The organism is Actinocrinis puniceicyclus, assembly GCF_018283645.1.
Lineage (GTDB): Bacteria > Actinomycetota > Actinomycetes > Streptomycetales > Catenulisporaceae > Actinocrinis > Actinocrinis puniceicyclus.
In genome coordinates, this window is sequence record NZ_JAGSXH010000016.1 from 1 (window position 1) to 85,904 (window position 85,904).

73 protein-coding genes are annotated in these 85,904 nt (G+C 70.6%); 56 read left to right on the forward strand and 17 right to left on the reverse strand.

What is annotated here, in order from left to right; all coding sequences use genetic code 11:
- Nucleotides 1-519 precede the first annotated feature (519 nt).
- The 4 genes from tig (at nt 520) to clpX (ending at nt 4,834) form a co-directional block, all read left to right on the forward strand.
- Entirely contained in the window at nt 520-1,908 is a 1,389-nt protein-coding gene (gene tig, locus KGA66_RS07080) for a trigger factor (RefSeq protein WP_211465880.1), read from the forward strand.
- A 184-nt stretch (nt 1,909-2,092) separates the two neighbouring features.
- Nucleotides 2,093-2,692 (forward strand): ATP-dependent Clp protease proteolytic subunit, encoded by a 600-nt coding sequence (locus tag KGA66_RS07085; RefSeq protein ID WP_211466000.1) that lies wholly within the window; start codon nt 2,093-2,095, stop codon nt 2,690-2,692.
- A gap of 34 nt (nt 2,693-2,726) precedes the next feature.
- The gene (locus KGA66_RS07090) at nt 2,727-3,377 is read left to right on the forward strand and encodes an ATP-dependent Clp protease proteolytic subunit (RefSeq protein ID WP_211465882.1); all 651 of its coding nucleotides are present in this window, start codon (nt 2,727-2,729) and stop codon (nt 3,375-3,377) included.
- Nucleotides 3,378-3,541: 164 nt separating this feature from the next.
- Entirely contained in the window at nt 3,542-4,834 is a 1,293-nt protein-coding gene (clpX, locus tag KGA66_RS07095) for an ATP-dependent Clp protease ATP-binding subunit ClpX (RefSeq protein WP_211465884.1), read from the forward strand.
- A gap of 37 nt (nt 4,835-4,871) precedes the next feature.
- On the opposite strand, the gene KGA66_RS07100 is transcribed toward clpX, so the two are convergent.
- The gene (locus tag KGA66_RS07100) at nt 4,872-5,540 is read right to left on the reverse strand and encodes a hypothetical protein (RefSeq protein ID WP_211465886.1); all 669 of its coding nucleotides are present in this window, start codon (nt 5,538-5,540) and stop codon (nt 4,872-4,874) included.
- A 449-nt stretch (nt 5,541-5,989) separates the two neighbouring features.
- On the opposite strand from KGA66_RS07100, the gene KGA66_RS07105 reads away from it, so the two are divergent.
- Nucleotides 5,990-8,686, forward strand: coding sequence for a valine--tRNA ligase (locus tag KGA66_RS07105; protein ID WP_312886797.1), 2,697 nt, complete (start codon nt 5,990-5,992; stop codon nt 8,684-8,686).
- Nucleotides 8,687-8,846: 160 nt separating this feature from the next.
- Here KGA66_RS07105 and KGA66_RS07110 read toward each other — a convergent pair whose 3' ends face one another.
- Nucleotides 8,847-9,584, reverse strand: a complete 738-nt coding sequence (locus KGA66_RS07110; RefSeq protein WP_211465890.1) for a transposase — start codon at nt 9,582-9,584, stop codon at nt 8,847-8,849.
- Nucleotides 9,585-9,800: 216 nt separating this feature from the next.
- A complete protein-coding gene (locus KGA66_RS07115) occupies nt 9,801-10,682 on the reverse strand; it encodes an SDR family oxidoreductase (protein WP_211465892.1) in 882 nt (293 codons plus the stop codon).
- 168 nt (nt 10,683-10,850) lie between these two features.
- Between KGA66_RS07115 and KGA66_RS07120 the strand changes: the two genes are divergently transcribed.
- The 4 genes from KGA66_RS07120 to ftsY all read left to right on the forward strand — a co-directional run bounded on the left by KGA66_RS07120 (nt 10,851) and on the right by ftsY (nt 17,684).
- Nucleotides 10,851-11,444, forward strand: a complete 594-nt coding sequence (locus tag KGA66_RS07120) for a TetR/AcrR family transcriptional regulator (RefSeq protein ID WP_211465893.1) — start codon at nt 10,851-10,853, stop codon at nt 11,442-11,444.
- An 880-nt stretch (nt 11,445-12,324) separates the two neighbouring features.
- On the forward strand, nt 12,325-12,537 hold the full coding sequence (locus KGA66_RS07125) for a hypothetical protein (RefSeq protein WP_211465894.1): 213 nt from the start codon (nt 12,325-12,327) through the stop codon (nt 12,535-12,537).
- A 232-nt stretch (nt 12,538-12,769) separates the two neighbouring features.
- Entirely contained in the window at nt 12,770-16,381 is a 3,612-nt protein-coding gene (smc, locus tag KGA66_RS07130; RefSeq protein ID WP_211465895.1) for a chromosome segregation protein SMC, read from the forward strand.
- Between the two features lie 94 nt (nt 16,382-16,475).
- The gene (ftsY, locus tag KGA66_RS07135) at nt 16,476-17,684 is read left to right on the forward strand and encodes a signal recognition particle-docking protein FtsY (RefSeq protein ID WP_211465897.1); all 1,209 of its coding nucleotides are present in this window, start codon (nt 16,476-16,478) and stop codon (nt 17,682-17,684) included.
- Nucleotides 17,685-18,026: 342 nt separating this feature from the next.
- Here the strand turns inward: ftsY and KGA66_RS07140 are convergent, their stop codons facing one another.
- Nucleotides 18,027-18,821 carry a bifunctional DNA primase/polymerase gene (locus KGA66_RS07140; protein ID WP_211465899.1) on the reverse strand — a complete coding sequence of 265 codons (795 nt, stop codon included), beginning with the start codon at nt 18,819-18,821 and terminating at the stop codon, nt 18,027-18,029.
- Between the two features lie 402 nt (nt 18,822-19,223).
- Between KGA66_RS07140 and KGA66_RS07145 the strand changes: the two genes are divergently transcribed.
- The 5 genes from KGA66_RS07145 to KGA66_RS07165 all read left to right on the forward strand — a co-directional run bounded on the left by KGA66_RS07145 (nt 19,224) and on the right by KGA66_RS07165 (nt 27,064).
- Nucleotides 19,224-20,705, forward strand: coding sequence for an NsdA family TPR-like regulatory protein (locus KGA66_RS07145; RefSeq protein ID WP_211465901.1), 1,482 nt, complete (start codon nt 19,224-19,226; stop codon nt 20,703-20,705).
- 220 nt (nt 20,706-20,925) lie between these two features.
- The gene (locus KGA66_RS07150; protein WP_211465903.1) at nt 20,926-22,305 is read left to right on the forward strand and encodes an ammonium transporter; all 1,380 of its coding nucleotides are present in this window, start codon (nt 20,926-20,928) and stop codon (nt 22,303-22,305) included.
- 2 nt (nt 22,306-22,307) lie between these two features.
- Entirely contained in the window at nt 22,308-22,646 is a 339-nt protein-coding gene (locus KGA66_RS07155; protein WP_211465905.1) for a P-II family nitrogen regulator, read from the forward strand.
- 149 nt (nt 22,647-22,795) lie between these two features.
- Nucleotides 22,796-25,249: a [protein-PII] uridylyltransferase gene (locus tag KGA66_RS07160; RefSeq protein ID WP_211465906.1), complete on the forward strand. Its 2,454-nt coding sequence runs from the start codon at nt 22,796-22,798 to the stop codon at nt 25,247-25,249.
- A gap of 201 nt (nt 25,250-25,450) precedes the next feature.
- On the forward strand, nt 25,451-27,064 hold the full coding sequence (locus tag KGA66_RS07165) for a purple acid phosphatase family protein (RefSeq protein WP_211466002.1): 1,614 nt from the start codon (nt 25,451-25,453) through the stop codon (nt 27,062-27,064).
- Nucleotides 27,065-27,086: 22 nt separating this feature from the next.
- On the opposite strand, the gene KGA66_RS07170 is transcribed toward KGA66_RS07165, so the two are convergent.
- Nucleotides 27,087-27,944, reverse strand: a complete 858-nt coding sequence (locus tag KGA66_RS07170) for an exonuclease domain-containing protein (RefSeq protein ID WP_211465907.1) — start codon at nt 27,942-27,944, stop codon at nt 27,087-27,089.
- A 284-nt stretch (nt 27,945-28,228) separates the two neighbouring features.
- On the opposite strand from KGA66_RS07170, the gene ffh reads away from it, so the two are divergent.
- The 23 genes from ffh (at nt 28,229) to KGA66_RS07285 (ending at nt 48,701) form a co-directional block, all read left to right on the forward strand.
- The gene (gene ffh / locus KGA66_RS07175) at nt 28,229-29,797 is read left to right on the forward strand and encodes a signal recognition particle protein (protein WP_211465909.1); all 1,569 of its coding nucleotides are present in this window, start codon (nt 28,229-28,231) and stop codon (nt 29,795-29,797) included.
- A 196-nt stretch (nt 29,798-29,993) separates the two neighbouring features.
- Nucleotides 29,994-30,458, forward strand: a complete 465-nt coding sequence (gene rpsP / locus KGA66_RS07180) for a 30S ribosomal protein S16 (protein ID WP_211465911.1) — start codon at nt 29,994-29,996, stop codon at nt 30,456-30,458.
- A 4-nt stretch (nt 30,459-30,462) separates the two neighbouring features.
- A complete protein-coding gene (locus tag KGA66_RS07185; protein ID WP_211465912.1) occupies nt 30,463-30,702 on the forward strand; it encodes an RNA-binding protein in 240 nt (79 codons plus the stop codon).
- A gap of 70 nt (nt 30,703-30,772) precedes the next feature.
- A complete protein-coding gene (rimM, locus tag KGA66_RS07190) occupies nt 30,773-31,315 on the forward strand; it encodes a ribosome maturation factor RimM (RefSeq protein WP_369015829.1) in 543 nt (180 codons plus the stop codon).
- Between the two features lie 24 nt (nt 31,316-31,339).
- A complete protein-coding gene (gene trmD / locus KGA66_RS07195; RefSeq protein ID WP_211465914.1) occupies nt 31,340-32,194 on the forward strand; it encodes a tRNA (guanosine(37)-N1)-methyltransferase TrmD in 855 nt (284 codons plus the stop codon).
- A 152-nt stretch (nt 32,195-32,346) separates the two neighbouring features.
- A complete protein-coding gene (gene rplS / locus KGA66_RS07200; protein WP_211465915.1) occupies nt 32,347-32,700 on the forward strand; it encodes a 50S ribosomal protein L19 in 354 nt (117 codons plus the stop codon).
- A 154-nt stretch (nt 32,701-32,854) separates the two neighbouring features.
- The gene (lepB, locus tag KGA66_RS07205) at nt 32,855-33,850 is read left to right on the forward strand and encodes a signal peptidase I (RefSeq protein ID WP_211465916.1); all 996 of its coding nucleotides are present in this window, start codon (nt 32,855-32,857) and stop codon (nt 33,848-33,850) included.
- Nucleotides 33,732-34,811, forward strand: coding sequence for a signal peptidase I (gene lepB, locus KGA66_RS07210; RefSeq protein ID WP_211465919.1), 1,080 nt, complete (start codon nt 33,732-33,734; stop codon nt 34,809-34,811). The genes lepB (KGA66_RS07205) and lepB (KGA66_RS07210) overlap by 119 nt, the downstream gene beginning before the upstream one ends.
- A gap of 52 nt (nt 34,812-34,863) precedes the next feature.
- A complete protein-coding gene (gene rnhB, locus KGA66_RS07215) occupies nt 34,864-35,640 on the forward strand; it encodes a ribonuclease HII (RefSeq protein ID WP_438822019.1) in 777 nt (258 codons plus the stop codon).
- Nucleotides 35,641-35,652: 12 nt separating this feature from the next.
- Entirely contained in the window at nt 35,653-35,961 is a 309-nt protein-coding gene (locus KGA66_RS07220; RefSeq protein WP_211465921.1) for a DUF2469 domain-containing protein, read from the forward strand.
- Nucleotides 35,962-36,259: 298 nt separating this feature from the next.
- A complete protein-coding gene (locus tag KGA66_RS07225) occupies nt 36,260-36,742 on the forward strand; it encodes a YraN family protein (RefSeq protein ID WP_211465923.1) in 483 nt (160 codons plus the stop codon).
- A gap of 46 nt (nt 36,743-36,788) precedes the next feature.
- On the forward strand, nt 36,789-38,372 hold the full coding sequence (locus KGA66_RS07230; protein WP_211465925.1) for a YifB family Mg chelatase-like AAA ATPase: 1,584 nt from the start codon (nt 36,789-36,791) through the stop codon (nt 38,370-38,372).
- A gap of 18 nt (nt 38,373-38,390) precedes the next feature.
- Complete coding sequence (gene dprA, locus KGA66_RS07235; RefSeq protein ID WP_211465927.1) at nt 38,391-39,665, forward strand: DNA-processing protein DprA; 1,275 nt, start codon at nt 38,391-38,393, stop codon at nt 39,663-39,665.
- 179 nt (nt 39,666-39,844) lie between these two features.
- Nucleotides 39,845-40,666 (forward strand): RNA polymerase sigma factor WhiG, encoded by an 822-nt coding sequence (gene whiG / locus KGA66_RS07240; protein ID WP_211465929.1) that lies wholly within the window; start codon nt 39,845-39,847, stop codon nt 40,664-40,666.
- 79 nt (nt 40,667-40,745) lie between these two features.
- Nucleotides 40,746-41,336 (forward strand): TetR/AcrR family transcriptional regulator, encoded by a 591-nt coding sequence (locus tag KGA66_RS07245; RefSeq protein ID WP_312886800.1) that lies wholly within the window; start codon nt 40,746-40,748, stop codon nt 41,334-41,336.
- A 76-nt stretch (nt 41,337-41,412) separates the two neighbouring features.
- The gene (locus KGA66_RS07250) at nt 41,413-41,958 is read left to right on the forward strand and encodes a murein hydrolase activator EnvC family protein (protein WP_211465931.1); all 546 of its coding nucleotides are present in this window, start codon (nt 41,413-41,415) and stop codon (nt 41,956-41,958) included.
- Between the two features lie 250 nt (nt 41,959-42,208).
- A complete protein-coding gene (gene rpsB, locus KGA66_RS07255) occupies nt 42,209-43,168 on the forward strand; it encodes a 30S ribosomal protein S2 (protein ID WP_211465933.1) in 960 nt (319 codons plus the stop codon).
- Between the two features lie 156 nt (nt 43,169-43,324).
- Nucleotides 43,325-44,164, forward strand: coding sequence for a translation elongation factor Ts (gene tsf, locus KGA66_RS07260; protein WP_211465935.1), 840 nt, complete (start codon nt 43,325-43,327; stop codon nt 44,162-44,164).
- Nucleotides 44,165-44,297: 133 nt separating this feature from the next.
- Nucleotides 44,298-45,080 carry a UMP kinase gene (pyrH, locus tag KGA66_RS07265; RefSeq protein ID WP_211466010.1) on the forward strand — a complete coding sequence of 261 codons (783 nt, stop codon included), beginning with the start codon at nt 44,298-44,300 and terminating at the stop codon, nt 45,078-45,080.
- A 48-nt stretch (nt 45,081-45,128) separates the two neighbouring features.
- Complete coding sequence (gene frr, locus KGA66_RS07270; RefSeq protein ID WP_211465937.1) at nt 45,129-45,686, forward strand: ribosome recycling factor; 558 nt, start codon at nt 45,129-45,131, stop codon at nt 45,684-45,686.
- 233 nt (nt 45,687-45,919) lie between these two features.
- Entirely contained in the window at nt 45,920-46,750 is an 831-nt protein-coding gene (locus KGA66_RS07275; protein ID WP_211465940.1) for a phosphatidate cytidylyltransferase, read from the forward strand.
- Nucleotides 46,751-46,789: 39 nt separating this feature from the next.
- The gene (gene rlmN, locus KGA66_RS07280; RefSeq protein ID WP_211465941.1) at nt 46,790-47,938 is read left to right on the forward strand and encodes a dual-specificity RNA methyltransferase RlmN; all 1,149 of its coding nucleotides are present in this window, start codon (nt 46,790-46,792) and stop codon (nt 47,936-47,938) included.
- A 97-nt stretch (nt 47,939-48,035) separates the two neighbouring features.
- Nucleotides 48,036-48,701, forward strand: coding sequence for an HAD family hydrolase (locus KGA66_RS07285; RefSeq protein WP_211465943.1), 666 nt, complete (start codon nt 48,036-48,038; stop codon nt 48,699-48,701).
- Here the strand turns inward: KGA66_RS07285 and KGA66_RS07290 are convergent.
- The 6 genes from KGA66_RS07290 to KGA66_RS07315 form a co-directional block, all read right to left on the reverse strand.
- The gene (locus tag KGA66_RS07290) at nt 48,667-49,329 is read right to left on the reverse strand and encodes a hypothetical protein (protein ID WP_211465945.1); all 663 of its coding nucleotides are present in this window, start codon (nt 49,327-49,329) and stop codon (nt 48,667-48,669) included. The two genes, KGA66_RS07285 and KGA66_RS07290, sit on opposite strands and share 35 nt — an antisense overlap.
- Nucleotides 49,326-50,075, reverse strand: coding sequence for an ATP-binding cassette domain-containing protein (locus KGA66_RS07295; RefSeq protein WP_211465947.1), 750 nt, complete (start codon nt 50,073-50,075; stop codon nt 49,326-49,328). Before KGA66_RS07295 ends, KGA66_RS07290 begins: the two co-directional genes overlap by 4 nt.
- Before the next feature lie 137 nt (nt 50,076-50,212).
- Nucleotides 50,213-51,592 (reverse strand): NAD(P)/FAD-dependent oxidoreductase, encoded by a 1,380-nt coding sequence (locus KGA66_RS07300; protein WP_211465949.1) that lies wholly within the window; start codon nt 51,590-51,592, stop codon nt 50,213-50,215.
- A gap of 39 nt (nt 51,593-51,631) precedes the next feature.
- A complete protein-coding gene (locus KGA66_RS07305; RefSeq protein WP_246507159.1) occupies nt 51,632-52,312 on the reverse strand; it encodes a pyridoxamine 5'-phosphate oxidase family protein in 681 nt (226 codons plus the stop codon).
- Between the two features lie 24 nt (nt 52,313-52,336).
- Entirely contained in the window at nt 52,337-53,713 is a 1,377-nt protein-coding gene (locus tag KGA66_RS07310) for an aspartate aminotransferase family protein (protein WP_211465951.1), read from the reverse strand.
- Nucleotides 53,710-54,180 carry an Lrp/AsnC family transcriptional regulator gene (locus KGA66_RS07315; RefSeq protein ID WP_246507174.1) on the reverse strand — a complete coding sequence of 157 codons (471 nt, stop codon included), beginning with the start codon at nt 54,178-54,180 and terminating at the stop codon, nt 53,710-53,712. Before KGA66_RS07315 ends, KGA66_RS07310 begins: the two co-directional genes overlap by 4 nt.
- A 247-nt stretch (nt 54,181-54,427) precedes the next feature.
- Between KGA66_RS07315 and KGA66_RS07320 the strand changes: the two genes are divergently transcribed.
- Complete coding sequence (locus tag KGA66_RS07320; protein WP_211465953.1) at nt 54,428-55,858, forward strand: gamma-aminobutyraldehyde dehydrogenase; 1,431 nt, start codon at nt 54,428-54,430, stop codon at nt 55,856-55,858.
- Between the two features lie 284 nt (nt 55,859-56,142).
- Here the strand turns inward: KGA66_RS07320 and KGA66_RS07325 are convergent, their stop codons facing one another.
- Nucleotides 56,143-57,822 carry a PucR family transcriptional regulator gene (locus KGA66_RS07325; protein WP_211465955.1) on the reverse strand — a complete coding sequence of 560 codons (1,680 nt, stop codon included), beginning with the start codon at nt 57,820-57,822 and terminating at the stop codon, nt 56,143-56,145.
- Nucleotides 57,823-58,189: 367 nt separating this feature from the next.
- Between KGA66_RS07325 and KGA66_RS07330 the strand changes: the two genes are divergently transcribed.
- The 7 genes from KGA66_RS07330 to KGA66_RS07360 all read left to right on the forward strand — a co-directional run bounded on the left by KGA66_RS07330 (nt 58,190) and on the right by KGA66_RS07360 (nt 67,261).
- On the forward strand, nt 58,190-59,677 hold the full coding sequence (locus KGA66_RS07330) for a gamma-aminobutyraldehyde dehydrogenase (RefSeq protein ID WP_211465957.1): 1,488 nt from the start codon (nt 58,190-58,192) through the stop codon (nt 59,675-59,677).
- 108 nt (nt 59,678-59,785) lie between these two features.
- On the forward strand, nt 59,786-61,096 hold the full coding sequence (locus KGA66_RS07335) for a polyamine ABC transporter substrate-binding protein (RefSeq protein ID WP_211465959.1): 1,311 nt from the start codon (nt 59,786-59,788) through the stop codon (nt 61,094-61,096).
- On the forward strand, nt 61,096-62,274 hold the full coding sequence (locus tag KGA66_RS07340; RefSeq protein WP_211465961.1) for an ABC transporter ATP-binding protein: 1,179 nt from the start codon (nt 61,096-61,098) through the stop codon (nt 62,272-62,274). The genes KGA66_RS07335 and KGA66_RS07340 overlap by 1 nt, the downstream gene beginning before the upstream one ends.
- Nucleotides 62,271-63,212, forward strand: coding sequence for an ABC transporter permease (locus KGA66_RS07345; protein WP_211465963.1), 942 nt, complete (start codon nt 62,271-62,273; stop codon nt 63,210-63,212). The genes KGA66_RS07340 and KGA66_RS07345 overlap by 4 nt, the downstream gene beginning before the upstream one ends.
- Nucleotides 63,212-64,105, forward strand: a complete 894-nt coding sequence (locus KGA66_RS07350) for an ABC transporter permease (RefSeq protein ID WP_312886801.1) — start codon at nt 63,212-63,214, stop codon at nt 64,103-64,105. Before KGA66_RS07345 ends, KGA66_RS07350 begins: the two co-directional genes overlap by 1 nt.
- Entirely contained in the window at nt 64,102-65,538 is a 1,437-nt protein-coding gene (locus KGA66_RS07355; protein WP_211465965.1) for an NAD(P)/FAD-dependent oxidoreductase, read from the forward strand. The genes KGA66_RS07350 and KGA66_RS07355 overlap by 4 nt, the downstream gene beginning before the upstream one ends.
- Nucleotides 65,539-65,743: 205 nt before the next feature.
- On the forward strand, nt 65,744-67,261 hold the full coding sequence (locus KGA66_RS07360; RefSeq protein ID WP_211465967.1) for a CoA-acylating methylmalonate-semialdehyde dehydrogenase: 1,518 nt from the start codon (nt 65,744-65,746) through the stop codon (nt 67,259-67,261).
- On the opposite strand, the gene KGA66_RS07365 is transcribed toward KGA66_RS07360, so the two are convergent.
- A complete protein-coding gene (locus KGA66_RS07365) occupies nt 67,233-68,108 on the reverse strand; it encodes a phosphatase PAP2 family protein (RefSeq protein WP_211465969.1) in 876 nt (291 codons plus the stop codon). The two genes, KGA66_RS07360 and KGA66_RS07365, sit on opposite strands and share 29 nt — an antisense overlap.
- 175 nt (nt 68,109-68,283) lie before the next feature.
- Nucleotides 68,284-69,645 carry a 4-aminobutyrate--2-oxoglutarate transaminase gene (gene gabT / locus KGA66_RS07370; protein ID WP_211465971.1) on the reverse strand — a complete coding sequence of 454 codons (1,362 nt, stop codon included), beginning with the start codon at nt 69,643-69,645 and terminating at the stop codon, nt 68,284-68,286.
- Nucleotides 69,646-70,030: 385 nt separating this feature from the next.
- On the opposite strand from gabT, the gene KGA66_RS07375 reads away from it, so the two are divergent.
- Both KGA66_RS07375 and KGA66_RS07380 read left to right on the forward strand, forming a co-directional pair.
- Nucleotides 70,031-72,139, forward strand: coding sequence for a DUF2510 domain-containing protein (locus tag KGA66_RS07375; protein WP_211465973.1), 2,109 nt, complete (start codon nt 70,031-70,033; stop codon nt 72,137-72,139).
- Between the two features lie 239 nt (nt 72,140-72,378).
- Nucleotides 72,379-73,830, forward strand: coding sequence for an aldehyde dehydrogenase family protein (locus KGA66_RS07380; protein WP_211465975.1), 1,452 nt, complete (start codon nt 72,379-72,381; stop codon nt 73,828-73,830).
- A gap of 131 nt (nt 73,831-73,961) precedes the next feature.
- On the opposite strand, the gene KGA66_RS07385 is transcribed toward KGA66_RS07380, so the two are convergent.
- Nucleotides 73,962-74,537 (reverse strand): DUF4190 domain-containing protein, encoded by a 576-nt coding sequence (locus KGA66_RS07385; RefSeq protein ID WP_211465977.1) that lies wholly within the window; start codon nt 74,535-74,537, stop codon nt 73,962-73,964.
- 117 nt (nt 74,538-74,654) lie between these two features.
- Here KGA66_RS07385 and dxr point away from each other — a divergent pair, with 117 nt between their 5' ends.
- The 4 genes from dxr (at nt 74,655) to KGA66_RS07405 (ending at nt 79,599) form a co-directional block, all read left to right on the forward strand.
- On the forward strand, nt 74,655-75,890 hold the full coding sequence (gene dxr, locus KGA66_RS07390) for a 1-deoxy-D-xylulose-5-phosphate reductoisomerase (RefSeq protein WP_369015827.1): 1,236 nt from the start codon (nt 74,655-74,657) through the stop codon (nt 75,888-75,890).
- A gap of 105 nt (nt 75,891-75,995) precedes the next feature.
- The gene (locus KGA66_RS07395) at nt 75,996-77,204 is read left to right on the forward strand and encodes a M50 family metallopeptidase (RefSeq protein WP_211465981.1); all 1,209 of its coding nucleotides are present in this window, start codon (nt 75,996-75,998) and stop codon (nt 77,202-77,204) included.
- A gap of 215 nt (nt 77,205-77,419) precedes the next feature.
- A complete protein-coding gene (ispG, locus tag KGA66_RS07400) occupies nt 77,420-78,574 on the forward strand; it encodes a flavodoxin-dependent (E)-4-hydroxy-3-methylbut-2-enyl-diphosphate synthase (protein ID WP_211465983.1) in 1,155 nt (384 codons plus the stop codon).
- A 158-nt stretch (nt 78,575-78,732) separates the two neighbouring features.
- Nucleotides 78,733-79,599 (forward strand): GNAT family N-acetyltransferase, encoded by an 867-nt coding sequence (locus KGA66_RS07405; protein WP_211465985.1) that lies wholly within the window; start codon nt 78,733-78,735, stop codon nt 79,597-79,599.
- A gap of 124 nt (nt 79,600-79,723) precedes the next feature.
- On the opposite strand, the gene KGA66_RS07410 is transcribed toward KGA66_RS07405, so the two are convergent.
- Both KGA66_RS07410 and KGA66_RS07415 read right to left on the reverse strand, forming a co-directional pair.
- On the reverse strand, nt 79,724-80,227 hold the full coding sequence (locus KGA66_RS07410) for a methylated-DNA--[protein]-cysteine S-methyltransferase (protein ID WP_211465987.1): 504 nt from the start codon (nt 80,225-80,227) through the stop codon (nt 79,724-79,726).
- Nucleotides 80,228-80,346: 119 nt separating this feature from the next.
- Nucleotides 80,347-81,285 (reverse strand): hypothetical protein, encoded by a 939-nt coding sequence (locus tag KGA66_RS07415; protein ID WP_211465988.1) that lies wholly within the window; start codon nt 81,283-81,285, stop codon nt 80,347-80,349.
- A 138-nt stretch (nt 81,286-81,423) separates the two neighbouring features.
- On the opposite strand from KGA66_RS07415, the gene KGA66_RS07420 reads away from it, so the two are divergent.
- The 5 genes from KGA66_RS07420 to KGA66_RS07440 all read left to right on the forward strand — a co-directional run.
- The gene (locus KGA66_RS07420) at nt 81,424-83,172 is read left to right on the forward strand and encodes a proline--tRNA ligase (RefSeq protein ID WP_211465990.1); all 1,749 of its coding nucleotides are present in this window, start codon (nt 81,424-81,426) and stop codon (nt 83,170-83,172) included.
- A gap of 199 nt (nt 83,173-83,371) precedes the next feature.
- Nucleotides 83,372-83,926: a ribosome maturation factor RimP gene (gene rimP / locus KGA66_RS07425; protein WP_211465992.1), complete on the forward strand. Its 555-nt coding sequence runs from the start codon at nt 83,372-83,374 to the stop codon at nt 83,924-83,926.
- Nucleotides 83,927-83,937: 11 nt separating this feature from the next.
- The gene (nusA, locus tag KGA66_RS07430; RefSeq protein WP_211465994.1) at nt 83,938-84,936 is read left to right on the forward strand and encodes a transcription termination factor NusA; all 999 of its coding nucleotides are present in this window, start codon (nt 83,938-83,940) and stop codon (nt 84,934-84,936) included.
- Nucleotides 84,937-85,076: 140 nt separating this feature from the next.
- Nucleotides 85,077-85,355 (forward strand): YlxR family protein, encoded by a 279-nt coding sequence (locus KGA66_RS07435; protein WP_312886803.1) that lies wholly within the window; start codon nt 85,077-85,079, stop codon nt 85,353-85,355.
- A gap of 214 nt (nt 85,356-85,569) precedes the next feature.
- On the forward strand, nt 85,570-85,904 hold a 335-nt coding region (locus KGA66_RS07440; protein WP_211465998.1), incomplete at its 3' end, for a translation initiation factor IF-2 N-terminal domain-containing protein.

Genomic DNA, 85,904 nt, shown 5'->3' on the forward strand with positions numbered 1-85,904 from the left:
CCCACGGCCACCCGACCTTTCTTCGATTCCTTAGAACAGATCCGAAGAATGCCAGGTGGCCGTGCCCGTTGTCAGGCGATCACACCACCACGCCACAAAAGATCTTGTAGACCTCAAATCTCAAGCTCAGTTCGGGCCGGTTCACAGCGTTGCGTGAGCTGCATGAGCGGCGGCTAGGATGCTCCGGTCGTATGTGGTGCAGCTCCAGCCGAGGGCCGGGGCCGTACGATGCGGGCGCGAGTTTGGGAGCGGAAGGCCGTCGGTTCGAATCCGGCCACCCCGACGACGCCGGCTACGGACGGTTGGCGCGACGCCGGCCCGCGGCGCCATGTCGTGACCGGCCGCGATCTGCGCTTTTATCACCCCGTAGGGGTGCGCAAGGTACGATACCCAGCGCAAGCGCGATGCGGCGTGCGTCCCGGTGCACCTACCGCCGCCGCAACGCTTCCGACACGGCGTGACCACACCCCGAGCGAGCGCTTGTTACCGATAAGTAGTCCCAGCGAGGAGATCACAGCTGTGAAGAGCGCCGTCGAGACCCTCGACCCCACGCGGGTCCGGCTCACCGTCGAGGTTCCCTTCGCCGAGCTCAAGCCCAGCCTCGACACGGCGTACAAGAGGATCGCCGAGCAGGTGACCGTTCCGGGCTTCCGCAAGGGCAAGGTGCCGCCGCGCATCATCGACCAGCGCCTCGGGCGCGGCGCGGTGCTGGAGGAGGCGATCAACTCCGCGCTGCCGGACCTGTACGGCCAGGCGGTGCAGGAGAACAGGCTGGAGGTCGTCGGCCGCCCCGAGGTCGAGGTGACCGAGTTCGTCGACGGCGACCAGCTGAAGTTCACCGCCGAGGTGGACGTGCGCCCCGAGTTCGAGCTGCCCGACTACAAGGGCGTCGAGGTCCAGGTGGACGACGTGGAGGTCTCCGACGCCGACGTGGACGAGCAGGTGCAGGCCCTGCGCAAGCGTTTCGGCACGCTCACCGGGGTCGAGCGCGCCGTGCAGGACGGCGACTACGTGACCATCGACCTGCTCGCCACCATCGACGGCGAGGAGCTTGAGGACGGCACCGCCAGCGCGGTCTCCTACGAGGTCGGCTCCGAGAGCATGGTCGACGGCCTGGACGAGGCGATCATCGGCAAGAGCGCCGGGGAGAGCGCCGAGTTCGTCTCCACGCTGGTCGGCGGCGCGCACGCGGGCGAGCAGGCCGACATCAAGGTCACCGTCGGCGCGGTCAAGGCGCGCGAGCTGCCTGAACTGGACGACGAGTTCGCCCAGATGGCCAGCGAATTCGACACCCTGGAGGAGCTGCGCTCCGACGTGCGCTCGCGGCTGGAACGGGCCAGGAAGTTCGAGCAGGGCGCGCAGGCCCGTGACAAGGTGCTCGAGTCGGTGCTCACCCAGGTCGAGGTGCCGCTGCCGGCCAAGACCGTCGAGGCGGAGATCGCCTGGCGCAACGAGCAGCTCGACGAGCAGATCCAGCGGGCCGGGATGACCCGCGAGGGCTTCTTCAAGCTGCAGGACCAGGAACCCGAGGCGTTCGCCGCCGACCTGGACAAGCAGGTGCGCGACGGCATGAAGGCGCAGTTCGTCCTCGACCGGCTGGCCGACAAGGAGGAGCTGAGCGTCAACCAGGCCGAGCTGACCCAGCACCTGATCGAGCGCGCTTCCGGCTCGGGCCTGAGCCCGGACCAGTTCGCCAAGCAGGTGGTCGACTCCGGCCAGGTGCCGGCGCTGGTCGGCGAGGTGCGCCGCGGCAAGGCGCTGCGGCTGATCCTGGAGAACGCGCAGGTCAAGGACGCCTCCGGCAACACCGTCGACCTCTCCGAGCTGGACACCCCGACGTTGGGTGAGGGCCCGGACGCGTTCGGCCGCGAGCTCGGCGACGAGCACTACGGCCATGACCACGCGTAACCGTCGGTTCCGGGTGCAGTGACCATTGCGCGTACCGCGCGGCATAGAACGCCTAGAGCGAACAAGCGGCCCTGATCCGTCCCCACCTCGGTGGCACGGGTTAGGGTCGCTTTCAGTGGAACGGGTTTTCCGAAGCAGACAGGTGGATGACGTGACGAATCCGTACTCGGACAGGGCTCCGCGGATGGCGGGTCTCGACGGCCCTGGCGGGCTCAACGACCAGATCTTCAACCGGCTGCTGCGCAACCGGATCGTCTTCCTCGGCGCGCCCGTGGACGACGACATCGCCAACACACTGTGCGCTCAGCTGCTGCTGCTCAATGCGGAGGACCCGGAAAAGGACATCTGGTTCTACATCAACTCCCCGGGCGGCTCCGTCACCGCCGGCCTGGCGATCTACGACACGATGCAGCTGATCTCGAACGACGTGGCCACGGTCGCGCTGGGCATGGCCGCTTCGATGGGCCAGTTCCTGCTGACCGCGGGCGCCCAGGGCAAGCGCTTCGCGCTGCCGAACGCCGAGATCCTGCTACACCAGGGCTCGGCCGGACTCGGCGGCTCCGCCTCGGACATCAAGATCCAGGCCGAGCGGCTGCTGCGCAGCAAGCGCCGGATGATCGAGCTGACCGCGCTGCACACCGGCCAGAGCGAGCAGAAGATCGAGAAGGACTCGGACCGCGACCACTGGTTCTCCGCGCAGGAGGCCAAGGAGTACGGCCTGATCGACGACATCTTCACCGCGGCCGCGCACGGCCCGACCAACAATCCCGTGACCACTGCCTGAGCGCCGCCGACGAAACGAGTGAGGAACCGAAGCCATGTCTGAAAGCCCGTCGGCCGCGTTGAGGCACGAGGCCCGATATGTCCTGCCGCACTTCATCGAGCGCACCAGCCAAGGCGTACGCGAATACGACCCGTACGCCAAGCTTTTCGAGGAGCGCATCATCTTCCTCGGCGTGCAGGTCGACGACGCGTCCGCCAACGACGTGATGGCGCAACTGCTGACCCTGGAGTCGATGGACCCGGACCGGGACATCACCATCTACATCAACTCCCCGGGCGGCTCGTTCACCGCGCTGACCGCGATCTACGACACGATGCAGTTCGTCAAACCGGACATCGTGACCGTCTGCATCGGTCAGGCCGCTTCCGCCGCGGCGGTGATCCTCGCCGCCGGCACGAAGGGCAAGCGGCTCGCACTGCCCAATGCACGGATCCTGATTCACCAGCCCTACACCGAGACCGGCCGCGCGGACCTCAACGACCTGGAGATCCAGGCCAACGAGATCCTGCGGATGCGCGCGCTGCTGGAGCAGTTGCTGTCCAAGCACAGTGGCCGCACCGAGGAACAGGTACGCGAGGACATCGAGCGGGACAAGATCCTGACGGCGCCTCAGGCCGTGGAGTACGGCCTGGTCGACCAGGTCGTCACGAGCCGGGTCGAGGGCATGGCACGCCCGTCCCTGTGAGGCGCTCGGCGACGCGCCGGAGCGGAGCGGCAGGGGGCGCCCGGAAGCTTCCCGGCGTTTACCTGCCCCCGTTCCGGCCGTGAACGCGGTAACGTCTTCCATTGAGGGCTTTTTCGGCCCCGCCGGGCCGGGCGTCCGGCGTCGAGGCGAAGGAGATCCACCCCGTGGCACGCATCGGTGAGGGCGACCTGCTCAAGTGCTCCTTCTGCGGAAAGAGCCAGAAGCAGGTCAAGAAGCTGATCGCCGGACCCGGCGTGTACATCTGCGACGAGTGCATCGACCTGTGCAACGAGATCATCGAGGAGGAGCTGGCCGGCTCCGCCGAGCACCGCTGGTCGGAGCTGCCCAAGCCGCGGGAGATCTACGACTTCCTGGACCAGTACGTGATCGGCCAGGACGCCGCCAAGAAGGCGCTGTCCGTGGCCGTGTACAACCACTACAAGCGGGTGCAGGCGGGCGACACCGGCCGCAGCGCCCGGGACGAGGCCGTCGAGCTGGCCAAGTCGAACATCCTGCTGCTCGGCCCGACCGGCTCCGGCAAGACCTTCCTCGCGCAGACCCTGGCGCGGATGCTCGACGTGCCCTTCGCGATCGCGGACGCGACCGCGCTGACGGAGGCCGGCTACGTCGGCGAAGACGTGGAGAACATCCTGCTGCGGCTGATCCAGTCCGCCGACTTCGACGTGAAGAAGGCCGAGACCGGGATCATCTACATCGACGAGGTCGACAAGATCGCGCGCAAGAGCGAGAACCCGTCGATCACCCGGGACGTCTCCGGCGAGGGCGTGCAACAGGCGCTGCTCAAGATACTGGAAGGCACGATCGCCGCGGTGCCTCCGCAGGGCGGGCGCAAGCACCCGCACCAGGAGTTCATCCAGATCGACACGACGAACGTGCTGTTCATCGTCGGCGGGGCCTTCGCGGGCCTGGAGAAGATAATCCAGAGCCGGATCGGCAAGCAGGGCATCGGTTTCGGCGCGCAACTGCGCAGCCGCGCCGAACTCGAGTCGCAGGACGTCTTCAACGAGGTCATGCCGGACGATCTGATCAAGTTCGGGATGATCCCGGAGTTCATCGGCCGGCTGCCGGTGATCACCAGCGTGCGCAGCCCGGACCGCCATGCGCTGCGCCGCATCCTGATCGAGCCGAAGAACGCGCTGCTGCGCCAGTACCAGCACCTGATGTCGCTGGACGGGGTCGAGCTGGAGTTCTCCGACGACGCCATCGAGGCGATCGCGGATCTGGCCGTCCTGCGCGGCACCGGGGCGCGCGGACTGCGCGCGATCATGGAGGAAGTGCTGCTCTCGGTGATGTACGAGGTGCCTTCCCGCCGCGACGTGGCCCAGGTGCTGATCACCGCGGAGTCGGTGAAGGAGCACGCGAACCCGACGCTGGTGCCGCGTGACTCGCCGCACCGCTCCGCGCAGAACCGGGCTCCGCGCGAGAAGTCCGCGTAGCGCGCCGCGCCGGGTGGCGCGACCTCGCGCGCTTGTGTCAGTGTTCTGCGGCTGAGCGCAGATCGAGCGTGTAGGACAGGATCTTGCTGTCCTTCACGCTGGACAGGAAGTACACCCAGCCGAAGGAGCTGCGGTCCACCCAGGTGCACGAACGTATCCGGGTTCCGCCGACGCTCAGCTTGCCGCAGTCCAGCGCGCCGCCGAGCGGCCCGGGATCCTCTGTGGTCACGTCGGTCATCGAGGCGCCCGCGATGATCTGCTTCATCACACCCGTCACACCCGAGTAGCCCAGCGCTTTCTGGAAGTCGGCGTTGCCGCTCATGTTCTGCGCCAGCAGCCACACGCTGTACGACCCTGTCGGGCCGACGCGGTAGAAGCCGACCTGCGGGTCCGGGTAGGCCACGTTCCCGGCGAGGTTCTTCTTCAGATCACTGATGCGTTCAGCGGTGTCCGCGTCGGCCACCAGATGGAGCGGACCGGCGGCCAGCGGGATGCCGAGCGAGCGTGACGGCGTGTTCGCGGATGCGGTCGGCGGCGGCGAGGCGCCGTTCGCGCCGTCGCCGAGCACGCCCCCGCCCGAAGCGGCGGTCGCCGAGGCAGTGCCGGTGCCCTGTGCCACGGATGTACCGCTCCCGCCGGACGTGGTCGTCGCGACGACCACGGCGATCACGCCGGCCACGACCGCCGCGGCGGCACCGACCCCCACGTAAAGACGCACACGTTTCCGCGTGGATTGAGGCGGCGCCTCGAACAAGGGCTGCGCAGGCCCATACGGCGACTGCGCCCACTGCTGCGTTACGTCCGGTTGCGTGAAGTACCCACCCGGTTGGCCGGTCGGCGGGGCCATCGGCTGCCCATACTGGTCATAGGCGATTGGCATAGTCGGCTGAGCGCCGAATGGCTGCTGTGGCTGTGGCTCTGGCTCTGGCTGTGAGGGGCTGGGCGCCGGCGAGTCGGGTGGCGGCTGCGCGTCCCATGACATCTCGTCACTTCCCTCCTTTGCCGCGCCACGGCGGCGAAGCGGGGCACACACTATCCGCACGGTCAGCTCAAAGACGGACCGGCGTTGCGCGCCGCCTCCGCTCATACACGCCGCAGCTACTCGCGCGCCGGAATTCGGACCGGGGCGCCGCGCGCGATCCGTACAATCAGAGCGTGACCGGTAGAACATCCCCTCAGAGCCAGGGCGCCCCCGCCGACGCCGCCGCCAGCTTGCCGACGCACTACGCGCCCGCGCAGGTAGAGGGGAAGCTCTATGAGCGCTGGGTACGGGCCGGCTACTTCGAGGCCGACGCGAAGAGCGACCGCCCCGCGCACACGATCGTGATCCCGCCGCCCAATGTGAACGGCTCGCTGCACATCGGGCACGCCCTCGACATGACGCTCCAGGACGCGATCACGCGCCGCAAGCGGATGCAGGGCTTCGAGACGCTGTGGTTGCCCGGCATGGACCACGCCGGCATCGCCACCCAGAACGCGGTGGAGCGGGAACTGGCCAAGGAAGGCCTCTCGCGACACGACCTCGGCCGCGAGGCGTTCGTGCAGAAGGTATGGGAGTGGAAGGCCGAGTACGGCGGGCGCATCCTCAACCAGATGCGCCGGCTGGGCGCGTCGGTGGACTGGAGCCGCGAGCGCTTCACCTTCGACGCCGGTCTCTCGCGCGCGGTGCAGACCATCTTCAAGCGCCTCTATGACGACGGCCTGATCTACCGCGCCGAGCGGATCATCAACTGGTGCCCGCGCTGCATGACCGCGCTGTCGGACATCGAGGTGGAGCACCAGGAGGACGAGGGCGAGCTGGTGTCGATCCGCTACGGCGACGGCACACACTCGATCGTGGTGGCCACCACCCGGGCGGAGACCATGCTCGGCGACACCGCGGTGGCCGTGCACCCCGACGACGAGCGCTACCGGCACCTGGTGGGGGTGGAGATCGAGCTGCCGCTCACCGGGCGCCGGGTGCCGATCGTGGCGGACCGGCACGTCGACCCGGAGTTCGGCACCGGCGCGGTGAAGGTGACTCCCGCGCACGACCCGAACGACTTCGAGATCGGCCAGCGGCACTCGCTGCCCTCGCTGCTGATCATGGACGAGCGTGGCGCGATCACCGTGCACGGCCCGTTCCAGGGCCTCGACCGCTTCGAGGCGCGCCCCGCGGTGGTGGCCGCGCTGCGGGCCGAGGGCCGGATCGTGGCGGAGAAACGGCCGTACGTCCACGCGGTCGGCCACTGCTCTCGCTGCGACACCGTGGTGGAGCCGCGGCTTTCGCTCCAGTGGTGGGTGAAGGTGGGCCCGCTGGCCGCCGAAGCCTCCGCGGCGGTGCGCGAGGGCCGGGTGAAGATCCACCCGAAGGAACTGGAGCCGCGGTACTTCTCCTGGACCGACAACCTGCTGGACTGGTGCATCTCCCGGCAGCTGTGGTGGGGCCACCGCATCCCGGTGTGGTACGGCCCGGACGGCCAGACGGTGTGCGTGGGACCGGACGAGGAGCCGCCCGGCGCGGGCTGGACGCAGGACCCGGACGTGCTCGACACCTGGTTCTCCTCGGGGCTGTGGCCCTTCTCCACCTTGGGCTGGCCGGACGACACCGAGGACCTGCGTAAGTTCTATCCGACCAGCGTGCTGGTGACCGGGTACGACATCCTGTTCTTCTGGGTCGTGCGGATGATGCTCTTCGGCCTTTACGCGATGAAGGACCGCGGTCCGGTCGAGTCGGTGCCGTTCCGGACGGTCTCGCTGCACGGCCTGGTCCGGGACAAGTTCGGCCGCAAGATGTCCAAGTCCCGGGGCAACGGCGTGGACCCGTTGGAGTGGATGGACGCCTACGGCTCCGACGCGGTGCGCTTCACGCTGGCCCGCGGCGCGAACCCGGGCGCCGACCTGGCCACCAGCGAGGAGTGGGCACAGGGCTCGCGCAACTTCTGCAACAAGGTCTGGAACGCGACCCGCTTCGCGTTGATGAACGGTGTGACGCCGGCCGCTCTGCCCGTCCGCGAGCGGCTGGGCGCGCCCGACCGGTGGATCCTCTCCAGGTTGTCCGCCGTCACCGCCGAGGTGGATGCGTACATGGAGGACTACCAGCACGCCAAGGCATGTGAGGCGCTCTATCACTTCGCCTGGGACGAGGTGTTCGACTGGTACGTGGAGCTCGCGAAGGCCCCGCTCGCACGCGGCGGTGAGGAGGCCGACACCACGCGGGCCGTGCTCGGACACGTGTTGGACGTGACGCTGCGGCTGCTGCACCCGTACATCCCGTACGTGACGGAGGAGCTGTGGCTCGCGCTGCACGACATCTCGCCGGACGCCGGGGACGAGACCGGCGCCCTGGGTGCAGGCGAGCAGCCGCGCTCGATCGTCGTGGCCGCCTGGCCGACCGCCGACGGCTCACTGCGTGATCCCGCGGCCGAGGCGGAGATCGCCGCGCTGCAGCAGGCGGTGACCGAGGTGCGTCGTTTCCGCGCCGACCAGGGGCTGAAGGAGGGACAGAAGGTGGCCGCGCGGCTGAGCCTGTCCGGACCGCTGGCCGCGCACGAGGCCGAGATCCGCAAGCTGGCCCGGCTGACCGATCCGGAGCCGGGCTTCTCGGCCACCGCCACGCTCCAGACCCCGCAGGCGACGGTGCAACTCGATCTGTCCGGCGCGATCGACGTGGCGGCGGAGCGGGCCCGCCTGTCCAAGGACCTGGCCGCCGCGCAGAAGGAGATCGCCGGGGCGGAGGCGAAACTGGGCAACCCGGGATTCCTGAGCAAGGCCCCGGAGGCGGTGGTGACGAAGATTCGCACCCGTTTGGCCGATGCGCAGGCCGACGTCGCGCGGATCACGTCCCAGCTCGGTGCGCTGCCGCTGAGCTGAACCGTGCCGTGCCGAGTGCGCCGGGCGGGACGAGTCTCCCTCTGCGTGAGCCGTCCGCCCGGCCGTGATTCGGCGCGGTAGTCGAGTCCACGTCGGAATGGTCCCGGCCGCCTTGAATCTCGGCTTTCGCGGTTTTCACAGGCCTGATGTGGTTACGTGGTTATGCGGCGTGGTCGAGTCCTGCTTGGGCCCAGGCCTGTTGGACGGCGCGGATTTCGGCGTCGGTGGGCTTGAGCGGGGCGTTGGCTGTAAATCGGGCCGCGATGGTCGTGCGGCGGAGTTCGGCGGCCATGTCGGCGAACGCGGGCTCGGCCTTGGACGTGTACCAGGGCTGGCGCTCGCGCCGTTCGGCGGCATCGGCCGGGTGGTGTCCGTGCAGTGTGTACCAGATGACGACGATCGTGTGGCAGTACAGGGCGAACGGGGTGGTGCGCTCGACGGCGAGCTGGATGCGGTTGCGGGCCTGGCCGGCTCCGAGTTCTTGGCGTGCCTCGGCGAACGTCACCTCGGTGGACCATCTCCAGGCGTATCTCGACACCAGCGTTGCCGGGGTGCTGTGCAGGTCGGTGGTGCCAGGGCCAGGTAGCGTGTCGTCCACCGCCACGGTCAGAGCCGCTCCGGCTGGCAGCAGGGTTCTGACGATCAGCCGCGACAGGTACAGGCCCAGGGTGTCGCTGCTCCAGGCCGCGCGGGCGAAGAACGCGTGCGCCCGGTCGTGCGGCCAGGTGCGGGCCAGCCCCGCGCCGGTCAGCATCCCGGTCACCGTCCCGGCCCCCGTGTTCGCGATCAGCCCGGTCGCCAGCGCGGCGAACGTGGCGAAGCCCGGCGCGGTGAACACGTAACGAAGGTTCCCCAGCAAGGCCAGCAGCGAGGCGGGTAAGGTCGCATCCGGAAGCATCGGCGGGCTCCTCTTCGGAGATGGCATCTCACCGTCGATGCTTCTGTGGCGCTCCAGGCGATCAGCCCGCAACCACTGCAAACCCCCCGATCAGGCGCATCAGGTCGCCTCTGCCAAGACAGCGACAGCCGACTCTCTGACAACGAGGGGATCGTCGACGTCCGGCTCGCGTACTCGTACGGTCGGGTGGTTGTCTCGCCCGCGGTCCCTGGGTGGTCACGTGAAGTAGTGGCCCTGTTCGATGTCTTCGATGAGGCCGGGGTGGGTGGGCTTCCAGCTCAGGAGATCCTGGGTGATGGTGCTGGAGGCGGGCATGTCGGTGCTGAGCAGGCGCACCAACATTCCCTCGAATTCTTCGGCGGGCATCGACCGGGCGGGTAGGTTCAGGTGTCGGCCGATGGTCTCGACGATATCCCGGGTGGGCACCCCCTCGTCGCCGACGGCGTTGAGGACTGCGCCGGCGGGAGCGTGCTCGATGGCCAGCCGGTAAAGACGCGCGGCATCCTTCACGTGGACGGCAGGCCAGCGGCTGGCCCCGTCGCCGATGTAGCCGCAGACGCCTTTGGCCCGGGCTGCGGTGATGAGCTGGGGAATGAAACCGTGGCGTTCTCCCTGGCCGTGCACCGAGCGGGGCAGCATGACCAGGCAGGTGCGCACGCCGGAGTCTGCGGCCGCGAGCGCTGCCCGCATGTTGGTGATGCGGGCAGCGATAGGCCCGGCAGGGACGAGTTCGTCGCGTTCGGTCGCGGGTCGGCCGGGTGTGACGAGCGTCGCACCGGAGATGACCAGGGGCTTGCCGGAGCCGGCGAGGCTGGTGGCGAACGTCTGGATGGCCGTGGCGTCGGTCCGCGTCGCGGCCTCGGTCACGCTGGGCACGACGAAGGCAAGATGGATGACGCCGTCACTGTCCAGAGCGCCGGCGCGCAGCACGTCGGTGTCGTCCAAATCGCCGCGGAGCACCTCGGCGCCCAGGTCGGCGACTGCTTGGGCGGAGGCGTCCGAGCGGGCCAGTCCGAGGACCTGGTGGCCAGCACTGATGAGTTCGGGCACGACGGCCGAGCCGATCCAGCCGGAAGCGCCGGTGACGAAGATACGCATGGAGATTCTCCTTGGTCGTGCTTCGGGTGATGAAGTTGCGCGGCGTGGAGGCCGCGGCCGGAGTGCCGATGCGATCCGGTCGCATCAACTCTAACACCAGCATGCGACGCCGTCGCATCATTGCCTGCCCGGGTGATGCGATCCGGTCGCCTCGCTTATGCTGTGAGGGTGAGCAGATGGGCGCCGGACGCGCGGGAGCGCCTGGAGACCGCCGCACTGGACCTGTTCGCGGAGAACGGGTACGAGGAAACGACCGTCGCGCAGATCGCGGACCGCGCTGGCTTGAACCGGGCCACGTTCTTCCGGCACTTCGCCGATAAGCGGGAGGTCCTGTTCAGCGGTGAAGACCGGCTGGCCGGGCTATTCGCCGACGGCATCCGCGCCGCCGCACCGGATGCCACGCTCACCGAGTGCCTACAGGCAGCGTTCACGGCCGCCGAGGCCGCGATGACCCCGCAACAGCGGGCCAAGGCTGCCCAGCGCGTCCTGGTGGTCGCGGCGAACAGCGAAGTGCAGGAGCGGGGACTGCTCAAGCACGCCCGGATCGCCCGGACGATCAGCGCCGCCCTGCGCGAACGGGGCACAGAGGAGCTGACGGCCCGGCTGGCGGCGGAGGTGGGGATGCTCGCGTTCTCCATCGCCGTCGAGCGCTGGATGCGGTCGGACAATGACGAACCGTTCCCGGTCCATGCCGCAGCGGCCTTGAGCGACCTGCAGGTGCGCGCGGCTGAGCTTGACTCCCAGCCCCGCCTGTCAGCCTGACCTGAGTTCAGCCGAACGCACCCACGCGTGCCCGGAGGACCTCGTCGACGGCGACCTTCCGGGAATTGGCATACGACCGACGTCGATCGGCACGGCAGGCCGCAGTCACCAGCTTGTGTTCACCCGAACCCAACGCCCCGCTCAAGCCCACCGACGCCGATATCCGCGCGGTCCAGCTCGCCTGGGCCCAAGCCGGACTGGACCTGACAGCCTGACTGCATCACCTCTGCGAAAACAGCGAAAGCCGAGCTTGAATGAACAGCAGCGAATATTCCGGCTATGTCCCGGAGAATTCCTCCACCCGTTCACGGCCTCTTGCCCGCAGTGGCCCCCGGTGACGTTCTGCGCCACCGGTACGGCGTATCCGGCGTTTCGCGTCCGGGTTCGGGCGGGGCTTGCGCGCGCAGCGGATTCTGGTGAAATGCAAGGGGAGCGGAAGCATCAGCGCCCGCGCCGGCCGCCGGTCCGGCGCCCGTCGCAAGCCGCGCTCGGCACCATCGCCCGGCGCCGAATGACTTTCGTCGATCATCAGGCGACGCTAATCCGCCCGAACGGCGCAACATGGTGCCCACGCCGAACCAGACCCAAACCTCCGAACGGGTGGCAACTGCTCTGTCGGATTTGACCCACGGCGGGGTTGGTGAGACGCTAGAAGCCCGCGCACCTGTCGTTTTGCGTCGTAGAACGCCAGTGGGCTGTCGCGCCTGTGGGGTGCACTTGAGTCGGCGAATGCAGGTTCTTCAGGCCGATTCAGCGCCGCCTTGGGCCGCTCCCACAGCCCGCCGGGCACCGACCCCGCACGACGGCACGGCGCGATATGACCTCACGTGACGCGGCAGAAAAGACGCCGCGTCGGTCACTCAGCGTGGAGGACCCTGGAATGGCTAAGGCGCTACTCGGACACATCGGGGGGACGGACCCGCGAATGGCCGCCGAGATGCGGAGGCTTCAGCAGCGCGTGCGTGACCTCGAAGACCAGCTGGTACGAGTACAGGCTGAGAACGATTCACTCGCCGCGGCAGTGCAGACCGCCTCTCTGGACCACGAGCTGTTCGCCACCACGGTCGCCGAGCGGGAGCCCGCGCTGACCTGACCGGTATCTCCGGTCGACCGGAGGCGCCGGCCGACAGCCGACGGCGGCACCCGAAAAACTGCGAAGGGACGCGCTAAGCGTCCCTTCTCTGCTTCCACCGGCGATCAGGGGCCCACACCCGGTACTACTTTCCCCGCATTCCGGACGCCTGGAGCTGCCGCGTCACCCCGGGCCGGTACGCTCAAGGGATACGTTCCCGCTCGCCCGGCCCGCCGCTAGGACTGTCACCGACGTGTACCTGAAGAGCATGACCCTCCGGGGCTTCAAGTCGTTCGCCTCGGCGACGACCCTGCGCTTCGAGCCGGGGATCACCTGCGTCGTCGGCCCGAACGGCTCCGGCAAGTCCAACGTCGTCGACGCGCTGGCCTGGGTCATGGGTGAGCAGGGCGCCAAGTCGCTGCGCGGCGGCAAGATGGAGGACGTGATCTTCGCGGGCACCGCGGGACGCCCGCCGCTCGGCCGCGCCGAGGTCACCCTCACCATCGACAACACCGACGGCGCCCTGCCGATCGACTACACCGAGGTCACCATCTCGCGGATCATGTTCCGCAACGGCGGCTCGGAGTACGCGATCAACGGCTCGGCCTGCCGACTGCTCGACATCCAGGAACTGCTCTCCGACTCCGGCATCGGCCGCGAGATGCACGTGATCGTCGGACAGGGCCAGCTCGACGCGGTACTGCAGGCCGGACCCGAAGAGCGGCGCGCGTTCATCGAGGAGGCCGCCGGCGTCCTCAAGCACCGCAAGCGCAAGGAGAAGGCGCTGCGCAAGCTGGACGCGATGCAGGCCAACCTCACCCGGATCACCGACCTGACCACCGAGCTGCGCCGCCAGCTCAAGCCGCTGGGCCGGCAGGCCGAGGTCGCCCGCCGGGCCGCCGTGATCCAGGCCGATCTGCGCGACGCCCGGCTGCGTCTGCTCGCGGACGATCTGACCGAACTGCGTACCGCGTACGAGAAGGAGACCGCGGACGACACCGCGATCCGCCAGTTGCGCGCCGAGCTGGAACGTGAGTACGCCGAAAGCCAGGCGCGGGAGACCGAACTGGAGCACGAGGTCCAGGAGCTGGTACCGCACCTGGCCGCGGTGCAGGAGGCGTGGTACCGGCTCTCCTCACTCCGTGAGCGGCTGCGCGGTACGGCGTCGCTGGCGGGGGAGCGCGTGCGCAACCTCAACCAGTTGGCGCAGGGCGCCGATGCGAACGAGCGTCGCGGCCGCGACCCGGAGGACATGGAGCGCGAGGCCCGGCGCATCCGGGAACAGGAAGAGGCCATCGCCGAGGAGATCGCCGAGGCTCAGCGGGTGCTGGCAGACGCGGTACGGCGTCGCGGCGAGTCCGAGACCGCGTTGGCCGCCGAGGAGAAGCGTTTGGCCGCCGCGGTGCGGTCGGCCGCGGACCGCCGCGAGAATCTGGCGAAGCTGGCCGGCCGGGTCGACGCGGTGCGCTCCCGCTCCGGCGCCGCGCAGGCCGAGATCGACCGGCTGCACGCCGCGCACGACGAGGCCCGGGGCCGGGCCGCCGCGGTGCAGCGCGAGTACGACCTGCTCAAGGCCGAGGTGGAGGGCATCGACGGCGCGGACGGCCTCGACGCCGAGGTAGAAGCCGCCACCGAGGCCCTGGCCACCGCCGAGGACGCCCTGACCGCGCTGCGCGCCGCCGAACGCGACGCCGAGCGGCAGCGCGCCGCGATGGCAGCGCGCAAGGAAGCGCTCGAACTGGGCCTCAACCGCAAGGACGGTGCGGGCGCGCTGCTGGCCGCCACCGACCGGCTCTCCGGGCTGCTGGGCTCCGTGGCCGCGATACTGACCGTCGAGCAGGGCGCCGAGGCCGCCGTCGCCGCGGCGCTGGGCCTGGCCGCCGACGCCGTCGCGGTCTCTTCCGCCGACGCCGCGGTCAACGCCATCAGGCTGCTCAAGACCGAGGACAAGGGCCGGGCGGCCGTCATCGTCGGCGGCGCCCCGGCCGACGACCGCTTCGGCCAATGGCCCGTGCTGCCGCACTACGCGAAGTACATCGTCGATCTGGTGACCGTCCCGGACGAGATGCGCGCCTCGCTGCGCCGCCTGTTGCGCGGCATGGCCATAGTGGACGATCTCTCCGAAGCCTCTTCGCTGATCGCCGCACAGCCCGACCTGGTCGCGGTGACCCGGGACGGCGACGTGCTCGGCCGTCACATCGCCTATGGCGGTTCGTCCTGCGCGCCCTCGCTGCTCGAAGTGCAGGCCGCGGTGGACGAGGCCGCGGAGAAGCTGCTCGAAGCGCGTGAGCGTGCCCGCCGGCTGCGCACGGAACTGGAACAGGCCACCGACGGCCAGCGCGGCGCGAAGCAGGCGCTCGACGCGCTGCTCGCCCAGCGCCGGGCCGCCGACGCGCAGAAGGCCTCGGTCGCCCAGCAGCTGGGCCGGCTGGGCGGCCAGGCCCGCGGCGCGCTCGGCGAGGTGGAGCGGTTCGCCAAGGCCATCGAGACCGCCGAGGCCGCCCGGGAGAAGGAACGGCAGACCCTGGCGGATCTGGAACTTCAGCACGAGGAGGCGGTCGCGGCCGCCGAGGCGCTGGAGGAGGGCTACGACCTGGCCCCCGACGCTCGCGACGAGCTGGCCGCCGAGGCCACCGCCGCCCGGGCCGCCGAGATGGAGGCGCGGCTCGCGGTGCGCACCGGAGAGGAGCGCGCCCGGTCGCTGGCCGGACGCGCCGACGTCCTGGACCGCGGCGCCCGCCAGGAACGCGAGGCCCGGGCCCGCGCCGCAGCCCGGCAGCAGCACGCCTCCCGGCAGGCCGCCGTGGCGCAGGCCGTGGTCTCCGCGGCCCGCCAGACCCTCGCCTGCCTGGAGGTCTCGCTGGGCAGGGCCGGCGCCGAGCGCGAGGCCGCCGAGCGCGACCGTGCCGAGCGCGAGGCAGCGCTGCAGATCCTGCGCGGGCGGGTGCGCGAGCTGGCCGGCGAGCTGGAGAAGCTGACCGACTCGGTGCACCGCGACGAGGTGGCGCGCGCCGAGAAACGGATGCGGATCGAACAGCTGGAGGCCCGGGCGCTGGAGGAGTTCGGCGTCACGGTCGAGGCGCTGCTCGACGAGTACGGTCCCGACAAGCCGGTACCGCCGCCGGCGGCCGCGATCGCGGTGTCCCACCTGGGCGCGGGCGACGACCCGAGCGATCCGCGCAACGCCCCGGTGCCGTTCGTGCGCGCCGAGCAGGAGAAGCGGCTGCGCCAGGCCGAGAAGGACTACGCCGCGCTCGGCAAGGTCAACCCGCTCGCGCTGGAGGAGTTCGCGGCGCTGGAGGAGCGTTACAAGTTCCTCAACGAGCAGCTGGAGGACCTGAAGAAGACCCGTATCGACCTGCTCCAGGTGGTCAAGGAGGTCGACGAGCGGGTCCAGCAGGTCTTCGCCGAGGCGTACGCGGACACCGCGCGCGAGTTCGAGGGCGTATTCTCGCGGCTTTTCCCCGGGGGCGAGGGCAGGCTGTATCTGACCGACCCGGAGGACATGCTCACCACCGGCATCGAGGTCGAGGCGCGGCCGCCCGGCAAGAAGGTCAAGCGGCTCTCGCTGCTCTCCGGCGGCGAGCGCTCGCTGACCGCCGTGGCCCTGCTCGTGGCCATCTTCAAAGCCCGTCCGTCGCCGTTCTACGTCATGGACGAGGTCGAGGCGGCGCTCGACGACACCAACCTGCAGCGGCTCATCCGCATCTTCGAGGAACTGCGCGAATCCTCGCAGCTGATCGTGATCACGCACCAGAAGCGCACGATGGAGGTAGCCGACGCGCTATACGGCGTCTCGATGCGTGGTGACGGCATCACGACCGTGATCTCGCAGAAGCTTCGTGACACCGCCGCCGCGGCATGACCGACGCGACGACGACCCGCCTGACGATCCGACAACTGACTGCAAGCGCAACAAACCGGGCCGCGCCGCCCTGGCGTCTTGAGAGAATGGCACCATGGAGATTTTGATCATCGTCATCGCCGTCGTGTTCGCCGTGGCGGTGATCGGAGTGGCTGCCACCTTCCTCGTCCGTGGTTCGGCGACCCGCCGCCGCGTGCCGCCCGCGTCCGAGCGTACCGCCGCGCCCGGTGGCTCCACGGCCACGATCGCGCCCGAGGCACCACCGCGCGCGCAGGCGCCGCCGGTCGCTTCCGCCCCGGTCGTCGTCGAGGCACCCGCTCCCGCTGAGGCACCCGCTCCGCCCGTCGTGGCGGTGCCGGTTCCACTGGAGGTCCCCGAGCCCACCGCCGGGCGCCTGGTCCGGTTGCGCGGCCGGCTGGCGCGCTCCAACAGTGCGGTCGGCAAGGGCCTGCTCAGCCTGCTGTCCCGGGACAAGCTCGACGAGGCCACCTGGGAGGAGGTCGAGGACCTGCTGCTGACCAGCGACATCGGCGTCGCGCCGACGCAAGAGCTGGTCGAGCGGCTGCGCACCCGGGTGCGGATCCTGGGCTCGCGCACCCCTGAGGATCTGCGCGACCTGCTGCGCGAGGAACTGCTCACGCTGATCGGCCCGGACACCGACCGGACTGTCCACTCGCTGCGTGCGGACGGCGCGGGCCCGGCCGTCGTCATGGTCGTCGGCGTCAACGGCGTCGGCAAGACCACGACCACCGGCAAGCTCGCCCGAGTGCTGGTCGCCGACGGGCGCTCGGTCGTGCTCGGCGCGGCCGACACCTTCCGCGCCGCCGCCGCCGACCAGTTGCAGACCTGGGGTGAGCGGGTGGGTGCGAGCACGGTGCGCGGCCCGGAGGGCGCGGACCCGGCGTCGGTCGCGTTCGACGCGGTCAAGCAGGCAAAGGACCAGGGTGTGGACACGGCGCTGATCGACACGGCCGGGCGGCTGCACACCAAGGTGGGTCTGATGGACGAGCTGGGCAAGGTCAAGCGGGTGGTGGAGAAGCACGGTCCGGTGGACGAGGTGCTGCTCGTCCTCGACGCGACCACCGGCCAGAACGGCATGGTTCAGGCGCGTGTCTTCCGGGAGGTGGTCGACATCACCGGCATCGTGTTGACCAAGCTCGACGGTACCGCGAAGGGCGGCATCGTCGTGGCGGTTCAGCGTGAGCTGGGCGTTCCGGTCAAGCTCGTCGGCCTCGGCGAGGGCGCGGACGACCTGGCCCCCTTCGAACCGGCAGCCTTCGTCGACGCGCTCGTCGGCCAGTGAGCGGCCGGCTGCTGAAACCGGTCAACCGATCCTGCCGGCGAGCGTCGCGGGCGCAACCGCGTTCGACCGTCGCAGCGGCCCGAAGGCCCGCCTAGGCCTTTGGCCTAGTGTCCCGCGCCGGAAATCCGTCGCATGACTCTGCTCGACCTGGCTGCGCACGTCCGGTCATCCGCGCCCTGCTGGCAAGGCGCCGGAACACCCTCGCGGTGCTCAATCAACGCAGTGGGTCGTCTGTGGGCGTTTCGGCAACGCGGCCAGGCGGGATGCGGGGGCCCGCACCGGCAAGCTGACCAGGCCAGAAAAACTTGCCTCAAAATCAAAGAACTCGGACGACAGAGTGGCCTAGATCGTGGCGAAGGCGCGGTGAGGCGCGAGGGCGAGGGCGCCGAGGACCACGTGGGCGGCGGGGAAGGCGGGTCGTTCGGGCCCCGGAGCGCGCAGCCAGCGGGGACCGGACGGGATGCCGGCGCGATGAAACCGCTGCTGGTCGAGGACCGCGGGAAGTTCGACGCGGTCGCCGCTTCCCAGCAGGACAGGGCCCGTACCCGGGTCGATCAGCGCACGGAGAGCGGCCGCGGTGCCCACGCGGACCAGAAAGCCGATCCTCGCGCGCGGATCGCTGTCACCGAGGCCGGCCGAAGCGGTCGGCGCGCAGCCGAACGCAGTCCACAGCACCGGGCCGAGTTCGACGCCGAGCCGGTCCAGCCGGATCAGCGCCGTGCGGCCGAGCGCGGCGTCCGCCTCGACGACGTCGAATGCGATGCCGCACGCCGCCATGATCGGGGCGTCCGGCGTGCGCGACCATGCCGCGAAGATCCGCTCCAGGTCGGTCGACGGCGCGCTCGCCCGGTTCGGGGCGATCGGCCAGCCCCAGGCGGCATACCGCAGGGCGGTCGCCCGGATGCTTCCGTTCGAGGGCGTCGCGCGGTGGGCAATCACGTGCGGGTGCGTGACGAACGCCGCGCCGAGACCCGGGCGCGGGAAACCCGCGCGGTGCCGAGCATCCAGTACACCCGTATGCGGCGTCGGCTCCAACGCTGACCCGCCGGCCGGCTCGCCTTCCGTGGCCCGGCGCCTGGCGGGCTGGTGTGTCAGCAGAGCGTCCAAGCCCAGTCGGCCGCGCATTGTCGTCGCCACGCCTTTCTCAACTGTGACGCCCTGATCCGGGTTACCGCCCCGCGCGAGGAACACGACCCGGTATGAGGGTGCTCCGCCGCCTTGCGATCGCACGCGCCAGACGCCGCGGACATATCCGGCGCGCTTCTCAAACACGGCTCAGCGGCGCTGCATCTCAAACACGGCTCAGCGGCGCTGCATCTCGCCGGAAGGAGTGATGCCGACAGGTCTTCCCCGAATAGACCATAGCCGGGCCCAGGTAGCGACGCGCCGATGAATGGGTGGCGAATCCTGGCGCATTTGCGGATTGCCTGCGGACGCCGTGGCCGAACGGTTACGTTCGGCTCACCGATGGTCACAAATGGCGACTCTCGCCGGCTCGCCGGCTCGCGAGGCGGCGCATTCATGGAGGGGGCGCGGCGGGTGCCTGATCGGCTGCCGAACGAACTGTTCGCCTCCTGGTTCCTGCGCAGCGGCTGGTCGAAAGGCGAGGTGGCCCGGCTGGTCAACCGGCGAGCGCGGGACCTGGGCGCCGCACACGTCGCGACGGACACCTCGCGGGTGCGCCGCTGGCTGGACGGCGAGCAGCCGCGCGATCCGATCCCGCGGATCCTGACCGAACTGTTCAGCGAGCGCTTCGGCTGCGTGGTCACGCTCAGCGACCTGGGGCTGCGCGAACCGCCCAGCCCGATCGCCGGGACGCTGACGGACCTGCCCTGGTCGCCGGAGCGCACCGCGGAACTGCTCGCCGATTTCTGCCGCAGCGACCTGATCCTCGGGCGGCGCGGCGCGGGCGGCGCGCCGCCGCTGGCTGCCGGAGCGGCGCTGGTGGAGCCGGTGAAACGATGGCTTCTGCCCGCAACGGCGACGCGTTCCGCGCACCCGCTCGGCGCATCCGGTGCGGCGCCAAGGCCGCGTGCGGGCCGCGCGGCGCCCCTCGTCGAGCAGTTGGAGGAGGCGGCGCGCACCTTCCGCGCCTGGGACGCGGCTGCGGGCGGTGGAATCCGCCGTGCCGCCGTGGTCGGCCAGCTCTACGAGGTCGCCGAGGTGCTGCGGCAGGCGCCCGAGTCGGCGGCGCCGCGGCTGTTCCACATCGCCGCGCAACTGGCCCTGCTCGCCGGCGAGATGGCTCTGGACTCGGGGCTGCAAGCGACGGCGCAGCGTTACCAGATTCTCGCCCTGCACTGCGCCAAGGAATCCGCGGACCGTTCGCTGGCGGTCGCGATCCTGGCCGTGATGAGCCGTCAGCTGGTCGAACTGAACCGGGCGCAGGACGCGCTGGACCTGCTCGCCGTCGGACGGACCGCCGGCCGCGGCGAGCTCGAACCGCTCGTGTGCTCGCTGGTCGACGCGGTCGAGGCGCGGGCCCACGGCGCGCTGGGCCGGGCGGAGCGGTGCCGGCAGGCCGTCGGGCGTGCCCTGTCCGCCCACCGGGACGCCCAAGCCCACGACGGGACACCCGCGCCGCCGTGGCTCGCCGGATACACGGCCGCCACGCTGCACACGGAGTTGGGCCAGGCGCAGCGCGATCTGGCCGACCGCGTGCCCGCGGCCGCCGCCGATGCCGTGGCAAGGTTCGAAACCGCCGTGCTTATGTACGAACGCGAGGGCGCGGCCGCGCTACGTGGCCGGGTGTCCGCGCTGATCGGCGTCGCGGATTGCCGCACGCTGCTCGGGGACGCTCCCGCGGTCGTCGAGGCGTTGCGCGTTGCCTGTTCGCTCGCCGTGCGGTTGCGGTCACGCCGCTGTGAGGAGCGCCTGCGCGCGGTGCTCAGCCGCGCCCTGGAGCGTTTCCCCGAGGAAACCGCGCTGGTCGATCTGGCCGAACGGCCGCGGAACGCGACGGCCGGATGCGCCCGGGTTCCGATGCCGGCGCTGCCTCTCCAGGCGTTCACACGCTCGTAACCAGCTTGAGCAATCCGTCACGTCAGTGAAACATCACGCGCAGTGAGCGGTAACGGCCCGCGGCGAAGGTTCTGCGCAGGACAACGGCGTCACCCTCCTGTGAACGGTCGGCCACGTGGTCGGCACCCCTGAGCGCAACCTTTCCACTGACACGACCCTGTTAACCGGTCCGGGCTGCTGCGTCGGACCGCCGGGCGGCCTCGCGAAGGATACGTGAACGATGCCAACTCTTGACTCCGGTAACACCGCATGGGTGCTGGCCAGCTCAGCACTCGTGCTGCTGATGACGCCAGGGCTCGCGTTCTTCTACGGCGGCATGGTGCGCGCCAAGAGCGTGCTGAACATGCTGATGATGAACTTCATCTGTATCGCGGTCGTCACCGTCGCGTGGGTTTTGTACGGATGGTCGGTCTCATTCGGTAACGCGAACGACGCGAACGGAAGCGGCTTCTGGGGGGGTCTGACCCAGTGGGGGATGCACAGCATCGCCACCGGCGCCAGCTCCGGACACCCGGGCATCTACGGCTCGACCGGGGTGCCGCTGTTCGCGGTCGCGTGCTTCCAGCTGATGTTCGCCATCATCACGCCCGCGCTGATCTCCGGCGCGATCGCCGACCGCACCAAGTTCGTCGGCTGGACGGTGTACGTGATCGGCTGGGTGACCGTGATCTACTTCCCGGTCGCGCACTGGGTCTTCTCGCCCAACGGCTTCATCAACGCCAAGCTGCACGTGATGGACTTCGCCGGTGGTACCGCGGTCCACATCAACGCCGGTGCCGGAGCGCTCGCCTGCGCCCTGGTGGTCGGCAAGCGGGTCGGCTACAAGAAGGACCCGATGCGGCCGCACAACGTGCCGTTCGTGATGCTCGGCGCGGCGCTGCTGTGGTTCGGCTGGTTCGGCTTCAACGCCGGTTCCGCGCTGACCGCCAGCGGCCAGGCCTCGGTGGTCTTCCTCAACACCCAGGTCGCCACCTGCACCGCGGTCATCGGCTGGCTGGCCGCGGAGAAGATCCAGCACGGGAAGTTCACCACGGTCGGCGCGGCCTCCGGCGCCGTCGCGGGCCTGGTCGCGATCACCCCCGCCTGCGCCTCGGTCTCCCCGATGGGAGCGATCTTCGTCGGCCTGATCCCCGGCTTCGTGTGCTGCTACGCCGTCAACCTCAAGAACCGGTTCAACTTCGACGACTCGCTCGACGTCGTGGGCGTGCACCTGGTCGGCGGTATCCTCGGAACTCTGCTGATCGGCCTGTTCGCGGACCCGATCGAGGTCGGGGCCTACACCAACGGCGCCCGCGAGGGCCTGTTCTACGGCGGCGGGCTGGACCAGCTGTGGGCACAGACGGAAGGGGCGGCGATCGTGTTCGCCTACTCGTTCGTGGTCTCCTTCCTCCTGGCGCTGCTCGTGCACAAGACCATCGGCCTGCGGGTGACCGAAGAGGCCGAGATCACCGGCGTGGACCAGACCGAGCACGCCGAGACCGCGTACGACTGGGGCGGCCTGAGCGGCTCCCTGCACCGCGCGGCGGTGAGCCTGGCGGCCGCCACCGCATCGGCGGCTGAGACACTGCCCGCCACCTCCGAGGAGAAGGTCGAAGCCTGACCATGAAGCTGATCACAGCGATCATCAAGCCGTACAAGCTCGACGAGGTCAAGAGCGCGCTGCAGGCCTTCGGCGTGCACGGGCTGACCGTCACCGAGGCCTCCGGCTACGGCCGCCAGCGCGGCCACACCGAGGTCTACCGCGGCGCCGAGTACACCATCGACCTGGTGCCGAAGATCAAGCTGGACCTGCTGGCCGAGGACCACGACGTGGAGACCCTGATCGACGTCATCACCAAGGCGGCGCAGACCGGCAAGATCGGTGACGGCAAGGTATGGGTCACCCCGGTCGAATCCGTGGTGCGGGTGCGCACCGGCGAGCAGGGAGCCGAGGCGCTGTGAGACGGCGCGAAGAGAGACGGCGCGTCCTCTGAAGCAGTTGCACGACCGCGGGCGGAGACCTGGCCGGGTCTCCGCCCGCGCATGCGTGCGCTGTGGCCGGCCCGGGACGACGGCCCGGCCGAATCGACGAACCGAGCGGGAGAGCTTCGATGGGATACGCCGAGCAGCGCACCGAGCTGATCGACTCCGGTTTGCGCGGCCAGAAGTTGCGCGCGGCTCTCGCGCAGGCGGCCGACGAATGGCTCACCGCACTGCTGCGCGGCGCCCTCGCGGAGGCCGGCCTGACGGGGACAGTCCAGGGCACGTCCGAGGCACACGTCCCCGGCCTCGCCCTGGTCGCGGTCGGCGGCTACGGACGCGCGGAACTGTGCCCCGGCAGCGACCTCGACGTCCTGCTCCTGCACGACGGCTCACACCCGGCGGCCCTTATCGCCGCACTCGCTGACGCGGTCTGGTACCCGGTCTGGGACGCGAAGGTAAAGCTGGACCACTCGGTGCGCACCGTCAACGAGGCGCGCGCGGTCGCCCGCGACGACCTGCCGGTCGCGCTCGGCCTGCTGACGGCACGTCACGTCGTCGGCGACCCGACCCTGACCGCACAGCTGCGTGCCACGACGCTGGCCGACTGGCGTTCTCGGGCGGACAAGAGGCTGCCCGAGGTCAGGGCGGCGCGCGCCGAGCGCCTTGAGCTGCACGGTGAGCTTGCCTACCGCCTCGAAGGCGACCTCAAGGAGGCGATCGGTGGACTGCGCGACGCGTACGCCCTGACCGCGATCTCGGCTTCCTGGCTCGCCGACATCCCGCACGGCGAACCCGAAGCGGCGCGCGCGCGGCTGCTCGACGTGCGCGCCGCGCTGCACATCAGTACCGGCCGCGCCGCCGACCGGCTGCTTCTGCAGGAGCAGGACGAGGTGGCGGCGCAACTCGGCCTGGCCGGCGGCGCGGACGGCCTGCTCGCGGAGGTGGCCGACGCCGCGCGCACGATCGCCTACGCCTGCGACGTGGCGTGGCGGCGCATCGACCAGGTTCTGGCCCAGCGCTCCCGGTCCGGCCGGCGCGCCGCGGCGCAGCGAACTCCGCTCGCGGACGGTGTAGTCGCCGCGGACGGAGAGGCGACGCTCGCACTGGCCGCCGACCCGGCGCGCGATCCGGTGCTGCTGCTGCGGGCCGCGGCCGCCGCCGCGGCGGCGGGACTGCCGCTCGCCCCCGCAGCGCTTCGCCGTCTCACCGAGGACGCCGCACCACTGCCGACGCCTTGGCCGCGTGCCGCACGTGAGGAGTTCGTGCGCCTGCTCGGCGCGGGTCCGGGGCTCGTCCCCGTGTGGGAGGCGCTGGACCGTACCGGGCTGCTCAGCCGTTTGCTGCCCGAGTGGGAACGCACGCGGTCCCTTCCCCAACGCAACGCTCTGCACATACATACGGTCGATCGGCACTCGGTGCAGACGGCGGTGCAGGCGGCCAGGCGCACCCGACGCGTCGCCCGACCGGACCTGCTGCTCGTCGCAGCGGTCTGCCACGACCTTGGCAAGGGGCTGCATGACGAACACGGTGCGGCGCTGGACCACAGCGAGGCCGGAGCCGGACTGGTCGCGCAGCTCGCGCCACGCCTCGGGTTCAACGCGTCCGACAGCGCGGTGCTCGTCGCGCTGGTCCGCCATCATCTTCTGCTCGCGCAACTCGCGGTCAACCGCGACCCGGACGACCCGGCGACGCTGGACGCACTGCTGGCGGCGGCCGACGTGCCCGGCGGTTCGGTGGACGCGGCCGAGTTCGTCGCGCTGCTGCACGCGCTGACCGAGGCCGATTCCGAGGCGACCGGACCCGCCGTGTGGAGCCGCTGGCGCGAGGCGCTGCTGTCCGGTCTGGCCGAGCGGGCGCGTGCGCACCTCGCCGGCCAGGCGCCCGCGACAGCCCCGGGCTTCGACGGCTCCGCGCTCGCCCAGCGCGCGGCCGCGGCGCCGGACCGGCTCGCGGTGCTGGCCCTGGCCCCGGGCGCGACCGGAGTGGCCCGGCTCGATGTCGCGCTGCCGGACCAGATCGGTGTGCTCGCGACCGTGGCCGGTGTGCTGAGCCTGCGTCACGTGCGCATCCTCGCGGCTGAGGTCGAGACCGTCGGGTTGAGCGCGGCGGCGGGCCAGGACGGCGGCGCCGCACTCGGACCGGAGCCGCGGCCCTGGGCGGTGCAGCGCTGGACGGTCGCGGCCGAATACGGCGAGTTGCCCGACATCGCGCGGCTGCGCACCGATCTGCGGGCGGCGCTCGGCGGGCGGCTCGATCTGGCCGCGCGGATGGCCTCGCGCGAGGCGGACCATCGGCCCACCGGCCGGGCCCGGCTCGCGCCCCCGCCTTCTGTCGCGGTGCTCGAAGACGCCTCCGCGGTGGCCACCGTGATCGAGGTCCGCGCGGGCGACACCCCGGGACTGCTGTACCGCGTCGCGGCCGCGATCGCCCAGTCAGGGGCCGACATCTACACGGCTCGCGTCGCCACCCTCGGCGCGGAGGCGATCGATGTCTTCTACCTCACCGGTCCGGACGGTGCGCGGTTGAGCCCCGAAGAGGATCAGAAGGTGGCGCGGGAGATCCGGGCGGCATTGGCGTCGTAGCGCAGTTTGGCGGCGCTTCACGCCGCGTTCACGCCGAGAGCCAGAGCGCGGGATAGCGTCGCGGCGAGTCGAATCGAGCCGGGCACGAACCGGCCCTGTCGTCCCGCCAGGAGGCGTCCCGTGGAACGCACGAGTCCTGCTACCGCCGCCGCACGGACTTCAGTCGCGGAGATCAACGCGCCCGAAAGCGACGCGTCCGGGATCGACGCGTCCGAGCCCGGCACCGGTTTCAGTCGCCGCTCGGCGTTGCGCGCGGCCGTGGTCGGCGGCGCCCTGGCCGGCACGTCGACGGGACCGGCCGTGTCCGCGAACGCAGCCTCCGAGCCGCCCACGTCCGCAGCCTCCGAGCCGGTCACCTCCGCGCTGCTGTGGCGCCAGCCCGAGCGGCTCGGCGCGCCGCCGGTCGACGGGCTGCACCTGACCTTCGGGGCGGACCCGTGCCGTGAGATGTACGTGTCCTGGTCTACAGTCACGCCGGTTGCCAAGGCCCGGGTGCGGTACGGCACAGCGGACGGCGGCTTCGGTCACGAAGTCAGGGCCGAGACGCGCACCTACATCGACGCCGCCAGCACCCGCGAAGTGTATGTGCACCATGCACAGCTGACCGACCTGCGCCCTGACACGACCTACATCTACGCGGCGCTTGCTGACGGGGCGCTGCCAGACGCGGGCACCTTCCGTACCGCGCCGACCGGCCGTGCACCGTTTACCTTCACCAGCTTCGGTGACCAGTCGGTGCCTTCCGTCGCCTGGCTGCCGGGAGCCGGATCGGGCACATACAGCGCCGGCATCAGCGGCCTGGCATCACCCGCCGCGGCCGACATCGTGTACGGCATCGAACAGGTACGGCCGCTCTTCCACCTGCTCAACGGAGACCTCTGCTACGCCAACCTCTCCGACGACCGTGTACGCACCTGGAACTCGTTCTTCGCGAACAACACCCGCTCGACCCGCTACCGGCCCTGGATGCCGGCCGCCGGCAACCACGAGAACGAGCGAGGCAACGGCCTGATCGGCTACCAGGCGTATCTCACCCGGTTCGCCCTGCCCGGCAACGGCTCCGCCGACTGGAACGGCCTGTGGTACGCGTTCACCGTCTGCGGTGTGCGAGTGATCGTGCTACAGAACGACGACGTCGCGCTGCAGGACGCCGGCGACGCGTATGTCAGCGGCTATAGCGGCGGCGAGCAGCGGGCCTGGCTGGAGCGGCAGTTGAAGGCGGCGCGCTCCTCGCGGCAGATCGACTGGATCGTGGTCTGCATGCACCAGGTGATGGTCAGCTCCTCGGACGCGAACGGCGCTGACCTGGGCATCCGGCTCAACTGGGGACCGCTGTTCGACCGCTACGAGGTGGATCTGGTGTTGTGCGGGCACGAGCACGACTACGAGCGCTCGCTCGCGGTGCGCGGCGTGATACCCGGTTCCGAGACGTTGACTCCGGAACCGGTGTCCGCGAACACCGGCCACATCGACACCGGACAGGGCACCGTGCACATGGTGCTGGGCGGCGGCGGCACGAACTCGCCGTCCAACTCCAAGTTCTTCACGGACGGCACCGGCAAGGTCATCACGGCGGTGGGCGCACCAGGCGCCAACGGCAAGAAGACGCCCACCTACGTCTTCGAACAGGCCGTCTGGTCGGCCTTCCGCGACCTGACCCACCCCTACGGCTTCGCCGCCTTCGAGGTCGACCCCGGCAACCGGCCCGGCGGGCAGACCTCGATCCGCGTGACCTACTACACGGTCGCGCAGCCGGACGGCGCAATCGCACCGCTGGAATCCTTCACGCTGCACCGCAGGCGCTCGGACGGCTGAGCGCTTTCGCCCCGTGACGCGCTCACCCGGCGGCGGAGATCTCCGGACGCAGCATCTGCGGCGCGTGACGGATCCGGATCGGCCAGCCGGGCTCGGGCGTGTGGGGCTCGCCGCGCCGCGCCTTGTACTCGGCGAAATCTGCCTCCGCCGCGGCCTTCCACGCCACCTGACGGGCGTGCAGGTCGGACAGCGCGGCCTCGGCCACCTCCGGGTAGCGCACCGCCTGCGCCCGCGCGACACCCAGAGCGGCGACCGCGTCCGCGCAGGCGTCGTGGGCGTTCTCGATCACCACCCCGTAGTGCGCGCACTGCGACTCCAGCGTGCGGCTGCCCTTGCGGTACCGGTCCATCGCCCTGTCGATGATCAGCGGGTCCACGATCGGCGCCACCGCCGGGACGCGATCCCGCAGCGCCCGCAGCCCGTGCCGCGCCAACTCGGCCTCGAGCAGCGTCAGGTCGTAGGGCGCGTTGAACACCACGAGCGGCGCCCCGGCGGCCAGGTGCCCGGCCAGCAGCGTGGCGATCCGCTCCAGCGCCGCCGCCGGCGCGGACCCGTGCGCGCGGGCGTGTTCGGTGCTGATGCCGTGTACCGCGGCCGCTTCCGCCGGGATCTCCACCCCCGGGTCCACCAGGAACTCGTACCGCTCCCCGGTCGAAGTGATGAAGGCCGCTGAGACCAGTCGCGCGGTGAACGGATCGGTGCCGGTCGTCTCGCAGTCATAAGAACCGAGCAGTCCGGTATGCCAGACGGCAGCGGGAGCCGGCAGGCACGCGGTGTGGTAAACGACCCACGCGCCCGCGTCCTTGCGCAGCTCGCCGCCCTGCTCGGGCACCGTCTCCCCGCAGGTCTTGCATGCACCGGCGTACCGGTTCGGCGCCATGGCCGCCACCGACCTCTCTGCTTGACTGACCATCACCATAGGCGAAGGTACCGACAACTCCGCGCTCACCCGGATCTCGAAAGCCTCGCGGCTTCGTGGTGCCGCGGGCTCGTCTGGCACGCTGCGCCGGCGCCGATCCGGCGGGCGGTGGCGTTCGCCTGACCACGGGTATCGGCACGTTGGTCGACTTCGCGCCGCCGACCCGGCGCTTTCGAGAGGCGCCAGCGGATACGCTTGACACACCAGACCCAGTCCCTTCAACGCAGCGAGGATCTGACTGCGCCGTGTTCGACACGCTTTCCGACCGCTTGGCAGCGACGTTCAAGTCCCTGCGTGGCAAGGGCCGCCTGTCCGAACAGGACATCGACGCCACCTGCCGCGAGATCCGCATCGCGCTGCTGGAGGCGGACGTCGCGCTGCCCGCGGTGCGCCAGTTCGTCGCCGCGGTCAAGCAGCGCTCGCTAGGGGCCGAGGTCTCCCAGGCGCTCAACCCGGCCCAGCAGGTCGTCAAGATCGTCAACGAGGAGCTGATCTCGATCCTCGGCGGGCAGACCCGCCGGATCAGATTCGCCAAGCGGCCGCCTACTGTGATCATGCTCGCGGGCCTGCAGGGCTCCGGCAAGACGACGCTCGCGGGCAAGCTCGGCCACTGGCTCAAGGGCCAGGGACACAGCCCGCTGCTGGTCGCGGCCGACCTCCAGCGCCCCAACGCGGTCACACAGCTGCAGGTGGTCGGCGAACGGGCCGGGGTCGCGGTCTTCGCCCCCGAACCGGGCAATGCCACGGGCAGGACGCCCACAGACGGCCACAGTGGGGACCCGATCAAGGTCGCGCGGGACTCGCTCCAGCACGCCCGCGACAAAATGTACGACGTGGTGGTCGTCGACACGGCCGGCCGCCTCGGCATCGACGCCGAGCTGATGCGGCAGGCGGCCGACATCCGCGACGCGGTCGGCCCGGACGAGATCCTCTTCGTCGTCGACGCGATGATCGGCCAGGACGCGGTGGCCACCGCACAGGCGTTCCTCGACGGCGTCGGCTTCGACGGCGTGGTGCTCACCAAGCTGGACGGAGACGCGCGCGGCGGCGCGGCGCTCTCCGTGGCGCAGATGACCGGCCGCCAGGTGATGTTCGCCTCCAACGGCGAGAAGCTCGACGACTTCGACGTCTTCCACCCGGACCGGATGGCCTCGCGGATCCTGGGCATGGGCGACGTGCTTTCGCTCATCGAGCAGGCCGAGCGCACCTTCGACGCGCAGCAGGCCGAGCAGATGGCCCGCAAGATCATGGGCGGGGACCAGTTCACCCTGGACGACTTCCTCTCCCAGATGGAGCAGCTGCGCAAGCTCGGCTCCATGCAGAAGATCCTGGGCATGCTGCCCGGCATGGCGGAGATGCGCCAGCAGCTCAACCAGATCGACGAGAAGGAGATCGACCGGGTCAGCGCGATCATCCGCTCGATGACCCCGGCCGAGCGGCAGGACCCGAAGATCCTCAACGGCTCGCGCCGCGCCCGCATCGCCCGCGGCTCCGGGGTGTCGGTCTCCGCGGTCAACAACCTGGTCGAGCGGTTCTTCGAGGCGCAGAAGGCGATGCGCACGATGACCCGAGGCGGCATTCCGGGGATCCCCGGCTTCGGTCCCGGCGGCGGCCGCCGGATGTCGGCGAAGCAGAAGGCCACCGCACAGGCCGCGCGCAAGAAGGCGCGCAGCCGCTCGGGCAACCCGGTCAAGCGGGCCGCGGAGGAGCAGGCCAAGGCGCAGCGCGCGGCCGCCGGACCGGTGCTGCCGCAGCTGCCGGAGCCCGGCGGCGACTTCGAACTGCCGGACGAGTTCAAGAAACTGCTCGGCTGAGCGGCGTGTCGGGCGGCCGTCGCGCGGTTTGGTCAAACGCACCCCTCGCGGTCTGGCAGAATGGCAGGTCGAGTACTCGGACCGCGCGGCCCCTCTCTCCGCCGGCTCCGCGTCCGCCGGGAGGCCGGAAAGCCGCAATCCCCACGCGGCGGCTCGGCCACCCACCCGAATTGAGAATCCAGGAGATCCCGCTCCCGTGGCAGTCAAGATCAAGCTGAAGCGTCTGGGCAAGATCCGCACGCCTCAGTACCGCATCGTCGTCGCCGACGCCCGCACCAAGCGGGACGGCCGTGCGATCGAGGAGATCGGCAAGTACCACCCGAAGGAGGACCCGTCCTTCATCGCGGTGGATTCGGACCGTGTGCAGTACTGGCTCAGCGTCGGCGCGCAGCCGACCGAGTCCGTGGCCGCGATCCTGCGCGTGACCGGCGACTGGCAGAAGTTCAAGGGCCTGCCCGCCCCGCCGCCCATGAAGACCGCGAAGCCGAAGGCGGACCGCAAGGCGCTGTTCGAGGCGGCCGCCAAGGAGGCCGAGAACGAGCCGAAGGCGGCCACCACCGCCTCGCGCAAGCGCTCGGAGAAGCCTGCCGACAAGCCGGCCGACAAGCCGGCCGAGGAGCCCGCCAAGTCCGCCGAGGCCCCCGCGGGCGACGAGGCCTGAGCCGATGCTGGAAGAGGCGCTGGAGCACCTGGTCAAGGGCATCGTCGAGCACCCGGACGAGGTCGTCGTCCGGGATCGCGCGCTGCGCCGCGGCCGGATCCTCGAGGTCCGGGTGCATCCCGACGACCTGGGCAAGGTCATCGGGCGCCAGGGCCGCACCGCCAGGGCGCTGCGAACCGTGATCGGCGCGATCGAGGGCCGAGCGGTCCGCATCGACCTGGTCGAAGCGCCCGGCTACCGTTGAGCGCGCGGACCGCATGCCTGCCGAGCACATGACGGCGAACGAACAACCCGGCGACGGGCCGCGCGAGACGCTGCGGCTCGTCGTCGGGCGTATCGGGAAGGCGCACGGCCTTCGCGGCGAGGTCACCGTCGAGGTGCGCACCGACGACCCCGAGGAGCGCTTCGCCCCGGGCGCCGTGCTGGATACCGATCCGGCCCGGCGCGGCCCGCTGACGGTCGCCACCGCACGGGTGCAGGGCGGCCGCCTCGTGCTGCGGTTCGAGGGCGTCGAGGACCGCACCGCCGCCGAGGGCCTGCGCAACACCATGCTCTCCATCGAGGCCGACCCGGACGAGCTGCCGGACGACCCCGACGAGTTCTACGACCATCAGCTCGTCGGCCTGCGCGTGGTCACCGTGGACGCCCGCGAGGTCGGCATCGTGGCCGAGATGCTGCATCTGCCCACCCAGGACGTGTTCGCGGTCACCCGGCCGGACGGGCGCGAGGTGCTGATCCCCTTCGTCGAGGAGATCGTGCCCGAGGTCGATCTGGATGAGGGCACCGTGCTGGTCGACCCGCCGGCCGGCCTGCTCGAACTGGCCGACCCGCCGCGCTCCGCCGCGGCGGACGCCTGAGCCGGCGCGGGACCGGACGGGCGTATGCGCGTCGACGTCATCACGATCTTCCCGGAGTATCTGGCACCGCTGGGCGTCTCGCTCATCGGCAAGGCGGCCGACCGCGGGCTGCTCGACATCCGCGCGCACGACCTGCGCGACTGGACTCACGACGTGCACCGCACGGTGGACGACACGCCGTACGGCGGCGGGCCCGGCATGGTGATGAAGCCCGAACCGTGGGGCGAGGCGCTCGACGCGGTCCTCGCCGACGTCCCCCCGGAATCGCCCGAGCTGCCGCCCACCCTGGTCGTGCCGACGCCCAGCGGCCGCCCGTTCACCCAGGCCAAAGCGGCGCAGCTTGCCGAGTCGCCGTGGTTGATCTTCGCCTGCGGGCGTTACGAAGGCATCGACCGGCGCGTCATCGACGCGGCCGCCGAGCGTATGGCGGTGGAGGAGCTCTCCATCGGCGACTACGTGCTGGCAGGCGGAGAGGTGGCGGTCCTGGTGATGGTCGAGGCGATCGGGCGGCTGCTGCCCGGCGTCCTGGGCAACGCGGAGTCGGCCCGCGACGACTCCTTCGCCGCCGGTGCGATGGAGAGCCTGCTGGAGGGCCCGGCCTACACCAAGCCGGCCGAGTGGCGCGGGCGCACCGTGCCCGAGATCCTGACCTCCGGCAACCACGGCGCGATCGCGCGCTGGCGGCGCGAGCAGGCTTTCGCCCGCACCGCGGCGCACCGTCCCGAGTTGCTCGCCCGGCTCGACCCGGCGGCGCTCGACAAGCGGGACCGTCTCGCGCTCGCGGCGCTCGGCTGGCGGGTCGAAGCGGACCGCGTCGTACCCGACGGCACCGTCCCGGCGGCGGCCGGCGGCGATTTCACCGATCAGCCCCCCGCGTGAGACACTGACCCGTCGGCTCGACCTGCCGCGCCATGCCGCGGTCCGCGCCACTCCTGCCATGGGGGGAGCGAAGCGCGCACACGGTCGTGACCCGACGATCACGCCGACCGACGAAGCCGTGGGTGACCTGTGGCACCCGCGAGGAGACCACGATGCAGAAGCTAGACGCGCTCGACTTGCAGTCGCTGCGCTCCGACCTGCCGGCCTTCGGGCCCGGCGACACGCTCAACGTGCACGTCCGGGTCGTGGAGGGCAACCGCTCCCGGATCCAGGTGTTCAAGGGCGCGGTGATCCGCCGCCAGGGTGCCGGCGTGCGTGAGACCTTCACGGTGCGCAAGATCAGCTTCGGCGTCGGCGTGGAGCGGACCTTCCCCGTGCACACCCCGGTGATCGAGAAGATCGAGGTCGTCACCCGCGGCGATGTGCGCCGGGCCAAGCTGTACTACCTGCGCGACCTGCGCGGCAAGAAGGCGAAGATCAAGGAGAAGGTCGACTACGCCCGGTAGTGCGGGCCCGCCGGAACCGGCGGCCTACTTTTCCCGTGTCACCCTCGGTACCCTCGGGAACCGGGGGTGTTCGCCTTTCTTCAGGCGGAATCGGTAGTCTGCGAAACCGGCGACACCTGCGCGCGGCGCGGTGCGAGGCGACTGGAGGACCGGCGTGGCGAAGGGGCGGCGACGCCGGCTCAAGCCGATCCGGCTGTGGCGGGAGATTCCCATCCTGCTCGGTATCGCGCTCCTACTCGCCTTAGGTATCAAGACCTTCATGGTGCAGGCGTTCTTCATCCCGTCCCAGTCGATGCAGAACACCATCCTGCCGGGCGACCGGGTGCTGGTGAACAAGTTCTCCCCGTGGTTCGGCGCCCAGCCGCAGCGCGGGCAGATCGTGGTCTTCCACGACCCCGGCGGCTGGCTGGACGGCACTGCCACGCCGACCAGCGGCAACGCGGTCGTACGCGGTGTGAAGGACGTGTTCACCTTCGTCGGGCTGCTGCCGGCCGGCAACGAGCACGACCTGATCAAACGGGTGATCGGCGTGCCCGGAGACCGGGTGGTGTGCTGCGACGCCCAGGGGCGCATCACCGTCAACAGCGTACCGTTGGAAGAGACCGGCTATCTGTTCCCGAGGGCGCAGCCCTCGACGATCCGCTTCGACGTGACCGTGAAACCCGGCCGGATCTGGGTCATGGGCGACAACCGCGGGGACTCGGCCGACTCGAGGTACCACATGACCGGCGGATCGGACGGTACTGTGCCAATCAGCGACGTGGTGGGTCACGCGTTCGTGTTGATCTGGCCGCCGAGCCGGGCCGGAGGGCTGGGTGTTCCGGCTACTTTTCACCAGAAGGCGTTGGCCGGGATTCCGTCGGCTCCGGCGCTGCCTGCCGCCGCGGCGCTCCTCGGGGCGTTCCCGGTGCGGCTGCTGGGCCGGCGCTGGATGCGGCGGGCGCGGTCGATACTGCTCCTAACAGACACGAGGTTGCGAAGTGGCATTGGACAGACCGGACGCACTGGGCGCGCAGGGGCAGCCCGGGACGGTGACCGGTGGGCGCGGAGCCGAGGGGAACGGCTCGGGCGGAAGCGGCGGCGAGGCAGGCTACCCGGCTCAGGACGGCTACGCCGCCGAGGCGCCGGACCGGGATCTCTCGGCCGCTGAACAGCAGCCCACACCTGGAGCCGGCGCCCACCCCGAGGCCGAGGGTGCCGCGGCCGGGGCCGGGGAACCGGATCAGGCGCGGCCGGACTCCGACCAGCAGTCCGCCGCTTGGAAGCCGAGCTCCGCGCTCGGATGGGTGTTCCTGCCGTTCGTCGTGGTCTGGCGCTTCCTGTTCCCGAAGAAGCCGCGGCCGTTCATCGTGGAACTGCCGTTCCTGGTCGTCTTCGCGCTTTTCCTGGCCTTCCTGATCAAGACCTTCCTCGTGCAGGCGTTCTTCATTCCGAGCGGTTCGATGCAGAACACCCTCGCGATCGGCGACCGGGTGCTGGTCAACCGGGCCTCGGTCTGGCTCGGCGGGCAACCCCAGCGCGGCCAGGTGGTCGTCTTCCAGGACCCGGGCGGCTGGCTCCTCCCGGACGAGACCAGCACCAGCGGCAACTGGCTGACCAAGACGCTCACTTTCGTCGGCGTGCTGCCGCAGGACAACGGCGACCTGATCAAGCGGGTGATCGGGGTCGGCGGGGACCACGTGGTGTGCTGCAACGCGCAAGGCCAGATCACGGTCAACGGCGCACCTCTGGACGAGACCTACCTGTTCCCGGGCGACCAGGCGCAATCAGGCCCGGACGGCACCTTTGACATCACGGTGCCGCAGGGGCGGCTGTGGGTCATGGGCGACCACCGTGGCGTCTCCGAGGACTCGCGCGCTCACCAGGGGCTCAACGGCGGCACCATCCCGGTCAGCGCGGTGGTGGGGCGGGCCGATGTGATCATCTGGCCGATCAGCCATTGGGGCACGCTGCCGGTGCCTAACACGTTCAAGCAGACGGGTCTGTCCGCGTTGTCCGCGCCCGGTGGCATTCCGGCCGCGGCGACGGTCGGCGCGCTGCCTGTGGCGCTGCTGCGGAGGCGCCGCAAGCTTCGCAAGCTGGCCCGAAAGGTCGACCCGGCGCACCAGTAGGTAACCTGATTACGTGTCAGCGCTCCAGCAGCCTCTCGATCTGGGCATCCCGCTGCCTCCGATACTCGGCGGCGGGCAGGACCTGTACGCGTACGAGCAGGCATTGCGCGTCCACGGCATCGCCGCGGTCGCCGGAGCGGACGAGGCCGGGCGCGGCGCCTGCGCGGGCCCGCTGGTCGCCGGAGCGGTCATCCTTCCGCCGGATCTGCGCCCGGCGGGCCTGAACGACTCGAAGCTGATGACCCCGGCCGCCCGCGATCGCGTCTACGAGCAGCTAGTCGCGGGCGCGGTGTGGGCCGTGTCGGTCGTTCCGGCCGCGCAGGTGGATCGTGTCGGCGTGCAACAGGCCAACTACGCGGCCTTGCGCGACGCCGTCGCCGGTCTCTCGGCTCGGCCCGGCTTGGTGCTGTTCGACGGATTCGCGGTGCCCGGCGTCGCTGTGCCCAGCCGGGCGGTGGTCAAGGGCGACCGGCTCGCCGCCTGTATCGCAGCGGCCTCCGTCATCGCGAAGGTCACCCGGGACCGGATCATGGTGCAACTGCACCAGTGCCACCCGGTCTACGGCTTCGCAGCTCACAAGGGCTATTCGACGGCGGCCCACCAGGCCGCGCTCGACGAGCACGGGCCGTGCCCCGAGCATCGGCGCAGTTACGTGAACGTGGCTGCGGCGAGTGTGCGAAAGGCACCTGAGGGGACGGTCTTGCGGCAGGGCACCGTCGCGGCGATTGTGGGTCAGAATGAGGAGGGGAGCGCCCAGGCCGCCCAGGGCGATCTCCTGGACTTCGGCGTCGTCGCCGAAGACCGTTCACGGGCTCGACTGGACCTTTAGGGGAGCGCGGCAATGAGCGCCGAGGATCTCGAGAAGTACGAGACCGAGATGGAGCTTCAGCTCTACCGGGAGTACCGGGACGTAGTCGGGCTCTTCCGTTACGTCGTGGAGACGGAGCGGCGGTTCTACCTCACCAACCACGTCGACCTGGACGTCCGCTCGGCCGACGGCGAGGTCTATTTCGAGGTCACCATGTCCGACGCGTGGGTCTGGGACATGTACCGCCCGGCCCGCTTCGTGAAGAACGTGAAGGTCGTGACGTTCAAGGACGTCAACGTGGAGGAGTTGGCCAAGACGGACCTTGAGGTCCCGACGGACTGACCGGCGGCCGCGCCCGCGCGGGCGGCAGCGAAGCCAGAGTTCTCCAGCAGCTGCCCGGAGTCGAGTCGGCGCTCGGAGCCGGCGCCCGGGAGCCGGTCTTTCGGGGTCGGCTTCGGGGTCGGCTTCGGGGTCGGCAGGGCAGCGATGTCTGGCCGACCCGGAGCCGCCCGCGCCGAGTTATCCACAACCTGAGAATTTTCCATCCCTTCGACGTTCCTGATCCCGCATCGTGGATCTTGCCGGACGGTTCCGGCGCCGGCAGCTGCCGGGTCCACTGGGAGATGCGGAGTCGAGGACGATGAGGACGGACGTTGTATCCGAAGGCCGGCCGCGTGCGGGCGGCACCGGCGGCGGGCGGCGCGGCGCGGGCGGTCGTGGGACGGGACTGTGGGGCCACTGGCTCGGCCGCTACGGCGAGGAGGCCGCGGCGCAGTATCTGCTCGGCGCGGGCTATCAGCTGCTCGACCGCAACTGGGTGTGCCGGGATCCGGATCTGCGCGGTGAGCTCGACCTGATTGCGCGCTACCGGCGCACGGTGGTGGCCTGCGAGGTCAAGACGCGGTCGGGGGACCTGCTGGCGCATCCGGTCCAGGCGGTCACCCGGGAGAAGGCCGCCAGGCTGCGCCTGCTGGCGGCCCGCTGGCTGCGCGAACACCAGCGCGGCGGGCCGCCGCCGCTTCAGCGCGCCACGGTGTTGCGCATCGACGTGATCGCGATCCGCACCGCCGCGCGTCCGCCGTATCAGCTGCGCAGCCTCGACCACCTTGTCGGGGTGGCCTGATGTCCCCCGTTCGCTGGTCCCCCTCCCGCGCGCGGGGAGCGCGGCGATGACCGGCTTCGGCCGCGCCTGGTGCATCGGGCTGCTCGGCCTGCGCGGCACCCCGATCGAGGTCGAGGCGCACGCGGCCGGCGGCCTGCCGAAATTCACCCTGATCGGCCTGCCCGACTCCGTACTCAACGAGGCGCGCGACCGGGTGCGCGCGGCCGCGCTGAACTCCGGCATCGACTGGCCGCAGGCGGTGCTGACGGTCAGCCTTTCCCCGGCCTGGATCCGCAAGCAGGGCTCCGGGTTCGATGTCGCGATCGCCTACGCGGTGCTGCGCGCCACCGGGGCGATCAGCCAGTGCGCGCTGGACGACGCGGTCTTCCTCGCAGAACTGGGACTGGACGGCCGCGTGCGCCCGATCCGCGGGGTGCTGCCGTGCGTCGTCGCCGCGGCTCGGTCCGGCCTGAACCGCGTCTTCGTCGCCGACGCGAACGCCGAGGAGGCCGCGCAGGTCGCCGGGATCAAGGTCACCGGCCTGCGTTCCCTGCGGCAGTTGGTGGCGCTGGCCAACGGGCGGGAGGTGCCGGCCGACCCGCCCGGCCTTCCCGCCGTGGAGCTCGCGACGCTGCCCGCGGACGGGCCGCCGGCGGTTGATCCCGGCTTCGAACCCGACCTGTCCGAGGTGGTCGGCCAGTACGAGGCGCGTCGCGCTCTGGAGCTCAGTGCCGCCGGAGGCCACCACCTTTTCCTGTGCGGTACGCCCGGGGCCGGCAAGACCATGCTCGCCAAGCGGCTGCCGGGCATCCTGCCGCCGCTCGACACGCAGGCCGCGCTCGAAGTCTCGGCGATCCACTCGCTCAGCGGCACCCTCCCGCCGCACCGCCCGCTGATCACCCGCCCGCCCTTCTGCACGGTCCACCATTCGGCGACGGTCGCCGCGATGGTCGGCGGAGGTTCCGGGCAGCCGCGGCCCGGCGCCGTGAGCAGAGCGCACCGCGGGGTGCTCTTCCTGGACGAGATGCCTGAGTTCAGCCGCGGCGCGCTGGACGCGCTGCGCGAGCCGATCGAGTGCGGCGAGGTGGCGATCGCCCGCACCAGCGGAATCGCCCGCTTCCCGGCCCAGTTCCTGCTCGTCGGCGCGGCCAACCCGTGCCCGTGCGGCCGTGCGGGCAGCGCGCTGGCGTCGTGCACCTGCGCGCCGAGACAGCGCATCGCGTATCTGGCGCGGATCTCGGGTCCGCTGCTCGACCGGATCGACCTGCGGGTCGACGTGACGCCGGTCGGGCCGGGCGAACTGCTCGACGCGGCGGCCGGCGGTCAAGGCGGCGAGTGCACCGCAGCGGTCGCGCAGCGGGTCGCGCTGGCGAGGGAACGCGCGGTGCGCCGCCTCGCCGACACACCGTGGAACTGCAACGCGCAGGTGCCCGGCCAGGTGCTGCGCAACCAATGGCCGCTGGCCGTGGACGCGCTGGTTACCGCGGAACGGGCGCTGCGCGCCGGGACACTGAGCGCCCGGGGGCTGGACCGGGTCATCCGTGTCGCCTGGACGGTCGCCGATCTGGCCGGCCTGGACCGGCCGGACCGGGCGGCGGTGGACACCGCCCTGGGCTTCCGGCTCGGCTCCGTCAGCCTGGCCTCCGGTTGATGAGGGGCCGCGACCGCCATGCCGTCACATGAACAGCAGACGCAGGCCGACCGGCTCGCCCGGCTCGCGCTCAACCACGCCGTGGAACCGGCCGACCAGCACCTCGGCCGGCTGCTGGAGGCGCACGGCCCGCGGCGCGTGCTCGCGGCGATCCGCGCGGGCCAGCTGCCCGATCTCGATGCCGACCCGGCGCGCCGCGACCGACTGGCCGACCGCTGTGCCGGGTTGCGGCTGCGGCTGGAACCCGGCCGGGTGGAGGCGGGGCTGGCCGCCGCGGAGGCAGTCGGGGCCCGGTTCGTCACCCCGCTGGACCGGGACTGGCCCGCGCGGCTCGACGATCTCGGCCCGCAGCGGCCGATCGGGCTGTGGGTCGCCGGAAACTGGTGCGCCGAGACGACGGCGCGCGGCGACGACGCTGCGCACCCTCAGCCGCTTTCCATCGTCGGGGCGCGGGCCTGCAGCGGGTACGGCTCCCACGTCGCCGGGCTGCTCGGCGCCGATCTGGCCTCGGCCGGGGCGTGCGTGGTCTCCGGCGCGGCGATCGGCATCGACGCCGCCGCGCACCGCGGGGCCCTCGCGGTCGGCGGTTCGACCATCGCCGTGCTCGCCTGCGGGATCGACCGGGTCTATCCGCGCGTCCATGAGAGTTTGCTGCGCGCGATCGCGCAGCGCGGGGCCGTGCTCTCCGAGCTTCCTCCTGGCGCGGCCCCCACACGGTTCAGGTTCCTGCACCGCAACCGGCTGATCGCCGCCCTGGGTGTCGGCACGGTGGTAGTGGAGGCGGCCCGGCGCAGCGGCTCGCTGCTCACCGCGCGTCTGGCGGGGGAACTCGGCCGGGCCGTGATGGCCGTGCCCGGTCCGGTGACCAGCGAGCAGTCGGTGGGCGCACATGAGTTGATCCGGGACGGGGCGATTCTGGTCGCGACCGCCGCGCAGGTTCAGGAGGCCTGTGCGAATCTCGCGGACGCGCCGCCGACACCCGCGCGCCCGTCGCGGGCGAGGGCGGCGGACACATCGGATGAGCCGCCGGCCGTCGGCCGCGCCCGTACTCGCGCCCGTCCCGGGCGTGCCGCCTCCGCCGAGCCGGCCGACCCGGTCGAGGAACTGGTGCTGGAAGCGCTTTTCGGCGCACAGACGGGTACGGCGAAGACGAGCGCGGGCGCCGACGTCGTCGCGCTCGCTCGGGCCACCGGCCTCGGACCTGACGCCGTGTTCGCCGCGCTCGGGCGACTGGCTGCCTGCGGGCGTGTCGCGAAATCGGGAGGAGGCTGGGTGTCGGTACGCGGCCACTGACGATGCACAAAACCAGCCTGTGTACCGCATTCGGCGCGCCTCACCTGATCGAGCGGGCTCGGAAGTGGTTACCGTAGAGATCGTTGTGGTTACGCTACGCTCGGCTTGCGGCTGAGGCAGTGGGGCGCAGGATCGCCGGCTTGAGAAAGATCGCGTGGTTGAGTGGATCAAGGCGAGTGATGGCCAAGGAAAGCCAGGTCCATGAGACCGTCTACGACGACGCGGACACCGCCGCGCGGCCCCGCGCCGCCCTCGACGAGCTGTGGGCCGAGTTCAAGGCCACCGGCGATCAACGGCTGAGGGAACGGCTGATCCTGCATTACTCGCCGCTGGTGAAATACGTCGCCGGCCGAGTCTCCGTCGGGCTGTCGGGCACCGTGGACCACGCCGATTTCGTCTCCTATGGCATTTTCGGGCTGATCGACGCGATCGAGCGCTTCGAGCCGGACCGGTCGATCAAGTTCGAGACCTACGCGATCAACCGGATCCGCGGCGCGATCATCGACGAGTTGCGCGCGTTGGACTGGATCCCGCGCTCGCTGCGGCAGAAGGCCCGGGAGATCGAGCAGGCCTCGGTGCGGTTGGAGCACAAGCTCGGGCGCACCCCGACCGAACGTCAGATCGCCGCCGAGATGGGCATCACGCTGGGCGAGTTGCACCACATCTTCTCCCGGCTCTCCCTCATCAACGTCCTGGCCCTCGACGAGGTGCTGACCCTGTCCACCGGGGACGGCGACCGGCTCAGCCTGGTGGAGACCCTGGAGGACCTGACCGCGGATGACCCGGTCGAGGCATACGAGAGCCGGGAGACCAGGCACCTGCTGGCCCGCGCCGTCAACACGCTGCCGGATCGGGAGAAGACCGTGGTGACCCTCTACTACTTCGAGGGGATGACGCTCGCCGAGATCGGCGGGGTGCTCGGCGTCACCGAGAGCCGGGTCTGCCAGATTCACGCGAAAGCGGTGTTGACGCTGCGCACCCGGCTGGCTGAACTGCGCTGACCGGAGCTTCGAACGTCCGACCACTGGCGATTGCACGCAACAGGCTCCGGTGCGCGACCGGCTCGACTAGTCTGGAGTGGTGCCCAGGATCAAGGCTCCGACCGTCGCCGAGCATCGCACGATGCAGCGCACGGCGCTTCTGGATGCGGCCAGGGACCTACTCGCCGACGGCGGGATGGCCGCGCTCACCTTCGCCGCCCTGGCCGAGCGGGCCGGTCTGGCCCGTTCCTCGGTGTACGAGTATTTCAAGTCCCGCGCCGACGTGGTCGAGGCGCTGGCCGTCGAGGACTTCCCCGCCGCGGTGGCCGACATCAGGGGGGTGATGCTCGCGCAGCCGACGCCGGAACGGCAGATCGCGGCCTACGTGCGGCGGCAACTGGAGCTGGTGGCTCAGCCCGGCCACCGCGGTCTGCTCTCCCTGTCCGTGCTCGAACTCGACGGCCCGGCCCGCGAGCGCATCCGCGCCGCGCACGGCATGCTGGTCGACCTGGTCGTCGGCTCGCTGCGGCGGCTCGGGCACCCGGACCCGCGCGCTGCCGCGGCGGTGTTGCAGGGAGCGGTGGACGGCGCCGCGAAGCGCATCGACGCCGGAGCGGATCCGGCCGCGCTCATCGAGAGCGCCTTGACGCTGGTGCTCTTCGGTGTGCGAGGCCAGCGCCGCGTGCGGTAGGAACCGCCCCGCGGAAGTTATCCACAGTCTGCGCAAAGCCCGGCGGACCGCCGCAGCGGCGCACCACGCTGGTCCCATGAAGATCCTCGTCCTCATCGTGCTGTTGTTCTCCGCGGCGAACGCGCCTTCGATTCCCGCGTCCGGTACCTCGCCGCGATCCGCTGTGGTCGGATCGCTGTGGCGGTGGCCGCTGGCCGGGCCCGGCGCAGCCGCGCCGCGAGTGGTGCGGCCGTTCTCCCCGCCGGCGTTACGGTGGCTGCGTGGCCACCGCGGCGTGGATCTTGCCGCCGCTGGTGCGCAGCGGGTGCTCGCAGCCGGGCCCGGGACGGTGGTGTTCGCGGGGACGCTTTCCGGCCGCGGCGTCGTGGTCGTCTCGCACGGTGCGTTGCGCACCAGCTACGAACCGGTGACGCCGTCGGTTCACGTCGGGGACGTGGTCAGCGCGGGATCTGCGCTCGGCACGCTGGCCGCGGGACACTGCGCTGCCTCCGCGTGCCTGCACTGGGGCCTGCTCACGGGGCACGGCCACGCGGTCAGGTACTACGATCCGCTGCTGCTCGTCGGGCTGGTGCGCCTGCGCCTCGAACCCGTCCGAGTGCCGGCCGGCCCGTCCCCTGGATGACTGAGCGGCGGTACCGCGCGGACCGGGTAAACTTGCCTCGCGGCCCGCTGTGGCGGGCCGACTTCGCGTGTCCGGAAACGGGACGTCCGCGTGTTCGCCTTCGAACCCCGCGGTCGCTCCGACACGACAGCCGTCCGGTCCGCTGCACCCGCCTGCACGGCGCGTGTCCGCGGCGCGGCGGTCCGTCCAGACACCAGGAGCGCGGCCGCCGGCCGCGCGCAAACCGGACGAGATCGAGGAGGACACGGCCATGGCCGTCGTCACCATGCGCCAGCTTCTTGAAAGCGGCGTGCACTTCGGGCATCAGACCCGGCGCTGGAACCCGAAGATGAAGCGCTACATCTTCACCGAGCGCAACGGCATCTACATCATCGACCTTCAGCAGTCGCTGTCGTACATCGACCGGGCCTACGAATTCATCAAGGCCACGGTCGCGCACGGCGGCACTGTACTGTTCGTCGGCACCAAGAAGCAGGCCCAGGAGGCCGTGGCCGAGCAGGCGACCCGGGTCGGCATGCCCTACGTCAACCAGCGTTGGCTCGGCGGCATGCTCACCAACTTCTCCACCGTGCACAAGCGGCTCCAGCGGCTCAAGGAGCTCGAGGAGATCGACTTCGACGACGTGGCCGGCTCCGGCATGACCAAGAAGGAACTGCTGGTCCTGCGCCGCGAGAAGGACAAGCTGGAGCGCACCCTCGGCGGCATCCGGGACATGCAGAAGGTCCCGTCCGCGGTGTGGATCGTGGACACCAAGAAGGAGCACATCGCCGTCGGCGAGGCGCGCAAGCTGCGCATCCCGGTCGTGGCGATCCTGGACACCAACTGCGACCCGGACGAGGTCGACTACAAGATCCCCGGCAACGACGACGCCATCCGCTCGGTGGCGCTGCTCACCCGGGTGGTCGCGGACGCCGTGGCCGACGGCCTGATCGCCCGCTCCGGCGCGGCCGCGGCCGCCACCGAGGGCGCCGCGGCCGGCGAGGTCGGCTCCGGCGAGCCGCTGGCCGCCTGGGAGAAGGAACTGCTGGTCGGCGAGAACGCCGAAGGTGCGAAGCCCGCCGTCGAGGCGCAGGCCGCGGCTGAGCCCGCCGCTGAGGCGCAGCCCGCCGCCGAGGCCGCATCCGAGCCCGAGCCCGTCGCCGAAGTGGCTGCCGAGGCCGCCCCGGCCGCCGAGCAGGGCGCTGAGGGCGCGGACGCCACCGAGGCGTGACGCCTACCGGTCCGCGGCCGGTCCGGTCGGCGCAGTGCCGACCGGACCGCGCGGCGCCGCGGTTCTTCCCGCCACCGAGACCACCACACGTAATCCAGCCCGCATCCGGCTGCTGAACGCAGCCGCCGCGCGGGCGCCAAGCGAGGGACAAGCAGCATGGCGAACTACACCACCGCCGACGTCAAGCGGCTGCGCGAGCTGACCGCCGCGGGCATGATGGACTGCAAGAAGGCGCTGGAGGAGTCCGGCGGCGACTTCGACAAGGCCGTCGAGTACCTGCGCGTCAAGGGCCTCAAGGGCGTCACCAAGCGCGAGGGCCGCTCGGCCAGCAACGGCCTGGTCACCGCGCAGATCGCGGAAGACAACAGCACCGGCACCCTGCTGGAGCTCAACTGCGAGACCGACTTCGTCGCCAAGGGCGAGCGTTTCCAGCAGGTCGCCGCCGAACTGCTGGCGCACGTCGCGGCCACCGGACCGGCCGAGGTCCCGGCACTGCTGGCCTCGACCTTCCCGACCACCGGCAAGACCGTGCAGGAGTTCGTCGACGAGGCGAACGCCACTCTCGGCGAGAAGATCGAACTGCGCCGTTTCGCCGGCTTCCAGGGCGGCTACGTCGCGGCGTACCTGCACAAGACCTCCCCGGACCTGCCCGCGCAGGTCGGCGTGCTGGTGCAGCTGGACAAGCCGAGCGCGCAGACCGCCAAGGACATCGCCCAGCACATCGCCGCCTTCGCGCCGAAGTACCTGACCCGCGACGACGTGCCGAGCGAGGTCGTGGAGAACGAGCGGCGCCTGGCCGAGGAGACCTCCCGTGAAGAGGGCAAGCCGGAGGCCGCGCTGCCGAAGATCGTCGAGGGCCGGGTCAACGGGTTCTTCAAGGAGAACGTCGTCGTGGAGCAGGCGTTCGCGAAGGACCAGAAGAAGACCGTGCAGCAGGTGCTCAACGAGGCAGGCGTGACGCTCCAGGCGTTCGCGCGCTTCCGCGTCGGCGCCTAGTGTCCCGAGTCGGACACTAGCGTCCCCGCGGACCGTTCGTCGGCGCCGCGCCGCGCGATGCGCCGGATCGGTAGGGTCGTGCGCGCGCCGATATGCACCACATGAGCAAGAGGAGGCCGCAGTCGTGGCTGGTATCCATCAAGAAACCGACCCGGCTGCGGCCTTCGCCACGCACCCGGGAGAGCGCGGGCGATACACGCGCGTCGTGTTGAAGCTGTCCGGAGAGGTGTTCGGCGGCGGCAGGGTGGGCGTCGACCCGGATGTCGTGCAGGCCATCGCACGGGAGATCGCGGAGGCGATCAGGCAGACCGGTACCCAGGTCGCCATCGTGGTCGGCGGGGGCAACTTCTTCCGTGGCGCGGAGCTGAAGAACCGCGGCATGGAGCAGGCCCGCGGCGACTACATGGGCATGCTCGGCACGGTGATGAACTGCCTGGCGCTGCAGGACTTCCTGGAGAAGCAGGGGGTGGACACCCGGGTGCAGACCGCCATCACCATGGCCCAGGTCGCCGAGCCGTACATCCCGCGCAAGGCGATCCGGCACCTGGAGAAGGGCCGAGTGGTGATCTTCGGTGCCGGCGCGGGCATGCCCTACTTCACCACGGACACCACCGCCGCGCAGCGCGCCCTGGAGATCGGCGCCGAGGTGGTGCTGATGGCCAAGCAGGGGGTGGACGGCATCTACGACGCCGACCCGAAGTCGAACCCGGACGCGGTCCGGTTCGACACGATGACCCACCGTGAGCTGCTCAACCGCGGCCTGAAGGTCGCCGATTCCACCGCGGTGTCGTTGTGCATGGACAACGGCATGCCGATCGTCGTATTCGGACTCTTCGACGGCAACATCGCCCGCGCGGTGTCCGGCGCGAAGATCGGTACGCTGGTCAGCCGTGAAGACGGCGCGGTCACGCAGTAGTTTGTGAGACTGAGACAACCGGACTGGCGGGACAAAGGGAGCCGTGAAGTGATCGACGAGACCCTCCTCGAAGCCGAGGAGAAGATGGACAAGGCCGTGTCGGTGGCCAAGGAGGACTTCGCAGGCATCCGCACCGGCCGGGCCACCCCGGGCATGTTCAGCAAGATCACGGTGGACTACTACGGCACCGCGACGCCGGTGACCCAGCTCGCCTCCATCCAGGCGCCGGAGGCGCGGATGGCCGTGATCACGCCCTACGACAAGAGCAGCCTGGCCGCGGTGGAGAAGGCGATCCGGGACTCGGACCTGGGCGTCAATCCCGGCAACGACGGCAACGTCATCCGGGTCGTCTTCCCGCAGCTGACCGAGGAGCGGCGCAAGGAGTACATCAAGGTGGCCCGCGGCAAGGCCGAGGACGCCAAGGTCTCCGTGCGCAACATCCGCAGGCACGCCAAGGAGGCCATCGACAAGCTGATCAAGGACGGCGAGGTCGGCGAGGACGAGGGCAAGCGCGCGGAGAAGGAACTGGACGGATTCACCGCCAAGCACACCGCGCAGATCGACGAGGCGCTCCGGCACAAGGAGAACGAGCTGCTGGAGGTCTGAGCCTGAGCCTTTCCGGCTCGACCACGTCGCCCGGGCTCGTCATCGCTGATGATTGTCTGATCGTCGGATTACGCTCACCATGGGACTGAGCGCGAGAGCGGCGCGTCCCCGCGGCACGATGGGGCCGCCGCAGCCCGGTCCGCCGAGATCGGGTACCGTCATCGGCTGACAACACGATCCGGCTCGGGGAAAGGCCGCAGATGACCAGCGCCTTGAAGCGGAGGGAGCAGCCCGTGGCGCCGACCGGCCGGCCGAGCCGGGCCGGGCGGAACCTCCCCGCCGCGATAGGCGTCGGACTGGCCCTCGGCGCGGCGATCATCGCCTCACTGCTGCTGTTCAAGCCCGCCTTCCTCGCACTGGTCGCGGCGGCCGCCGTGCTCGGGGTGCGCGAGCTATACATAGCGTTCCAGGAACGTGGAATCCGCTTCCCGGTCCTCCCGGTCACGGTCGGCGGGGTCGGGATGCTCGTTTTGGCCTACTACCGCGGCGAAAGCGCCCTGGCCTCGGCGCTCGCGCTGACCGCGGTGGCCGTCGTGGTGTGGCGGCTGGCCGAACCCGCGGAGGGATACCTGCGCGACACGAGCGCGGGCGTGCTGGCCGCCGTTTACGTCCCCTTCCTCGCCGGGTTCGCCCTGCTACTCGCGGCCGCCGACCACGGTGCGCAGCGGGTCCTGGTCTTCCTGATCCTGACCGTCTGCAACGACACCGGCGGCTACGCGGCCGGCGTGCTGGCCGGCCGGCATCCCATGGCCCCCTCCATCTCGCCCAAGAAGTCCTGGGAGGGCCTGGCCGGCTCGGTGGTCACCGCGGGCGCCGCGGGCGCGATCAGCATGACTCTCATGCTGCACGCGCAGGCATGGCAGGGCGCGGTCACCGGGGCGGCCGTGGTCGCCAGCGCGACCCTCGGCGACCTGTGCGAGTCGATGATCAAACGGGACCTGGGCATCAAGGACCTGGGCAACCTGCTGCCCGGCCACGGCGGCATCATGGACCGCCTCGACTCCCTGCTGCCCACCGCCCCGGTGGCCTGGCTGCTGATCTCGCTCTTCGTTCCGGTCAGGTAGTCCGGCGCGATCATCGCTTCATGGGACAATGGGCGGATTATGAGCACGCAGGATCTGCCCACCCCGTCCGTACCGGTCGGCACGCGCCCCGAACCGGGTCGGCTCGTCTTCGAGGCGCCGCGCCGCGGCAAGCCGCCGCGCCACCTGGCCGACCTGAACCCGGCCGAGCGCAAGAGCGCGCTCACCGAGGCGGGCCTGCCGGGATTCCGCGCCACGCAGCTGTCCAAGCACTACTTCGGCCGACTGGTCGACGACCCCGCGGACTGGACCGACGTGCCCGCGGCGCAACGCGAGAGCCTGCACGCCGCGTTGTTCCCGCGGCTGATGACCGCGGTGCGCGAGATCACCTGCGACGGCGGCACGACCCGCAAGACGCTGTGGCGGCTGCATGACGGCGCCATGGTCGAGTCGGTGCTGATGCGGTACCCGGATCGGGTGACCATGTGCGTCTCCTCGCAGGCCGGCTGTGGCATGAACTGCCCGTTCTGCGCCACCGGCCAGGCCGGGCTCACGCGCAACCTGTCCGCCGCGGAAATCGTCGAGCAGGTCGTCGCCGGCGCGCGCGAGCTGGCCCGCGGCGAGGTGCCAGGCGGTCCGGGACGGGTCTCGAACGTGGTGTTCATGGGCATGGGCGAGCCGCTGGCGAACTACAACGCGGTCCTCGGCGCGGTGCGCCGGCTGACCGATCCGGCGCCGGACGGCCTCGGCCTGTCGCAGCGCCACCTGACCGTCTCCACGGTGGGCCTGGTTCCCGCGATCGAGAAGCTGACCGCGGAACGCCTGAACCTCACCCTGGCCGTCTCGCTGCACGCCCCCGACGACGACCTGCGCGACGAACTGGTCCCGGTGAACACCCGCTGGCGGATCGGCGAGGTGCTGGGCGCGGCCTGGGAGTATGCGCGAACCACCAAGCGTCGCGTCTCGATCGAATACGCCCTCATCCGCGACATCAACGACCAGGCCTGGCGCGCCGACCTGCTGGGCAAGCGGCTGCGCGGCAAGCTCGCGCACGTGAACCTGATCCCGCTCAACCCGACTCCGGGCTCGAAGTGGACCGCCTCGCGGCCGCAGGACCAGGACGCCTTCGCGCGCGTTCTGGAAGCGTACGGCGTGCCGGTCACGGTACGTGACACGCGCGGCCGCGAGATCGACGGCGCCTGCGGACAACTGGCGGCCGCGACGGCCTGACCCGAGATGGCGTGGCGCGACGGAAAGAGACCGGGCCGCTGTCGGTTCGGGGCGGTATTTTGTACGGCGTGACGTGGGTGGGGAACGGGCGGGCTGGATGAGCACGGTCAAGCACATCGTGTGGGACTGGAACGGTACGTTGTTCGACGATCAGGACCTGGTCGTCGCCGCGACGAACGCCTCGCTGGCCGCGATCGGGGTGCGACAACGCATCACGAACGACCAGTACAAGGACCTGTATCAGCGGCCGATGGAGGACTTCTACGCCGCGCTGATCGGCTTCGCCGTCTCGCCGGCGCAGTGGCCGGTGCTCGACGCGGCCTTCGGCGAGCACTACCTGTCGCACATGCGTGAGTGCGGGCTGAGCGCGGACGCGCTGGCCGCGATGGACGCCTGGTCGCCGCGCACCCAGTCGCTGCTGTCCATGTTCGGCCACGAAGACCTGCTGCGGCTGACCGGCGAGATGGAGTTGCACGGCCGCTTCCACCGGATCGACGGGCGTCCCGCGGAGCTCGACTTCGGGCCGAAGGCCAAGTACCTGGTCCAGCATCTGGAGCAGTTGCGCGCGCACGAGCCCGCACTGACCGCCGATCAGGTCGCGCTGATCGGCGACTGCGCGGACGACGCCTATGCGGCGTTCCATGTCGGTGCGCGGGCCGTGCTCTACACCGGCGGCTCCTCCAGCCGCACGGTCCTGGAACAGGTCGGAGTCCCGGTGGTGGACTCGCTCAGTGAGGCCGTCGCCCTGCTCGCGCAGCACTGATCCGGCGGCCGCGGACCACGGCGTGCGGCCGGCGCCGGCCAATGCGCGCCCGGGCTGTCGAGTCGGCTGCCAGCGCGACCGCGACGCACAGCGCAGCGGTCAGCGCGACCACGAGCAGCCAGGTCACCGCGTCGGCGCCGAACATTCCGTGCAGTGGGGACCGACGCGGCGCGAGCTTCCCTGCGGGGGAGTGCAGTAACGCGACGAGCGTCGCGCCCCCGAGCGCGCCCCCGGCGGTGAACAGGCACGGCCTGACGGACGCGATCAGCCGCGCGGTATGGGCCTCGGCCCCAGCCTGCCGCAGTCCGCGTGCGGTTGCTCGGCGAGTGTCGCCGAGCGTGGCCGCCGCCCACACGACGGCTCCGCAGCCGGGCAGCGCGGCGCACAGGAGACGGGCGAGCGTTCCCGTGGTCAGCCGCTCGGCCGGGGCGACCAGCAACACTGTCACCGGCGGCGCGAGCAGCGCCGCGGACCAGGTGAGGCGGCAGGCCGCGGCCCAGGCGGCGCGGTCCGCCGGCGCGGCCAGCCGCAGGGCCAGGCGGGTGTGGAAGCCGGCCCGGCCACCCGGCCGGCGACCGGCGTGCGCGGTGCCGCTCGGCGCGGAACGGCTTGTCTGGCCGCTGCTCATCTGCCGGCCTTCGCCGCCCTGGGCGGCGGCTCGGCCGGTGGGACCGGAGGTGCCGGGGGCGCTGGAACCGGCTCGGACTGCACGCGGCCGTCCACCAGGTGAACGGTGCGGTCGTGGCTCGCGGCCGTTGTGGCGTCCCGGGTGAATACGATCAACGCCGTGCCGTGTGAACGTGCCACCGAGCGCAGGATCCGGAACGTGGTCCGGGCGGCGTCCTCGTCCAGGCCGAGGAACGGCTCGTCGGCGAGCAGAACCAGCGGGTCGTTCACCATCGCCCGGACCAGGGCCGCCCGTCGCAGCACCGCCACGGGCAGGCCGGTCGGCCGCTGATCGGCCGCGTCCGCGATCTCGAAACGGCTCAGCCAGGTCAGTACGCGGCGCGCCGCGGCGCTCTCACCGGTACCGGCGAAGCGCAGCGGAAGCGCGGTGTTCTGCGCCAGCGTCAATTCGGGCAGGAAGACGGCTTCCTGGTGCACCAGCCCGTAATGCCGCAGTCGGAAGGCACGCCGCTGGTCTGGCGGCAGCAGATGGACCGGCTTGCCGTTGGTCCAGACCGTTCCGGAGGCGGGAATCGTCTCGCCGGAAAGACACGTCTTCAACGCCGACTTGCCGGAACCCGGGCCGCCGAGGACCGCGACGGTCTCCCCCTCGCCCACCGCGAGCCCGACCTGGTTCAGCACCGATCCGTCGGCGGGCAGCACCAGCCCGCGCGCGTCCAGCACCGGGTTGTCAGAAGGAAGGCTCACGCGGATACTCTCCCCGCGCGGCGCGCCGGTTTCGCGGTGGTTCGCGCCGATTCATCCGAACTGACGAGCCGTCGGGCGACGCTTGGGCCCGGGCGCGGGGCCGTCCGGATGAGGCGATGTTTCAGACGGTGCCCGTGTCAGTGACCGATGAACGGCGCGAACAGCGCGGCGCGGCGCGAGGGACGCCGGGTGCGCAGCTCCTCCGCGTCCGCGCTGCCCATGACGCGCAGCCCGGCGTTCGCCCCGAGCCAGCGCAGCGGCTCGACCTCCCAGCGGCGGGAGCGGTGGCCGACCCAGGGCAGCGCGGTCAGCGCGCCGGGATCGTCCGGGGTGTCGCGCAGGAGCCGGGCGAGGGTGCGCCCGGCGAGATTCGACGCGCCGACACCGTCGCCCACGTAGCCGCCGGCCCATGCCAGTTTCGCCGCCCGATCCAGGCCCACGGAGGCGAACCAGTCTCGCGGAACTCCCAGTACGCCGCCCCACGTGTGCGTGACCGGTACGTTTCGCAGCACCGGGAACAACTCGCCGAGCACGCGCCTGAGCTCGGCGTGCACTCGCGGTTCCCGGTCGTATTCGGGCCTTATGGACGAGCCGTAGTGATAAGGCGCGCCGCGGCCGCCGAACGCGAACCGGCCGTCCGCCGTGCGCTGGCCGTAGATGATCAGGTGCCTGTAGTCGGCGATGGTCTGGCGCCGGGCCAGGCCGATCTGCTGCCAGACCTCGTCGGACAGCGGCTCGGTCGCCAACATCAGCGAGTACACCGGAGCGAGCGCCCGCTTGAAGCCCCGGATGCTCGGCGTGTAGCCCTCAGTGGCGCGCACCACCATGTCCGCTCGCACGGTCCCGTGCCGCGTCGTGACGACCCCGTCCCTGATCGCGGTCACCGGGGTCTGCTCGTAAACGGCGACGCCGAGGCGCTCCACGACCCGGGCCAGGCCGCGCGCGAGCCGCGCCGGATGGATCACGGCGCAGTGGGGTGTGTATGTGCCGCCGAGCACGCCGGTCGCGTTGGCGTGCCGCTGCGCCTCCAGGGCCGTGAGCAGCCGCAGATCCTCTTCGCCGAACCCGAATGCGCGGCTTTCCTCGACGTCCGCGCGCGCCCGCTGCAACTGGACCGCGCTGCGCGCGAGCACGGCCGTGCCGCCCTTGGCGTAGTGACAGTCGATCCCCTCGGCCTGGGCCACCCGGCCGACCTCGTCGACGGTGTCGTTCAGCGCCCGCTGCAGGGCGACGGCCGCGCTCTTCGACCCGGCGACCTTCGCCACCTTCGTCAGGCTGGAGGGGAACAGCGCCGAACACCAGCCGCCGTTGCGGCCCGACGCCCCGAATCCGGCGAAGTTCGCCTCCAGCACGGCGATGCGCGCGGACGGCTCGGCCATTTTCAGGTAGTAAGCCGTCCACAATCCGGTATAGCCCGCACCTACTATCGCCACGTCCACGGCAGTGTCGGCGGGCAGCGGCGGGCGTGGCGTGATCGGTTCGGGCAGCGAGTCGTGCCAGAACGACAGTGTGCTCACAGCGGGGCCTTCACGCGGTGCCGCCTTCGGGGTCGGTGTTCAACGCCGCCATCGGCGTACGTAGTCGGGGACGGATGAGAATTCGGGCGCGAGGTCGGCAGCCGGGACGGGATCGCACCAGGACTCGTTCAGCGGCACGGTTCCGGCCCATACCGGCAGCCCGACATCCGCCGGGTCGTCCTGCGGGCCACCCGCGGAGACCTTCGCCGAACACTGCGTGAGCGGCAGTTCAAGCACCGCGGTGGCTTGCAGCTCTCGCGCCGACGGGGGCCGGATCTCCTTCCAGCGCCCCGGCATCAGGCGCTCGCTGATGCGCTCCAGCGCCGCCAGTTTGGTCTGTCCGTGCAGTACGCAGCAGTGGCCGAGCACCAGCACCGAGCGGTAGTCCATCGAGGATTCGAATGCCGATCTGGCGAGCACCAAGCCGTCCAGCAGCGTCACGGTGAAGCAGACCGGGGCGCCGGCGGCGCACAAACGAAACAGCCTGCTCGCCGCGGAGCCGTGGAAGAGCACCGTGTCCTGGTACCGGGCATAGGCGACCGGCAGCACGTACGGCTGACCGGTCTCGTCTGCGACTGAAAGGTGCCCGACGAGCCCGGCGTCGAGGATCCCGCACAGCGTCCCCGAATCGGTGACGGCTTTCTCCGGCTGGCGGCGCAGCCGGGTCCTCGCGGAAGAACCCGGCGCCGCTGTGTCAGCGTTCATCGTCATGGTCGTCATGGCAGGTATTACACGGGGCTCGTGTTACAGCCGAGTCCACGCTTCGGTGAGCACTGTGCGAAGGATCTGTTCGATCTCGTCGAAGGTGCCCTGGTCGGCGATCAGCGGCGGGGAAAGCTGCACCACCGGATCGCCGCGGTCGTCGGCCCGGCAGTAGAGGCCGTTGTCGAACAGCGCCTTCGACAGGTACCCGTAGAGCACCCGCTCGCACTCCTCGTCGGAGAGCGTCTCCCTGGTCGCCTTGTCCTTGACCAGTTCGATGCCGTAGAAGAAGCCGTTGCCGCGCACGTCGCCGACGATCGGAAGGTCGTGCAGGCGCTGGAGCGTCGCCAGGAACGCGCCCTCGTTGTCGAGCACGTGCTGGTTGAGGCCCTCGCGCTCGAAGATGTCCAGGTTCGCCAGCGCCACGGCCGCGGAGACGGGGTGCCCGCCGAAGGTGTAGCCGTGCAGGAAGGTGTTGTCGCGCTGGTAGAAGGGTTCGGCCAGCCGGTCGGAGATGATGCACGCGCCGATCGGCGAATAGCCGGAGGTCATGCCCTTGGCGCAGGTGATCATGTCCGGCACGTAATCGAACTTCTCGCAGCCGAACATCGTGCCGAGCCGGCCGAAGGCGCAGATCACCTCGTCCGAAACGAGCAGTACATCGTATTTGTCGCAGATCTCGCGCACCCGCTGGAAATATCCGGGCGGCGGCGGGAAGCAGCCGCCGGCGTTCTGCACCGGTTCCAGCACGACCGCCGCGACCGTTTCCGGCCCCTCGAACAGGATCTGCTGCTCGATCCGGTCGGCGGCCCAGCGGCCGTAGGCCTCCGCGTCCCGGCCCAGTTCCTCGATCCCGGAGATCTCGGCGGCGCGGTAGAAGTTGGTGTTCGGCACCTTGTGCGCGCCCGGCACCAGCGGCTCGAACGGCGCCTTGAGCGCGGGCAGGCCGGTGATCGACAGGGCGCCCTGCGGCGTGCCGTGATACGCCACCGCGCGGGAGATCACCTTGTACTTGGTCGGCTTGCCGGTCAGCTTGAAGTACTGCTTGGCCAGCTTCCACGCGGTCTCGACCGCCTCGCCGCCGCCGGTGGTGAAGAAGACCTTGTTCAGCTCGCCCGGCGCGTAGTTCGCCAGCCGCTCGGCCAGTTCGACCGCCTTCGGGTGCGCGTAGGACCAGATCGGGAAGAAGGCCAGCTCCTGCGCCTGCTTGTACGCGGCCTCGGCGAGTTCGGCGCGGCCGTGTCCGGCCTGCACCACGAACAGGCCGGCGAGGCCGTCGAGGTAGCGGCGGCCCTGCGAGTCGAAGATGTGGACGCCTTCGCCGCGCACGATCGTCGGGACGGGCGTGTCCTTGTAGGAGGACATGCGGGTGAAGTGCATCCACAGATGGTCGTAGGCGGCGGACTGGCTCGTACTCATCGGGTTCCCCAGGTATATGTCTGTTTGTGCAGCTTCAGGTAGACGAAGCTTTCGGTGCTGCGTACTTGCGGTATGGCGCGGATGCCCTTGTTGATGGTCTCCAGCAACTGGTCGTCGTCCTCGGCCACCACCTCGACCAGCAGGTCGAAGGAGCCCGCGGTGGCGACCACGTACGAGACCTCCGGCATGGCGGTCAGCGCCTCGGCCACCGGCTCGACGTCGCCCTCGCAGCGGATGCCGATCATCGCCTCCCGGTTGAAGCCGACGGTCAGCGGATCGGTCACCGCGACGATCTGGATGACACCGGACTCCTGGAGCTTCTGGACCCGCTGGCGCACCGCCGCCTCGGACAGGCCCACGGCCTTGCCGATGGTGGCGTACGCCCGGCGGCCGTCCTGCTGAAGCTGCTCGATGATGGCTTTGGACAGATCGTCGAGTGCTGCCTGCTGCGCGCGGCGCCGGCGCAGTGGTTCGACTCGCGCGGCCGGCTGGCCGCCTTCCGCGTGTTCGTTCGGCACCTGGTCCATCATGGGTGCAGATCCCGTCGCTTGGCAAGCCTCAACCAATGGAATTCGTGTTTCAAGGCGCTCCCAGTCACTGATTCCCTCGTTATTTCGTAGTACACGTATCGCTCGGCGGTCCGGTTCGAGCTAGGCTGACGGAAGGTGGGTTCGTCCCCCTCGTGCCCACAAGGATCATCGAGGAGAGTGCGCAATGGAGCCGCGCGTGCTGCGCAACATCGTCGGCGGAAAGCCCGTCGAGACGGTCGGAGGGCGCACCAGCCCGATCATCGACCCGGTGACCGAGGAGGTGATCGCGCACGCGCCGCTGTCCGGCCCCGAGGACGTGGACGCGGCGCTGAAGGTCGCCGCGGAGGCGTTTCGCCAGTGGCGCCGGGCGACCCCCGGCGAGCGGCAGCGCGCCCTGCTGAAACTCGCCGACGCGGTCGAGGTGCGGGCGGGCGAGTTCGCCGCGGTCGAATCGCGCAACACCGGCAAACCGCTGGGGCTGACCGAGACCGAGGAACTGGTCCCGATCGTGGACCAGTTGCGTTTCTTCGCGGGCGCGGCGCGGCTGCTGGAGGGCCGCGCGTCCGGCGAGTACATGGCGAACCACACCTCGATGGTGCGCCGCGAGCCGGTGGGGGTCTGCGCGCAGGTCACGCCCTGGAACTACCCGCTGCTGATGGCCGTGTGGAAGATCGCGCCCGCGATCGCCGCCGGCAACGCGGTCGTGCTCAAGCCGTCCGACACCACGCCGATGTCCACGCTGCTGCTCGCCGAGGTCGCCCAGGAGTTCCTGCCGCCGGGCGTGTTCAACGTGGTGTGCGGCGACCGCGACACCGGCCGCGCGCTGGTGGAGCACCCGATCCCGGCGATGGCGTCGATCACCGGCTCCGTGCGAGCGGGCATCGAGGTCGCGCAGACGGCCGCGAAGGACGTCAAGCGGGTGCACCTGGAGCTCGGCGGCAAGGCCCCGGTGCTCGTGTTCGAGGACGCGGACATCCCGGCGGCCGTCGAGGGCATCTCGGTGGCGGGGTATTTCAACGCCGGCCAGGACTGCACGGCCGCGACGCGGGTCCTGGTGCACGAATCGATCCACGACGAGTTCGTCCGGGCACTGACCGAGGCGGCACAGGCCACGAAGACCGGCCGCCCCGACGACGAGGACGTGCTTTACGGCCCGCTCAACAACGCCGGCCAGTTGGCGCGGGTGCACGGCTTCATCGAGCGGCTGCCCGAGCACGCGACCGTCACCACCGGCGGTCACCGGGTGGGCGAGACCGGGTTCTTCTACGCGCCGACGGTCGTGTCCGGGCTGAGGCAGGACGACGAGATCATCCAGAACGAGGTCTTCGGGCCGGTCATCACGGTACAGAAGTTCGCCGACGAGCAAGAGGCCGTCGAATACGCCAACGGCACGGTCTACGGCCTGGCGTCCTCGGTGTGGACGAAGGATCACGCGCGCGCGCTGCGCTGTTCCCGCGACCTGGACTTCGGCTGCGTGTGGATCAACACGCACATCCCGCTGGTCGCGGAGATGCCGCACGGTGGCTTCGGGCAGTCCGGCTATGGCAAGGACCTGTCGATGTACGGCCTGGAGGATTACACGCGCGTCAAGCACGTGATGTCGAGCATCGGCTGACGGTCGCCGTCGGCGCCCGGGGACATCGACGACGTCAAGTCCGTTTCCCGCCAGCGCGTCGCGGTCGATTCTGCCACGCCGGCGGCATGGACGTGAACATGCCGTGAACATGGGTCGCCACCCACAGGAGAACAAGGACACGCAGGTCCGCGCCGCGTTCCGGATCCACAGATCCTGACCAAGTGCCGGCGCGGCGCGGACCGCGGTCGTGGAACATCGGGCCAGGCGGTTGCGCGCGTCACTGCTTCGGGTGGCGAACCCGTGCGTTGCCGCCCGCGCAGCGCTCAGCGGTCGCGCACGGCGTCGAGGGCGAGCAGGGCGACATGCAGGGAGAGGCAGGACTCGACCGAATCCAGGTCGACGCCGAGAACCCGTTCGATCCGGTGTAAGCGTTCGTAGAAGCTTGGCCGGGAAAGGTGCGCTGCGTCCGCTGCGGCGCTCTTGTTCCTGCCCTGATCCAGATAGATGCCGAGCATGGCGACGAGGTTCGTGCCGCGTTCGGTGTCATAGGCCAGCAGCGGGCCGAGTTCGCGCTCGACGTAGGTCTGGAGTCTGGCGTCGTCCCGCAGCAGGTGTAGCAGGCCCCTGAGTCGCACGTCGACGAGCCGGTGGTACGCGGGACCGCCGACCTGGCGGATCGCCGCGTCGGCGACCTGGACCGCTTCCAGCAGCGAGCGGCGCGCGTCGCGTACCGCGCCGACGCTGGTACCGACCGCGATGGCGAAGTCCGCGCCCTCCGGCCCGGCCAGCCGGCGCACCGTCGCCGCGAACGAGCCCAGCGCCGTGTCCTCGCGGTCCTGCGCCCCGAGCGCCAGCAGCAGCCCGACCGAGCTGTCGTCCACCGAGCCGATCAGCGCGGACAGCCGCTTCTCCCGCACGGCCGCCGCCGCCTGGTCGGTCAGCTCCCGCAGCCGCGCCTGGTTCTCGATCGTCGCGCCCTGAATCGACGCGCCCTGAACCGGCGACGCGTGCGACGAACCGCGCAGGCGCAGCACGATGCCGACCAGACGCCTTCCGTCGAGCCCGACGCCGATGGCGCGGGCCCGCAACGCCACCTCGGCCGCCGAGTGGTCGTGGTTCAGGATCGCGGTCAGCAGGGTGCGGTGCGTCTGCCGCTCCAGCGATTCGCGGTCGCGCTGCATCAGCCGGTTGAGCGCGAGCGTCGCCGCGCCGCGCTCGGCGAGCATGACGAGGCGGGTGGGTGCGGGCGCCGCGACCCCGTCGCACACGATCACCAGCCGGCCCCAGTCCTGCCCGCGTGCGCCCACCACCGTGGTCAGCCAGCCGGAACGCTCGTCGTACGCGGTGCGCGAGGCGGGGCGAACGGCGCGCGAGCGGCCCTCCCAGCCGTCGAGCAGCGCCTCGTCCGTGGAACCCGTCGCGTCGTAGACCAGCACCTGGTGCGCCAGGTTCTCCAGCACCACCGGGCGGTCGGCCATCTTGGCGATCTGCCGCACCACCTCACTCGGCTCGGCGCCCTCGACCGCCAGTTCGGTGAAGGTCTGGTGAACCTCTTCCGAGGCGCGCAGTTCGGCCAGCTGGGTGTCGATGATGCGCGCGTGCACGGCTTCGGTGATCGTGACGAAACGTGTGTCGCGGCCCAGGGTGATCACCGGCAGCCGGTGCTTCTCGGCGGCCAGCAGCAGGGGCTTCGGCGGAGCCTGCGGGTAGCGGCGGCCCAGCTCGACCACGAGTCCCGCCGCGCCGAGCCCGGCCAGGTCCGCGATGAACCGCGCCAGCGCCTCGCGCTCCTCCGGCCACGCGATCGCGGTGGAGAGCACCAGCTCACCGCCGCGCAGGATCTCCTGCACGTCGGTCAGCTCGGTCACGTGCACCCAGCGCACCCGCCGGTCCAGCCCCGCGGCGCCCGCGACGACGCGCGGGTTGCCCTGCCGCACCGCGTCGAGCGCGAGCACTTCGGCGACGGTCGGGAATCCGGGGTGTATGGCGGTGTCGTCGGGCATCGGCGGCCTTCGCGGGCGTGGGAGGAGGTGGGCGCGTGCGAGGTGCCGTTCACGCGCCGGTCATGCGCGGCAGGACACAGTGTTCGGTCCCCGCCGCGGTGGGATGCACTCTGACACCTGGACGCGGCGCAGGCAAGTGCCCGAAGGTGGGCGCAGTCGGTTACGGGCTCATCTAGATTCCGTTGCCGAAGCGAATTCGCCCTGCGGAATCCCTTGTTCCAGGCGCGACAGTCTGTCACGATCCACGGTTATGAGCCGAATGGCCTACGGAAGATGCCTCGTGAGGGCGGCCGACAGGTTGTGAACCGCGAGGCGCCCTGACCGGCAGTCCACCACGAAGCGACCACACAGGTCCGGGAGCGTACGCGTGCACCAGTACATCGGCGGCGGGCTCAGGAAGGCCCGCGGCGGTGAGTCCCAGGCGGTCGTCGACCCGGCGACGGGCCGGACGCTCGTCCTGGCCGATCGCGCCTCCCCGGCCGACGTCGAGGACGCGGTCGCCGCGGCCCGCCGCGCGTTCCCGCAGTGGTCGCGCGCCACGCCGGGCGAGCGCTCCGCGGCGCTGCACGAGCTCGCGCGGATCCTCGGTGAACGGGCGGACGAGTTGGCCCGCACCGAGTCATCGCAGACCGGAAAGCCGATCCGGCTCAGCGCGGGCTTCGACGTGCCGGGCACCGTGGACAACGCGGCGTTCTTCGCGGGCGCGGCCCGGCATCCCGAAGGCAAGGCGCAGGGGGAGTACTCGGCCGACCACACCTCCGCGATCCGGCGCGAAGCGGTCGGCGTCGTCGGGTCGATCGCGCCCTGGAACTACCCGCTGCAGATGGCCGCATGGAAGATCCTGCCGGCGATCGCGGCCGGCAACACGATCGTCCTCAAACCCGCGGAGACAACCCCGCTCACCGCCCTGCTGTTCGCACAGGCGTGCACGCAGGCCGGCATCCCGGACGGCGTGGTGAACGTCGTGACGGGCCGCGGGCCGGTCGCCGGTGAGGCGCTGGTCTCGCACCCGGACGTCGACATGGTCTCGTTCACCGGCTCGACCCCGGTCGGCAAGCGGGTCGCGCGGCTGGCCGCGGACACGGTCAAGCGCGTGCACCTTGAGCTCGGCGGAAAGGCGCCGTTCGTCGTGTTCGAGGACGCAGACCTCGAAGCGGCGATCCACGGCGCGGTCGCCGGCTCGCTGATCAACACCGGGCAGGACTGCACCGCCGCGACCCGCGCATACGTGCACCGGTCGCTGTTCGACGACTTCGTCGACGGCGTCGCCGAACTGTACGGCAGGGTGCGGCTCGGCGACCCCTTCGACGAGGCGACCGACCTCGGGCCGCTCGGCTCCGAGCGGCAGCGCGAGCGCGTGCACGGCTTCGTGCAACGAGCGGTGGGCGAGGGGGCGAAGCTCGTCGCCGGCGGCGAGCCGCCCGCCGAACTGGCGGCGACCCCGTGGGCTTCGGGCGCCTACTACCGGCCGACCCTCATCACCGGCGCCCCCCAGGACTCCGAGATCGTCCGACAGGAGATCTTCGGCCCCGTACTCGTCGCGCTGCCCTTCGACGGCGACGACGATGCGATCCGGCTGGCCAACGACACCCCGTTCGGCCTGGCCGCCTCGGCGTGGACCAAGGACCTGGTCCGCGCGCACCGCGCAAGCCGCGAGATCAGAGCCGGCTGCGTATGGATCAACGACCACATCCCGATCATCAGCGAGATGCCGCACGGCGGATTCAAGCAGTCCGGCTATGGTAAGGACTTGTCGGCGTATTCCATGGAGGAGTACACGCAGGTCAAGCACGTAATGCATGACCTCACCGGCACATCGCGCAAAGCCTGGCATCGTACGATTTTCGAGTTGTGACCGCCGGGTGGCCGAGCCGCCCTCTCATCTCTCGACCTCTCCACCGCGCCCAGGGCGCGTGACGGGACTGATATACCCCCACGTCTCCACCAGGAAAGGCCCTCCACGATGTCCGAGGCCGCACGCTCCGAAAACACAGGTACGCCGCAGCAGCGGGAGGAGGCGCAGGAGCAGGCTCAGCTCCTCGCCCGCGCCGCCCGCGCAGGCGCGATGCGACGTACCTCAGCGACCTACGCCCAGTCCGCGGCGACGACCCGGCGCTCCCTGCTGCGCAACGCCGCACTCGGCGGCCTCGCCGTGGCCGGGGCGGGTTCGCTCGCGGCCTGCGGCACCGCGCCCGCGCACAAGAGCGTCCCGGCCACTGAGGCCACCGGGCACGCCGGCACCGACTTCTCGGCGACGGAGAAGGTGATCAACTTCTCCAACTGGCCCGCCTACATCGACATCGACTCGAACGACAAGAACAAGCACCCGACGCTGGACCAGTTCAAGGAGCAGACCGGGATCACGGTCAAGTACACCGAGGACATCAACGACAACAACGAGTTCTACACGACGATCGACCCGATGCTCGCGGCCGGGAAGGACACCGGCCGTGACCTGATCGTCATGTCGGACTACATGATTCCGAAGCTGCGCGAGAACAACTACATCCAGAAGCTGGACCTGTCGAACATCCCCAACCACGGCAACATGACGGCGCAGATGGCGAACGTGCCGGTGGACCCGGGACGCAAGTACACCGTGCCGTGGGCCTCCGGGTTCACCGTCATCGCCTACAACGCCAAGCTGATCTCCACGCCGATCACCTCGATCACGGAGCTGTTCACCCGCCCGGACCTCAAGGGCAAGGTCTCCCTGATGGCGGAGATGGAGGACACGATCGCGTTCGCGCTGTTCGCCCTCGGCAAGGACCCGGCGAAGTTCACCGACGACGACTTCAACGCCGCGATCGCCTACATCCAGAAGGCGAAGGACGCCGGCCAGGTGCGCGCCTACTCCGGCAACGACTACCTGTCCGACTTCACCCAGGGAAACACGGTCGTGACCATGGCCTACTCCGGTGACGTGGCCGCGCTCGGCGTGGACTACCTCAAGACGGTCTTCCCGAAGGAGGGGTCACTGTCCTGGTATGACAACATGTGCATCCCGAACTACGCCCGGCACAAGGCGAACGCCGAGAAGCTGATGAACTACTACCTGCAGCCGAAGGTCGCCGCCGAGCTGGACGACTACATCGACTACATCCCGGTCGTCGAGGGCGCCGTCGACGCGCTCAAGACCCTGGACGCCTCGGCCGCCTCGAACCCGCTGATCGTGCCGACCGCGCAGGAACTGGCCACGGCCAGGCAGTTCATGGCGATCAGCGTCGCGAAGCTCGACGAGTACACCAAGAAGTACCTCCAGGTGACCGGCTGATGGTTTCGCGCGCGGCAGTGCCCGGTGAGAGCCCAGGCGCGGACGGTGATCTGCGCCTGGAGCGGGTGACCAAGCGGTTCGGCTCCTTCACCGCGGTCGACGACATCAGCCTGAGCATCCCGCAGGGCTCGTTCTTCGCCCTGCTGGGCGCCTCGGGCTGCGGGAAGACGACCACGCTGCGGATGGTCTCCGGGCTCGAAGATCCCACCCAGGGCCGGATCTACCTGGGGCAGCGCGAGGTGACGGATCTCAAGCCGTACAAGCGGCCGGTCAACACCGTCTTCCAGAACTACGCGCTCTTCCCGCACCTGGACATCTTCGAGAACGTCGCCTTCGGGCTGCGCCGCCGCGGCGTCAAGGACGTGCGCGGCCAGGTCGAGCAGATGCTGGAGCTGGTCGAGCTCGGCCACCTGGCGCGGCGCAAGCCGGCGCAGCTTTCCGGCGGCCAGCAGCAGCGGGTCGCGGTGGCGCGGGCGCTGATCAACCAGCCGCAGGTGCTGCTGCTCGACGAACCGCTCGGCGCGCTGGACCTGAAGCTGCGCCGGCAGATGCAGATCGAGCTCAAACGCATCCAGACCGAGGTCGGCCTCACCTTCGTGCATGTGACGCACGATCAGGAGGAGGCGATGACCATGGCCGACACCATCGCGGTGATGAACGCCGGGCGGATCGAGCAGCTCGGCTCGCCGGCGCAGCTCTACGAGAACCCGGCCTCCACCTTCGTGGCCAACTTCCTCGGCCAGTCGAATTTGATCAGCGGCGAGGTCACCGGCAAGGACGGCGACGTCATCACGCTCGACGCGCAGGGTCGGCGGCTCACCCTCCCGGTGGCCCGGGCCCGGGTCGAGGCCGGCAGGATCATCGCCGGGGTCCGCCCGGAGAAGGTCTCGCTGGCGCTCGACGAGTCGGCGATCCCGGCCGGGCACAACGTGTTGACCGGCGGCGTGGTCAGCGACGCCTCGTTCATCGGCGTCTCCACGCAGTACCTGGTCAAGATGCCGTGGGGGCCCGAGGTCGGCTGCGAGGAGATGAGCGTCTTCGAGCAGAACACCGGCCGGGAGATCCACCGCCCGGGCACGCCCGTGCTGTTGCACTGGCACCCGGCGCAGACCTTCGGCCTGGACGGCTCCCAGGACCTGGACGCCGGCGCGGACCTCGACGACGAGGCCGCGGCATGAGTGCGCAGACGGCGAACCTCGGCGTGCCGCCCGCGCCCGCCGCGGCCGCCGAATCCGAGCCGCCGCGCCGGCGCCGGCGCAACCACCTGCCGTACCTGCTGCTCGCGCCGACGCTGCTGTGGCTGGTCGTGTTCTTCGTCGTGCCGATCTTCACCTCGGTCTCCGCCTCGGTGCAGGAAGGCAGCCTGGACCAGGGCTACGCGCTGACCTGGCGCTGGGCGAACTTCGCGGACGGCTGGAACCAGTACAACGGCCAGTTCGGCCGCTCGCTGCTGTTCGCGTTCCTGTGCACGGTCTTCTGCCTGCTGATGGGCTACCCGCTCGCGTACTTCATCGCGTTCAAGGGCGGCAGGTGGAAGACGCTGCTGATGGCGCTGGTGATCGTGCCGTCCTTCACCAGCTTCCTGATCCGCACCATCGCGTGGAAGACGATCCTGTCGGACAACGGCGTGATCGTGCACGCGCTGAGCAGCCTGCACATCCTCGGCTTCACCTCGGCGATCGGCTTCACGGTGGGCAACCACGTGCTGGCCAGCCCGGCGGCCGTGGTGTGCGGGATGGTGTACAACTTCCTGCCGTTCACGGTGCTGCCCCTGTACACCTCGCTGGAGAAGATCGACCCGCGGCTGCACGAGGCCGGGGCCGATCTGTACTGCTCGCCGCTGGCGACCTGGCGGCGCGTCACCCTGCCGCTGTCCATGCCGGGCGTCGTCGGCGGAACGCTGCTGACCTTCATCCCGGCGGTCGGCGACTACGTCAACGCGCAGCTGCTGGGCAATCCGAACACGATCGTCATCGGGCAGAGCATCGAGCACGAGTTCCTCCAGGACTCCACCGGCTATCCGATCGCCAGCGCCCTTTCGGTGATCCTCATGGCCGCCACCCTCGCGATCGTCCTGGTTTACGTGAAGAAGGCCGGAACGGAGGACCTGCTCTAGTGTCCGCAGCCAGCTCGAGTCCCCTGTCCGGACCCCGCACCGCCGCGGCGCCCGCCGCCGAGCCGCGCACTGCCGCGGGCCGGCGCGGGCGCGGCCCCGTGGAATGGATCCGCGCGCACGTCCTGGCCACCACCTCGGTGCTGGTCTTCGTCTTCCTGCTGGCGCCGAACGTAGTCATGTTCGTCATGTCGTTCAACGCGCCCATCGGCAGGTACAACTACATCTGGCACCAGTTCTCCGCGGACGCCTGGCGGCACCCGTGCGCGGTCGGCGACATCTGCCAGCACATGGGCCTTTCGCTGGAGATCGGCGTCGTGGCGATGATCGGCTCGACCGTACTCGGCACGATGGCCGCGTTCGCGATGTCGCGCCACCGCTTCCGGGCCCGGCCGATGGTCAACACGCTGCTGTTCCTGCCCATGGCCGCGCCCGAGATCATCATGGGCGCGACGCTGCTGACCCTGTTCTTCACGACCATCGGCAGCGGTTCCATGGGTTTCTGGACGATCGTGATCGGCCACATCATGTTCTGCCTGAGCTATGTGGTGGTCACGGTCAAGTCCCGGCTGGCCGGCATGGATCCGACGCTGGAGAACGCGGCGCAGGACCTTTACGCGACCCCGCTGCAGACCTTCATGAAGGTGACGCTGCCGCTGGTCGCGCCCGGGATCATGGCGGCGGCACTGCTCTCGTTCGCGCTGTCCGTGGACGACTACATCGTGACCAAGTACACGGCCGGTGACCAGATCACCTTCCCGCTCTACGTCTACGGCGCGGTCCAGCGTTCAGTGCCGACGCAGATTGACGTCATCGGGTCGATGATGATGCTCGTGACGATGACCGGGATCATGGCGATGCTCGTTGTCAGCCGCGTGCGAGCGCGCCGAAGATGAGCAGGCGGACGCCGGACGGAGGCGGCGCGAGCACCGCGGACGTGAGCCGCGCGCTGGCCGGGGCCGCGCCGCAGCCGTACTGGCTCGACGATCCCGGCCGTCCCGCCGCGCTGCCGTCGTTGCGCGAGGACGTGCGCTGTGACCTGGCCGTGGTGGGCGGCGGCTACAGCGGACTGTGGACCGCGCTGCTGGCCAAGGAGCGGGACCCCGGTCGCGACGTGGTACTCCTGGAGGGCGCGCGGATCGGGTGGGCCGCGTCCGGGCGCAACGGCGGCTTCTGCGCCGCTTCGTTGACGCACGGCCTGCCCAACGGCGTCGAACGCTTCCCGAACGAACTGCGCACTCTCAATCGGCTCGGCGCGCAGAACCTGGACGCGATAGAGGCCACGGTCCGCGACTACCGCATCGCCTGCGACTGGGAACGCACCGGGGAGCTGAACGTCGCGACCGCCGCATGGCAGGCCGAGGAGTTGCGCGCGTTCGCGGACCTCGCGGCCGAGCACGGCGAACCGGTCGAGTTCCTGGATGCCGCCTCCGTGCGCGCGCAGGTGAACTCGCCGACCTTTCTCGCCGGCACCTGGGATCGCGACGGCTGCGCGCTGGTGCACCCGGCGAAGCTGGCGTGGGGGCTGCGCGAAGCGTGTCTGGCACGCGGTGTGCGCATCTTCGAACGTTCGCCGATCGTCGCACTGGAGAAGAGCGCGAACGGTCCGTCGCTGCTCACCAGGCAGGGTAAGTGGGTCGTCGCCGATCACGTGGCGCTGGCGACCAACGCTTTCCCCTCGCTGCTCAAGCGCGTTAGGCCGTACATCGTGCCCGTATACGACTACGTGCTGATGAGCGAGCCGCTGAGCGCGGCGCAACTGGCCGAGACCGGCTGGAACGAGCGACAGGGCGTCGGCGACAGCGGTAACCAGTTCCACTACTACCGGCTGACCGCGGACAACCGGATCCTGTGGGGCGGCTACGACGCGGTCTACCACTACCGCGGCCGGATCGCGGCGGAGCTGGAGCAGCGTCCGGAGACCTTTGCCAAGTTGGCGCGGCATTTCTTCCAGACCTTCCCGCACCTTGAGGGCTTACGGTTCACGCACAGCTGGGGCGGCGTCATCGACACCTGCACGCGTTTCTGCGCGTTCTTCGGGACCGCTCACGGCGGCCGGGTCGCCTATGCGGCCGGCTACACCGGGCTGGGCGTCGCGGCGACCCGATTCGGCGCGAACGTCATGCTCGACCTGCTCGGGGGCCGGGCCACGGAGCTGACCGAACTGGAAATGGTGCGCACCAAGCCGCTTCCCTTCCCACCCGAACCGTTCAAGGCGCTCGGCGTGAACCTCACCCGCTGGTCGCTGGACCGGGCGGACCGACACGAGGGCAGACGCAACCTGTGGCTGCGGGCCCTCGACCGCGCGGGCCTCGGCTTCGACAGCTGATCGCGGCTGATCCCAGCTGCGCGCGGCCGGCGACGGGCGCCCACGCTGCCCGAGGCCTCGACGCGTGCCCCTCGTGTAAGCCGAACGGCCCCGGCGCCGACACAGTGACAATTGGCCGCCCCCGCACCGCGTCAGCAGACTCGAAAACAGGTCCGTTCCCGCGAGCGCGACCGTCCGTGCACACCCGACCGAGGGGCGATAGACCGTGAGCAAGCACGTCACACACTGGATCGACGGCGCGCCCTGGTCCGGAGCGGCCGAGCGGCGCGGCGAGCTGCACGACCCGGCCACCGGGTTGATCAGCGCGGTCGTCGACTACGCATCGGTCCGGGAGGTCGACGACGCGGTCGCGGCCGCCGCCGCCGCGTTCCCGCAGTGGCGGGCGACCTCCCTGGCCAAGCGGGTGCAGGTGCTGTTCAACTTCCGCGAACTGCTCAACTCCCGCCGCGACGAACTGGCCTCGATCATCGTCTCCGAACACGGCAAGGTGCACTCCGACGCGCTCGGCGAGGTGGCCCGCGGCCTTGAGGTCGTCGAGTTCGCCTGCGGCATCCCGCACCTGGTCAAGGGCGGCTTCGTCGAGGCGGCGTCAACGGGCGTCGAAGTCTACGAGTTGCGCCAGCCGCTCGGACCGGTGGCGATCATCTCGCCGTTCAACTTCCCGGCGATGGTGCCGATGTGGTTCTTCCCGATCGCGCTGGCCACCGGCAACACGGTGGTGGTCAAGCCGAGCGAGAAGGACCCGTCCGCGGCGAACTGGATGGCCGCGCGGTGGCAGGAAGCCGGGCTGCCGGACGGTGTGTTCAATGTCGTGCACGGCGACAAGGTGGCGGTGGACCGGCTGCTGGAGCACCCGGACGTCAAGGCGGTCTCCTTCGTCGGCTCGACCCCGATCGCACGGTACGTATACGAGAACGGGACGCGATACGGCAAGCGGGTGCAGGCGCTGGGCGGGGCGAAGAACCACATGGTCGTCCTGCCGGACGCCGACCTGGATCTGGCGGCCGACGCCGCGGTCTCGGCCGGTTTCGGCGCGGCCGGCGAGCGCTGCATGGCGGTCTCGGTGCTGGTGGCCGTGGATCCGATCGGCGACGAACTGGTGCGCAGGATCGCCGACCGGATGGCCAAGCTGCGCGTCGGGCCGGGCTGCGCGCCGTCCTCCGAGATGGGCCCGCTGATCACCGCCGCGCACCGGGACAAGGTGGTCTCCTACCTGGACGCGGGCGTGAAGGCCGGGGCGAGGCTGGTTGTGGACGGACGCGGGCACCCGGTCGACTCCGAGGAGCACAGCGGCGTCGACACCACCGGCGGCTACTGGCTCGGCCCGACCCTGTTCGACCAGGTGACCTCCGAGATGGAGATCTACACCGACGAGATCTTCGGGCCGGTGCTCAGCGTCGTGCGCGCGGCCTCGTACGACCAGGCGCTGGAGCTGATCAACGCCAATCCCTACGGCAACGGCACCGCGATCTTCACCAACGACGGCGGCGCGGCGGCGCGCTTCCGCAACGAGGTGGAGGTCGGCATGGTCGGCATCAACGTGCCGATCCCGGTCCCGGTCGCCTACTTCTCGTTCGGCGGCTGGAAGGCCTCGCTGTTCGGCGACTCGCACGCCTACGGGCCGCAGGGCGTCCACTTCTACACGCGCACGAAGGCGGTCACCCAGCGCTGGCTCGACCCCTCGCACGGCGGCATCAACCTGGGCTTCCCCCAGAACGTCTGACGCGGCGCTTCCGCAACGCGCGCCATGACCCCGGCCGCCTTCCGGATTCCGTCCGCCGACTGTCGATCTTCTCGCGATCGTCGCTCTCCTCACCGGCCGCGGCCCGGCGCGAGGAGAGCGGCCGGCTCAGGGTGACGCGGCGCAGGATGAGCAGCGCGGCGCCGCACCAGCACAGCGAGCCGAGGGTGTCGGACAGCCAGTGGAAGTTCGACCAGAGCAGGCCGAAGATCGTCAGCAGCACCAGGACGGCCGCGGCGGCGCTCACCGCCCGCGGCAGCAGGTTGCGGTATCTGACGCGAGCGTGCGGGATCACGAAGACGCACAGCAGCAGCGCGCTGGTCCCGTAGCACAGGACCGCGTCGGCGGTGTGCCCGGATGGGAAGAAGCCGAGCGCGGCGTCGCCCAGAGTGCTCCGGCTCGGTCCGGGACGGTCGATCCACAGCTTCAGTGGGATCACGGTCGCCAGGGCCGCGAGCGCCGCCGCCGCCACGAGGGCGGGCCGCCACGAGCGGGTGGCACGCAGCGCGACGGCTGTGGTCACGAACAGCGCGGACAGCGCGATCGTCTGATCGCCGAGGTCGGCCATGCCGCGGGCCGGCCGGTACATCCAGGACAGCGACGGATCGCGCGCGTCGTCCTGGATGCCGTTGCGCAGCCGCAGGTCGAACCGGGTGACCGGGCCGTGCGCCTTGACCTGCCAGAGCAGCAGGCCGAAGCCGAGCAGAAGCAGGAGCGGCGCGAGCCACCACCGGTCGTGATTCCACCGGGGCGCGGGGCGCGGCGCGCCGAGCGGCGAAGTCTCGGCGGACGGCGCCGCGGGCCCGTTGGTCGTCGGTATGCGCCGCATCATTCCGAGGGTACGCGGCGCGACACGGGCAGGGAGGGGCGCTCACCGGCGCGCACAGGTTCTTCACACCGCCGGACCCGGGAAACCGGCGCGGGGAAACCGGCGCGGCGCCCGCCCGGGGTCGAAGGCGGGCGCCGCGCCGTGTCCTCGGGCCGCACTCCCGGGGACAGGGCGGTCAGCTCATGGAGTCGAAGGCCTGATCGATCACGTCCAGGCCCTCACCCAGCAAATCATCGCCGATAACCAGGGGTGGAAGGAAGCGCAGCACGTTGCCGTATGTGCCGCAGGTCAGCACCACCACCCCGGCGGCGTGGCAGAAGGCGGCGGCCTTCACCGCGGTTTCCGGCGCCGGTTCCAGCGTGCCCGGCTTGACCAGTTCGATCGCGATCATCGCGCCGCGCCCGCGCACCTCGGCGATCTGCGGGTGCCGCTCGGCGAGCGCGCGCAGCCGCGAGGTCATCACCTCGCCGATCTTACGGGCCCGCCCGGCCAGGTCCTGCGCGCGCATCGTGTCGATCGCTCCGAGTGCGGCCGCGCAGGCCACCGGGTTTCCGCCGTAGGTGCCGCCGAGCCCGCCCGCGTGCGCCGCGTCCATGATCTCGGCGCGGCCGGTCACCCCGGCCAGCGGCAGCCCGCCGGCCAGACCCTTCGCGGTGGTGATCAGGTCCGGCACCACGCCTTCGTGCTCGCAGGCGAACCAGTCGCCGGTGCGGCAGAACCCGGTCTGGATCTCGTCGGCGACGAACACGATCCCGTTCGCCCGGCAGTACTCGGCGATGCGCGGCAGGAAACCGGCCGGCGGCTCGATGAAACCGCCCTCGCCCTGGATCGGCTCGATCACGACCGCGGCCACGTTGTGCGCGCCGACCTGCTTGTCGATCTGCGAGATCGCCTGGGCCGCAGCCTCCTCGGCGCAGTGCTCCGGTCCGGTCGGCCAGCGCAGCGGGTAGGCCATCGGCATCCGGTAGATCTCCGGCGCGAAGGGCCCGAAGCCGTTCTTGTACGGCATGTTCTTCGCGGTCAGCGCCATCGTCAGGTTCGTGCGGCCGTGATAGCCGTGGTCGAAGACGACGACCGCCTGCCGCTTGGTGTACGCGCGGGCGATCTTGACGGCGTTCTCCACCGCCTCGGCCCCGGAGTTGAACAGCGCCGACTTCTTCGGGTGCTCGCCCGGGGTCAGTTCGGCCAGCGCCTCGCACACCGCGACGTAACTCTCGTACGGCGTGACCATGAAGCAGGTGTGGGTGAACCGCTGCAACTGCTCGGCGGCGCGACCGACCACGGCCTCGGCGCTGTTGCCGACGCTGGTGACCGCGATCCCGGAGCCGAAGTCGATCAGCTGGTTGCCGTCCACGTCCTCAAGCACCGCGCCGCCCGCGCGGGTGACGAAAACCGGCAGCGTCGTGGACACCCCGAACGCCACCGTCGCGTTGCGCCGGGCGAACAGTTCGCGCGAGCGCGGTCCCGGGATCTCGGTCACCAACCGCCGTTCCTGCGGCAGCGAAGGGCCGCCGACGGGGCGGGCAGAGTCGGACATCGGGTGGTGCTCCTTCGGGATGGTGCTACGGCGCAGGAGATACGGGGAAGGCTTACGTATGGGCACAGAACGCGAGGCTGCTTACCGACGATAACCAACGATCGCGGCATAGGCACCTGGCAGCACGTCGGGCGTTTGCCGTCCACGCTGTCACAGTGTCGGTATGGGGGTTGATCGGTATCAGAGTGCGCGCGGATAAGGGCGCCGCGCCGGGGTCAGCGGCCGAGTCCGCTGTGTCGCCCCCGTCGGATCGGCGCAGATCGCTACGATCGTGCGGACGGCTCGCCGGCTCGGGTTCCGCGGACGCCCCCGGTCTCGTCCGGAGACGGATTCGTCCGGAGACGGCCTTGTCCGCAGAACGTGGATGCAGAGTGGAGAGAGCGCAGTGGCGGTGCACGACGGTCCGGTCGTTCCGGCGCAGGGGCACGGTCAGGAGGGCGCCGGGCAGGCACCCGGACCGGGCGGCCTGGGACAGCAAGGGCACGGCATGCGCGAGGGCTGGTACCCCTGTCCGAGCGGCGCGGCGCAGGTCCGCTACTGGGACGGCACCGCTTGGACCGACCGGACCCGGCCCGACCTGCTCGGCTGGGTGCACGGTCCGCGGGTGCTCGACCTGCCGGGGGTCTTCGCCTACGGCCGCGATCCGCAGGCCGATCGCGGCGGCCGCCCCGGGCCGCTGGATCCCTCGCTGTGGCGCCGGGTACGCAATGCCCTGATCGCGCTGCCGCTGCTCTACATCGGCCTGATACTGCCCGCCGGGTATCTGCTCACGAGCATCGGCCTGCCTGTGGGCGTGGCGCGGGTCATCTATCTCGCGGCGCTCATCGTGATCTGCGGTGCCTACGGCAAGTGGCCGCTCGCGCTGCGCCACCTGTGGGCCAGGTACCGGCCTGAGCCGAAGAGCGCCCCGGCGCCCCCGCCCTCGCGCCCCGACCTGTGGAAGGAGTTGCGGCTCGCCGGTTTCGACTCCGCCGCGCGGCGCCTGGACGAGGAACTGGCCGGCGGAGAGCTGACCGATGTGGACTATGTGCGTGTGGCCCGGGTCGTGCGGCAGTCCGCGCGCGCCGCGCAGGCCGGGCAGGCCGGGCCCGGCAGGGAGCTGATGCGGCCGGTCGCCGAGCAGATCGAGGAGCACGGCGGCGGCGCGTTCGTGCACGAATCCCGGCAGCGTGACCTGCCGATGCCGCGGCTGGTGCAGCACGACCTGATCACCGGTCAGGCGCGGTTGGGGGTCGCGGCGGCGACGCCGCGCAATCCGTCGACGCATCAGAACGAGTGGTTCGCCCTCGACACCGAGGTGCTGCGCACCTCCATGCTGGTGGTGGGGCCGCCCGGGTCCGGTAAGACCCGTTCCTTCGCGCGTCCGATCATCGAACTGCTCGGGCTGCAGACCCTGGTCGGCCTGGCCTCCGTGGTGGTGATCGACCCGACCGGCTCGGCCTTCGGACCGGCGGTGCTCCCGGGTTTCTTCGATATCGACATCGACCCGAACCGGCGCCCTGACGCCGCGGCGCCCGGCGCGCCCGGCGACGAGCGATCGCTCTGGGGTTTCGATCTGTTCGGCGGAGCATCGAGCCCTGATGAGGCGGCCGACCGGCTGGCCGGGGCGGTGCTGCCGCCGGAGACCGCGCACCGGGATCCGGCCGCCGATTCCGCGGCCCGCAACACCCTGTACACGGTGATCTCGGGCTTCCACGAGCGCGCGTCGCGCTACCCGACGCTGCGCGAACTGATCGACGCGGTGCTGCGCGAGAGCCCGGTCGCGCTGCTCAACGAGCGGCTGCGGCTGCTCGACCGCCCGGCGCTGATCGACCTCTTCGACGGCCGCCAGCGCCGATTCTCCATGCGCGAGATCAACCGGCCGATGCGCGTGCGCATCGCGCTGCCGGAAGGCAGTTCGCCGCAGGCCGCGCGGATCCTCGCCCGCCTCGCCGTCGCCCAGTTCGTCCAGGTCGTCGCGGCCCCGGACGCCGACCGTTCGGTGTTCAAGGGGCTGATCGTGGACGAGGCTGGGCGTTTCGTGGACGAATACGTCGTGCAGGGCCTGCAACGGGCGCGCGCGGCCAATGCCGGGATAGTGCTGCTGACGCAGTCGATGGGCCAGTTCCCCGAGCACCTGCGTTCCGCGGTGTTCACCGGCACCGGGTGCAAGGCGGTCTTCGCCGGGGTCGAACCGCAGGACGCGCGGTACTTCGCCGAGTACTGGGGTACGCAGTGGTCCGCCGAGACCACGGTGACCACGGGCTCGTCGACGACCACGGGCTCCGGGCACGTCTCCAGTCCCGGCGGCAAGAAGGAGAAGTCGGTGATCCAGTCCATCACCGGCAACACTTCCACGGAGTACTCGCGCGCGGTGGCGACTCGGGCGGTCGAGCGGCCCGTCTGGTCGGCCTCGGAGATCATCAACGAAGTGCCGACCGGCCACGCGCTGATCTCGCTCGCCACACCGGACGGCATCCGCACGCCGCCGGTCCTGGTTAATCTGCGCGGCTAGTGTCCCGCGCCGGAAATCCGCCGTGAAAATCGGCCCCCGCATCCCGCCTGGCCGCGTTGCCGAAACGCCCACAGACGACCCACTGCGTTGATTGAGCACCGCGAGGGTTTGCACATTGCCGGGCCGGGCCGCCCGACGGGCGTCAGGGTGTAGGGAGACGGCCGCGGATTAAGCGACCTAGGGTGGGAAAGGTAGCCCGCCGTGTCGCGAAACCGTGAAGAACAGTGATGGAGGCGACGATGACCGTTGCGACCGATCCGCGTCCGTTCTGGCTCGCCGGGACCAAGGCGACCGGGGAGCACACACTTGAGGTGACGCGACCGTACGACGGTTCGTCCCTCGCGGCCGTCTCGCTGCCGACCGGCGCCCAGGTCGAGCAGGCGGTCGCGGCCGCGGATAACGCGGCGAAGGCGACGGCGGGCCTGCCTGCGCACGCGCGCGCCGCCGCGCTCGACCACGTCTCCAGGCGCCTGGCCGAGCGCGCCGATGAGATCGCCGAGCTGATCACCGCGGAGAACGGCAAGCCGCTGAAGTGGTCGAAGGGCGAGGTGGGCCGCGCGGTCTCGGTGTTCCGCTGGGCCGCGGAGGAGGCGCGCCGCTTCGCCGGCGAGCTTCAGCGCCTCGACACCGACCCGGCGGCGGCCGGCCGGCTGGCGGTGGTGCGCCGCTTCCCGAAGGGGCCGGTGCTCGGCATCGCACCGTTCAACTTCCCGCTGAACCTGGTCGCGCACAAGGTGGCCCCGGCGATCGCGGTCGGCGCGCCGATCATCCTCAAGCCCGCGCCGGCCACGCCGCTGTCCGCGCTGCTGCTCGGCGAACTGCTGGCCGAGACCGACCTGCCGGCCGGCTCCTGGTCGGTCCTGCCGGTGCCGAACGAGCGGATGGAGCAGTTGACCGGCGACCCGCGGCTGCCGGTGATCTCCTTCACCGGCTCGGGTCCGGTCGGCTCGATGATCCGGGCCGCGGCGCCGCACAAGCACGTCACGCTGGAACTCGGCGGGAACGCCGCGGCCGTCGTGCTCGGCGACTACGCGAGCGAGAAGGACCTGGACTGGGCGGCCGCGCGGATCGCGACCTACTCGAACTACCAGGCCGGGCAGTCCTGCATCTCGGTGCAGCGGGTCATCGTGGACCGCGCCGTCTACGACCGGCTGTTGCCGAGGCTGGTGGAGGCGGTCGCGGCGCAGAAGACCGGCGATCCGAACGACCCGGCCACCGACGTCGGGCCGATGATCAGCGAGCAGGCGGCGATCCGGGTCGAGCAGTGGGTTGACGAGGCGGTGGCGGCCGGGGCGAAACTGCTTACCGGCGGCAAGCGCGAGGGTTCCGCTTACGCGCCGACGGTGCTGGTCGACGCACCGTCCGATGCCAGGGTGGTCTGCGAGGAGGTCTTCGGTCCGGTCCTTGTCGTGCAGCAGGTGGACGGCGCGGACGCGGCGTTCGCGGCCGTGAACGACTCGGCGTTCGGGCTCCAGGCGGGCGTCTTCACGCACGACATCCAGGCCGCGTTCCGCGCGCACAGCGAGCTGGAGGTCGGCGGGGTGATCATCGGCGACGCGCCGAGTTACCGCGCGGACCAGATGCCTTACGGCGGCGCGAAGGGCTCAGGTGTCGGTCGCGAGGGTGTCAGGTACGCGATGGACGACTACACCTACGAGCGTGTCATGGTGCTGACCGGCCTGGATCTATGACCTGAGGCGTGGTGACCTGACGGCTGACGGTCTGGCAACCGATCAGCCCGACGGCTCGCTCGGCTTGACGCGGCCTGGTCGCGGTCGTTCTTGAGGACGCACAGCCTCTCACGGACGCACAGCGCGCGCTGTTACGCGGAAGTGCCGTCCGGCGCTTGCGTCGGGCTGGTCGACGGCCCGGAGCCGGTGCTGCCGAAGTGGAAGTGGAAGTTCCCGGTCGCGATCGAAAGCGCCATGAGCAGGATCCACAACACGGAGAGGATCACTCCGGCGATGGCCATGCCCTTGCCGGACTGGCCCGTCTTCGAGGTCTGCACGAGCGCCGCGATGCCCAGGCCGAGCCCGATCAGCGGTGTGACGCATAAGAACCCGCAGATGCCCAGAACCAGTGACGCGATCGCCATGCCGCTGGTACCCGGCGGCCGGCCGTACCCGCCCGCGCCGTAACCGTAGGGGCCGGACCCGTACTGGCCATAGTCGGGCGGATAAGGCGCACTCGGGTAGCCGGCAGGCGACTGCGCGTATTGTCCCGGGCCGTACTGTCCTGCTCCGTACTGCACGTTGCCGTACTGCGTCCCGGCCGGTGGCGGGAAGGTTCCGGGCGGGGACGCCGGCTGCTGCGGGGGAGTGTGCGGCTGTGGTTGCCCTCCAGCCTGCTGCTGATCCGATGGCTGGGGATCCCAGGGCGGCGGCACCAGTTCCGACACGGCGTTCCCCTCGGGTTTGCACCGGCGCACCGTCTGCTGCCAGCCGGCTTGCGAGCTTAGCGAGTCGCCGACCACTGCTTCAAGGCGGGAGGGCCCGGCCCGCCCGGGTGCGGAACAATGGCGGCCATGAGCGAAGCGAGCAGCAGCCCTCGGCGGATCGTCATCCTCGGCTCGACCGGTTCGATCGGCACCCAGGCCGTCGATGTGATTACCCGCAATCCGGACCGATTCCGCGTCGTGGCCCTCGCCGCCGGCGGCAAGAACGCCGCGCTGCTGGCCCGGCAGGCACTCGACCTGCGAGCCGAAGCCGTCGCGGTGGCCAAGGCCACGGCCGCGCAGGACCTGCAACTCGCCTTCTACGCCGAGGCCCAGCGGCGCGGCTACGCGGTCGGCGACTATCGGCTGCCGCGGATCGTCACCGGCCCGGACGCCGCCGCCGAACTCGCCGCCCTCGACTGCGACGTGGTGCTCAACGGAATCGACGGCGCCGCGGGCCTCAAGGCCACGCTCGCCGCGCTGCGATACGGCCGCACCCTCGCCCTGGCCAACAAGGAGTCGTTGATCATCGGCGGCGACCTGGTGACCTCGCTGGCGGCGCCGGGACAGATCGTCGCGGTGGACTCCGAGCACTCGGCGCTGGCCCAGTGTCTGCGCGGCGGCAGCGCGGACGAGGTGCGCAGGCTCATCGTGACCGCCAGTGGCGGACCGTTCCGCGGCCGCGCCCGCGAGGAACTGGCCGACGTGACCCCGCAGCAGGCGCTCGCGCACCCGACCTGGGCGATGGGGCCGCTGGTCACGATCAACTCGGCGACCCTGGTGAACAAGGGCCTTGAGGTCATCGAGGCGCACCTGCTCTACGACATCCCGTTCGAGCGGATCGCGGTGGTGGTGCACCCGCAGTCGATCGTGCACTCCATGGTCGAGTTCACGGACGGCTCGACGCTCGCGCAAGCCTCGCCTCCGGACATGCGCATCCCGATCGCGCTGGCCATGGGCTGGCCGCAGCGGATCCCCGACGCCGCCCCGGCCTGCGACTGGACCAAGGCCGCCAGTTGGGAGTTCTTCCCCCTCGACGAGGAGGCGTTCCCGGCCGTCGGCCTGGCCAAGCAGGTCGGGCAGGCCGGGGGCACCTTTCCGGCGGTGTTCAACGGCGCGAACGAGGCGTGCGTCGGGGCGTTCCTGGCCGGGCGGCTGCCCTTCACCGGTATCGTGGACACGATCGCGGCCGTGGTCGCCGAGCACGCCGACCGCCCGCAGTCCGCCGAGGTCGCGAGCCTGGATGCGGTACTCGAAGCCGACCGCTGGTCGCGCGCCCGTGCCGGGGAACTGACCGGCACCGGTGCGGCCGGGTAGTGTGAGACCGGAACTTTCCGGCCGCCCGGACACGTCTGTCCGTGCGGGTGCCGGCGTCGATCGGCCGCCCGCGGTACCACTCGAGATGAAGGCGGGTTCCCCGGCGTGAACGTCCTAGGCGCGCTGCTGTTCGTGCTGGCGCTGCTGGTCTCGATCGTGCTGCACGAGGCCGGGCACATGGTCTGCGCGCGCTGGTCCGGAGGCAAGGTCACCGAGTTCTTCGTCGGCTTCGGCACCCGGCTGTGGTCGTTCAAGCGCGGCGAGACCGAGTACGGAATCAAGGCGATCCCGGCCGGCGGCTACGTCAAGATCGTCGGGATGACGGATCTGGACGAGATCGAGCCTGGCGACGAGGACCGGGCGCTGAAGAACAAGCCGGCCCGGATGCGGCTGCTCACCCTCTCCGCGGGGTCGCTCACCCACTTCCTGATCGCGCTGGTGTTGTTCTTCCTCAGCCCGATGTTGTTCGGCGTGCAGAAGGCGGACACCTCGGCGCGGGTCGGCCACGTCTCCGCGTGCCTGACGAGCGACGGAAGTCCCGACGAGAGCTGCGCGGCCGGTTCGAAGCCGTCCCCGGCGGCCCGGGCCGGCCTGTCCACGGGGGACCTGATCACCGCGATCGCCGGTCGGCCGATCAAGAACTTCGACGACCTGGCCACGGCGCTGCACCAGTTGCCGGCCGGTCAGCCCTCGGCCCTCGAGTACACCGACCCACAGGGGCGCGCCCACGCGACGACGGTCGTGCCGGTCGGTGTGAAGTCGGTGACCTACCCCGACGGGCACACCGCCGCCGGCAGCCTGGTCGGGCTGGGGCAGAACTCGTATACGCAGCACTACAGCCCGATCTCGGCCGCCGGGTACAGCGGACAGCAGTTCGGCAGCATGATCGTCAACACCTTCAAGGGCCTCGGCTCCATCCCCGCCGCGATCCCGAAGCTGTTCACCGCCACCGTGGACCACACGCAGCGCTCGGCCAGCTCGCCGGTCGGCGTCGTGGGCATGGCACAGATCAGCGGCACCATCATCGGCCAGGCCGGGTTCGCCGGCTTCTTCGCCCTCGTCGCCGCGGTCAACGTGTTCATCGGCGTGTTCAACCTGCTGCCGATCCTGCCGCTGGACGGCGGGCATGTCGCGGTCCTGCTTTACGAGGAGGCGCGCAAGCGCCTCTACCGGCTGCTGCACCGCCCCGCGCCCGGCCGCGTGGACCTCAATAAACTGATGCCGGTCGCGTACGCCTTCCTGCTCGTCTTCGTCGGCCTCACGCTGCTGCTGCTCGCGGCCGACATCACCAACCCGATTCATCTGCCGTCGTGAGCCGGCCGGCCACGCCCCGGGGCGCCTTCGGCGCGCACCGCGTGTACCGCGCGCTTCGTCCCGCGGGACATGCCGTTCGGCGCACGGCCGGTGAAGATCGGGTGAAAGCCGGGGAACGGCATGCAATGAGACCAGCTGAAGTGCCGTAGCGTTGTTCTCGTCGTTGATCCGCTGCCGCACGAACTTTCGGCCCAAGACTGGGGAGTGCCCGAACGATGACCGCCGTTTCTCTCGGTGTTCCGTCCATTCCGGCCAAACCGCTCGCGCCACGCCGCAAGTCGCGGCAGATCATGGTGGGGAACGTGCCCGTGGGCGGGGACGCCCCGGTCTCGGTGCAGTCGATGACCACGACGCTGACCTCGGACGTGAACGCGACGCTGCAGCAGATCGCGCAGTTGACCGCGACCGGCTGCCAGATCGTGCGGGTGGCCTGCCCCTCCCAGGACGACGCCGACGCGCTGCCGATGATCGCGAAGAAGTCGCAGATCCCGGTGATCGCGGACATTCACTTCCAGCCCAAGTACGTCTTCGCGGCGATCGACGCCGGCTGCGCCGCGGTCCGGGTCAACCCCGGCAACATCCGCAAGTTCGACGACCAGGTCGGCGAGATCGCGCGGCGGGCCAAGGCCGCGGGAGTGCCGATCCGGATCGGTGTCAACGCCGGCTCACTGGATCCGCGGCTCTACGAGAAGTACGGCAAGGCCACCCCGGAGGCGCTGGTCGAGTCCGCGCTGTGGGAGTGCTCGCTGTTCGAGGAGCACGACTTCCGGGACATCAAGATCTCGGTCAAGCACAACGACCCGGTGGTGATGATCCAGGCCTACCGGCTGCTGGCCGAGGCCTGCGACTATCCGCTGCACCTGGGCGTGACCGAGGCGGGCCCGGCGTTCCAGGGCACGATCAAGTCGGCGGTCGCGTTCGGGGCGCTGCTGGCCGAGGGGATCGGCGACACGATCCGGGTCTCGCTCTCGGCGCCTCCGGTGGAGGAGGTCAAGGTCGGCACGCAGATCCTCGAGTCGCTCGGCCTGCGCCAGCGCGGCCTGGAGATCGTCTCCTGCCCGTCGTGCGGTCGCGCGCAGGTGGACGTGTACACCCTGGCCGATCAGGTCACCGCGGCGCTGGACGGGTTGAACGTGCCGCTGCGGGTGGCGGTGATGGGCTGCGTCGTCAACGGTCCGGGCGAGGCGCGCGAGGCGGACCTCGGCGTGGCTTCGGGCAACGGCAAGGGGCAGATCTTCGTCAAGGGCGAGGTCATCAAGACCGTGCCGGAATCGCAGATCGTGGAGACCCTCGTCGAGGAGGCCGCGCGGCTGGCCGAGGAGATGGGCGCGGACCTCGGCGGCGGAGCGCCCGAGGTGGCGGTCGGCTGATCAGCGGCTGTCGCCGCCTGGATCGAGGCCGGACCGGCGAGGCCGCAGCGCGTGCGCGGCCCGCGCGTTTTCGCTGCCGCCGGGCCGCTCCGGGAAACCCTTCCAGGCCGTAGAGTGTGCTACGTGGGCTACCGGCAGGCGAGAGGCTTAGATCGCGCATGAACGTGGTGACCCGGCTGCTGAGTCCTGCCTCGGGCGTGCGCGTGCTCGATCACGCCGATCTGGACGAGGCTCTGGAACTGTTGTCCCGCGACCCGATCGACAACGCGTTCATCGGCGCGCGGGTCGAGGCCGCGGGCCTGGACCCGTGGCAGCTCGGCGGCGAGATGTGGGGCCACGCCTCGGGCGGCCGGCTCACCTCGCTGTGCTTCTCCGGCGCCAACCTGGTACCGATCAACGCCACCTCGGAGGCGGTGCGCGCGTTCGCCGACAGGGCGCGCAAGCAGGGGCGCCGCTGCTCCTCGATCGTCGGTCCGCGGGAGGCCGCGCTCGAACTGTGGAACCACCTGGCCCCGCACTGGCAGCCGGCCCGCGAGGTGCGGCCGAACCAGCCGGTGATGGCGCTGCGCGAGCCTTCGCCGAGCGTCGCCCCGGACTTCCGGGTGCGGCCTGTGCACCCCGCGCAACTCGATGTGCTGATGCCCGCGTGCGTCGCCATGTTCACCGAGGAGGTCGGTGTCTCACCGGTGGCGGCGGACGGCGGGCGCATGTACCGGCAGCGGGTGGCCGAGCTGGTCAACGCCGGGCGCGCGTTCGCCTGGATCGAGGGCGGCGAGGTCGTCTTCAAGGCGGAGATCGGCGCGGTGACCCGCGCGGTATGCCAGATCCAGGGCGTGTGGGTGAGCCCGAAGTTCCGCGGCCGGCGCATCTCGGAGGGCGGCATGGCCGCGGTGGTCGAGTACGCGCTGCGCGACTTCGCCCCCGTGGTCTCGCTCTACGTGAACGACTTCAACGTGCCGGCGCGCGCCTCGTACCACCGGGTCGGCTTCCGCGAGGTTTCCGAGTTCGCCTCGGTGCTCTTCTGACTTCGACGGCGCGCTGTTCGCAGACCTCTGCTCAGGCGTGCCAACTGTTCGCAGACCTCTGCTCAGGCGTGCCAACTGTTCGCAGACCTCTGCTCAGGCGTGCCAACTGTTCGCAGACCTCTGCTCAGGCGTGCTTCGCCTCGTGGTCGAGCAGCGCCCGCTTGACGTCGAGCCCGTACAGGAAGCCCCCGAGGCTCCCGTTCGCGCGCACGACGCGATGGCAGGGCACGAACAGAGCGGTCGGGTTGGTCGCGCACGCGCTGCCGGCCGCGCGTACGGCCCGCGGATTGCCCGCGGAAGCGGCCAACTCGGTGTACGTGGCCGTGGCGCCGGCCGGGATCCGGCGCAGCGCCTGCCGCGCGGCGGTACGGAAGGGCGCGGCGGCCGGCCGCTCCCGGGTCTCCACCACATCGAGCGCCGCCAGTTCGCCCTCGAAGTACTTGCGCACGGCCGCCAGCGCGCCGTGATCGTCCGCGCTGACGGCGACCGAGCCGGGATCACTGTCGGCGAGCCGCGCCAACTGCTCGACCGAATCGGTGAAGCCGGATGCATGGACCACGTCCCCGCGCGCCAGGACCGTGAACGGGCCGAGCGGGGTCGCGCACCGATGTGCTGTCAGGTCGGCCATGGCTGGGCTCCCTAATCTCTGAGGCGGTGCGGAAGAGTCGCACGCTTCGAGTCTGCCCCCGCGCCCGATCCGCCACTGGCGGCTTTCGGACACCGCCGTCCGAAGAGGGTAACTCCCGCTCAGCCGCCGAGCAGCCGCTGCCGCCAGTACAGGAACGACGGCTCCGGATCGCCGGTATACGCCCACGGTACCCGCGTGACGTGCGGCCCGATCGCCTGCATCACCGGCCGCGCGTCGGCGTGCCGGTCCGCGTGGATCAACGCGTGCGCCAGGTAGTTCAGATCCGCCTTCGCCTGCGCGTGCTGCCGCTGCTGGCGCCGGAACCAGCGCTCGAGTATCCGGTCCAGATCCAGCCCGACCTGGTCCTCGGTCCACATCATGTCCAGCCCCGCCCGCACCGCCGCGCGTTTCTCCGCCGAGTGCGCCCTATACGACTCGGCGTGCGCGACCAGCGGCAGCACCGCCAGCGGCGAACCCTCCGGAGCCTCCCCGGCGAGCCAGTACGCGAAGTCATACATCTCGGCGTGCGAGCCGTGCCAGGCGGCGAACAGGTAGATGAGGGCCTGGTGGTGGCCCTCGCGGTTCCACGGATCCCGCTCGCGCATGCCGCGCCAGCGCGCCCACAGTTCCTCGCGGTCGACGCCCTGCGCCCGAGCCAGGGTGACCAGGCTGATCCACGGCATCGGGTCCTGCGGCGAGAGCGCGGCAGCTCGGCGGCACAGCGCCTCCACGTCGGCCGCGGTCTTGCTCGTGCCGTTCTCCCGGACCTGAGCCCGCACCTGGCGCACCACCTCGACGTGAGCCTGGAGCGTCGCGGCGTCGGGGTTGCGCGGATCGAGCGCCAGCCACCGCTCCAGCCACGCGCTGGCAGCCGTGGTGTCCGCCAGCACCTTGATCCGGTGCGTGCGCCGGTCCCAGTCGCGGCGGGTGTCCTCCAGCAGGTCCCGAGCCGGCTCCCAGCGGCCCTGCGCCAACTCGTCGCGCGCATCCGCGAGATCGAGGTCGTCGAACGCGGGATCGAACGACGCCTTGAACGCCTTGGACCTGAAGACCGCCATGGCAGCGCAATGTAGTAGCCGGTTGGCGCCTGCGGCACTAATGCGGCCGAACTGTGTCCGGCGGCCCGATATTCTCGTGATGCGCGATGTAGTGACACATCTGCGCCAGTACCTGACCCGACCGCTAGGAGTGCCGCAGTGATCTCGCGCATGTCCACGCTCTTCCTCCGGACCCTTCGCGACGATCCGGCCGATGCCGAGGTGCCGAGCCACAAGCTGCTCGTGCGCGCCGGCTACGTGCGCCGGGTCGGCCCCGGCATCTACTCCTGGCTGCCACTCGGCAAGCGCGTGCTGGACAACGTCGCGCGCGTGGTCAAGGAGGAGATGGACCGCTTCGGCGCGCAGGAGGTCCAGTTCCCCGCGCTGCTGCCGCGCGAGTACTACGAGGCCACCGGCCGCTGGACCGAATACGGCGACGGCATCTTCCGGCTCAAGGACCGCAAGGGCGCGGACTACCTGCTCGGCCCGACCCACGAGGAGATGTTCACCCTCATGGTCAAGGGCGAGTACTCCTCCTACAAGGATCTGCCGGTCAACCTGTACCAGATCCAGACCAAGTACCGGGACGAGGCCCGGCCGCGCGCCGGCATCCTGCGCGGCCGCGAGTTCCTGATGAAGGACTCGTACTCCTTCGACCTCGACGACGAAGGTCTGAAGCGCTCCTACGAGCTGCACCGCGAGGCGTACGTACGGATCTTCGACCGGCTCGGCCTGGACTACCGGATCGTCTCGGCCATGTCCGGTTCCATGGGCGGCTCGGCTTCCGAGGAGTTCCTGGCCGCGACGCCGACCGGCGAGGACACCTTCGTCTCCTGCACCGACTGCGACTACGCGGCCAACACGGAGGCGGTGGAGGGGCGGGCGGGTGTCGCGCTCGACGCCTCCGACGAGCCCGCGCTGAAGGTCTACGACACCCCGGACACGCCGACGATCGACTCGCTCGTCGAGCTGTTCAACCGGCTCGACCTCGGCCGCACGGTCACCGCCGCGGACACGCTCAAGAACGTCGTGGTGAAGCTGCGTCATCCGGGCGCGAAGGAGACCGAGGTCCTGGTCGTGGGCGTGCCCGGCGACCGCGAGGTGGACCTCAAGCGCCTGGAGGCCGCAGTGCACCCCGCCGAGGTCGAGCTGTTCGAGGCGGAGGACTTCGCGAAGCATCCGGCGCTGGTACGCGGCTACCTCGGTCCGCAGGGTCTGGCCGAGGCCGGTTACACCTACAAGGTGGACCCCCTCGTGGTGCCCGGCTCGTCCTGGATCACCGGGGCCAACGAGAACGGCAAGCACGCCGCGCACGTCGTGTACGGCCGCGACTTCACCCCGGACGCCGCCGTCGGTGCGGCCGAGGTGCGCTCCGGGGATCCCTGCCCGCGCTGCGGTCACGCGCTGACCATCGGCCGGGGCATCGAGATCGGGCACATCTTCCAGCTCGGCCGCAAGTTCACCAACGCCTTCGAGTTCGACGTGCTCGGCCCGGACGGCAAACCGGTCCGCGTCACGATGGGCTCCTACGGCATCGGCGTCTCGCGCGCGGTCGCGGCCATCGCCGAGCAGAAGCACGACGAGCTGGGCCTGGTCTGGCCGCGCGAGGTCGCCCCGGCGGACGTGCACCTGGTGGCCACCGGCAAGGACGACTCGGTGTTCGAGGCCGCCGCGACGCTGGCCGTCGAGCTGGATCACGCCGGAGTGAGCGTGCTCTTCGACGATCGGCGCGGCGTCTCTCCCGGCGTCAAGTTCAAGGACGCCGAGCTGATCGGCGTGCCCACGATCGTCGTGGTCGGCAAGGGCCTCGCCGAGGGCCTGGTCGAACTGCGCGACCGGGCCGGCGGCGAGCGGGAGAACGTGCCGCTGGAGCAGGCCGCCGCACGCCTGCGGGAGCTGCTGGGCTGAGCTGGGCTCGGCTGGGCTCGGCTGGGCTGGGCTGGGCTGAGAGACCGAACCAGCCGCCGTCGAGGCTGAGTCTGAAAACAGTCACCGCGACGGGCTCCCCCCGATCGGATCGACCCGGACTTGTCGTGCCGCCGAACCGACTACCCTGGTAGACGACACGACAAGGCCAGATCCCAGATCCGTCGAGGAGCCGACCGCGATGAGCCCGACCGCCGCCCCCCGGCTCGACCGGCAGAAGCTGCGCGTGCTGCTGGAACCGGTGGTCGAGCGGGCCGGCGCGCAGCTTGAGGACGTGACCGAGCAGCGTGCCGGATCGCGCCGGTTGATCCGCGTGGTGGTGGACCGGGACGGTGGCGTCTCACTGGACGACATCGCCGACGTGACCCGCGCGGTCTCCGAGGCCCTGGACGGCTATGCGGCCATGGGTGAGGCGGCGTACGTCCTCGAAGTCACCTCGCCGGGCGTCGACCGCCCGCTGACCGCCCCCAAGCACTGGCGGCGGGCGCGCGGCCGCCTGGTCAAGGCGGTGCTCAAGGCCGGCGGAGAGCTGACCGGGCGCATCGCCGACAGCGACGAGCACGGGGTGACCCTCCTGGTCGGGGAGCAGGAGAAGGAGCGCGCGCTGCCCTACGGCGAGATCGCCAAGGCCCGGGTTCAGGTCGAGTTCAACCGGGCCGCCGAGGATGCGCCGGACGATGACGCGCCGGACGATGAGGCGCCGGACGACGACGACGCTCCCGACGACGAGAGCTGATTGAGGACGCGATGGACATCGACATGCGGGCGCTGCGCGATCTGGCGCAGGACAAGGACATCTCGCTCGACCGGCTCTTCGAGGCGATCGAGCAGGCGCTGCTGCTCGCGTACGAGCGGACCGAGGGCGCTCACACGCGCGCCCGGGTCGAACTCGACCACAAGACCGGGCACGTCGCGGTGTGGGCGACCGAGACCGACGCGGAGGGCCGCCCGGTCGGCCCCGAGTTCGAGGACACCCCCGGCGGCTTCGGCCGGATCGCCGCGTCCACCGCCCGGCAGGTGATCGCGCAGCGGCTGCGCGAGGCGGCGGACGAGGCGGTCTTCCGGGACTTCGCCGCGCGCGAGGGCGATCTGATCACCGGCAAGGTGCAGCAGGGCGACGACCCGCGCAACGTGCTGGTGGAGATCGACTCGGGCAAGAAGGAGAGCTTCGAGGCGCTGCTGCCGGCGCCGGAGCAGGTGCCCGGTGAGCGCTATGAGCACGGCATCCGGATCAAGTGCCTCGTCGTCGCGGTGCGCCGGGGCCAGCGCGGTCCGCAGGTCACGCTCTCGCGCACGCACCCGAACCTGGTGCGCCGCCTGTTCGCGCTCGAAGTGCCGGAAGTGGCGGACGGCACCGTGGAGATCGCCGCGATCGCCCGGGAGGCCGGGCACCGAACGAAGATCGCGGTGCGTTCCACCAAACCCGGAGTGAACGCCAAGGGAGCGTGCATCGGACCAGTCGGCGCGCGGGTGCGCAACGTGATGAACGAGCTGCACGGCGAGAAGATCGACATCGTGGACTGGTCCGACGACCCGGAGCGCCTGGTCGCCTCGGCGCTGTCCCCGGCGAAGGTCACCAAGGTGCGCATCGTGGACGCGGAGGCGAAGTCCGCGCAGGTCACCGTGCCCGATTATCAGCTGTCGCTGGCCATCGGCAAGGAAGGGCAGAACGCCCGGCTGGCCGCCCGGCTGACCGGATGGCGCATCGACATCCGCTCGGACGTGGAGCCCAGGCAGGTCGGCTGATCACGCCGGTGTGCGGGCCGCGCGGCGGATGCCGGCCGCCCGCGGACCTCTCGCGGCCCCGCTTCGGGGGAGCGGGAGTACTGATCGTGGGGGTAAGATAGACCGTGACTGGCCTGCCGACCGACCGGGAAGACCGCGGCGTGCCCACGCGTACCTGCGTTGGCTGTCGTGCCCGGGATGCGCAGGACCGGCTGCTCCGTATCGTCGCCGGAGAGGGCGAAGTACTACCCGATCCGGGTCGGCGCCTTCCGGGCCGCGGTGCTTATCTGCACCCGCGGCTCGCGTGTCTCGCCCTCGCCGAGCGTAAGCGGGCCTTCCCGCGGGCATTGCGCCTGCCGGGACCGTTCGCTCTCAGTGCGGTGCGTGCGCGGCTGGAGGCGTGCGAGGCACAGTCGCGAGACGGGACGGGGACGGAGTAAATCCGGCTGCCCGTCCGTTACCGTCCGCGAGGATTGTCTCGCGGCGGGAGCCGGGAGCAGCGGGTCGAACAGTCGGCACGGAACAGGGATCGCTACGACGCGGAGAGCGGGTCGAGAAAAACGATGAGCACGCGATGAGCACCCAGCGATGAGCACGCCCATGCAGTGATATAGACGGTCGCGCGGAGAAGACGCGGACCGAGACAGGAGTGAAGTGGCCAAGGTCCGGGTCTATGAACTCGCCAAGGAGATGGGTGTTGAGAGCAAGGTCATCATGGCCAAGCTCCAAGACCTGGGAGAGTTCGTGCGTTCAGCCTCCTCCACGGTGGAGGCGCCGGTAGTTCGTAAGCTGAAGGATTCCTTCGACGGCGGGGGCAAGGCCTCCGTGTCCGGCGGTTCGGCAGGCACCGCCACCGCGCCGCGTTCCGGCGCACCGAAGCCGGGCCCGCGTCCCGGGCCGGTTCCGCCCAAGCCCGCGCCGACCGCCACGCGGCCGGCCTCGCGGCCCGCGGCGCCCGTCCAGAACGGCAACGCGGCCCCGTCTGCCCC

Bases quoted from the DNA above. Each gene is read 5' to 3' on its own strand.
- KGA66_RS07230 (WP_211465925.1), top strand. From the start codon at position 36,789: ATGACCGGCTTCGGCCGCGCCTGGTGCATCGGGCTGCTCGGCCTGCGC.
- rimP (WP_211465992.1), top strand. From the start codon at position 83,372: ATGAGCCCGACCGCCGCCCCCCGGCTCGACCGGCAGAAGCTGCGCGTG.
- tsf (WP_211465935.1), top strand. From the start codon at position 43,325: ATGGCGAACTACACCACCGCCGACGTCAAGCGGCTGCGCGAGCTGACC.
- gabT (WP_211465971.1), bottom strand. From the start codon at position 69,645: ATGTCCGACTCTGCCCGCCCCGTCGGCGGCCCTTCGCTGCCGCAGGAA.
- dxr (WP_369015827.1), top strand. From the start codon at position 74,655: ATGGCGGCCATGAGCGAAGCGAGCAGCAGCCCTCGGCGGATCGTCATC.
- KGA66_RS07225 (WP_211465923.1), top strand. From the start codon at position 36,260: ATGAGGACGGACGTTGTATCCGAAGGCCGGCCGCGTGCGGGCGGCACC.
- KGA66_RS07170 (WP_211465907.1), bottom strand. From the start codon at position 27,944: ATGGCGCCGAACCGGTACGCCGGTGCATGCAAGACCTGCGGGGAGACG.
- KGA66_RS07305 (WP_246507159.1), bottom strand. From the start codon at position 52,312: ATGACGACCATGACGATGAACGCTGACACAGCGGCGCCGGGTTCTTCC.
- KGA66_RS07310 (WP_211465951.1), bottom strand. From the start codon at position 53,713: ATGAGTACGAGCCAGTCCGCCGCCTACGACCATCTGTGGATGCACTTC.
- KGA66_RS07155 (WP_211465905.1), top strand. From the start codon at position 22,308: ATGAAGCTGATCACAGCGATCATCAAGCCGTACAAGCTCGACGAGGTC.
- ispG (WP_211465983.1), top strand. From the start codon at position 77,420: ATGACCGCCGTTTCTCTCGGTGTTCCGTCCATTCCGGCCAAACCGCTC.
- KGA66_RS07125 (WP_211465894.1), top strand. From the start codon at position 12,325: ATGGCTAAGGCGCTACTCGGACACATCGGGGGGACGGACCCGCGAATG.
- KGA66_RS07320 (WP_211465953.1), top strand. From the start codon at position 54,428: ATGGAGCCGCGCGTGCTGCGCAACATCGTCGGCGGAAAGCCCGTCGAG.
- trmD (WP_211465914.1), top strand. From the start codon at position 31,340: ATGCGCGTCGACGTCATCACGATCTTCCCGGAGTATCTGGCACCGCTG.
- KGA66_RS07290 (WP_211465945.1), bottom strand. From the start codon at position 49,329: ATGAGCAGCGGCCAGACAAGCCGTTCCGCGCCGAGCGGCACCGCGCAC.
- KGA66_RS07345 (WP_211465963.1), top strand. From the start codon at position 62,271: ATGAGTGCGCAGACGGCGAACCTCGGCGTGCCGCCCGCGCCCGCCGCG.
- KGA66_RS07185 (WP_211465912.1), top strand. From the start codon at position 30,463: ATGCTGGAAGAGGCGCTGGAGCACCTGGTCAAGGGCATCGTCGAGCAC.
- rplS (WP_211465915.1), top strand. From the start codon at position 32,347: ATGCAGAAGCTAGACGCGCTCGACTTGCAGTCGCTGCGCTCCGACCTG.
- KGA66_RS07415 (WP_211465988.1), bottom strand. From the start codon at position 81,285: ATGGCGGTCTTCAGGTCCAAGGCGTTCAAGGCGTCGTTCGATCCCGCG.
- rlmN (WP_211465941.1), top strand. From the start codon at position 46,790: ATGAGCACGCAGGATCTGCCCACCCCGTCCGTACCGGTCGGCACGCGC.
- rpsB (WP_211465933.1), top strand. From the start codon at position 42,209: ATGGCCGTCGTCACCATGCGCCAGCTTCTTGAAAGCGGCGTGCACTTC.
- KGA66_RS07085 (WP_211466000.1), top strand. From the start codon at position 2,093: ATGGCGGGTCTCGACGGCCCTGGCGGGCTCAACGACCAGATCTTCAAC.
- whiG (WP_211465929.1), top strand. From the start codon at position 39,845: ATGGCCAAGGAAAGCCAGGTCCATGAGACCGTCTACGACGACGCGGAC.
- KGA66_RS07250 (WP_211465931.1), top strand. From the start codon at position 41,413: ATGAAGATCCTCGTCCTCATCGTGCTGTTGTTCTCCGCGGCGAACGCG.
- dprA (WP_211465927.1), top strand. From the start codon at position 38,391: ATGCCGTCACATGAACAGCAGACGCAGGCCGACCGGCTCGCCCGGCTC.
- KGA66_RS07380 (WP_211465975.1), top strand. From the start codon at position 72,379: ATGACCGTTGCGACCGATCCGCGTCCGTTCTGGCTCGCCGGGACCAAG.
- KGA66_RS07325 (WP_211465955.1), bottom strand. From the start codon at position 57,822: ATGCCCGACGACACCGCCATACACCCCGGATTCCCGACCGTCGCCGAA.
- KGA66_RS07150 (WP_211465903.1), top strand. From the start codon at position 20,926: ATGCCAACTCTTGACTCCGGTAACACCGCATGGGTGCTGGCCAGCTCA.
- KGA66_RS07160 (WP_211465906.1), top strand. From the start codon at position 22,796: ATGGGATACGCCGAGCAGCGCACCGAGCTGATCGACTCCGGTTTGCGC.
- KGA66_RS07285 (WP_211465943.1), top strand. From the start codon at position 48,036: ATGAGCACGGTCAAGCACATCGTGTGGGACTGGAACGGTACGTTGTTC.
- ftsY (WP_211465897.1), top strand. From the start codon at position 16,476: ATGGAGATTTTGATCATCGTCATCGCCGTCGTGTTCGCCGTGGCGGTG.
- KGA66_RS07115 (WP_211465892.1), bottom strand. From the start codon at position 10,682: ATGCGTATCTTCGTCACCGGCGCTTCCGGCTGGATCGGCTCGGCCGTC.
- nusA (WP_211465994.1), top strand. From the start codon at position 83,938: ATGGACATCGACATGCGGGCGCTGCGCGATCTGGCGCAGGACAAGGAC.
- KGA66_RS07365 (WP_211465969.1), bottom strand. From the start codon at position 68,108: ATGCGGCGCATACCGACGACCAACGGGCCCGCGGCGCCGTCCGCCGAG.
- KGA66_RS07090 (WP_211465882.1), top strand. From the start codon at position 2,727: ATGTCTGAAAGCCCGTCGGCCGCGTTGAGGCACGAGGCCCGATATGTC.
- KGA66_RS07355 (WP_211465965.1), top strand. From the start codon at position 64,102: ATGAGCAGGCGGACGCCGGACGGAGGCGGCGCGAGCACCGCGGACGTG.
- KGA66_RS07220 (WP_211465921.1), top strand. From the start codon at position 35,653: ATGAGCGCCGAGGATCTCGAGAAGTACGAGACCGAGATGGAGCTTCAG.
- KGA66_RS07110 (WP_211465890.1), bottom strand. From the start codon at position 9,584: ATGCTTCCGGATGCGACCTTACCCGCCTCGCTGCTGGCCTTGCTGGGG.
- KGA66_RS07335 (WP_211465959.1), top strand. From the start codon at position 59,786: ATGTCCGAGGCCGCACGCTCCGAAAACACAGGTACGCCGCAGCAGCGG.
- KGA66_RS07410 (WP_211465987.1), bottom strand. From the start codon at position 80,227: ATGGCCGACCTGACAGCACATCGGTGCGCGACCCCGCTCGGCCCGTTC.
- KGA66_RS07340 (WP_211465961.1), top strand. From the start codon at position 61,096: ATGGTTTCGCGCGCGGCAGTGCCCGGTGAGAGCCCAGGCGCGGACGGT.
- KGA66_RS07405 (WP_211465985.1), top strand. From the start codon at position 78,733: ATGAACGTGGTGACCCGGCTGCTGAGTCCTGCCTCGGGCGTGCGCGTG.